General features: G+C 60.4%; 105 protein-coding genes, 2 tRNA genes and 4 pseudogenes. 65 read left to right on the forward strand and 46 right to left on the reverse strand.

The window, feature by feature from the left end:
- Positions 1 to 228, reverse strand: a pseudogene (locus DOU54_RS27745) (hypothetical protein); the annotation flags it as partial.
- A gap of 161 nt (positions 229 to 389) precedes the next feature.
- Between DOU54_RS27745 and coxB the strand changes: the two are divergent.
- The 12 genes from coxB to DOU54_RS17725 all read left to right on the forward strand — a co-directional run bounded on the left by coxB (position 390) and on the right by DOU54_RS17725 (position 10,481).
- On the forward strand, positions 390 to 1,253 hold the full coding sequence (gene coxB, locus DOU54_RS17670; RefSeq protein WP_034496285.1) for a cytochrome c oxidase subunit II: 864 nt from the start codon (positions 390 to 392) through the stop codon (positions 1,251 to 1,253).
- 16 nt (positions 1,254 to 1,269) lie between these two features.
- Complete coding sequence (gene ctaD / locus DOU54_RS17675) at positions 1,270 to 2,985, forward strand: cytochrome c oxidase subunit I (protein WP_004440364.1); 1,716 nt, start codon at positions 1,270 to 1,272, stop codon at positions 2,983 to 2,985.
- 387 nt (positions 2,986 to 3,372) lie between these two features.
- Positions 3,373 to 4,326 (forward strand): heme o synthase, encoded by a 954-nt coding sequence (locus tag DOU54_RS17680; protein WP_113381642.1) that lies wholly within the window; start codon positions 3,373 to 3,375, stop codon positions 4,324 to 4,326.
- Positions 4,326 to 4,457, forward strand: a complete 132-nt coding sequence (locus DOU54_RS28240) for a cytochrome c oxidase system small membrane protein (RefSeq protein ID WP_003521105.1) — start codon at positions 4,326 to 4,328, stop codon at positions 4,455 to 4,457. Before DOU54_RS17680 ends, DOU54_RS28240 begins: the two co-directional genes overlap by 1 nt.
- A gap of 29 nt (positions 4,458 to 4,486) precedes the next feature.
- Positions 4,487 to 5,104 carry a cytochrome c oxidase assembly protein gene (locus tag DOU54_RS17690; protein ID WP_004440369.1) on the forward strand — a complete coding sequence of 206 codons (618 nt, stop codon included), beginning with the start codon at positions 4,487 to 4,489 and terminating at the stop codon, positions 5,102 to 5,104.
- Between the two features lie 59 nt (positions 5,105 to 5,163).
- Entirely contained in the window at positions 5,164 to 6,039 is an 876-nt protein-coding gene (locus tag DOU54_RS17695) for a cytochrome c oxidase subunit 3 (protein ID WP_004440371.1), read from the forward strand.
- Between the two features lie 270 nt (positions 6,040 to 6,309).
- A complete protein-coding gene (locus tag DOU54_RS17700; protein ID WP_004440372.1) occupies positions 6,310 to 6,696 on the forward strand; it encodes a DUF983 domain-containing protein in 387 nt (128 codons plus the stop codon).
- Positions 6,665 to 7,441, forward strand: coding sequence for an SURF1 family protein (locus tag DOU54_RS17705; RefSeq protein ID WP_373887381.1), 777 nt, complete (start codon positions 6,665 to 6,667; stop codon positions 7,439 to 7,441). Before DOU54_RS17700 ends, DOU54_RS17705 begins: the two co-directional genes overlap by 32 nt.
- Before the next feature lie 62 nt (positions 7,442 to 7,503).
- The gene (gene ispH, locus DOU54_RS17710; protein ID WP_004440375.1) at positions 7,504 to 8,550 is read left to right on the forward strand and encodes a 4-hydroxy-3-methylbut-2-enyl diphosphate reductase; all 1,047 of its coding nucleotides are present in this window, start codon (positions 7,504 to 7,506) and stop codon (positions 8,548 to 8,550) included.
- An 81-nt stretch (positions 8,551 to 8,631) separates the two neighbouring features.
- The gene (locus tag DOU54_RS17715) at positions 8,632 to 9,600 is read left to right on the forward strand and encodes a homoserine kinase (protein WP_004440378.1); all 969 of its coding nucleotides are present in this window, start codon (positions 8,632 to 8,634) and stop codon (positions 9,598 to 9,600) included.
- Complete coding sequence (gene rnhA / locus DOU54_RS17720; protein WP_113381633.1) at positions 9,597 to 10,037, forward strand: ribonuclease HI; 441 nt, start codon at positions 9,597 to 9,599, stop codon at positions 10,035 to 10,037. Before DOU54_RS17715 ends, rnhA begins: the two co-directional genes overlap by 4 nt.
- Positions 10,038 to 10,172: 135 nt before the next feature.
- Complete coding sequence (locus DOU54_RS17725; RefSeq protein ID WP_022555741.1) at positions 10,173 to 10,481, forward strand: Dabb family protein; 309 nt, start codon at positions 10,173 to 10,175, stop codon at positions 10,479 to 10,481.
- Positions 10,482 to 10,621: 140 nt separating this feature from the next.
- Here the strand turns inward: DOU54_RS17725 and DOU54_RS17730 are convergent, their stop codons facing one another.
- Both DOU54_RS17730 and DOU54_RS17735 read right to left on the reverse strand, forming a co-directional pair.
- Positions 10,622 to 11,107, reverse strand: a complete 486-nt coding sequence (locus DOU54_RS17730; protein ID WP_006699978.1) for a peroxiredoxin — start codon at positions 11,105 to 11,107, stop codon at positions 10,622 to 10,624.
- A 199-nt stretch (positions 11,108 to 11,306) separates the two neighbouring features.
- Positions 11,307 to 12,155 (reverse strand): protein-disulfide reductase DsbD domain-containing protein, encoded by an 849-nt coding sequence (locus DOU54_RS17735; RefSeq protein ID WP_113381632.1) that lies wholly within the window; start codon positions 12,153 to 12,155, stop codon positions 11,307 to 11,309.
- A gap of 161 nt (positions 12,156 to 12,316) precedes the next feature.
- Between DOU54_RS17735 and DOU54_RS17740 the strand changes: the two genes are divergently transcribed.
- The 3 genes from DOU54_RS17740 (at position 12,317) to DOU54_RS17750 (ending at position 14,491) form a co-directional block, all read left to right on the forward strand.
- The gene (locus DOU54_RS17740; RefSeq protein WP_004440387.1) at positions 12,317 to 12,922 is read left to right on the forward strand and encodes a YqgE/AlgH family protein; all 606 of its coding nucleotides are present in this window, start codon (positions 12,317 to 12,319) and stop codon (positions 12,920 to 12,922) included.
- A gap of 103 nt (positions 12,923 to 13,025) precedes the next feature.
- Positions 13,026 to 13,217: a CsbD family protein gene (locus DOU54_RS17745; protein WP_004440389.1), complete on the forward strand. Its 192-nt coding sequence runs from the start codon at positions 13,026 to 13,028 to the stop codon at positions 13,215 to 13,217.
- 170 nt (positions 13,218 to 13,387) lie between these two features.
- Positions 13,388 to 14,491 carry a zinc-binding metallopeptidase family protein gene (locus tag DOU54_RS17750; RefSeq protein WP_004440391.1) on the forward strand — a complete coding sequence of 368 codons (1,104 nt, stop codon included), beginning with the start codon at positions 13,388 to 13,390 and terminating at the stop codon, positions 14,489 to 14,491.
- Positions 14,492 to 14,684: 193 nt separating this feature from the next.
- Here DOU54_RS17750 and DOU54_RS17755 read toward each other — a convergent pair whose 3' ends face one another.
- The 4 genes from DOU54_RS17755 to thrC form a co-directional block, all read right to left on the reverse strand.
- Positions 14,685 to 17,600, reverse strand: coding sequence for a sensor domain-containing phosphodiesterase (locus tag DOU54_RS17755; RefSeq protein ID WP_004440393.1), 2,916 nt, complete (start codon positions 17,598 to 17,600; stop codon positions 14,685 to 14,687).
- Positions 17,597 to 18,196 (reverse strand): GNAT family N-acetyltransferase, encoded by a 600-nt coding sequence (locus DOU54_RS17760; protein WP_004440394.1) that lies wholly within the window; start codon positions 18,194 to 18,196, stop codon positions 17,597 to 17,599. Before DOU54_RS17760 ends, DOU54_RS17755 begins: the two co-directional genes overlap by 4 nt.
- Positions 18,197 to 18,289: 93 nt before the next feature.
- A complete protein-coding gene (locus tag DOU54_RS17765; protein ID WP_004440396.1) occupies positions 18,290 to 19,588 on the reverse strand; it encodes a M16 family metallopeptidase in 1,299 nt (432 codons plus the stop codon).
- Positions 19,589 to 19,609: 21 nt separating this feature from the next.
- Positions 19,610 to 21,007 carry a threonine synthase gene (thrC, locus tag DOU54_RS17770; RefSeq protein ID WP_004440397.1) on the reverse strand — a complete coding sequence of 466 codons (1,398 nt, stop codon included), beginning with the start codon at positions 21,005 to 21,007 and terminating at the stop codon, positions 19,610 to 19,612.
- A gap of 264 nt (positions 21,008 to 21,271) precedes the next feature.
- On the opposite strand from thrC, the gene DOU54_RS17775 reads away from it, so the two are divergent.
- A complete protein-coding gene (locus DOU54_RS17775; protein ID WP_044458783.1) occupies positions 21,272 to 21,811 on the forward strand; it encodes a hypothetical protein in 540 nt (179 codons plus the stop codon).
- Positions 21,812 to 22,061: 250 nt separating this feature from the next.
- Here the strand turns inward: DOU54_RS17775 and DOU54_RS28245 are convergent.
- A pseudogene (locus DOU54_RS28245) lies at positions 22,062 to 22,256 on the reverse strand (BrnA antitoxin family protein); the annotation flags it as partial.
- A 10-nt stretch (positions 22,257 to 22,266) separates the two neighbouring features.
- Complete coding sequence (locus tag DOU54_RS17785) at positions 22,267 to 22,956, reverse strand: HAD family hydrolase (RefSeq protein WP_003520496.1); 690 nt, start codon at positions 22,954 to 22,956, stop codon at positions 22,267 to 22,269.
- 214 nt (positions 22,957 to 23,170) lie between these two features.
- On the opposite strand from DOU54_RS17785, the gene DOU54_RS17790 reads away from it, so the two are divergent.
- Both DOU54_RS17790 and DOU54_RS17795 read left to right on the forward strand, forming a co-directional pair.
- The gene (locus DOU54_RS17790; RefSeq protein WP_004440402.1) at positions 23,171 to 23,851 is read left to right on the forward strand and encodes a GntR family transcriptional regulator; all 681 of its coding nucleotides are present in this window, start codon (positions 23,171 to 23,173) and stop codon (positions 23,849 to 23,851) included.
- 40 nt (positions 23,852 to 23,891) lie between these two features.
- Complete coding sequence (locus tag DOU54_RS17795) at positions 23,892 to 24,353, forward strand: DUF1284 domain-containing protein (RefSeq protein ID WP_022555748.1); 462 nt, start codon at positions 23,892 to 23,894, stop codon at positions 24,351 to 24,353.
- On the opposite strand, the gene DOU54_RS17800 is transcribed toward DOU54_RS17795, so the two are convergent.
- Positions 24,313 to 25,413 (reverse strand): hypothetical protein, encoded by a 1,101-nt coding sequence (locus DOU54_RS17800; RefSeq protein ID WP_113381630.1) that lies wholly within the window; start codon positions 25,411 to 25,413, stop codon positions 24,313 to 24,315. The two genes, DOU54_RS17795 and DOU54_RS17800, sit on opposite strands and share 41 nt — an antisense overlap.
- 236 nt (positions 25,414 to 25,649) lie before the next feature.
- Between DOU54_RS17800 and DOU54_RS17810 the strand changes: the two genes are divergently transcribed.
- The 3 genes from DOU54_RS17810 (at position 25,650) to DOU54_RS17820 (ending at position 27,713) form a co-directional block, all read left to right on the forward strand.
- Positions 25,650 to 26,795, forward strand: coding sequence for a site-specific DNA-methyltransferase (locus DOU54_RS17810; protein WP_004440405.1), 1,146 nt, complete (start codon positions 25,650 to 25,652; stop codon positions 26,793 to 26,795).
- Between the two features lie 373 nt (positions 26,796 to 27,168).
- Positions 27,169 to 27,420 (forward strand): type II toxin-antitoxin system ParD family antitoxin, encoded by a 252-nt coding sequence (locus tag DOU54_RS17815; RefSeq protein ID WP_113381629.1) that lies wholly within the window; start codon positions 27,169 to 27,171, stop codon positions 27,418 to 27,420.
- 2 nt (positions 27,421 to 27,422) lie between these two features.
- Positions 27,423 to 27,713, forward strand: a complete 291-nt coding sequence (locus DOU54_RS17820) for a type II toxin-antitoxin system RelE/ParE family toxin (protein ID WP_072494055.1) — start codon at positions 27,423 to 27,425, stop codon at positions 27,711 to 27,713.
- A gap of 31 nt (positions 27,714 to 27,744) precedes the next feature.
- On the opposite strand, the gene DOU54_RS17825 is transcribed toward DOU54_RS17820, so the two are convergent.
- Positions 27,745 to 28,356: an HAD family hydrolase gene (locus DOU54_RS17825; protein WP_113381628.1), complete on the reverse strand. Its 612-nt coding sequence runs from the start codon at positions 28,354 to 28,356 to the stop codon at positions 27,745 to 27,747.
- Positions 28,353 to 29,456 carry an A/G-specific adenine glycosylase gene (gene mutY, locus DOU54_RS17830; protein ID WP_035209437.1) on the reverse strand — a complete coding sequence of 368 codons (1,104 nt, stop codon included), beginning with the start codon at positions 29,454 to 29,456 and terminating at the stop codon, positions 28,353 to 28,355. Before mutY ends, DOU54_RS17825 begins: the two co-directional genes overlap by 4 nt.
- A 97-nt stretch (positions 29,457 to 29,553) precedes the next feature.
- Here mutY and DOU54_RS17835 point away from each other — a divergent pair, with 97 nt between their 5' ends.
- The 3 genes from DOU54_RS17835 to DOU54_RS17845 all read left to right on the forward strand — a co-directional run bounded on the left by DOU54_RS17835 (position 29,554) and on the right by DOU54_RS17845 (position 34,442).
- Positions 29,554 to 30,081, forward strand: coding sequence for a DUF721 domain-containing protein (locus DOU54_RS17835; RefSeq protein WP_006699987.1), 528 nt, complete (start codon positions 29,554 to 29,556; stop codon positions 30,079 to 30,081).
- Between the two features lie 128 nt (positions 30,082 to 30,209).
- Positions 30,210 to 30,890, forward strand: a complete 681-nt coding sequence (locus DOU54_RS17840) for a DsbA family protein (RefSeq protein ID WP_006309853.1) — start codon at positions 30,210 to 30,212, stop codon at positions 30,888 to 30,890.
- Between the two features lie 84 nt (positions 30,891 to 30,974).
- Positions 30,975 to 34,442: a chromosome segregation SMC family protein gene (locus DOU54_RS17845; protein ID WP_113381627.1), complete on the forward strand. Its 3,468-nt coding sequence runs from the start codon at positions 30,975 to 30,977 to the stop codon at positions 34,440 to 34,442.
- A 485-nt stretch (positions 34,443 to 34,927) separates the two neighbouring features.
- Here the strand turns inward: DOU54_RS17845 and DOU54_RS17850 are convergent, their stop codons facing one another.
- Complete coding sequence (locus DOU54_RS17850; protein WP_113381626.1) at positions 34,928 to 35,902, reverse strand: VOC family protein; 975 nt, start codon at positions 35,900 to 35,902, stop codon at positions 34,928 to 34,930.
- Between the two features lie 228 nt (positions 35,903 to 36,130).
- Here DOU54_RS17850 and ppdK point away from each other — a divergent pair, with 228 nt between their 5' ends.
- Positions 36,131 to 38,857 carry a pyruvate, phosphate dikinase gene (ppdK, locus tag DOU54_RS17855; protein WP_004440419.1) on the forward strand — a complete coding sequence of 909 codons (2,727 nt, stop codon included), beginning with the start codon at positions 36,131 to 36,133 and terminating at the stop codon, positions 38,855 to 38,857.
- Here ppdK and DOU54_RS17860 read toward each other — a convergent pair.
- The 3 genes from DOU54_RS17860 to DOU54_RS17870 all read right to left on the reverse strand — a co-directional run bounded on the left by DOU54_RS17860 (position 38,835) and on the right by DOU54_RS17870 (position 41,149).
- Positions 38,835 to 39,107, reverse strand: coding sequence for a hypothetical protein (locus tag DOU54_RS17860; protein ID WP_004440421.1), 273 nt, complete (start codon positions 39,105 to 39,107; stop codon positions 38,835 to 38,837). The two genes, ppdK and DOU54_RS17860, sit on opposite strands and share 23 nt — an antisense overlap.
- A 130-nt stretch (positions 39,108 to 39,237) precedes the next feature.
- On the reverse strand, positions 39,238 to 39,636 hold the full coding sequence (locus tag DOU54_RS17865; RefSeq protein WP_035209442.1) for a hypothetical protein: 399 nt from the start codon (positions 39,634 to 39,636) through the stop codon (positions 39,238 to 39,240).
- A gap of 148 nt (positions 39,637 to 39,784) precedes the next feature.
- Positions 39,785 to 41,149 carry a dicarboxylate/amino acid:cation symporter gene (locus tag DOU54_RS17870; protein WP_077986720.1) on the reverse strand — a complete coding sequence of 455 codons (1,365 nt, stop codon included), beginning with the start codon at positions 41,147 to 41,149 and terminating at the stop codon, positions 39,785 to 39,787.
- 578 nt (positions 41,150 to 41,727) lie between these two features.
- Here DOU54_RS17870 and DOU54_RS17880 point away from each other — a divergent pair.
- On the forward strand, positions 41,728 to 42,648 hold the full coding sequence (locus DOU54_RS17880; RefSeq protein ID WP_113381625.1) for a DUF1499 domain-containing protein: 921 nt from the start codon (positions 41,728 to 41,730) through the stop codon (positions 42,646 to 42,648).
- 255 nt (positions 42,649 to 42,903) lie between these two features.
- Here the strand turns inward: DOU54_RS17880 and DOU54_RS17885 are convergent, their stop codons facing one another.
- Positions 42,904 to 43,812 carry an MBL fold metallo-hydrolase gene (locus DOU54_RS17885; RefSeq protein ID WP_004440431.1) on the reverse strand — a complete coding sequence of 303 codons (909 nt, stop codon included), beginning with the start codon at positions 43,810 to 43,812 and terminating at the stop codon, positions 42,904 to 42,906.
- Positions 43,813 to 44,015: 203 nt separating this feature from the next.
- Between DOU54_RS17885 and DOU54_RS17890 the strand changes: the two genes are divergently transcribed.
- Positions 44,016 to 44,090: transfer RNA gene (locus DOU54_RS17890), tRNA-Gln, on the forward strand.
- Between the two features lie 12 nt (positions 44,091 to 44,102).
- Here the strand turns inward: DOU54_RS17890 and DOU54_RS28560 are convergent.
- The 4 genes and pseudogenes from DOU54_RS28560 to DOU54_RS17910 all read right to left on the reverse strand — a co-directional run bounded on the left by DOU54_RS28560 (position 44,103) and on the right by DOU54_RS17910 (position 47,344).
- Positions 44,103 to 44,395, reverse strand: a pseudogene (locus DOU54_RS28560) (type II toxin-antitoxin system RelE/ParE family toxin).
- Complete coding sequence (locus DOU54_RS17900; protein ID WP_113382203.1) at positions 44,385 to 44,666, reverse strand: type II toxin-antitoxin system ParD family antitoxin; 282 nt, start codon at positions 44,664 to 44,666, stop codon at positions 44,385 to 44,387. The pseudogene DOU54_RS28560 and the gene DOU54_RS17900 overlap by 11 nt, the downstream one beginning before the upstream one ends.
- 142 nt (positions 44,667 to 44,808) lie before the next feature.
- Positions 44,809 to 46,542 (reverse strand): malate dehydrogenase (quinone), encoded by a 1,734-nt coding sequence (gene mqo, locus DOU54_RS17905; protein WP_193603394.1) that lies wholly within the window; start codon positions 46,540 to 46,542, stop codon positions 44,809 to 44,811.
- 379 nt (positions 46,543 to 46,921) lie between these two features.
- Entirely contained in the window at positions 46,922 to 47,344 is a 423-nt protein-coding gene (locus DOU54_RS17910; RefSeq protein WP_006699999.1) for a hypothetical protein, read from the reverse strand.
- 264 nt (positions 47,345 to 47,608) lie between these two features.
- Here DOU54_RS17910 and DOU54_RS17915 point away from each other — a divergent pair.
- Positions 47,609 to 47,685: transfer RNA gene (locus tag DOU54_RS17915), tRNA-Pro, on the forward strand.
- Positions 47,686 to 48,384: 699 nt separating this feature from the next.
- On the opposite strand, the gene cysN is transcribed toward DOU54_RS17915, so the two are convergent.
- From cysN to DOU54_RS17935, 3 genes are read right to left on the reverse strand one after another with little or no spacing between them, the layout of a single operon-like run.
- Positions 48,385 to 49,866 carry a sulfate adenylyltransferase subunit CysN gene (gene cysN / locus DOU54_RS17925; protein WP_162749703.1) on the reverse strand — a complete coding sequence of 494 codons (1,482 nt, stop codon included), beginning with the start codon at positions 49,864 to 49,866 and terminating at the stop codon, positions 48,385 to 48,387.
- On the reverse strand, positions 49,866 to 50,819 hold the full coding sequence (gene cysD / locus DOU54_RS17930) for a sulfate adenylyltransferase subunit CysD (RefSeq protein ID WP_004440441.1): 954 nt from the start codon (positions 50,817 to 50,819) through the stop codon (positions 49,866 to 49,868). Before cysD ends, cysN begins: the two co-directional genes overlap by 1 nt.
- Positions 50,820 to 50,846: 27 nt before the next feature.
- Entirely contained in the window at positions 50,847 to 51,629 is a 783-nt protein-coding gene (locus DOU54_RS17935) for a phosphoadenylyl-sulfate reductase (RefSeq protein WP_162749702.1), read from the reverse strand.
- A gap of 204 nt (positions 51,630 to 51,833) precedes the next feature.
- Here DOU54_RS17935 and DOU54_RS17940 point away from each other — a divergent pair, with 204 nt between their 5' ends.
- From DOU54_RS17940 to DOU54_RS17960, 5 genes are all read left to right on the forward strand, one after another.
- Complete coding sequence (locus DOU54_RS17940) at positions 51,834 to 52,274, forward strand: RrF2 family transcriptional regulator (protein WP_004440445.1); 441 nt, start codon at positions 51,834 to 51,836, stop codon at positions 52,272 to 52,274.
- A 245-nt stretch (positions 52,275 to 52,519) separates the two neighbouring features.
- Entirely contained in the window at positions 52,520 to 53,545 is a 1,026-nt protein-coding gene (locus tag DOU54_RS17945; RefSeq protein WP_004440447.1) for a sulfate ABC transporter substrate-binding protein, read from the forward strand.
- Between the two features lie 199 nt (positions 53,546 to 53,744).
- Positions 53,745 to 54,602, forward strand: coding sequence for a sulfate ABC transporter permease subunit CysT (cysT, locus tag DOU54_RS17950; protein ID WP_113731708.1), 858 nt, complete (start codon positions 53,745 to 53,747; stop codon positions 54,600 to 54,602).
- The gene (gene cysW / locus DOU54_RS17955; RefSeq protein WP_022555771.1) at positions 54,595 to 55,467 is read left to right on the forward strand and encodes a sulfate ABC transporter permease subunit CysW; all 873 of its coding nucleotides are present in this window, start codon (positions 54,595 to 54,597) and stop codon (positions 55,465 to 55,467) included. Before cysT ends, cysW begins: the two co-directional genes overlap by 8 nt.
- Positions 55,468 to 55,478: 11 nt before the next feature.
- On the forward strand, positions 55,479 to 56,519 hold the full coding sequence (locus DOU54_RS17960; protein WP_113382200.1) for a sulfate/molybdate ABC transporter ATP-binding protein: 1,041 nt from the start codon (positions 55,479 to 55,481) through the stop codon (positions 56,517 to 56,519).
- A 494-nt stretch (positions 56,520 to 57,013) separates the two neighbouring features.
- Here DOU54_RS17960 and DOU54_RS17970 read toward each other — a convergent pair whose 3' ends face one another.
- The 3 genes from DOU54_RS17970 to DOU54_RS17980 form a co-directional block, all read right to left on the reverse strand.
- Positions 57,014 to 58,027, reverse strand: coding sequence for an NAD(P)H-quinone oxidoreductase (locus DOU54_RS17970; protein WP_193603396.1), 1,014 nt, complete (start codon positions 58,025 to 58,027; stop codon positions 57,014 to 57,016).
- 87 nt (positions 58,028 to 58,114) lie between these two features.
- Positions 58,115 to 59,917 carry a GGDEF domain-containing protein gene (locus tag DOU54_RS17975; RefSeq protein WP_113382199.1) on the reverse strand — a complete coding sequence of 601 codons (1,803 nt, stop codon included), beginning with the start codon at positions 59,915 to 59,917 and terminating at the stop codon, positions 58,115 to 58,117.
- 168 nt (positions 59,918 to 60,085) lie between these two features.
- The gene (locus DOU54_RS17980) at positions 60,086 to 60,322 is read right to left on the reverse strand and encodes a ribbon-helix-helix domain-containing protein (RefSeq protein ID WP_022555776.1); all 237 of its coding nucleotides are present in this window, start codon (positions 60,320 to 60,322) and stop codon (positions 60,086 to 60,088) included.
- A 370-nt stretch (positions 60,323 to 60,692) separates the two neighbouring features.
- Between DOU54_RS17980 and betI the strand changes: the two genes are divergently transcribed.
- The 3 genes from betI to betA all read left to right on the forward strand — a co-directional run bounded on the left by betI (position 60,693) and on the right by betA (position 64,682).
- Positions 60,693 to 61,313 carry a transcriptional regulator BetI gene (gene betI, locus DOU54_RS17985; RefSeq protein ID WP_022555777.1) on the forward strand — a complete coding sequence of 207 codons (621 nt, stop codon included), beginning with the start codon at positions 60,693 to 60,695 and terminating at the stop codon, positions 61,311 to 61,313.
- Between the two features lie 11 nt (positions 61,314 to 61,324).
- The gene (gene betB, locus DOU54_RS17990; protein WP_113382198.1) at positions 61,325 to 62,806 is read left to right on the forward strand and encodes a betaine-aldehyde dehydrogenase; all 1,482 of its coding nucleotides are present in this window, start codon (positions 61,325 to 61,327) and stop codon (positions 62,804 to 62,806) included.
- A gap of 226 nt (positions 62,807 to 63,032) precedes the next feature.
- Entirely contained in the window at positions 63,033 to 64,682 is a 1,650-nt protein-coding gene (betA, locus tag DOU54_RS18000; RefSeq protein WP_113382197.1) for a choline dehydrogenase, read from the forward strand.
- Between the two features lie 3 nt (positions 64,683 to 64,685).
- Here betA and DOU54_RS18005 read toward each other — a convergent pair whose 3' ends face one another.
- Both DOU54_RS18005 and DOU54_RS18010 read right to left on the reverse strand, forming a co-directional pair.
- Positions 64,686 to 64,985, reverse strand: coding sequence for a type II toxin-antitoxin system RelE/ParE family toxin (locus DOU54_RS18005; RefSeq protein ID WP_003511881.1), 300 nt, complete (start codon positions 64,983 to 64,985; stop codon positions 64,686 to 64,688).
- Positions 64,982 to 65,254, reverse strand: a complete 273-nt coding sequence (locus tag DOU54_RS18010) for a YlcI/YnfO family protein (protein ID WP_022555781.1) — start codon at positions 65,252 to 65,254, stop codon at positions 64,982 to 64,984. Before DOU54_RS18010 ends, DOU54_RS18005 begins: the two co-directional genes overlap by 4 nt.
- A gap of 145 nt (positions 65,255 to 65,399) precedes the next feature.
- On the opposite strand from DOU54_RS18010, the gene DOU54_RS18015 reads away from it, so the two are divergent.
- Positions 65,400 to 66,743 (forward strand): chloride channel protein, encoded by a 1,344-nt coding sequence (locus tag DOU54_RS18015; protein ID WP_162749701.1) that lies wholly within the window; start codon positions 65,400 to 65,402, stop codon positions 66,741 to 66,743.
- Between the two features lie 4 nt (positions 66,744 to 66,747).
- Here the strand turns inward: DOU54_RS18015 and DOU54_RS18020 are convergent, their stop codons facing one another.
- Positions 66,748 to 67,500, reverse strand: coding sequence for a DUF3750 domain-containing protein (locus DOU54_RS18020; protein WP_072494882.1), 753 nt, complete (start codon positions 67,498 to 67,500; stop codon positions 66,748 to 66,750).
- Positions 67,501 to 67,573: 73 nt separating this feature from the next.
- Between DOU54_RS18020 and DOU54_RS18025 the strand changes: the two genes are divergently transcribed.
- Together DOU54_RS18025 and DOU54_RS18030 are read left to right on the forward strand one after the other, a co-directional pair.
- The gene (locus DOU54_RS18025) at positions 67,574 to 68,572 is read left to right on the forward strand and encodes an asparaginase (RefSeq protein WP_113382195.1); all 999 of its coding nucleotides are present in this window, start codon (positions 67,574 to 67,576) and stop codon (positions 68,570 to 68,572) included.
- Positions 68,573 to 68,706: 134 nt separating this feature from the next.
- A complete protein-coding gene (locus DOU54_RS18030) occupies positions 68,707 to 69,327 on the forward strand; it encodes a glutathione S-transferase family protein (protein WP_113382194.1) in 621 nt (206 codons plus the stop codon).
- Between the two features lie 151 nt (positions 69,328 to 69,478).
- On the opposite strand, the gene DOU54_RS18035 is transcribed toward DOU54_RS18030, so the two are convergent.
- Both DOU54_RS18035 and DOU54_RS18040 read right to left on the reverse strand, forming a co-directional pair.
- Positions 69,479 to 70,138 (reverse strand): glutathione S-transferase family protein, encoded by a 660-nt coding sequence (locus DOU54_RS18035; RefSeq protein WP_004440482.1) that lies wholly within the window; start codon positions 70,136 to 70,138, stop codon positions 69,479 to 69,481.
- An 82-nt stretch (positions 70,139 to 70,220) separates the two neighbouring features.
- Positions 70,221 to 70,736: a MarR family winged helix-turn-helix transcriptional regulator gene (locus DOU54_RS18040; protein ID WP_004440484.1), complete on the reverse strand. Its 516-nt coding sequence runs from the start codon at positions 70,734 to 70,736 to the stop codon at positions 70,221 to 70,223.
- A gap of 141 nt (positions 70,737 to 70,877) precedes the next feature.
- On the opposite strand from DOU54_RS18040, the gene DOU54_RS18045 reads away from it, so the two are divergent.
- The 4 genes from DOU54_RS18045 to DOU54_RS18060 all read left to right on the forward strand — a co-directional run bounded on the left by DOU54_RS18045 (position 70,878) and on the right by DOU54_RS18060 (position 76,446).
- On the forward strand, positions 70,878 to 72,407 hold the full coding sequence (locus DOU54_RS18045) for an MDR family MFS transporter (protein WP_006700017.1): 1,530 nt from the start codon (positions 70,878 to 70,880) through the stop codon (positions 72,405 to 72,407).
- A gap of 264 nt (positions 72,408 to 72,671) precedes the next feature.
- Positions 72,672 to 73,682, forward strand: coding sequence for a ligase-associated DNA damage response exonuclease (locus DOU54_RS18050; protein ID WP_113382222.1), 1,011 nt, complete (start codon positions 72,672 to 72,674; stop codon positions 73,680 to 73,682).
- A gap of 1 nt (position 73,683) precedes the next feature.
- Positions 73,684 to 75,309 carry a cisplatin damage response ATP-dependent DNA ligase gene (locus tag DOU54_RS18055; protein WP_004440496.1) on the forward strand — a complete coding sequence of 542 codons (1,626 nt, stop codon included), beginning with the start codon at positions 73,684 to 73,686 and terminating at the stop codon, positions 75,307 to 75,309.
- A 171-nt stretch (positions 75,310 to 75,480) separates the two neighbouring features.
- Positions 75,481 to 76,446, forward strand: coding sequence for an alpha/beta hydrolase family protein (locus DOU54_RS18060; RefSeq protein WP_034495910.1), 966 nt, complete (start codon positions 75,481 to 75,483; stop codon positions 76,444 to 76,446).
- 35 nt (positions 76,447 to 76,481) lie between these two features.
- Here the strand turns inward: DOU54_RS18060 and DOU54_RS18065 are convergent, their stop codons facing one another.
- Both DOU54_RS18065 and DOU54_RS18070 read right to left on the reverse strand, forming a co-directional pair.
- The gene (locus tag DOU54_RS18065) at positions 76,482 to 77,264 is read right to left on the reverse strand and encodes a glycosyltransferase family 32 protein (RefSeq protein ID WP_004440500.1); all 783 of its coding nucleotides are present in this window, start codon (positions 77,262 to 77,264) and stop codon (positions 76,482 to 76,484) included.
- A gap of 153 nt (positions 77,265 to 77,417) precedes the next feature.
- Complete coding sequence (locus DOU54_RS18070; protein WP_113382193.1) at positions 77,418 to 80,168, reverse strand: heavy metal translocating P-type ATPase; 2,751 nt, start codon at positions 80,166 to 80,168, stop codon at positions 77,418 to 77,420.
- Positions 80,169 to 80,334: 166 nt separating this feature from the next.
- Here DOU54_RS18070 and DOU54_RS18075 point away from each other — a divergent pair, with 166 nt between their 5' ends.
- Together DOU54_RS18075 and DOU54_RS18080 are read left to right on the forward strand one after the other, a co-directional pair.
- A complete protein-coding gene (locus DOU54_RS18075; protein ID WP_035209470.1) occupies positions 80,335 to 81,249 on the forward strand; it encodes a L,D-transpeptidase in 915 nt (304 codons plus the stop codon).
- Positions 81,250 to 81,404: 155 nt separating this feature from the next.
- Complete coding sequence (locus DOU54_RS18080; RefSeq protein WP_004440507.1) at positions 81,405 to 82,130, forward strand: L,D-transpeptidase; 726 nt, start codon at positions 81,405 to 81,407, stop codon at positions 82,128 to 82,130.
- Positions 82,131 to 82,184: 54 nt separating this feature from the next.
- On the opposite strand, the gene DOU54_RS18085 is transcribed toward DOU54_RS18080, so the two are convergent.
- Positions 82,185 to 82,643 carry a MarR family winged helix-turn-helix transcriptional regulator gene (locus DOU54_RS18085; protein WP_004440509.1) on the reverse strand — a complete coding sequence of 153 codons (459 nt, stop codon included), beginning with the start codon at positions 82,641 to 82,643 and terminating at the stop codon, positions 82,185 to 82,187.
- A 191-nt stretch (positions 82,644 to 82,834) separates the two neighbouring features.
- On the opposite strand from DOU54_RS18085, the gene DOU54_RS18090 reads away from it, so the two are divergent.
- From DOU54_RS18090 to DOU54_RS18100, 3 genes are all read left to right on the forward strand, one after another.
- Positions 82,835 to 83,257, forward strand: a complete 423-nt coding sequence (locus DOU54_RS18090) for an organic hydroperoxide resistance protein (RefSeq protein WP_003509379.1) — start codon at positions 82,835 to 82,837, stop codon at positions 83,255 to 83,257.
- A gap of 302 nt (positions 83,258 to 83,559) precedes the next feature.
- Positions 83,560 to 83,943, forward strand: a complete 384-nt coding sequence (locus DOU54_RS18095) for an MbcA/ParS/Xre antitoxin family protein (RefSeq protein ID WP_004440515.1) — start codon at positions 83,560 to 83,562, stop codon at positions 83,941 to 83,943.
- Positions 83,903 to 84,664 carry an RES family NAD+ phosphorylase gene (locus DOU54_RS18100; RefSeq protein WP_004440518.1) on the forward strand — a complete coding sequence of 254 codons (762 nt, stop codon included), beginning with the start codon at positions 83,903 to 83,905 and terminating at the stop codon, positions 84,662 to 84,664. Before DOU54_RS18095 ends, DOU54_RS18100 begins: the two co-directional genes overlap by 41 nt.
- A gap of 40 nt (positions 84,665 to 84,704) precedes the next feature.
- Here the strand turns inward: DOU54_RS18100 and DOU54_RS18105 are convergent, their stop codons facing one another.
- The 3 genes from DOU54_RS18105 to DOU54_RS18115 all read right to left on the reverse strand — a co-directional run bounded on the left by DOU54_RS18105 (position 84,705) and on the right by DOU54_RS18115 (position 87,580).
- A complete protein-coding gene (locus DOU54_RS18105) occupies positions 84,705 to 86,219 on the reverse strand; it encodes an ABC-F family ATP-binding cassette domain-containing protein (protein WP_113382192.1) in 1,515 nt (504 codons plus the stop codon).
- Positions 86,220 to 86,623: 404 nt separating this feature from the next.
- The gene (locus tag DOU54_RS18110; protein WP_004440523.1) at positions 86,624 to 87,046 is read right to left on the reverse strand and encodes a YciI family protein; all 423 of its coding nucleotides are present in this window, start codon (positions 87,044 to 87,046) and stop codon (positions 86,624 to 86,626) included.
- Positions 87,047 to 87,133: 87 nt separating this feature from the next.
- Complete coding sequence (locus DOU54_RS18115; RefSeq protein ID WP_006700023.1) at positions 87,134 to 87,580, reverse strand: MarR family winged helix-turn-helix transcriptional regulator; 447 nt, start codon at positions 87,578 to 87,580, stop codon at positions 87,134 to 87,136.
- 149 nt (positions 87,581 to 87,729) lie between these two features.
- Here DOU54_RS18115 and DOU54_RS18120 point away from each other — a divergent pair, with 149 nt between their 5' ends.
- The 3 genes from DOU54_RS18120 (at position 87,730) to DOU54_RS18130 (ending at position 89,849) form a co-directional block, all read left to right on the forward strand.
- On the forward strand, positions 87,730 to 88,458 hold the full coding sequence (locus DOU54_RS18120; RefSeq protein ID WP_113382191.1) for a DUF899 domain-containing protein: 729 nt from the start codon (positions 87,730 to 87,732) through the stop codon (positions 88,456 to 88,458).
- Positions 88,459 to 88,487: 29 nt separating this feature from the next.
- Entirely contained in the window at positions 88,488 to 88,976 is a 489-nt protein-coding gene (locus tag DOU54_RS18125; protein WP_113382190.1) for a DUF1579 domain-containing protein, read from the forward strand.
- Between the two features lie 93 nt (positions 88,977 to 89,069).
- Positions 89,070 to 89,849 (forward strand): VOC family protein, encoded by a 780-nt coding sequence (locus DOU54_RS18130; RefSeq protein WP_113382189.1) that lies wholly within the window; start codon positions 89,070 to 89,072, stop codon positions 89,847 to 89,849.
- 40 nt (positions 89,850 to 89,889) lie between these two features.
- Here the strand turns inward: DOU54_RS18130 and DOU54_RS18135 are convergent, their stop codons facing one another.
- Entirely contained in the window at positions 89,890 to 90,786 is an 897-nt protein-coding gene (locus DOU54_RS18135) for a LysR family transcriptional regulator (RefSeq protein WP_112553437.1), read from the reverse strand.
- Positions 90,787 to 90,907: 121 nt separating this feature from the next.
- Between DOU54_RS18135 and DOU54_RS18140 the strand changes: the two genes are divergently transcribed.
- Genes DOU54_RS18140 through DOU54_RS18150 form a run of 3 tightly spaced genes read left to right on the forward strand, consistent with a single transcriptional unit; the run spans position 90,908 to position 92,464 of the window.
- On the forward strand, positions 90,908 to 91,630 hold the full coding sequence (locus tag DOU54_RS18140) for an SDR family oxidoreductase (protein ID WP_113382188.1): 723 nt from the start codon (positions 90,908 to 90,910) through the stop codon (positions 91,628 to 91,630).
- A 10-nt stretch (positions 91,631 to 91,640) separates the two neighbouring features.
- Positions 91,641 to 92,117 carry a carboxymuconolactone decarboxylase family protein gene (locus DOU54_RS18145; RefSeq protein ID WP_162749700.1) on the forward strand — a complete coding sequence of 159 codons (477 nt, stop codon included), beginning with the start codon at positions 91,641 to 91,643 and terminating at the stop codon, positions 92,115 to 92,117.
- Complete coding sequence (locus DOU54_RS18150) at positions 92,114 to 92,464, forward strand: Atu4866 domain-containing protein (protein WP_113382186.1); 351 nt, start codon at positions 92,114 to 92,116, stop codon at positions 92,462 to 92,464. Before DOU54_RS18145 ends, DOU54_RS18150 begins: the two co-directional genes overlap by 4 nt.
- 56 nt (positions 92,465 to 92,520) lie before the next feature.
- Here the strand turns inward: DOU54_RS18150 and DOU54_RS18155 are convergent, their stop codons facing one another.
- A complete protein-coding gene (locus DOU54_RS18155) occupies positions 92,521 to 94,092 on the reverse strand; it encodes a helicase HerA-like C-terminal domain-containing protein (RefSeq protein ID WP_006700030.1) in 1,572 nt (523 codons plus the stop codon).
- A 312-nt stretch (positions 94,093 to 94,404) separates the two neighbouring features.
- On the opposite strand from DOU54_RS18155, the gene DOU54_RS18160 reads away from it, so the two are divergent.
- Positions 94,405 to 94,797, forward strand: coding sequence for a hypothetical protein (locus DOU54_RS18160; protein ID WP_113382185.1), 393 nt, complete (start codon positions 94,405 to 94,407; stop codon positions 94,795 to 94,797).
- A gap of 6 nt (positions 94,798 to 94,803) precedes the next feature.
- Here the strand turns inward: DOU54_RS18160 and DOU54_RS18165 are convergent, their stop codons facing one another.
- Complete coding sequence (locus DOU54_RS18165; protein ID WP_006700031.1) at positions 94,804 to 95,235, reverse strand: winged helix-turn-helix transcriptional regulator; 432 nt, start codon at positions 95,233 to 95,235, stop codon at positions 94,804 to 94,806.
- Between the two features lie 103 nt (positions 95,236 to 95,338).
- On the opposite strand from DOU54_RS18165, the gene DOU54_RS18170 reads away from it, so the two are divergent.
- The 3 genes from DOU54_RS18170 (at position 95,339) to DOU54_RS18180 (ending at position 97,805) form a co-directional block, all read left to right on the forward strand.
- Positions 95,339 to 96,097 (forward strand): SDR family oxidoreductase, encoded by a 759-nt coding sequence (locus DOU54_RS18170; RefSeq protein ID WP_113731709.1) that lies wholly within the window; start codon positions 95,339 to 95,341, stop codon positions 96,095 to 96,097.
- A 70-nt stretch (positions 96,098 to 96,167) separates the two neighbouring features.
- Entirely contained in the window at positions 96,168 to 97,007 is an 840-nt protein-coding gene (locus tag DOU54_RS18175; RefSeq protein WP_107340989.1) for a helix-turn-helix transcriptional regulator, read from the forward strand.
- A 186-nt stretch (positions 97,008 to 97,193) separates the two neighbouring features.
- Positions 97,194 to 97,805 (forward strand): LysE family translocator, encoded by a 612-nt coding sequence (locus tag DOU54_RS18180; RefSeq protein WP_113382184.1) that lies wholly within the window; start codon positions 97,194 to 97,196, stop codon positions 97,803 to 97,805.
- Positions 97,806 to 97,829: 24 nt separating this feature from the next.
- Here DOU54_RS18180 and DOU54_RS18185 read toward each other — a convergent pair whose 3' ends face one another.
- Positions 97,830 to 98,657: an aldo/keto reductase gene (locus tag DOU54_RS18185; RefSeq protein ID WP_045532509.1), complete on the reverse strand. Its 828-nt coding sequence runs from the start codon at positions 98,655 to 98,657 to the stop codon at positions 97,830 to 97,832.
- 109 nt (positions 98,658 to 98,766) lie between these two features.
- A complete protein-coding gene (locus DOU54_RS18190; protein ID WP_113382183.1) occupies positions 98,767 to 99,690 on the reverse strand; it encodes a bestrophin family protein in 924 nt (307 codons plus the stop codon).
- A gap of 186 nt (positions 99,691 to 99,876) precedes the next feature.
- Between DOU54_RS18190 and DOU54_RS18195 the strand changes: the two genes are divergently transcribed.
- A complete protein-coding gene (locus DOU54_RS18195; protein ID WP_113382182.1) occupies positions 99,877 to 100,584 on the forward strand; it encodes a helix-turn-helix transcriptional regulator in 708 nt (235 codons plus the stop codon).
- 48 nt (positions 100,585 to 100,632) lie between these two features.
- Positions 100,633 to 101,001: a VOC family protein gene (locus DOU54_RS18200; protein WP_113382181.1), complete on the forward strand. Its 369-nt coding sequence runs from the start codon at positions 100,633 to 100,635 to the stop codon at positions 100,999 to 101,001.
- A 249-nt stretch (positions 101,002 to 101,250) separates the two neighbouring features.
- Here DOU54_RS18200 and tam read toward each other — a convergent pair whose 3' ends face one another.
- A complete protein-coding gene (tam, locus tag DOU54_RS18205) occupies positions 101,251 to 102,021 on the reverse strand; it encodes a trans-aconitate 2-methyltransferase (protein WP_004440553.1) in 771 nt (256 codons plus the stop codon).
- A 338-nt stretch (positions 102,022 to 102,359) separates the two neighbouring features.
- On the opposite strand from tam, the gene DOU54_RS18210 reads away from it, so the two are divergent.
- Both DOU54_RS18210 and DOU54_RS18215 read left to right on the forward strand, forming a co-directional pair.
- Complete coding sequence (locus tag DOU54_RS18210) at positions 102,360 to 103,241, forward strand: branched-chain amino acid aminotransferase (protein WP_004440555.1); 882 nt, start codon at positions 102,360 to 102,362, stop codon at positions 103,239 to 103,241.
- 166 nt (positions 103,242 to 103,407) lie between these two features.
- Positions 103,408 to 105,756 (forward strand): methyl-accepting chemotaxis protein, encoded by a 2,349-nt coding sequence (locus DOU54_RS18215; RefSeq protein ID WP_034495901.1) that lies wholly within the window; start codon positions 103,408 to 103,410, stop codon positions 105,754 to 105,756.
- 227 nt (positions 105,757 to 105,983) lie between these two features.
- Here DOU54_RS18215 and DOU54_RS18220 read toward each other — a convergent pair whose 3' ends face one another.
- On the reverse strand, positions 105,984 to 106,871 hold the full coding sequence (locus DOU54_RS18220; protein ID WP_113382180.1) for a LysR family transcriptional regulator: 888 nt from the start codon (positions 106,869 to 106,871) through the stop codon (positions 105,984 to 105,986).
- Positions 106,872 to 106,967: 96 nt separating this feature from the next.
- Between DOU54_RS18220 and DOU54_RS18225 the strand changes: the two genes are divergently transcribed.
- The gene (locus DOU54_RS18225; RefSeq protein ID WP_045532766.1) at positions 106,968 to 107,510 is read left to right on the forward strand and encodes a GNAT family N-acetyltransferase; all 543 of its coding nucleotides are present in this window, start codon (positions 106,968 to 106,970) and stop codon (positions 107,508 to 107,510) included.
- A gap of 6 nt (positions 107,511 to 107,516) precedes the next feature.
- Here the strand turns inward: DOU54_RS18225 and DOU54_RS18230 are convergent, their stop codons facing one another.
- Positions 107,517 to 107,849 carry a hypothetical protein gene (locus DOU54_RS18230; protein ID WP_502695975.1) on the reverse strand — a complete coding sequence of 111 codons (333 nt, stop codon included), beginning with the start codon at positions 107,847 to 107,849 and terminating at the stop codon, positions 107,517 to 107,519.
- Between the two features lie 233 nt (positions 107,850 to 108,082).
- Between DOU54_RS18230 and DOU54_RS18235 the strand changes: the two genes are divergently transcribed.
- Both DOU54_RS18235 and DOU54_RS28255 read left to right on the forward strand, forming a co-directional pair.
- Positions 108,083 to 108,685 (forward strand): superoxide dismutase, encoded by a 603-nt coding sequence (locus DOU54_RS18235; RefSeq protein WP_006700042.1) that lies wholly within the window; start codon positions 108,083 to 108,085, stop codon positions 108,683 to 108,685.
- Between the two features lie 255 nt (positions 108,686 to 108,940).
- Positions 108,941 to 109,203 (forward strand): annotated as a pseudogene (locus DOU54_RS28255) (metallophosphoesterase); the annotation flags it as partial.

Raw genomic sequence — 109,203 nt, forward strand, 5'->3', positions numbered from 1 at the left:
ATAATCCGGAAAAAAAAGCCTCGGGCTTTCAATTCCAGCCGAGTTGGGCGGAAATAGGACCTGTCGGTCCTGATGGCAGCCGGATTTGTTCGCGGCATCGGTCGTCATCCCGCGATCAAACCGGCTGGAAGACGGGGCTTGCCGCATTTTTTCGTCGCGAAATCGTCTTCGGCAGACGAGCCGACGCACAGGCTGCAGGAAAGTCGCGCGCGGATTGATCAATGGCAAAATTGGGGCGCATCCGTGGCGTGACGCATATTGCGGCAGAGGGCAAACTGTGGTTTGAAGTTATTACCATTAGCATGGATTCTGCGCCTGTGATTGATCTGGATCAGGCGCGTGAGGGAGAGGGTACCGTGAGGAATAGGATTTACGCAGCACTGGCGGGGATGACCTGTCTGCTCACGGCTGTCGGCGCCCACGCCGATCAGCCGGTGCATTGGCAAATGGGCATGCAGGAGGCCGCCACGCCGATCATGCACGAAATACGCTGGTTCGAACAATATACGCTCTGGTTCATTGTTCCGGTTACGCTTTTCGTTCTTGCGCTGCTCATCGTCGTCGTTCTGAAATTCCGCGCCTCGGCCAATCCCGTGCCTTCGAAGACCAGCCACAACACGGCAATCGAAGTGGTCTGGACGCTGGCGCCGGTTCTCATTCTCCTGTTCCTTGCTTTCCCGTCGTTCAATCTTTTGAACGCGCAGCTCACGCAGCCGGAAAACCCCGACGTGACGCTGAAGGCGACCGCCACGCAGTGGCTGTGGAGCTACGAATATACGGCTGCCGAGGGCGCCGAGCCGGTCTCCTTCGACAGCTACATGCTGAAGGATCAGGATCGCGCCGCCGCCGGCAAGGAGGACAAGGCCCGCTATCCGCGTCTTCTCGCAGTAGACAATGAAATGGTTGTCCCGGTCGGCAAGACCGTTCGCCTGCTCGTCACCGCCGCGCCGACGGATGTGATCCATTCCTTCGCCATGCCGGCTTTCGGCGTCAAGATCGACGCTGTTCCGGGCCGCCTGAACGAAACCTGGTTCAAGGCGGAAAAAGAAGGCCTTTATTACGGCCAGTGTTCCGAGCTTTGCGGCAAGGATCACGCCTTCATGCCCATCGCCATTCGGGTGGTTTCCGAACAGCAGTACAACACCTGGCTCGCCGCCGCCGGTTCTGACCTGAACGGCGCGAACCGGGCGCTGATGGCCTCTGTCGATGGCGCTCCGCGCACCGTCGACGTTGCCGCCAACGAAACCAACTGATTCTGGAGTGAGGACAATGGCTGGACCTTCCGCACACGACGATCATCACTCGCATGGTCATTCCGCACATGATGGGCACGCGCATGACGACCATTCGCATGATGCACATCATTCCCATACGCCGGGCTTCTTCGCCCGCTGGTTCCTGTCCACCAACCATAAGGACATCGGCACGCTCTACCTGATCTTTGCGATCATGGCCGGCATCGTCGGCGGCGGGCTTTCCGTCGTCATGCGCATGGAACTGCAGGAACCGGGCATCCAGATTTTCCACGGTCTGGCCTCCATGGTCTACGGCTTTGAGGGCGACGCTGCCATCGACGGCGGCAAGCACATGTTCAACGTGTTCACCACCGCACACGCCCTGATCATGATCTTCTTCATGGTCATGCCGGCGCTGATCGGCGGTTTCGCCAACTGGATGATCCCGATCATGATCGGTGCGCCGGACATGGCTTTCCCGCGCCTGAACAACATCTCCTTCTGGCTGATCGTTCCGGCCTTCATCCTGCTCATTCTGTCGCTCTTCGTCGAAGGGCCGGCGGGTGCTTATGGTGTCGGCGGCGGGTGGACCATGTATCCGCCTCTGTCGACAAACGGCATGCCCGGACCGGCCGTGGATCTGGCGATCTTTGCGCTGCACGTTTCGGGCGCGTCGTCGATCCTCGGTGCGATCAACTTCATCACCACCATCCTCAACATGCGCGCCCCGGGCATGACGCTGCACAAGATGCCGCTCTTCGCCTGGTCGGTGCTCGTCACTGCGTTCCTGCTGCTGCTTTCGCTGCCGGTTCTGGCGGGCGGCATCACCATGCTTCTGACGGACCGCAATTTCGGCACGGCATTTTTCTCGCCGGAAGGCGGCGGTGACCCGATCCTCTATCAGCACCTGTTCTGGTTCTTCGGCCATCCGGAAGTGTACATCCTGATCCTGCCCGGCTTCGGCATCATCAGCCACATCGTGTCCACCTTCTCGAAGAAGCCCGTCTTCGGTTATCTCGGCATGGCTTACGCCATGGTCGCGATCGGCGCGGTCGGCTTCATCGTCTGGGCGCACCACATGTATACGGTTGGCCTGTCGCTGGAAGCACAACGCTACTTCGTCTTCGCAACCATGGTCATCGCGGTGCCGACAGGCATCAAGATTTTCTCGTGGATCGCGACGATGTGGGGCGGCTCGCTGACCTTCTCGACACCAATGGTCTGGGCAATCGGCTTCATCTTCCTGTTCACGGTCGGTGGCGTCACGGGCGTCCAGCTCGCCAATGCCGGTCTCGACCGCTCGCTGCACGATACCTATTACGTGGTGGCCCATTTCCACTACGTTCTGTCGCTCGGCGCCGTCTTTGCGATCTTCGCCGGCTGGTATTACTGGTTCCCGAAGATTTCCGGCTACATGTACAGCGAGTTCATCGGAAAACTGCATTTCTGGGTCATGTTCGTCGGTGTGAACCTGATCTTCTTCCCGCAGCACTTCCTCGGCCTTGCCGGCATGCCGCGCCGTTACATCGATTATCCCGATGCCTATGCCGGCTGGAACCTGGTGTCGTCCTATGGGTCCTATATTTCGGCCGTCGGCGTGCTGATCTTCCTTTTCGGTGTCTGGGAAGCTTTCGCCAAGAAGCGGATCGCCGGCAACAATCCCTGGGGTGAAGGCGCGACGACGCTCGAATGGCAGCTGTCTTCCCCGCCGCCGTACCACCAGTGGGAACAGCTTCCGCGCATTCGCTGATGCACGGATCGGGACGCGCGGTAAGGCTCGCGGGTCCCGAGCGCTGAGAAAGAGGGCGGCACGGTCAGGCCCGTGCCGTTTTCCCGAACGGGCTGCCTTTACTGCCGCGTGACATTTTGTCCAAGCGATGCTTGCCTTCCAGCGTGATACATGCGCCGGGATATGATAAATGCCAGTTTTGGCCTTTATGAATGGCAAGCGCAGACGAATGGCGGCAGGACACGGCGTAAGGCCGGGAAGATGGCATCGGTTGAACCGGCTGCCGGTCAGGCCGTGACGTTCGGGACCCATGGATCGACGCATCGCGCATTCCGGAACTCTCACTCGTGTTTCCGGCCGATGCAGGAATGTCGCGACAGGTGGCGTTCGAAGGAAGCAGGACAGGAAATGACCGTTATCGACAATCGCGAAATGCTGGGCGCGGAAAGCTCCGAACTCTCGGAAGCCGGCGCGCGCGATTATTTCGAATTGCTGAAACCTCGCGTCATGTCGCTCGTGGTCTTCACGGCCTTTGCGGGCCTCGTGCTGGCGCCGGGTGAAATCAACCCGATACTCGGCATCATCGCTATTCTCTGCATCGCCGTCGGCGCGGGCGCGTCCGGTGCGCTCAACATGTGGTACGATGCCGATATCGATGCCGTCATGAGCCGCACCGCCAGGCGACCGATCCCGTCCGGCCGTATCACCCCGCGCGAGGCGCTGGCCTTTGGCCTGACGCTGTCGGCCTTCTCGGTAGTCATTCTCGGCCTTGCGATCAACTGGTTCTCGGCCGGTCTTCTGGCCTTCACCATCTTCTTTTATGCTGTCATCTATACGATGTGGCTGAAACGCTCGACGCCGCAGAATATCGTGATCGGCGGCGCGGCAGGCGCTTTCCCGCCCATGCTTGGCTGGGCCTGCGTCACCGGCGGCGTTTCGCTGGACAGCATCATCCTGTTCCTCATCATCTTCCTGTGGACGCCTGCGCATTTCTGGGCGCTGGCCCTGTTCAAGATGCGTGATTATGGCGCCGTTGGCATTCCGATGATGCCGAATGTTGCTGGCGAGCGCTCCACCAAGAACCAGATGATCTGTTACGCGGTGTTGACCGCAGCCGCAGCCGTCGCGCCTTATTTCACTGGTCTGGCAAGCGCCGGTTACGGTATTTTCGCGGCAGTGCTGAGCGCCATCTTCGTATACTGTTCGCTCAATGTCCGGCGCATGCCGGAGGGTGACGAAAAGATGTTGCCGGCCAAGAAAATGTTCGCTTATTCGGTGCTTTACCTTTTTGCGATTTTCTCCGGCCTTCTGGCCGATCATTTCGCGCCGGCCCTGAAGGCCGTCATGTCGGGAGTCCTGTGATGGAAACGGTGGAACTGAGCGCGGCGCAGAAAAAATCGAGACGCGGGCGCAATATTGCGCTCGGCGTCCTGCTCGCCGGTCTGGTGGTGCTATTCTACATCATCACCATCATCAAGATCGGTTCGCACTGACGGGCTGATCGAGGGGGAAGGAGGAGGAGATGGCGAATATGGAAGCGCAGACAACGGGGACCGAGCGGCAACGGGTGAGCAATCGCTCCATCCTCGTGCTCTGTCTGGTGTTTTTCTGCGCCATGATCGGCATGGCCTACGCCGCCGTGCCGCTTTATACGCTGTTCTGCCGTGTCACCGGTTACAACGGCACGACCCAGCGCGTCGAGCAATATTCCGATGTGATCCTCGACAAGACCATCAATGTCACCTTTGACGCCAATACGTCGAACGGCCTCAACTGGGATTTCCAGCCGGTCGACAGGAAGGTCACGCCGAAGATCGGCGAAACGGTGCAGGTGACCTTCAAGGCGACGAACCGTTCACCGGTGGCGACCACAGGCACGGCGGTCTTCAACGTCACGCCCATGGAAGCCGGCGCCTATTTCAACAAGGTGGAGTGCTTCTGCTTCACCGAAACGACGCTGCAGCCCGGCGAAACGCTGGAAATGCCGGTGGTGTTCTTCGTCGATCCTGACATCGCCACGGCGCGTGAGACCAAGAGCATTCATACTTTAACGCTGTCCTATACATTTTATCCGGCCAAAACCGAAAAACCGGTTGCGTCCTTGCCGGTAAAAACCGAATCTGGCGAAAGCAAATTGTGAGAGGAGATCCGGCCTTTGCCGAGGCCGGATCAGGGAAGAGACACCAGGGGATTGTCGCAATGGCAGATACGCATCAGAAGAACCACGATTACCACATTATCGATCCAAGCCCCTGGCCGCTTCTGGCCTCGATCGGCGCTTTCATCCTGACTTTCGGTGGCGTTTGTTACATGCGTTACCTGTCGGGCGGCTCCTTCAAGCTGTTCGGCGCGGAGCTCGCCAATCCCTGGCTGTTCTATATCGGTCTCGTCATCGTGCTCTACACCATGTATGCGTGGTGGGCGGATACGATCAAGGAAGGCCGCGAGGGCAATCACACCCGCGTCGTTTCGCTGCATCTGCGTTACGGCATGATCATGTTCATCGCCTCAGAGGTGATGTTCTTCGTCGCATGGTTCTGGGCATATTTCGATGCCAGCCTCTTCCCCCATGAAGCTATTCAGGCGTCGCGTCTCGAATATACCGGCGGACAATGGCCGCCCAAGGGCATCGAAGTCATCGATCCATGGCATCTGCCGCTCTATAACACCGTCATCCTGCTGCTGTCGGGCACCTGTGTCACCTGGGCGCATCACGCTCTGCTGCACAATGACCGCAAGGGCCTGATATCGGGTCTGGTGCTCACCGTTGCGCTTGGCGTGCTGTTCTCCACCGTGCAGGTCTACGAATACATGCACGCCCCGTTCGACTTCAAGAATTCGATCTACGGCGCGACCTTCTTCATGGCCACCGGTTTCCACGGTTTCCACGTCTTCGTGGGCACGGTGTTCCTGCTGGTCTGCCTGTTCCGTGCCATTGCCGGCGGGTTCACGCCCACGCAGCATTTCGGTTTCGAAGCCGCTGCCTGGTACTGGCACTTCGTTGACGTCGTCTGGCTGTTCCTGTTCTTCGCCATCTATATCTGGGGTGGCTGGGGCGCGCCAATTCACGGCTGATAGGGCCAAGGTAAGGCATCCGGTGGAGCGAGCGGGTGCAATCGTTTCTTCTCCCCGCCGGGGAGAAGTCCGCGGCAGCGGGATGGGAGGGCTCCGGTAGAGATATCCGGAGAGCTTGCCCTCTCATCGACCCTTCGGGCTACCTTCTCCCCGGCGGGAGAAGAAGACGCGACGCGATCGAGCAAGAAACAAGTGCCCGGGTTTTGAGGCAGGTTTCCAAGAGATCGACGTCACCCTCGGACTTTGGCCGACTTTGCGGGAGGTTTCACCATGTCAGAGCCATCAGGCAGCAAGTTCGCCCCGGTCGACCCGATCAAGGTGGGCTTGAAGGGCTGCTGCCCTCGCTGCGGCAACGGGCGCCTTTTCGATGGTTTTCTGACGGTAAAACCCGCCTGCAGCGCATGCGGACTGGATTACGGTTTTGCCGATGCGGGTGATGGCCCGGCGGTTTTCGTCATGCTGATCGTCGGTTTTCTGGTTGTCGGGCTGGCGCTCTGGTTCGATCAGCATTTTGCGCCGCCCGTCTGGGTGCATGTCATCTTGTGGTTGCCATTCACGGTGATTGTCTCCCTCGTGCTGCTGCGCAAGCTGAAGGGCATCATGATCGCGCTGCAATACCGCAACAATGCAAGCGAAGGCAGGCTTGACCGTGAATGACGTGTCCCACATGAAGGCGGCGGAAAGGCGGGTCTGGTTCGCTGCGCCGCTGGTTCTGCTGGCGCTTGCCATTCTTCTCGGGCTCGGCACCTGGCAGGTAAAGCGGCTTTACTGGAAAGAGGCACTTCTCGCCGATATAGAAGAACGGCGAAACGCTGCCCCCGCCACGGTTGCCGAAATAGAGGCGATTGCCAAAAGCGGCGGCGATATCGAGTATCGCAAGGTCAGTCTGTCCGGTACCTTCGATCACGCCCGCGAGCGGCATTTCTTCGCCACCCACCAGGGCAGAACCGGCTATTACATCTATACGCCGCTGACGCTTGCCGATGGCCGCGTCCTCTTCGTCAATCGCGGTTTTGTGCCCTTTGAGATGAAGGATCCGGCCAAGCGATCCGAGGGGCAGGTGACGGGCGAGGTGAAGATTACGGGGCTGGCGCGTGCGCCGCTTGTCGCCAAGCCTTCCTCGCTGCTGCCGGACAACGATATCGCCAAGAACATATTCTACTGGAAGGATCTGGCGGCCATGGCCTCCAGTGCGGATATTCCGCCGGACCGGCTGGTCAAGCTTTTCGTGGATGCCGATGCCGCCCCCAATCCCGGCGGCTGGCCGCAGGGCGGGGTGACGCTGATAGATTTGCCCAATAATCACCTGCAATATGCGATAACGTGGTATGGTCTGGCTGCAGCCCTTGTCATCGTCGCCGGTTTTGCCTATTTCCGGAACCACAAGGCGCGCGATGAATAGTGCGCCTGCCGCCCGGCAGGGCTGGCCATCGGCAGGGCACGGAGCACGCCTAAGGAGCTGGAATGAACATCGCCGTTTCCAAACCCCCTTTGACGATAAGGCTGTGCGGACCGCGTGGCTTTTGCGCGGGCGTGGACCGGGCGATCCAGATCGTCGTGCTGGCGCTGAAGGCCTATGGCGCGCCCGTTTATGTTCGCCACGAAATCGTGCATAACCGCTATGTGGTGGAAGGGCTGGAAGCGAAGGGTGCGGTCTTCGTCGAGGAACTGCATGAAATTCCGGCCGAACATCGCGAGCAGCCGGTTGTTTTCTCGGCGCATGGCGTTCCTAAATCCGTGCCTGAGGATGCGCAGGCGCGCAACCTGTTTTATCTCGATGCCACTTGCCCGTTGGTCTCCAAGGTCCACAAGCAGGCCATGCGCCACCAGCGCCTCGGCCGCCATGTGGTGCTGATCGGCCATGCCGGTCATCCAGAGGTCATCGGCACCATGGGCCAGCTTCCCGAAGGCACCGTCTCACTCATCGAAACGGTGGAGGATGCCGACCGTTATGAGCCGCTGGACCGCGAAAATCTCGGCTTTGTCACACAGACGACCCTGTCGGTCGATGACACGGCAGGCGTGATCGCCAGGCTGCAGGAACGCTTCCCGGCCATTCAGGCGCCCGCCGCCGACAGCATCTGTTACGCGACCACCAACCGTCAGGATGCGGTGAAACAGGCAGCGCCCGGCTGCGACCTGTTCATCGTCGTCGGAGCCCCCAATTCCTCCAATTCCAAGCGGCTGGTGGAAGTGGCCCTGCGTGCGGGTGCGAAGCGCTCTGTCCTGGTGCAGCGCGCCTCCGAAATCGACTGGAATGAAATCGGCGACATCCGCACCGTCGGTCTCTCGGCCGGTGCATCCGCTCCTGAAGTCATCGTCGATGAAATCATCGAAGCCTTCAAGGCGCGTTTCGACACCACGCTCGATCTCGCCGTGACGGTTGAGGAAACGGAACATTTCCTCGTCAATCGCGAGTTGCGCAGCATCGAGCTGACGACGGATGATATGGCTTTCGTCAACGGCAATGCCAGCAACGCGCTGCCGCCCAAGGCTGCAGCCGGCGCCTGACATGGTTTGGCGGGAAGGGTGGTATTCGCCCCGCGCCGCTCTGCCGGATTTCCACTCCATCCTTCATCAAGAGATTTAAAATTGGCAGTTTATACTGATATCACCGAAGATGACCTGAGGAATTTCCTCACGCAGTACGACGTCGGCAGCCTCACTTCCTACAAGGGCATTGCCGAAGGCGTCGAAAACTCCAATTTCCTGCTGCATACCACCAAGGACCCGCTGATCCTGACGCTTTATGAAAAGCGTGTGGAAAAATCCGATCTGCCTTTCTTCCTCGGCCTCATGCAGCATCTGGCCGCCAAAGGCCTGTCCTGCCCCTTGCCGCTGCCGCGCAAGGATGGCGAGTTGCTGGGAGAGCTGTCGGGCCGCCCAGCCGCGCTTATCTCCTTCCTTGAAGGAATGTGGCTGAGAAAGCCGGAGGCGAAACATTGCCGCGAAGTCGGCAAGGCGCTGGCCGCCATGCATCTGGCGGGCGAAGGCTTCGAGATCAAGCGGCCGAACGCGCTCTCCGTCGAGGGCTGGAAGGTGCTGTGGGAGAAATCCGAAGACCGCGCGGACGAGGTGGAGAAGGGGCTGAAGGACGAGATTCGCCCCGAGATCGATTATCTCGCGGCCCATTGGCCGAAGGACCTGCCGGCCGGTGTCATCCATGCGGATCTGTTTCAGGACAATGTGTTCTTCCTCGGCGACGAACTCTCCGGTCTGATCGACTTTTATTTCGCCTGTAACGACCTGCTCGCTTATGATGTGTCGATCTGCCTCAATGCCTGGTGCTTTGAAAAGGATGGCGCTTACAACGTCACCAAGGGCAAGGCGTTGCTGGAAGGTTACCAGTCCGTGCGGCCGCTCAGTGAAGCGGAGCTGGAAGCCCTGCCGCTTCTGGCGCGCGGTTCGGCTCTGCGCTTCTTCCTGACGCGGCTTTACGACTGGCTGACAACGCCGGAGGGCGCGCTGGTGGTGAAAAAAGACCCGCTGGAATATCTGCGCAAGCTGCGGTTCCACCGTTCCATCGCCACTGTCGCCGAATACGGGCTGGCCGGCGAATGAAGCATGTCGATATTTTCACCGATGGCGCCTGCTCCGGCAATCCGGGTCCGGGAGGCTGGGGTGCGGTGCTGCGTTACGGCGAGGTGGAGAAGGAACTCTGCGGCGGCGAGGCCGAGACCACCAACAACCGCATGGAACTGATGGCGGCGATTTCCGCGCTCAATGCGCTCAAGGCCACCTGCGAAGTCGATCTTTACACCGACAGCGCCTACGTGAAGGACGGCATCACCAAGTGGATTTTTGGCTGGAAAAAGAAGGGCTGGAAGACAGCCGATAACAAGCCGGTCAAGAATGTGGAGCTGTGGCAGGCACTGGAAGTGGCGCGCGAGCGCCACAAGGTTACCTTGCACTGGGTGAAGGGCCATGCCGGCCATCCGGAAAACGAGCGCGCCGATGAATTGGCGCGAAAAGGCATGGAGCCTTTCAAACGGCGGTAATGCAAGACTGCTCTATTTTGTGCCGGACAAAATCCGAGCCGGCACGCCCCCATCCGGGGTTGTGAAAACCGAAACCCGACCTATCTTGTCGTCAAGGGGTGCTCCGGTGGTGCCCAACGGAGGAGAAAAATCCGGATGATCCTGCATTGTGTCTTTCTACGCTTCAAGGCCGCGACGGCCGCTTCTGAAAAACATGCAATTTTCGAGGCGATCGCCGCCCTGAAAGACGTGATACCCGGCATCGTCGATGTGAAATACGGACAGAACGTTTCACCCGAAGGGCTGAATGGCGGTTTTGTCGATGGCTTCATCGTGACGCTTGAGAGCCCGGAAGCCCGGGACGAATATCTTGCCCACCCCCGGCATATGGAGGTGGGGGAGCGCCTCGTGTCACTCACCGATGGCGGTCTTGCGGGGCTTCTGGTGTTTGATATGAATGTTTGAGAAGGCGGCTCCCCGCCGCTCTCTTCCCTCATGCTCGGGCCTGCCCCAAACATCTGCAGCATTTCGTTTTTGGTGAAATGATTGGATCCCCGGGACAAGCCCGAGGATTTATGGCTCGGCCTGTGGCCAAACATTTGGCCTTAAAGCTGCTCGATCATCGCCGCAGCGGCAGAGACCGTCGCCTGACCGGGGTTCTCTTCCACGTTGAGTGACTTCACGACGCCGTCTTCCACCAGCATCGAATAACGCTTGGAACGCACGCCGAGGCCGCCGGCGGAGAGGTCGGCATCAAGGCCGAGCGCCTTGGTGAAGGACGCATCCCAGTCGGCGAGGAAATGGATTTTGCCCTGACCGCCCGAAGATTGCGCCCATGCGCCCATTACATGCCAGTCGTTGACGGCAACGACTGCGATATCGTCAACGCCTTTGGCCAGAATAGTGTCGCGGTTTTCAAGATAACCCGGCAGGTGGTTCAGCGAGCAGGTGGGGGTGAAAGCGCCGGGAACGGCAAAGAGAACAACCTTCTTCCCGCCGAAAAGCGCGTCCGTGGTGGTTTCCACCGGGCCATCGGCCGTCTTTTCCTTGAAGGTTGCGGAAGGCAGTTTATCGCCGATCTTGATGGTCATGTCCGTGCTCCTATGGCCGTTCGGTTCGCGCGACTATAGAGTTTGCCAGGGAAAAGTGGAACCCGGTTTTCCCTGAAAGACAAACGAAAACAAGCTGTCCCGATACTGGCAGGTTCGCAACGAATCTAACGGTATCAGGAGCACGGAAATGAAATCCGCCATGCGGTTTTCACGGTGGATTCCACCGCGGAGCCACCGTTCAGGGCTTCGGGAAATTCAGCATCGTCTCCATGGCCCGGTCGCCCGATTTGACCAGAATGGGCCAGCTGTTGCCCTGCACCTGATAGGTTTTCGGCAGGCCCTTGATGTTCATGTAGAAGGAGAGCTTGCGCTTGTCGCGTACGAGGTTCTGCGGCTCGTAATAGGCAAAACCCGAGGGGCCGGCGATGAAGATTTCGGTCTCCTTCGGCGCGTTTTCCGGAAGCTGCAGCTGCACGCCGAGCATTGTCTTGTCGGGCGTGATGTGGAAATCGATCACCTTGAAATCGTCGGATGCCGCTTCGGGCAGTGTTTCGCGCGCCTCTTCGAGAAGGCGGCGCTCCTCGCTGTCATCATCACCAGCCGTGCCCCGGTCGATGGAGAACTTCGCCTCGAAGGGGATACAGATATTCTGGCAGACGCCGATGAATGCGGTGAGGTCGATCTTCCCGCCTGCTGCCGGATCGGTAACCTTCAGCTGAAAGGGAAGGCTGACGGCGTGGTCATAACCGATATCGGTTATATCGCCGTTTTCGATCAACGTCGGAACCGGATAGGCCATGGCGGTCAGCATCGCACCGCTGGTCGGATCAGGCGTGATCTGCGGCGGTATGCCTGCTTCTCCGGGTTCGCGCCAATAGGTTATCCAGCCGTCCTTCGGCTCGATCTGCAATACGCCGCGCACCACGCCGTTTGCATCCACGGCAAGGCTCGCGACGCGCATCTGGCCGCCCTCGCTTCTGGCCCAGTCGGTAATGTCGGCCCGGGCGGCTTGCATGCCGCCGAGGAGGGCGGCAAAAGCAGCCGCGAGGTGAAGATGTGAAAATCGAAAGAATAACCTGACGCTCATGCTTCCCGTCTAACCCAACATCGACCGGCGGACCAGTTACGAATTCGTGGGGTTCATCATTTTCGGTTGATTGATCGGGCGGTATGCCGCATCCTGTCCTTTGTCGAAGTGCGAACGCCGTTTTCCGTTAAACGACGGAATTCGGCCTGCTGGAGGCGCCTGTGAGCTTTTCAACCCTGATGGACAAGCGCGAACGTGGCTTTCTCGACGGCCAGTTCCTCATTGCGATGCCGGGGCTGGACGACGGCAATTTTGCCCGTGCGGTGATCTATATCTGCGCCCACTCGGACGCCGGGGCCATGGGTTTCATCATCAACCGGCCGCAGCAGATTACCTTCACGGACATACTGCTCCACCTGAAACTGGTGGACAGCAACGACGCCATCATGCTGCCCAACCGCACCCGTGAGTTCCCGATCCAGTGCGGCGGCCCGGTGGAATCCGGCCGAGGTTTCGTTCTGCATTCGGATGACTATTTAAGCGAATCCAGCATTCCCGTCAGCGATGACATTTCGCTGACCGCAACGCTGGATATCGTGCGCGCCATTTCCAACGGCCGCGGCCCGCAAAGGGCCACCATGATGCTCGGTTATGCCGGCTGGGGGCCAGGCCAACTGGAAAACGAGATCGCCAATAATGGCTGGCTGAACTGCCCGGCTGCGGAGGAGCTGATTTTCGACCGCGGGTTGGACAATAAATACGAGCGGGCGCTCGCCCTGATGGGCGTTGATGCACGCATGCTCTCCACAGATGCGGGGCATGCCTGAGCCTCATCTTCCCGCTCGTTTTGGCTGGAACCATTCTTCTCCCTTTGGCGTTACTTACCCGGAAAGCCGCACAGACAGTACGGTTCAACTAGGGAGCAGTAATATGGGTAGCACATCTGACAAGGTCGCCGGTAAAGCCAATGAAGTTGCTGGTAAGGTGAAGAAGAACGTCGGTGAAGCGACCGGCAATAATGAATTGCGCGCCAAGGGTGCCGCCCAGGAAACCAAGGGCAAGGTACAGTCCTCCGTCGGCAAGGCGAAGGATGCCGTAAAGGGCGCCGTCGACCGCATGTAATATCGCCGGATTGATTGCGCCTCTCTGATGATGGGGCGCGCGGAGCGCATGTGTTCAAGAGCACATGCGCTCTTGTCGTCTGAGCGCCGGAACGCTCTTCCTGTTGCGCCGTTCATGTCGTCGTCCCAGATATGCCTCCGACCAACTGATCCATCGCAAGGGTTTCATCGATGAAGCTTTTTTCCTGCGCATCCTGCGGCCAGCCGGTGCATTTCGACAATCGATTTTGCGTTTCCTGCGGTCATCGTCTTGCCTTCGTGCCGGAGCGCCTGTCCATGGAGGCGTTGGCCCCGGCCGGTGAGCCGAACTGGCAGATCGTCGCGGAACCGCAAAAACAGGTGCGGTTTTGCGCCAATGAAGTGAACGATATCTGCAACTGGTCGGTGCCCGCGGGAAGCGAAAGCGCATTTTGCCCTGCCTGCAGCCACAATCGCCTTGTGCCCGACATTGCAACGCAACAGGGCATTGAGCAATGGCGTCGTATCAGCCAGGCGCAGCGTCATTTGTTTTATTCTATCCTGCGGCTCGGCCTCCCGCATCCCAACCGTGATGCCGATCCCGCCGGCGGCCTTGTCTTCGACTTTCTGGTGGATGAGGTGGCGCCAGATGGTTCCGTCATACCGGCCATGACCGGTCATGACGAAGGGCTGATCGCCATTCGTGCGGCCGAGGCCGACGATGCTACGCGCGAACAGGTGCGCGCCAATATGAACGAGCCGTACCGCACAATGCTCGGCCATTTCCGCCACGAAGTCGGTCACTTCATCTGGAACAAGCTCGTACGCGATGCAAACCGACTGGAGGCCTGCCGCGCCGTCTTTGGCGACGACAGAGAAGATTATGGCGCGGCGCTGCAACGCAATTACGACGAGGGTCCACGTCCCGACTGGCAGGACAGCTTCATCAGTTCCTATGCCTCCGTCCACCCCTGGGAGGATTTTGCCGAGTGTTTCGCGCATTATCTGCATATCGTCGATACGCTTGAGACCGCGCGCGCCTTCGGCGTGGCGATCGACCCCGACGGGCATGAAGAAATGGCGGCGGAGGTGACTTTCGATCCTTACAATGCCCGCAGCGCTGCACAGCTGGTCAAGGCCTGGATTCCGCTCAGCGTTGCGATCAACTCGATCCAGCGCAGCATGGGGGAAGCGGACCTCTATCCCTTCGTCCTGACGCCGCCGGTGGTTGCGAAGATGGAGTTCATTCACGACCTGCTGCATGGGAGGGTGGCGGCGGATGCGTCAACACCGGTGCAGGCTGCCGTGGTTCAGTGAATATCGACAAGCGAGGAGTAAAAGCCGGCAAACACGGTGTCTCCTCCTCCTGTCATGCCGTGCTTGATCCGTATACAACCAGCCCAAGTCCTTGGGCTGAAATGACTTTTCCCGCCGTGCTGACGCGCGTCGGCTAGATTCCGGTTCAAGGCCGGAATGACGGAGGTAGATACCTCGCGTTTCAATACTTCGCTTACGAAGCCCGCTTCGTCGGCTGGAACCGCTCCCGAAGAAGCTTTAGCGCCGCATCGCCGGAAACCGGCGTGCCAAACAGGAAGCTCTGGCCGAAATGGCAGTTCATGCGGGCCAGTTCGGCCGCATCCTCAGGCGTTTCGATGCCTTCCGCCACCACCTGCATGTCGAGCGCCCGCGCCATGGCAATGACGGAGCGCAGAAGCACGTTACGCTTGTCGCTGGTATTGGCCACCAGCGCCTTGTCGAGCTTGATCGTATCGAAGGGGAAACGGGTGAGATAGGCGAGCGATGAATAGCCCGTGCCGAAATCGTCCATTGCGAGGCTAAGGCCGGTTTCCTTGAGCTTCGAAAGCACAAGCCGCGCCTGTTCCGGATTTTCCATGACGACGGATTCCGTCAGTTCCAGCTTCAGCTGCTGCGGGTTGCAGCGCGTGCGGGTGAGCATGCCACGAACGTCGTTATAGAGTTCGTTGTTCAGCAGTTGGGCGGAGGAAATATTGACGGAGATGAAGATCGGCATCTTGTCGATGGCATGTTGCCAGTCCATCAGGTCGGTCGCCGCCCGTTCCAGCGCGAACATGCCGAGTGGCTCGATCAGGCCGGAGGCTTCGGCAATCGGAATGAACTCGCTTGGCGGGATATTGCCACGTTTCGGGTGCTCCCAACGCATCAGCGCCTCGAAACCGGCAAGCTCCCCATCATCGAGCTTGACGATCGGCTGATAGGCAAGTGACAGCTCCTTGCGCTCGATAGCGCGGCGAAGGTCGCTTTCCATCTGCAGCCGGTCGGTGCCCGAGGTGCGGAAGGCGGGACGGAAAGGCTCGACGCGATTGCCGCCGGCGCGCTTGGCGCGATACATGGCCAATTCCGCATCGCTGAGCAGACCTGCCGCACTTTCCTGTTGGTCGATCCACGAGACGAGGCCGATAGAAGCGGTGAGAATGATTTCGCGATTGGCGAAATTGATCGGCACCATGATCGCCTTGTTCACCGCATCGGCGAAATCCGCCACGCGCTGCGGATCGCGCTCCGAGGTCAGGATCAGGCCGAATTCGTCGCCGCCGAGACGAGCCAGCGTGTCCTGCGGTTTGAGCAGCCGACGCAGGCGCCGGGTGAGGGCAATCAAAATATTGTCGCCGGCAGCAATGCCGAGCGTGTCATTGACCAGCTTGTAGCGGTCGATATCGATCGCCATCACGGTTGGCCGCACGCCCTCGCTGTCCGGCGAGAGGTTGAGGATCGATTGCAGGCGGTCGAGGAAGACCTGCCGATTCGGAAGCCCGGTCAGATTGTCGTTCATCGCGTCCTGCAGCAGCCGCTCGACCGAATTTCTCTGCTCTGTAATATCGGTGATGGTGCCGACGCAGCGGATGATTTCGCCGTTGGAGCCAAGAACGGGACGCGCACGGATTTGCAGCCAGTGGAAGTGGCCATCCTCGGCGCGAATACGGAATTCGTGGTTCAGCCGGCCCTTGCGATGGTCGAGCAGCACGTCAAGTGTGGCCTTGAACCGGTCGCGGTCATCAGGGTGCAGGCGCGGCAGCCAGTTGCGCGCGGCGCCATGCATGGTGCCGGGCTCCAGCCCCAGGCGGTTGGAAATATCAGGCGTCGTGACGATACGGTCACGCGTCACGTCCCAGTCCCAGACCGTATCGCCGCTGCCCGTGAGCGCCAGCGATTGCCGCTCCAGATCGGAGAATAACCCCTGCTGATAGGCGCTGCCGGCAAAGGCGTGCTGGATGACCGTAAAGCCGATCAGAAGGACGATCAGTACCAGCCCGCCGCCAAGCGCAGGCTGCACGATGTCGTTGTCAAGCTGTCCCGTCACCGTCAACCAGCTGCCGAACAGCCAGACGAGGATCAAGGCCCAGGATGGGACGAGCAGGATCGCCCGGTCGTATTTGTTGAAACCGAGATAGATGATGAGCGCGATGCCCGCCGTCGCCGTCAGCGCGAAGGAAACACGCGCAATACCGGATGCGACGGAAGGGTCATAGATCGCCACGCCAAACAGCAGCGCCAGCCCCACCACCCAGGCAAAGGTCGCATAACCCAGATGTGCGTGCCATCGGTTTAGGTTGAGATAGGTGAAGAGAAAGACGACGAAGCTGGAGGCGAGCGCCACTTCCGCGCCCGCCCTCCATATTCGCTGATCGCTTGAGGTGACGGTGATGAGCTTTTCGAGGAAGCCGAAATCAACGCATATATAGGCAAGCACGGCCCAGGCGAGGGCGGCAGATGCGGGCAGGACCGAGGTTCCCTTGACCACGAAGAGAATGGTCAGGAGCACGGCAAGCAGGCCGGCAATGCCGAGCACGATGCCGCGATAGAGCGTGAAGGCGTTGATCGTATCCTTGTAGGCTTCCGGTTCCCACAGATAAAGCTGCGGCAGCTGCGGCGTGGAAAGCTCGGCGACGAAGGTGATGACGGAGCCGGGATTGAGCGTGATGCGGAAGACGTCGGCGTCCGGGCTTGGCTGCCTGTCGAGCGCAAAGCCTTCGCTGGGCGTTATCGCCATGATGCGTTGCGAGCCGAGATCCGGCCAGAACAGCTTGGAATTGACGAGACGGAAATGCGGCGCGACGATCACGCGCTCCAGCTGCTCTTCGGAGACATTGGCAAGCGCGAACACGGCCCAGTCGCCCTGGTGATCGTCGGAACTGGCGCGCACCTCGATGCGCCGGCGGATGCCGTCAGGACCCGGCGCGGTGGAAACCTGAAAGGCTTCGCCCTGATTGGCATAGATATCCGTGGTGGCGGTAAGATCGAGCGCCGTGTCGTCACGAGAGATCTTGACCGGCTCGAAGGCGAAGGAATGGGAGGCAAAAAGCAGGAAAAGCAGAAAAAACGGCGCAGCCAGCGCGATTGCCGCCAGACGTTTCGTGAGGCAAGGCGCAGTGTGATTGTAGGTCATGTATCGTACTTCGTTCCGCCGGAGCTTTGCTTGTCGGCAAGAAGGGAAAACATCATATGATCCCGCCATTGGCCATTGATTTTCAGATATTCCCGCAAGAGACCTTCCCGCTGGAACCCGGCATTTTCGAGGAGCCGGATGCTTTTGAAGTTTTCCGGAATACAGGCTGCCTCGATACGGTGCAACTGAAGTCCGTTGAAGATGTAGGGTATTACCAATTTTAATGCGGCAGACATATGGCCTTGGGCGGCATGCCGTTCACCGATCCAGTATCCGATCATGCAGCTCTGCGCCGCCCCGCGGCGGATATAGCCGATGGTGATGCCGCCGACCAGAAGCGTCTCTTTTTCGAACAGCAGGAAGGAAACGGCGGTGCCGGAGGAAAATTCCTGTCCGTTACGCACCACGCGCATGCGGAAGGCGCCCTCCGTCAGTTCGTCCGGCCGCCAGGTCGGTTCCCACGGCTGTAGAAACTGCCGGCTCTCGGATCGCAGCACGTGCCACTGCTTGAAATCGCTGTAGCGCGGCAGTCTGAGAAGGTGATTGGCGCTGCGCAGTTCGGGTGTGTCATTATGTCGGGAAAGAAAACGCAGCATTCACGATCCCTGTGAGGCAGATATCGCCATCCGCGAATGGGATGGCGAAAAAGATGAGCGGTCTTCACCTTCAAATCCCGCTCTCATATCGGTTTATCCGTTCGCCTTTATCCTTGCGGGCTGCTGCGCGGACAGCGCGGCCGTGATGTCGGAAAGAGGCGGCAGATGTTCGAGCGGGCCAATTGCAGACAATGTCGGAACTGTATCGAAAAACAGCCGTCCTGCAAGATCGGTCAGGCGCGTGCGGGTGATGTCGCCCAGCCGCTCCATCATCTCTTCATTCGGAATGGGTCGGCCGTAAAGCATCATCTGGCGGGCGATCTGGCCGGCGCGGGCAGCCGGGCTTTCCTGGCCCATCAGCAGTTGCGCGCGGATCTGCGCACGGGCCCGGTCGATTTCCTCCTGGTGGATGGTCTGCGAGGACTTGCGCAGCTCTTCCAGAATGACGGGAACCAGTTCAGGCAGGTCGTTGCCGCCGGTGGCCGCATGCACGCCGAAGATGCCGGTATCGGAAAAACCCCAGTGGAACGCATAGACCGAATAACACAGGCCGCGATATTCACGCACTTCCTGGAAAAGGCGGGAAGACATGCCGCCGCCGAGAATATTGGCGAGAATCTGCGAACAATAGAAATCGCGGGCATGATAGGCCTTGCCCTCGAAACCGAGAAGCACCTGCGCATCCATCAGGTCGCGGGTCTCGCGGATTTCTCCGCCGGTATAGACAGCCTTTTCAAGCACAGGTGTCGCCACGGGCAGCTGCGGCAGCGAGGCGAAACGCTCTTCCACCTGCTTGACGAAGCTCTCGTGATCGACCGCGCCGGCCGCAACGACGAAGATGCGGTCCGTCGTATAATTGCGGGCGAGATAATGCCTGATCTGGCCTGTCGTGAAGGATTGCACGGTCTCGGGCGTGCCCAGGATCGGCCGGCCGATCGTCTGGTCGCGATAGGCGACACCGGAGAAATTGTCGAAGATCACGTCGTCGGGCGTATCGGTGGCGGCACCGATCTCCTGCAGGATGACGTTCTTTTCGCGCTCCAACTCGTCTTCATCGAAGAGCGATTCCGTCAGGATGTCGGCAAGGATATCGACCGCGAGCGGAACGTGATCCTTGAGGACGCGGGCGTAGTAGGAGGTTGTTTCCGTCGACGTCGCGGCGTTGACTTCGCCGCCGACATTTTCGATCTCTTCGGCGATCTGACGGGCGGTGCGGCGCGCCGTGCCCTTGAACGCCATATGTTCGAGAAGATGGGCGATGCCATGTTCGGCAGTCGTCTCGTTGCGGGAGCCGGATTTGATCCACACCCCAAGAGCGACGCTTTCGAGATGTGGCATTCTTTCCGTGACAACGGTCAACCCGGACGAAAGCCGGGTCAAATTTACTCTCATACTCAACGTCTTTCCGCGTCTCTATTTGCCGGCGCGTGCATGTTTGCCGATGAAGCTTTCCACGGCTTTGAGCTCCGCATCCAGAATGTCGAAACGCTCCTCCCGGTTCATGATGTCAGCGAGCCATACTGGAAGCGCCGGGTCGATTGCGCAAGCGGATTTTACAGCCGCCGGGAATTTTGCCGGATGGGCGGTCGACAGAACCACCATTGGCGTTGCGGGCTTTTCGTGCTTTTCCGCCACGAAAACACCTGTTGCCGTGTGCGGGTCGATCAGGTAGCCGGTCTTTTCAAGCGTGTCGCGAATGGTCGCCGCCACCTGCTTTTCGGTGGCGCGTCCGGCGCGGAAATCCTTCTTGATGAACTTCAGCGCCTTTTCCGGAATTTCAAACGCGCCCGATTGCTTGAGGCCATCCATCGATGACTTAACGGCAGCGGAATCGCGGTCGTAAGCTTCGAACAGCAGTCGCTCGAAGTTGGACGAAATCTGGATATCCATCGAGGGCGAGGTGGTGGGCTTGACGCCGCGCATCTCGTAACGGCCGGTCTTCAGCGTGCGCGCCAGAATGTCGTTGTCATTGGTCGCGATGACCAGCTTGTCGATCGGCAGGCCCATCTTCTTGGCGACGTAACCGGCGAAAATATCGCCGAAATTGCCTGTCGGAACGGTGAAGGACACCTTCCGGTCGGGGCCGCCGAGCGACAGAGACGCGGTGAAATAATAGACCACCTGCGCCATGATGCGCGCCCAGTTGATGGAGTTGACGCCGGAAAGCTTCACGCCGTCGCGGAACTTCACGTCGTTGAACATCTCTTTCACCAGCGTCTGGCAATCGTCGAAATTGCCGTTGATCGCCAGCGCATGCACGTTGGAAGCGGTGGAGGTCGTCATCTGGCGCTGCTGCACCGGAGAGACCTTGCCGTTCGGGAAAAGGATGAAGATATCGGTACGCTCGCGTCCGGCAAAGGCGTCGATCGCCGCCCCGCCCGTATCGCCGGATGTGGCGCCGACAATGGTGGCGCGCTCGCCGCGTTCCGTCAGCGTATAGTCCATCAGACGGGCGAGGAGCTGCATCGCCACATCCTTGAAGGCGAGCGTGGTGCCGTGGAACAGCTCCAGCACGAAGGTGTTCGGACCGGTCTGTGTCAGCGGAACGACGGCCGGGTGGCGGAAGGTCGAATAGGCGTCGTCGATCATCGCCTTGAACTTGTCGGCCGGAATTTCGCCGCCGGTGAAACGGTAGAGAACCTCGAAGGCGACATCCTGGTAGGACTTGCCGCGCAGGTTGCGGATTTCCTTTTTCGACATGGACGGCCATTTGCGCGGCACGTAAAGCCCGCCGTCGCGGCCAAGGCCTGCCAGAAGCGCGTCGCAAAAACCAAGCGAAGGGGCCGCACCCCTGGTCGATACATATTCCACGAGATAGTCCCTTATCCGTTGCCGATGTGATCGGCGTCTTTTCCGCAGCGTCTCACCGAAATGAGGCGATTGGCGAGGTCATGAAGCGCTTTTTTGAAAATTCAAGCAAAACCGAACATGCCAATCGATTTTTTCCGGCGTCGCTGCTATAGACCATCGCCAACCTGGGTGAAAGGTCAATAAACAGCGTCTCCGGTTCTGTTCCGGGACAATGGAGAGGGAATTAGAAGAGTGTCAGGGAATTTCTTGCGTTTGTCCGCCGCGATGTCGCTTCTCGTCGTTGTTGCAGGATGCAATTCCTCCAACCCGTCGGACTCGCTTGCCGTCAACCCGCCGGCGGCGCAGGCCGCGCCAACGGCTGCCGTGGTTCAGGCCAATTGCCCGGCCGTGACGGTTCTCGACGCCAATGCCGTTCATCGCGTCTATGCCGGCGGCGCCAAGGACGATCCGCAGAAACTCGCCTATCAGGTCTCGCTGTCCGATACGACGCGCTCCTGCACCGCCAATGAATCGACGCTCACCGTCAACGTGCTGGCCCAGGGCCGCCTCGTTCCCGGCCCGATGGCCAAGCCCGGCCGAGTCACCGTGCCGATCCGGGTGACGGTGAAGGATGGCGACGGCGAGATTTTCGGTGAAACGACCAATTTCGCCATCGATGTTCCCGCAGGCGGGGCCGGCACGCAGTTCATCTTCAACAACGACCACGTCGCCATTCCCAACGGACCGGGCGGCGCGCCGAGGTCTGTCAGCGTTTATATCGGCTTTGCAGAGCAGGGCGCGAAGGCCAAGACGAAGCGCCGGTGATTTGACGGGCAAAATGTAAAAGCCGGAGGCTGCTCGGCAGGCTTCGGTGCTGATTGCGCGCAAAGGTCCGAATTCCGTCACCCCGGACTTGATCCGGGGTCCAGCGCGATCAAGTCATTGATCGCAAAAGACTCTTCTAACGGCGCAGACGCGCCGTGACTGGATGCCGGATCAAGTCCGGCATGACGGAGGAGAGGTCTACCACTTTCCATGCGTTTTAACCGGAGGGTTTTCCCACAGTCGTCGCCTTCTCCGCTGACGGGCGGCTACGGCATTTTCGATACTCCTCCACAGCCTCAAAAAAAGCTGGCGGCAAAACGGCCCTGGCGGGACGCGCATTTGCCAGCTCTTCATCTGTCATTTCGGGAAAGTCGACAGCATCCCAATCCGCTTCGGTATAGCCTTGGCCGGGTACGAATTCCTTTTCCGTCTGGGATGCCACCACAGCTACCTCCTTAAAACGCGCCTTCCCACTCCGCCATTGCCGCAATCACGGCCGGCAGGTCCTGCATGCGGGAGATCACCGTTTCGGCGCCCGCATCTGTTAGCCGGTCGGCGTGGCTGGGATAGGTGTGGGACGCGCCGGTAAAGCCGATGACGCGCATGCCAGCGGCCCTTGCGCCATGGATGCCGTGCACGGAATCTTCGACCACGACCACGCGATCGGGGGAAACGCCAAATTGCGCCGCGCCGTGCAGGAAGATGTCGGGCTTCGGCTTCACGCGATCAGCGCCGAGATCCTTGGCGGAATAGATATGCGGCGCGAAATACGGCTTCAGGCCTACTTTCGTGAGCATCATATCGAGGCGGTGGCTCGAAGAGTTCGAGCAGATGCAGCGGGGCGTCGTCAGGCGGGACAGGGCGAACTTCACGCCCTCGATGATCTTCACGTCGCGTTCCAGCCGCATGTCGAGCAGTTTTTCCGATTTGTCGAGCAGCGAGGCTGAGAGCGGAATGCTGGCTTCGCTTTCCACCTGCAGGAGGATGTTCTTCCAGGTCATGCCGGCGAAACGCTCCCCCATTTCCTCGACCGAGATCGGATAACCGGCTTCGGTCAGAAGGCGGGATTCCACCTGTGCCGCGATGATTTCGGAATCGACCAGAACGCCGTCGCAGTCGAAAATAATGAGGTCGAAGCCGCTCATGGGCGCTCCCTGTATCGGATTTGGCTGGAAGAAAATGATGCCGGGCTTTTAGACCATGTCTGCGCCAAGCTCAACCGGCTCGCCAGCAAAGGACAGTCCCGTCAGGCTCATAGCTTGAAGGCCGCGGGCAAGGGAGCCGCGTGTCATAACAGTCTGCTCTGGCTTGCTGCAAAAACCTCTACACACGGGCGCGCCATATGCGCTATGGGATGTTATGCCCAAGACAGCAAAAAATTCGCCTGAAGATACCATTGCCGCCCGCATCAGCCGCACGCTTGCCGACCGCATCGTTCGCGGTGAGCTGTCGCCGGGCGAAAGGCTGCGGCAGGATCACATCGCCGCCGAATTCGGCGCCTCGCATGTGCCGGTGCGCGAGGCATTCCGCCGGCTGGAAGCGCAGGGACTTGCCGCCAGCATTCCGCGCCGGGGTGTCAGGGTCGCGGATTTCGGTCTCGATGATGTGCGCGAGGTGGCGGAAATGCGTGCCGCTCTTGAGGTTCTGGCTTTGCGCCACGCCATTCCCAACATGACGTCAGCCATTCTCGATCAGGCAGAGGCAGCCACGCTCGAAGGCGACAGCGCCGTTGATGTCGAGCATTGGGAGGAGGCCAATCGCCGCTTCCACCGCCTCATCACCGCGCCCTGCAACATGCCGCGCCTGATGGAAGCGATCGATGGCCTGCATGCGGCAAGCGCCCGTTTCCTGTTCTCCGCCTGGCGGGCCGGCTGGGAGCGCCGCACCGACACCGATCACCGGGCGATCATCGACGCGCTGCGCGGCGGCCGCGCCGAAGAGGCGGTGCGCATCCTTGACGGGCATGTGCAATGGATCGGCCGCAAGGCGATCCGCACCTCGTCCGGCTCGGTGCGCGACGCCTTCGCCATTGTCGGATAGGCCCTTGACCGTCCGCCTCCGGCCCCACCACCTTCTTTGCATGCTCACCTATGTGGGCAAGGGATATACATCCGGCTTCGTCGAAAATTACGACCGTGTCGCCGACCGCCTGAATGCCGGGGAAGAGGATATCGAGCTGTTGGATGGCCCCGACGACATCTGCGAGGGCCTGTTGTGTGAAAGCCATGCCCACTGTTTCAACGAAGGTGTTGTGAAGCGGGATGAGACGGCCCGCGTTTCGGTGTCAGTGCTTTTGGGCGAGACGCTGGCTGCCGGCAAGCGGTTGCAGGCGACGCCGGACTTCCTTGCCAAGATGCGTCTGGCATTTGCAGCGGGAGATATCAGGCAGGCCTGTCGAGGCTGCCAGTGGAACAGGCTGTGCGACCGCATTGCGGCTTCAGGCTTTGCTGGCGTGAAAATCGGCGAACAGCCGGAGCCTCAAGCGGGGCTGCGGCCAAGGCCTACTCCGGCACACGCGTCTCGGTTCTCTCGGCAGCCTTGACCGTCGCCTTGATCTCCTTCGGATCGAGGCCCGACTTCTTGTCGTAACTTACCTTCACCGAATAATCGCCGGGATGAAGCGTTTCCTGATGCTGCGTGCCATAGCGGCCGGAAATCTCCTTCTGCGTGCCCTGAAGGTCCCTGGTGGTTTCGACAATGTCGATCCGTTCCGCGCCGGGGGCGGTAATTGCGAGTACGCCCGCATCGAGATTGATGGTTATTTCCGTGCGTTTTCCGGCGGTCACGGTGAACGGCTGCTCCACTGTCACCTTGCCGAGGCGTGCACGCATGACGAAATTACCGGCCGGCATTTCCATCATCTTGCCGGTGCCGTAAATGCCGTTGATGGTCTCCCGCGTGCCGTCAAGGGTTTCCTTGGCCGACATCGCTTCGAAGCGGATATCATCCGTTTCCACCGCCCTGCCGCCTTCCGCATACACGGCCTTGGCGATCACCACGCCGCTCGGGATGACAAGTTCGTGGCTGATCTTGTCGCCGGCCTTGATGGTGAGCTTCTCCTGCGCCCGCGCCGGACCGACGCTGCCGGTGAGAAGCACGTCGCCCGCCGGCACGAAGACGGTATCCTGGCCATAGACGCTGTCTTTGAAATCATCCTTGGTGATTTCAGTTTTCGCCTGTGTCTCCACATCGCCGCCGGGGCTGCGTTTTGGCACGACAGTCAGTTCGGCCGCATCGAAATTTACCTTCGGCCTTGCAACGCTTCCGTCCTTCACCTCGAACGCTATTTCGCGGGTCACATTGCCCAGCGCCGCCACGCCCACATATCTGCCCGCTGGCAGCTTCGCCTCGAAGGTGGCGTCATAGGAACCGCCGGCATTCTCGTCGGTGCGCCCGCCCGTGCTGTCGGCCTTGTAGAAATCCCAGCGCACCCTGTCACTGTTGCCGAGGGAGGGGCCGCCATCAAACAAAACCGCATCGGTGATGACGTTATATTGCGGGTTCGGTTGCTGAGCCTGCGAGGGCGTTGCCAGCGCGACCGCGAAAAGTGCGGCCCAAACGACATTCATGGAAAAAGACGCCATTTTCATCACGGACCCCATTGCGGACTACCCCCTGCCATAATGGCTCTTCCTGCCGCGCGAATATGCGGGCACAGGAGAACCCATTGTGCACAACGTTTTCGCCGGACTTCGGGTTCCCCGCCGGTCTCCGCAAATTGCGCCAGTGCGCCGCGAGAGCCATTTATTTCGCATTTTCCGTGACTTGTTCAGGCTTTGATAACCATCTTCGGTAACCATAAGCCTCAGTAGAGAGTAAGCGTATGGAGCGAGTACCAATGGCAGCAGTTTTTCCGCTGGCCGATTTTCGGCATGCCGGTTTTGATCGTGCAGGTGAGAGTGACGCCTGGAAAGACAGCATCATCAAGGGTGATTGCGTCGCTGCCTTGGATGCCCTCCCGAGCCAGTCGGTGGACGCGATTTTCGCCGATCCGCCGTATAACCTCCAGCTCGGCGGCACGCTGCACCGGCCCGATCAGTCGCTGGTTGACGCCGTCGACGACGAATGGGACCAGTTCGCCTCCTTCGAGGCCTATGATGCCTTCACCCGCGCCTGGCTGCTCGCCTGCCGCCGCGTGCTGAAGCCGAACGGCACCATCTGGGTCATCGGTTCCTATCACAATATCTTCCGCGTCGGCGCCACGCTCCAGAACCTCGATTTCTGGATCCTCAACGATATCGTCTGGCGCAAGACCAACCCCATGCCCAATTTCAAGGGCCGCCGGTTCCAGAACGCCCATGAAACCATGATCTGGGCGAGCCGCGATCCGAAAGCCAAGAACTACACCTTCAACTACGATGCGTTGAAGGCCTCCAATGACGACGTGCAGATGCGCTCCGACTGGCTGTTCCCTATCTGCAGCGGCCATGAGCGGCTGAAGGGTGAGGACGGCAAGAAGGTGCATCCCACCCAGAAGCCGGAAGCGCTGCTTGCCCGCATCATCATGGCTTCCACCAAACCGGGTGATGTCGTGCTCGACCCGTTCTTCGGCTCCGGCACCACGGGTGCGGTGGCAAAACGCCTCGGCCGCCACTTCGTCGGCATTGAGCGCGAGCAGGATTATATCGATGCCGCCGCCGCCCGCATCGCCGCCGTCGAACCGCTCGGCAAGGCGGAACTGACGGTCATGACCGGCAAGAAGGCCGAGCCGCGCGTCGCCTTCAACACCCTGCTGGAAAGCGGCCTCGTCCGTCCCGGCCAGGTGCTGACGGATGCAAAGCGCCGTTATAGCGCCATTATTCGTGCGGATGGTACGCTCGCATCCGCCGGAACCGCCGGCTCCATCCATCGCCTCGGCGCGAAGGTGCAGGGTCTCGACGCATGCAACGGATGGACGTTCTGGCACTTCGAAGACGGCGACGACCTGAAGCCGATCGATGATCTCCGAGCCATCATCCGCAGTGAACTGGCAAAGGCCGAATAGTCCAAGCCGAAAAGGCTTGAAGGCACCGATCCACCGCCCGCCCTTGTCCAGAATACGTCTCCGTCCGGTTTAGTACCTTCAGTCCCGGATGGAGAACGACCAACGCCCGGCACATCGTGTCGGGCGTTGGTATTTTCGAATATAAAATTTTAGATAGACAAGTTTCGCGCAAGAGACGACAACTACTGTCCTAATCAAAGCAGTGGTTGTGAAAATCCGGTCTGGACAACTCACAAAAACATTGCGTCCAATGCCGCTTGCGGCAGGACTGGCGCAGGCCGGAGACCGCCATTTCCGCCTGCGCCAATTTCTTTTCCTGATCTTTTTGACAAACCTTGCCAAAATCTGCACTCTGTCTTCATAGGAGATGAAGATGGTGACCATGAATATTTCGCTTCCCGGCAAGATGAAGGAGTGGGTCGAAGCGCAGTCTAAAACGGGCCGTTACTCCAATGCCAGCGACTATGTGCGAGATCTCATCCGAAAGGACCAGGAGCGGAGCGAAAAGATCGCTGCCATGCAGGGCCTGGTGGACGAAGGATTGCAGGCTCCCTCCGGTCATCGTTCTGAAGATGCCTTGTTTGCTGAGGCCGAAGCCCGCTCCATGAAACGTAAAATTGGCTGATCATGGGATTTCGCCTTTCTCTGCCTGCGGAAGAAGACGTCATCCGCATAGCGCAAGAAGGCATCGACCTATTTGGACCTCAGCAAGCGCGAAAGTACCATCGCGAACTTTTCGCAATATTCGACTTGATATCACGGAATCCGAGGATCGCACGCGAGCGTGGCGAGTTGTCGCCGTCGGTGCGCATTCATCCGTTCAGAGCACATCTGGTGGTCTATCGCGTTGAGGCGGACGACGACGTCCTCATCGTCCGCGTCCGCCATGGGCACGAGGACTGGGGCAATGAGCCTTAATCCATGCCACGAGGTGACTTAAGGGCGGAACCTAAACCGCCACCCCAAATGCCTGCAGATCCTGCTTCAGCTTCTCCGCGCCGGTGAACTGCACCGCCTGCCAGCCGGCGGCCTTTGCGCCTTCGACATTGATCGCCGTATCATCGATGAACAGAGTTGCGGCGGGATTGAGCCCGAAATCGCGCGCATGAAGCTCATAAATCGCCACATCCGGTTTGATCAGCTTGATGTCACCGGAAACGGTGACGCCGCGCGGCAGGGTGAGGAAGGGGAACATCTTCTGCGCCTCACGAAAAGTGTCGGAGGCGAAGTTGGTCAGCATCGTCACGTCGTGGCCGCTCTCGATAAGGCCTGTCATGATCGCGACGCTGTCGTCATAGGAATGCGAGACCATCTCGTGCCAGAACTTGCGGAAGGAGCGGATGTGCTCTTCCCGTTCCGGGAACTTCTCCACCAGCAAAGCTTCAGCATCCTCCCAGCGGCGGCCACGATCCTGCTCGAGGTTCCAGTCATGGGTGCAGACATTCTCGAAGAACCATTGGCGCTCATCGGCATTGGGAATGAGACGGCTATAGGGAATATGCGGATCGTAATGGATCAGCACCTTGCCGATGTCGAATACGATATGCTCAATCTTGGTCATCGAAATTTCCTGCTTTCATTGAATGCGGATGGAATAGCCTGCGCGATGACTTTTTTCATCACCGTTGGCAGCGCCTGCGCGTCAAGATTTGTAACCGGCTCCCACCATCCGTCATCCGGCCCGGTTTGGAGGTCGCCCGGAACCTGAGCGCGGTAGACGTTGAGCCTCAGCTCAAAATGGGTGAACACATGCACGATCACGCCCGTCGCCTGCCAGTCTGCGACAAAGGGCGCGTGACTTTGGTCCGTGCCGCCATCCAGGCGGGCGGTCCAAGCCGTTGTCGGCACCTCGGTCATTCCGCCGAGAAGGCCGCTTTCGACGCGCCGCCGCAGCAGGATTTCACCTTCTGCATTGACGGCCACAAAGGCAGCCCCGAGCCGCACCGGTTTTGCTTTCTTCGCGGCTTTCACCGGAAAACGCTCCGGCTCATCCTCCGCAAGCGCCAGACACACGCCATTGAACGGACAGAGCGCGCAGGCCGGCCGTTTCGGCGTGCAGATCGTTGCGCCAAGGTCCATCATCGCCTGGGCGAAATCCCCGGGCCTGTCGGCAGGGGTCAGCTCTGCTACCTTAGCTTTCATCGCCGGCTTGGAGCCGGGCAGTGGCGCATCGATGGCGAAGAGACGTGAAATGACCCGTTCGACATTGCCGTCCATGACAGCCGCCTGCCGGTCAAAAGCGATGGCAGCGACGGCAGCCGAGGTATAATCACCGATGCCGGGCAGTTGCTTCAAACCCTCTTCCGTGTCCGGAAAGACGCCGCCATGCTCATTCGCCACGGCTTCCGCGCATTTCTTGAGATTGCGGGCGCGGGCGTAATAACCAAGGCCTGCCCAGGCCGCCATGACGTCCTCGACCGGCGCCGCAGCGAGATCCGTGACGCTCGGCCACGCGGCGAGGAACTTCAGGAAATAAGGTTTTACGGCCTGCACCGTCGTCTGCTGCAGCATCACTTCGGAGAGCCAGACGTGATAGGGATCGGCGCGTTTTCCCTTCGCCGCCATGGCCGGGGAAGTGCGCCATGGCAATTCGCGATGGTGCCGGTCGTACCATGCGAGCAGCATCTGCGCATAAGACGACGAGGCGGTTTTTTGAAGCATGGTTTGCCGTTTCTGTTCGATTTGGCCTATAGTTGGGACATCCGTAGCGGGCGATCAAGAAAATGTGGATCGCCCTCTCCAAAATCGCGAGTGAAACATGCGTTATCCCCAGAGTGGTGCCGGCAAGAAGAAGGGCGTCGTGCAGATCGCCGAAGTCGCCAATGGCATCATGGACCCGGTCCTGTCGAAACGCGCCGGCATCAACACGGCGCTGCTCGGCTCCTGGGACGAGATCGCCGGGGACGATTTTGCCGATTGCACCCGCCCGGAAAAGATCACCTGGCCGCGCCGCGACGAAGGCCCGGACCGTGGCGGATATCAGCCCGGCGTGCTGACGATCGCCTGCGAAGGCGCGCGCGCGCTATTTCTCACCCACGCGCAGGGCGAACTCATTGCTCGCATCAACGGCTTTTTCGGCTTCCCGGCCGTGCGCCAGATCAGGATCGTACAGAAGCCCGTCTCGCAAACCATCACCCGCCGGCGCAAACCGCAGCCCCTGCGCGGCGATGCGGCAAAACGTCTCGATGACATGATGGACGGCATTGAAAGCGAGGCGCTGCGCAAGGCGGTGGAGAGGCTGGGTACGGCGGTGTTGCAGAAGAAGCCGGGGCGCAGGACGATTTGATGCAAGGTGACGTCCTTGACTGGTCACAATTCTTTGACAAGAAGAGTTCAGAACCCCGCTTGTGATGAACAGGCCGTCGCTATATCGGAATCAACGGACAATAGAGTCTATTACCAACAGGTGCTTTCATGCATTTTCCCGAACTGACCATTTCCCGTCGCAGCCTTCTCGGCGGCGTTGCTCTTGCCGCCATCGCCACGGCCCTGCCGTTTGCCTTTACGCCTGGCATCGCCGAGGCTCAGGAACTGCCTGAATCCACCGGTGATGTGGATATGGCTGCGGTAATGAAGCCCGGCCCGCTGCCGGAAGCAGCGCTCGGCGATGCCAACGCACCCGTCAAGATCGTCGAATATATGTCGATGACCTGCCCGCACTGCGCCAACTTCCACAACAAGACCTTCGAAGAAATCAAGAAGAAGTATATCGATACCGGCAAGGTCTATTTCGTGCTCCGCGAATTCCCGTTCGATCCGCGCGCCGCTGCCGCCTTCATGCTGGCGCGCTGCGCACCGGAAGGTCAGTATTTCCCCTTCGTTTCCATGCTGTTCAAGCAGCAGCAGAGCTGGGCCGTTGCGCAGGATGCGCGCGCCGCCCTGCTGCAAATGTCGAAAATGGCCGGTTTCTCACAGGAGTCTTTCGAGGCCTGCTTGACGAACCAGAAACTTCTGGATGATGTGAACGCAACCATGCAACGCGGTGCGACGGAATTCGGCGTCAACTCCACGCCGACTTTCATCATCAACGGCAAGAAATACGCAGGAGACATGTCGGTTGAAACCATGTCGGCTGTCATCGACAAGCTGCTCTGATCGCCGAACCCTGAAAGAGACGGGCGGCGGAAATTTCCGCACGCCCGTTTTTTATTGCCGTTTTTCTGTCCGGAGCATGGCGGCATGAAGTTCAACAAGCTGCGCGTCGTCGGTTTCAAGTCCTTCGTTGAACCTTCCGAATTCATCATCGAGCCCGGTCTGACCGGCGTCGTGGGCCCTAATGGCTGCGGCAAGTCCAACCTTGTCGAAGCGCTGCGCTGGGTGATGGGCGAAAATTCCTACAAGAACATGCGCGCATCCGGCATGGATGACGTCATCTTCTCCGGTTCCGGCAATCGTCCCGCCCGTAACACCGCCGAGGTCGGCCTATACCTAGACAATTCCGACCGCACCGCGCCTGCCGCCTTCAACGATGCCGATGAAATTCAGGTAACGCGCCGCATCGAGCGTGAAAACGGCTCCGTCTACCGTATCAACGGCAAGGAAGCCCGCGCCAAGGATGTGCAGCTTTTGTTTGCCGATGCCTCCACCGGCGCACGCTCGCCCTCCATGGTGGGGCAGGGCCGTATCGGCGAACTCATCAACGCCAAGCCGCAGGCCCGCCGCCAGCTGCTGGAAGAAGCGGCCGGCATTTCCGGCCTGCATTCCCGCCGCCATGAGGCGGAGCTTCGCCTGCGCGCCGCCGAGACCAATCTGGAGCGGCTGGAAGATGTGACCGCCCAGCTGGAAAGCCAGATCGAAAGCCTGAAACGCCAGGCGCGCCAGGCCAATCGTTTCAAGATGCTCTCGGCCGATATTCGCGCTCGCGAGGCGACGCTGTTGCACATTCGCTGGGTGGAAGCGAAGGAAGCCGAGGGCGAGGCGGAGAGCGCGCTCAATCAGGCCACGAATATCGTCGCCGAGAAGGCGCAAGCGCAGATGGAGGCGGCCAAGCAGCAGGGCATCGCCAGCCTGAAGCTGCCGGAGCTGCGCGAGGACGAGGCGAAAGTCGCCGCCGCCCTGCAACGCCTGCAAATCGCCCGTACCCAGCTTGACGACGAAGCAAACCGCCTGCTCCGCCGTCGTGACGAGTTGGCGCGCCGTCTGTCGCAGCTTGGCGAGGATATTATCCGTGAGGAGCGGCTGGTCTCCGACAATGCCCAGATACTCGCTCGGCTCGATGAGGAAGAAGCCGAGCTCCTCGAAATCCTGTCCGATTCCGGCCGCCATGCCGACGAAATGCGCGAAGCCTTCGAAGCTGCGTCCGTCAAGCTGGCGGAAAGCGAAGCCATCTTCACCGCCATCACCGCCGAGCGCGCGCAAGCCGCCGCCGCCCGGCAGCAATTGGAGCGGGCGATCCGCGATCTTTCCGACCGCAAGGTGAGGCTCGAACGGCAATCGCAGGAAGCAACGGCCGAGATCGAGGCCATCGACGAAAAACTCTCCGGCCTTCCGGACCCCGCGGAACGGCGCGAAGCCGTCGAGGCGGCTGAAATCGCCGTCGAGGACGCGATGATTGTGGTGGAAGAGGCCGAGGCTGCCGTTGCCGAGGCGCGTTCCGCCGAGGCCATGGCGCGTGGGCCGCTGGAAACGGCGCGCAGCCGCCTGAACGCGTTGGACACGGAAGCGCGTACCATCACCAAAATCCTCGCCTCCAGTGCCGCCGCCAATGGCAGCTTCACGCCGGTGGCGGAAGAAATGACGGTGGAGCGCGGTTATGAGGCTGCACTTGGCGCGGCGCTCGGCGATGATCTCGAAAGCCCGCTCGATGCCGCAGCTCCTGCCTATTGGGGCGGCAATGGCGACGGCGCTGGCGATCCCGTCCTGCCGCAAGGTGCCAAACCGCTTCTGGATTATGCGCAGGCACCCGATGCGCTTAGACGTGCCCTTGCACAGATCGGCGTCGTTGCAGACGTATCTGAAGCCCGACGCCTGTTGCCTTCACTTAAAGCTGGCCAGCGGCTGGTGACGCGTGAAGGCGCGCTGTTCCGCTGGGATGGCCATATCGCCAGCGCCGATGCGCCGGGCGCTGCGGCACTTCGCCTGTCGCAGAAGAACCGCCTCGCCGAAATCGAAACCGAACTGGATGAGGCCCGCTCCATTCTGGAAGAGGCCGAAGACCAGCTTTCCGCGAAAACCGAAGAGATCAGAAGCAGCGAATTGCGGCTTTCGGACGTGCGCGACCGGAGCCGGCTCGCGACCCGTCAGCTTGCCGAGGCACGCGAGGCGCTGACATCGGCCGAACGCGCCTCGGGCGATCTTTTGCGCCGCCGGGATATCGTCTCCGAAGCACTGAACCAGATCGGCGCGCAGATCGACGAGATCGCCGTTCAGGAAGAAAATGCCCGTATCGAGATGGAAGATGCGCCTGATCTTTCCGTGCTTGATCTGAAGCTGCGTGAAAGCCAGCTGGAAGTCGCGACCGATCGCGGCCTGCTGGCGGAAGCGCGCGCCCGCCATGAAGGGGTGAGCCGCGAGGCGGAAAGCCGCCAGCGCAGAATTCAGGCAATCGGGCAGGAGCGCTCCACCTGGCAATCGCGGGCGGCAAGTGCCGCCGACCATATCGCCACGCTGCGCGAACGTGAGGAAGAGGCGCGCGAGGAAATCGCCGAGCTGGACATTGCGCCCGAGGAATTCGACGAAAAACGCCGCAACCTCCTCAACGAGTTGCAGAAGACCGAAGACGCCCGCCGCGCGGCCGCCGACCGGCTGGCCGAGGCGGAAAACCTGCAACGCGCCGCCGACCGGCTGGCGGCAACGGCGCTTTCCGAACTGGCCGAAGCCCGCGAAAAGCGCGGCCGTGCCGAAGAGCGGCTGGTTTCCGCCCGCGAGAAACGGCAGGAGGCGGAACATCGCATCCGTGAGACGCTGAATACCGAGCCGCATATGGCGTTTCGCCTGACCGGCCTTGGCCCGGACCAGCCGAAACCCGATATCCGTGATGTCGAGCGCGATCTGGACCGGCTGAAGATCGAGCGCGAAAGGCTTGGCGCCGTCAATCTGCGCGCCGAGGAGGAGCAGGCCGAGCTTTCCGCCAAGCTTGAGGCGCTCATCAAGGAGCGGGACGATATCATCGACGCCGTGCGCAAGCTGCGTGCCGGTATCCAGAACCTCAACCGCGAGGGCCGCGAACGGCTGATTGCCGCCTTCGATGTGGTCAATTCGCAGTTCCAGCGGCTGTTCACCCATCTCTTCGGCGGGGGCACGGCGGAATTGCAACTGATTGAATCCGACGACCCGCTGGAAGCCGGTCTCGAAATCCTCGCCCGCCCACCGGGCAAGAAGCCGCAGACCATGACATTGCTTTCCGGCGGCGAGCAGGCGCTGACGGCCATGGCGCTGATATTCGCCGTCTTTCTCACCAATCCCGCGCCGATCTGCGTGCTGGACGAGGTGGACGCGCCGCTCGACGACCACAATGTCGAGCGCTACTGCAACCTTATGGATGAAATGGTGGCCTCCACCGAAACCCGCTTCGTCATCATCACTCACAATCCCATCACCATGGCGCGCATGAACCGCCTCTTTGGAGTCACCATGGCGGAGCAGGGCGTGTCGCAACTGGTGTCTGTTGATTTGCAGACCGCCGAACAGTTGCGCGAAGCCGTCTGAGGCGACATTTCCGGGATTCAATTTCTGGTTTTGCTCAATGTCAATTTATCTTGCCATATCACCCATTCGGGTGAGCGACATTGCGCGGCAGTTTGCTATGTCTTTCGCAAGAGCCAAAGGTTCTCCTGAGACCCCACCATCCGGTTTCCTGTACCGGATGGAATGCCTTGCGAGGCCGCTGCCGTGGCCTCGCAAGGCTTTCTTTTCCGGGTTCATAGGGTTGCGCGGCGGTTTGCATTGGCAATTGTGTCAGGGGAGTAAGCCTCTTTCCGTCATACCGGCCTTGAGCCGGTACCCAGCCAGCCCAAGTCCTTGGGCTGAAAGGACTCTTCCCGTCGCGCGAGAGCCGCGTCGACTGGATTCCGGCTCAAGGCCGGAATGACGGAGAGAGGCGACGCAGCCAATCACTGTAAACACTGGCATGCTGCAACTGCCCGCGCAGTGTGCGAGTTTCTCGGCCCATGATGCATGGAGGCCACCATCACTCACCCCGGCACAAGCCGCAACCTTGTACCCCAGGGGTCGATCGCTTCCACGACATTATTCTCCATTTCCACCAGCACATAACCCGCGGCCCGTAGCCGTGTTTTCTGCGCCTCGAGATCGGTGTGGTTGCGAACGGTGATTGAGAACCAGTCGAGGCCGGTTTCCATGGCGTTGCGTTCCTTTGCGCCACGGCTGTTCCAGGTATTCACCGCCAGATGGTGGTGATAGCCACCGGAAGAGAGAAAAGACGCGTCGGAACGCGCATCCTGTGTCGGTTTGAGCCCGACGGCCTCTTCGTAGAAGGCGCGGGCAGCGGCGATGTCGCCAACTCGCAGGTGTATGTGGCCAATGCGCATTCCCGCGGGGGCGACGTCATAATCACTGTTTTTGGTATCGGTCAGCTTTACGAGATCATCGACATCGAGAGGCTCGGTACCCATTTTAACCACGTTGCCGCTCCACACCCATGTGTCCGTGGGACGATCGCTGTAGACCTCGATGCCGTTACCTTCGGGATCGTTGAGATAGATCGCCTCGCTGACATTGTGATCGGCAAAACCCGTCAGAGGCACCTGCTTCAGCGCCGCATGCACCAGCCAGCGCGCCAGATCCTTGCGGGAGGGCATCAGATAGGCGACGTGGAACAGGCCGGCAGAGGTGGGGCTCTCGAAATCCGCTGCGGGCTTGTGATCGAGATCGAGCAGCGGCACGGTCCCGACACCCAGCGTCACGCCCCTTGCCGTGCGTTCCACTTCGTTCATACCCAGCACCGAACGGTAATAATCGATCATCGGATCGAGTTCGCGCACGCGCAGCGCCGCCTTGCCGATATGCATCGGCGTCGTCAGCGCAAAGGGCAGGGTGGGATCGGCGGCGGCGGAAGCTCCGCCCTCGGCTCTAAGCGCACCGGCAAGGGCGGTGGCGGCGCAGGAAATTCCGGCAAATTTAAGCGTGTGGCGGCGGGTAAATTGCATGAATAATCTCTTTGTCGGCGATTTGAATGGCTTAGGTAACACTCCGTTTCAGCGCACTACACGAATGCGTCAATGCTGCTGTTATGTCCTGTTTAAGGCAATTCTGGCGCGCAATTCGCCGCAATTATGCTGCACTGCGATGTAAACTACGCGTTGCGGCGTTCCCAACGTGCCGCCAATGCTGTAGATGATAGAAAAATGACAACGCTTCTGGGTGGAGAGCGTGGAATGAAAAAATGGGTTTATACCTTCGGCAACGGTGCTGCCGAAGGCCGGGCAGGTGACGTTGCGATATTGGGCGGCAAGGGCGCAAACCTTGCCGAAATGGCAAGTCTCGGCCTTCCCGTTCCCCCCGGCCTCACCATCATTACCGATGCCTGCGCGCTTTATCACAAGAACGGCCGCGATCTCCCGGATGACCTGAAGCTTCAGGTCATGGCCGGCCTGCATGGTATGGAAATCGTGACCGGCAAGACCTTCGGCGGCAGCCAGTCGCCACTGCTCATCTCCGTCCGTTCCGGCGCGCGCGCCTCCATGCCCGGCATGATGGATACGGTGTTGAACCTTGGTCTCAACGACCGCACCGTCGAGGCATTGGGCCACGATGCGGGCGACGCGCGTTTTGCCTGGGACAGCTATCGCCGCTTCATCCAGATGTATGCTGATGTCGTCATGGGTCTCGACCATGAAATGTTCGAGGAAATCCTCGAAGATGAAAAAGGCCGGCTTGGCCATGAATACGATACGGACATGTCGGCGGTCGAATGGCAGCACGTCGTTTCGCTCTACAAGAAGCTGATCGAAGATGAGCTCGGCGAAGCCTTCCCGCAGGATTGTCACGTCCAGCTTTGGGGCGCAATTGGCGCCGTGTTCGCCAGCTGGACCAACCACCGTGCCGTGACCTATCGGCACCTGCACAATATTCCCGGCGACTGGGGCACGGCCGTTAACGTTCAGGCCATGGTCTTCGGCAATCTCGGCTCGTCCTCGGCAACCGGCGTCGCCTTTACCCGCAACCCCTCGACAGGCGAGGCGGAGCTTTACGGTGAATTCCTCGTCAATGCGCAAGGCGAAGACGTGGTGGCGGGCATCCGCACGCCGCAATCCATCACCGAGGCCGCACGCTTGGCCTCCGGCTCCGACAAGCCATCCATGGAAAAGCTGATGCCGGAAGCCTTTTCCGAATTCCTGGCGATCTGCAAGCGGCTGGAAACCCACTACCGCGACATGCAGGATCTTGAATTCACCATCGAGCGCGGCAAGCTCTGGATGCTGCAGACCCGCTCCGGCAAGCGCACCACCCGTGCCGCCATGAAAATCGCGGTCGATATGGTGGAAGAAGGGCTGATTTCGCAGGACGAAGCCGTCTGCCGCATCGAGCCGTCGTCGCTCGACCAGCTGCTGCATCCCACCATCGATCCCGGCACATCCCGTCCCATCATCGGCTCCGGCCTGCCCGCCTCTCCGGGGGCGGCAACGGGTGAGATCGTCTTTACCGCGGAAGAGGCGGTCGCCGCCGAGGCCGAAGGACGCCGCGTCATTCTGGTACGCATCGAAACCAGCCCGGAAGATATTCACGGCATGCATGCCGCCGAAGGCATTCTGACGACGCGCGGCGGCATGACCAGCCACGCCGCCGTGGTGGCGCGCGGCATGGGCATTCCCTGTGTCACCGGCGCCGGCTCCATGCGGGTCGATATGCGCAACAGGGTGCTGATCGGCGTCGGCTGCATGCTGAAGCGGGGGGATGTCATCACCATCGATGGTTCCTCCGGCCGGGTGCTGAAAGGCGAGGTGCCGATGACACAGCCGGAACTCTCGGGTGATTTCGGCAAGCTGATGGAGTGGGCGGACAAGCTGCGCCGGATGACCGTGCGCACCAATGCGGACACGCCCGCCGACGCCCGCGCCGCGCGCGCCTTTGGCGCTGAGGGAATTGGCCTCTGCCGTACCGAACACATGTTCTTCGAGGGCGACCGCATCCATGTCATGCGCGAGATGATCCTGGCCGAAAGCGAAAAGGGCAGGCGGGCGGCGCTCGATGAGCTTCTGCCGATGCAGCGCTCGGATTTCACCGAACTTTTCCAGATCATGCACGGCCTGCCGGTAACGATCCGCCTGCTCGACCCGCCACTGCACGAATTCCTGCCGAAGACGGATGGTGAAATCGTCGAGGTTGCCGCCGCCATGGGCATGCCGCAGACGGTGTTCCGCCAGCGCCTTGATGCGCTGCACGAGTTCAACCCCATGCTCGGCCATCGTGGCTGCCGTCTCGCCATCTCCTACCCGGAAATCGCCGAAATGCAGGCCCGCGCCATTTTCGAAGCGGCCGTTGCGGCGGCGCGCATTACCGGCGCGCCCGTCGTGCCTGAGATCATGGTGCCGCTGGTTGGCCTGCGTTCGGAACTGGATTACGTGACTGCGGTCATCGACGGCGTCGCCGCGGCGGTGGCGAAAGAAACCGGCATGGAGATCGAATATCTCACGGGAACCATGATCGAGCTGCCGCGTGCGGCCCTGCGCGCCCATGTCATTGCCGAAGCGGCCGAGTTCTTCTCCTTCGGCACCAATGATTTGACGCAGACGACCTTCGGCATTTCCCGCGACGATGCGGCGCGTTTCATCAATACCTATCAGCGTAAGGGCATCATCGAACGCGACCCGTTCATTTCGCTCGATTTCGATGGCGTGGGTGAATTGATCCGCATCGCCGCCGAACGCGGCCGCCAGACGCGGCCAGAACTGAAGCTCGGTATCTGCGGCGAACATGGCGGAGACCCGGCCTCGATCCATTTCTGCGAAAATGCCGATCTTGATTACGTCTCGTGCTCGCCTTTTCGCGTGCCCATCGCCCGCCTAGCCGCCGCGCAGGCGACGCTTGCCGCGCGGGCGGAAGAAGGGCAGGTGGCAAGCAATGTCGCCTTTATCCCCGTCAGGGGTTCTGTTGGACGATGATGCGCCGCTCCACCACCACGGGACGGTAGAACATGTCGCGGTTCATCTGCGCCTGCCAGGCACGGTTGTCCGCACGGCGGTCCATTTCCAGATCGAGAAGGCAACCGGCCATCGGGTCAGTGCCGGGGCGGAAACCGTAACCCCGGCATGTCGCCTCATCCCGAGCCCGGCGCTCTTCCGGTGTCAGCGTCTGGCATGCGGTGAGCGCCAGCATGGCGGCAAGCGCACCGAAGACGATGGAAAAGCGCATTTTGTTTCTCCCTGATATGACAGCCGTACGGCACTATTGCCGAGATTGATACGCCTGTTTTAGGACGGGGAAAAGCCGCGGTAGGGTGGAAAGTTGCATCAATGGGCCGCCGCAGGCACCTCCGCTGTGATTAATATCTGGACAGGAAGGAGGGCGGGAAAAAGCCCTGCTGAATGAGCCAGTCACTCAACAGAAGCGTGAGGATGCCGGCGAGAAGAAGACCGCCCATGAATGCGATCAGGCCGAGGGTGGCGCGTGTCCAGCGACGGGTCTGATAGAGATAAATGGCAAGGCCCACAGGCGCGAGCAGAATAGTCGCGAATTTTACGGCAGAGCTGCGTCGGGAACCCCGCTTTTCGGCATCCTCTATCTGCCACCACGCAAACAGGGTGATGATGCCGATCATCTGCACCAGATCGTTTGCGGTAAAGGAACTGGGCGGTCCGGCGGGCCAGATGGCCGCGTCGATAAGAAGCCCGACTGAGACAAAGACGAGCAGGCCGACATAGATCCAGTTACGTTTCACCATGCATACGTTCCGCTGAAGCTGCGCTTTGTCCGTGTCGTTATGGCTATCGATGAAGCCATCTCCGTCAACCCCTAACTTTAATGGGGCAAAGGAAGCGGCCAACGCAGGGCGTCTCCTTTTTATCGGAAACGCCCCGCGACTATTGCTGTCAGGCCGTCGCCACTTCACGGTCATCGAGTGCGTCGATGTCCTTGGCGTTGTTATAAACGGCCTCGTTGAGAATACCCTCGCGTTTGGCGACAATGGTCGGCACCAGCGCCTGTCCGGCGACGTTGACCGCGGTGCGGCCCATGTCGAGGATCGGGTCGATGGCGAGCAGCAGGCCCACACCTTCGAGCGGCAGTCCGAGTGTGGAGAGCGTCAGCGTGAGCATAACCACCGCGCCGGTCAGTCCGGCCGTTGCGGCGGAACCGAGCACCGAAACGAAGACGATCAGCACATATTCCTGAATGCCGAGCGGCACCTGGAAGAACTGCGCGATGAAGATCGCCGAGATTGCCGGATAGATCGCGGCGCAGCCGTCCATCTTGGTGGTGGCGCCGAGCGGCACGGAGAAGGCGGCATATTCGCGCGGCACGCCGAGGCTCTTTTCCGTCACGGTTTCGGTGACGGGCAGTGTGCCGATGGAGGAACGCGAGACAAAGGCGAGCTGGATGGCCGGCCATGCGCCCGCAAAGAAGCGCGAGGGCTTCAGGCCATGCGCGAGAAGCAGCGCCGGGTAAACGACGAAAAGCACCAGTGCGAGACCGATATAGACGGCCGCTGCATACCAGCCGAGCTGCGACAGCGTGGTCCAGCCATATTGGTCAACTGCGCGGCCAAGCAGGCCGATGGTGCCGATGGGGGTAAGGCGGATGACCCACCACAGGATTTTACGCACGATGGCGAGCAGCGACTGGTTGAAGGCGAGGAACGGCTCCGCCGCCTTGCCGGCTTTCAGCGCCGCGACACCGAAGGCAATCGACACCACCAGCAACTGCAGGACGTTGAAATTCAACGAGGTGCTGCCCGCGCCATTGCTGATTTTGGTAGATGCTTCAAGGCCGAAGACGTTGGCCGGGACGAGACCCTTGAGGAAGTCCAGCCAAGAACCGGTGGAGGACGGTGCTGCCGCTGCGGTATTGGCGATCGCCGTGTTGACGCCCGGCTGGATGACAAGACCGAGCACGATGCCGATGACGACCGCGATCAAAGCGGTGATGGCGAACCAGAGCAGCGTCTGCCAGACGAGCTTCGCCGCATTAGAGAGGTTCTTGAGATTGGCGATGGAGGCGACGATGGCGGTAAAGATCAGCGGCGGCACGAGTGCGCGCAGCAGCTGGACGAATATGCTGCCGATGGTCTGCAGCGTCACCGAGAGCCAGTTGGGGCTGCCGGCGGCGTCGGGGCCGATATTGCGGGCAACGAGGCCGAGCAGCAGGCCGATGACCATGGCTATCAAAACCTGAAAGCCAAAATTGCGATAAAAGGGTTTATGCCCCGAAGGGCGGGCAGAGGTCGTTGCCTGTGACATGACATGTCTCTTTATTGTGCAAGAAAGCGAGAATGTTGCATTTTTTACAAGCATTCTCGAGGGAGGTCGCCGAGAATACGCCGATTTCCTCAGCAATTAAGGGATGAACGTGCGTATTTGTTGCATTGTCGGGGAATTATTCCCTGACGCTACGGCAATGCGGAAAAATATTCCTGCTTCTTGTTGGCTTGGCCTCTCAGTCCGTCGCGCAGGGAAAGTCATGCTAATTGCGCCGACGTCATCCTCGGGCCTGTCCCGAGGTCTGCCGACATATTGATTTTATTGGAGGTGATTAGATCCTCGGCACAGGGCCGAGGATGACGTTGAGCGGGTCTTCACGCTTAATCACCGACCTCAAGGAAACTGCGACCTGTCCGGAAATTTAACCCGCACAGAAGTGGATCATGTCCGGAATGATGGAAGAGAGGTCTTCGGGGGGCACGCTTTACCCGCAGATCGCCCCCTCCTTTGTTTTCCTCGCCGCAATTCCGGTTTATGACATCATATGCAGGTGATTCCCTGCCAGAACCCGGGTGCAACGCCTCTTAGCCAATGCGATCTAACGGATATCCGCTTCCATGACTGTGCGTTTCGTCCGGCCTTTTTCGGTTGCAGCCTATCTTTCCCGCTATCTGGGCCTGGCGGCACTGGCGCTTTTTCTCATCGCCGCCGGCGTCCACCGTTTTGGACCGTTGACGACGCCTGATCTTGTCGGGCTCCTCCTCATTGCCGCCGTTATCGCTCTTGTGGCCGTGCTTCTGGCGCTGATCGGCCTCGAGCGGCTGTGGACCAGAGGCGCACGCGGCGGGCTTTCGGCGCTGGCGGCGCTGCTTCTCTCGGCCCTGCCGCTCGGCGTGGTCGGTTACGGCGCCTTTCTTTATTGGCAGCAGCCGAAGATTTACGACATTTCCACTGACCTGAGCGATGTGCCGGAGTGGCTGGCGACACCGGCCGCCAACCAGCAATGGCTGGTGCGGCCCGCGACCATTACCAAGGCTGATCGCGATGCGCAGATGGAGGCCTATGCCAGCCTTGCCGGGCGCCGCTATGAAGGCGCGATAGACCGCATCTACGCCGCCGCCAAAAAAATGGCCGCCTCCCAGAATATTCGCATTACCCATACGAAGGGTGTGATCGGGGCGGAGGATGCCCCTGCCGTCGGGGTGCCAGCACAGGACAGGCAGCAGCCCGCCGACGATGCGCCGGTGGAAGACCTGCCCTCCATCGTGCCCGTGCCCATGGCCCGCCCGACCGACGCGCCTTTGCCCACCTTCTTCAACGGCAGCGGCGTGGTGCTGATGCAGGGTGAAACCCGCACCCGCATCTGGGGTCTGCGCTTCGATATCCTCATTCGCCTGAAGGAAGAGGCGGAAACCACCATCGTCGATGTCCGCGTCGCCTCCCGCTACGGCCCGCACGATCTTGGCATGGGTGCGGCGATTGCCGAGGCCTATCTCGATGCGCTGGATGCGGAGATGCAGGGGCTGAACGATAATTGAGGCCGGAAGGCAAAGCTACACGTCGGCCGAATGGATCGCGACGTCGCCGCTCGTTTCTTCTCCCCGCCGGGGAGGAGGTGGCCCGAAGGGCCGGATGAGGGGGTAACGGCGGAGATTTTCGGAGAGCTTGCCCCCTCATCCCGCTGCCGCGGACTTCTCCCCGGCGGGGAGAAGAAACAGGTGGCACCCGCTCGCTCCCCACCGAAGGGGCGGCAATCACGAAAGCACCTTGAGAGCTGGCTAGTTAAAACCCCGTCACGCCGGGAAATATTCACCCGTGAGCGAAGGCGCGCCATCCGTCCGAACCTCGCCCTTCTCGATCAGATCCTCGATATGCGCCAGCACGGAAAGTGCCGCCGCCCCATGCAGACGCTTGTCGGTGCTGGCATAGATCACCTTCACCATATCGGCGATCAGCCTGTCGCCGTCCCTGATCCGCTTCAACACCGCCTTTTCCCGCATGCGGCGGTGGGCGCGCAAGCCCCGCATGAAGGCTGCGGGATCGGTGACCGGGCCGCCATGGCCTGGCAGGAACAACCGGTCGTCACGGGTCAGCAACCGCTCCAGTGAAGCCATGTAGTCGCTCATCGCCCCATCAGGCGGCGCGACGATGGTGGTGGCCCAGGCCATGACGTGATCGGCCGAAAAGACGATGCCGCTCCCCTCAAGCGCAAAGGCGGCGTGGTTGGCGGTGTGGCCCGGCGTATGCAGCGCCGTCAATGTCCAGCCGTCACCGGAAAGGCTCTGCCCGTCGCCCAGCGCAATGTCAGGCGCGAAAGCCGTATCGGAACTTTCGGCAAAGGGATTGGTCTCGCCCACATGCAGTGGCCGGGCGGCGCGGTGCGGGCCTTCCGCCACCGTCAGCGCCCCGGTCGCCTGCGCCAGCCTGCGGGCAAGCGGCGAATGATCGCGATGGGTGTGGCTGACGAAGATGTGCGTGACTTCGCGGCCTTCGAGGGCGGCCATCAGCGCCCGAAAATGCGCCTCGTCCTCCGGGCCGGGATCGATGACGGCGACGGAACGGTCGCCGACAATATAGGAATTGGTGCCATGGAAGGTGAAGGCGGAAGGATTGTTGACGGTGATGCGCTGGATGAGCGGGGCGACGGGAACCGCCTCGCCATAGGCCGGCTGGAAATCGAGATCGAATGCCGGGTCCGCCATCGAGACCTCCTGAAAAAATGCCATGCATGCTTGCGCCGCGGCCTCATCCGCGTCACGGCCAAGCCCTAACATGCGAACTTCGACACGGCACCCAAAAAGCTTGAATTTTGTGAAAAAATTGGTCGCCGGGTCATTGCCGCGCCGGGCAGGCTTTGCTAATCAGGCGCGGTTCAGGCAGCGGCGTTTCGCTCTCGCTGCCCTGTTGGGGCGTCGCCAAGCGGTAAGGCACCGGTTTTTGGTACCGGCATTCCCAGGTTCGAATCCTGGCGCCCCAGCCATCTATCCCCAAGTCAGAACAACGTTCGCAGGTTCCGGCGACCGTCGATCACGCGAACGATTTCCACGGAATATATTTCGCCGCCATCGGTATCCGGCACGGTTTCGTAGAGAATGATGTAAGGCGCTTCAACCAGCATGCGGGCGGATGGGAAAATTTCCGGGCGGCGCTCGCCGAGGTGAGGATGGTCGACCAAGCGCTCCGCTTTGGCGCGGAACGGCAAGGCGCTGTGATTTGCCGATATCGATATAGATTTTTCTTCACATCGCTGCGCGCGCGGGGCGACCAGACAAGTTTAATGGTCACGATTTTTCAACGAGGCCAGTTCTGCACGCGCTTCATTGAGCGCCTCGTCGAAATCCACTTCGGTTGAATTGCCACTGGCTTTGCCTTCGGTCCATAATGCGCGCAGCCTGGCAATGTCGTCGCGTCGCTGAACCCATTTTGCCGACCAGTCTCGTATCGCTTCACGGATGACTTCGCTGCTGCTGGCATAAGCACCGCTTTCCACGGCGTCACGCAAGATTTCGGCGTGCTGGGGAGTCATCGAGACGCTGATCTTTTCAACATTGGCCATCTAAGCTCTCCATCGAATTGGTAGCAATTATTACCACCAAGAGGATTGGCCGACGAGATATTTCAGTATCAAGAATTAGATCAACAAAAAACGCCGCGCATCCAGAGACACGCGGCGTCCAATCCTAAATCGCACCTAAACCTTAAAGCGCGATATCAGGCACCTTCTTCACGGGTGCACCCGCAGGCGCCGCACCGGCGCCCTTCAGGGCCTCAAGATCGATCTGCGGCGGGGTCGGCAGCTGCAGGTGCTCGGCGGTGTAGGCCCATTCCTCACGTACCTTTTCCGGGTCGTCATTGAGCTTGGTGCCGTAGCTCGGCACGATCTGGCGCAGCTTCGTCTGCCATTCCGGCGTTGCCACCTTGTCCTTGAAGACTTTTTCCAGAACGCTGAGCATGATCGGCGCTGCGGTGGAGGCGCCCGGCGAAGCGCCGAGCAGGCCGGCGATGCTGCCGTCCCGGGCGGAAACCACTTCGGTGCCAAGCCGCAGTACGCCGCCCTTTTCTTCGTCGCGCTTGATGATCTGCACGCGCTGGCCTGCCTGCCACAGGCGCCATTCGCCCTGCTTGGCATTCGGGAAATATTCCTTCAGCGCAGCAAAACGGTCGTCATCCGACATCATCAGCTGGCCGGCGAGATATTCGACCAGCGGATATTCGTCGATGCCGACGCGCACCATCGGCCAGGCATTGCTGGTTGTCACGGAGGAGACGAGATCGAAATAGGAGCCTTCCTTCAGGAACTTGGTGGAGAAGGTGGCGAAAGGTCCAAACAGGATGACGCGTTTGCCGCCCAGCACGCGGGTATCGAGGTGCGGCACCGACATGGGCGGCGAGCCCACCGAGGCCTTGCCATAGGCCTTGGCCAGATGCTGCATCGTCACATCGGGGTTCTCGTTGATGAGGAACGAGCCGCCGACAGGGAAACCGGCATAATCATCCGCTTCCGGAATGCCGGACATCTGCAGCAGATGCAGCGCGCCGCCGCCGGCGCCGATGAACACGAATTTCGCATCCACCACCTGTTCGGCATCGGTCTTGGTGTTGGTATAGGTCACGCGCCAGCTGCCGTCGGCATTGCGCTGGATGTCGGAAACCTCGCTATTGACCTGCAGGTCGAAATTCTGGTCGCTCTGCAGATGGGAGACGAACTGGCGGGTGATTTCGCCAAATTCCATGTCGGTGCCGAGCGGCGACCAGGTTGCGCCGATCTTCTGGGAAGGATCGCGGCCTTCCATCATCAGCGGCACCCACTTCTTGATCTGCTCTGGATCGGTGGAGAACTCCATGCCGGCGAAAAGCGGGCTCGCCTTCAGCGCCTGATAGCGCTTTTCCAGATAGGCGACGTTCTCGTCACCCCAGACGAAGCTCATATGCGGCGTGTGGTTGATGAAGGAGCGCGGGTTCTTCAGAACGCCGTTGCGCACCTGCCATGCCCAGAACTGCCGGGAAATCTGGAAGGATTCGTTGATGTTGATCGCCTGGCTGATCTTGATGTTGCCCTTGTCGTCTTCAGGCGTGTAGTTCAGCTCGGCAAGCGCGGAATGGCCGGTGCCGGCATTGTTCCAGCCGTTGGAGCTTTCAAGCGCCACGCCGTCCAGCCGCTCCAGCATCTGCATCGACCAGGTGGGCTCCAGCTCGCGCAGCCACACACCGAGCGTCGCGCTCATGATGCCGCCACCGATGAGAAGCACGTCGACCTTCTTGGCAGTCGTATTGGCGAGAAGCGCGGAAGAGGGCAGCGCTGCTGCGGCAAGCCCGGCGAGAGCACCACCCAGAACCTGTCGGCGGTTCATCGGCAATGCGTGGGAGAGGGAAGTTTCCTCGGAGAGATCAGTGAGCTGGGATTTGTCTTGATCGATGGGAGTCACGGCCATACCTGATTCTTGTTTTGTGTTAAAAACACTCCTCCCGACCGCCCCGTTATAGCAAAGCGCAAACCGGCACAACCCGGACTCATCCACTCCAGTTCAAGCGGTTTTGTGCGGATTTTGCCGCGGCGGACGGCCGATCTAGCGGTTTTGCCGATTATCATTTTGATGATTGTTAAGATAAGTTGCGGCTTTCAAACGGTTGAAAGCGTTCCCTGGCGGGATTTTGCCAAAAGCGCATCGCCAGCACCCTTTCCCGTGAGTTGCGATCCGCAAGGTGCCGCTTCAGGCACAATTTTTTCAGAATAATGACGGAAATCCCGAAAAAGTGAAAAGGCCCGCCGGTTCGGGCGGGCCTTCGTGCATTTTGGCTTGTGGCTGACGATCAGTTGGCGGCGAGGAATTCCGCGCAGTAGCTCGGACCGTTGACGCCCGGACGATCGGAGATCGTGCGCACGGCGGTGATCTTGTAATCGCTGGAGACGACCAGCTGCACCGTGCAGGAAAGGGAGGCGGTGCGGGCGGGCGAAATCTGCCGGCCCTTTTTGCCATCCTTGCCTTCTTCGAACTTCGCCGGAATCGTCGCCTTCTTGTAGCCGCCGCGCCAGTTGTAGACGGTGGAGCTGCCGCTTTCGGTGTCGCTCAGCGGCGGGCCGAATTTGGCGAAGAAAATACCTGCGGACTGGCCGACCCAACGGGTCTCAACCGGGCTCTTCTGGGTGAAGGAGGGCGTGGAGCCATCGGTGGAAGTGGTGCAGGCCGAGAGCGCAATGGCAAACGCTGCAAGCGTTACGCTGCGAAATAGCATGGTGAAATGTCCTTTGTGCCGTGTCCGGCATCCCGCCGGTCATTCCGTTCCCCTAGCAGATTTGGCGGCGGCGGGCAGGGGAGCTGTGCGGCCCGATGAAAATTTCCTGCCACAATTGCTTTTTTGTAACGTTTTGAAGCCTTCCGCCCGGTGCCGCCGGTGCCTGCCGGGGCTGTTTCAGCAGGTGGGGAAAACTTGTCATAAAAAATGCAATAAGCCGCTTGTCGAATGCCGGAGGCTGGTCTATAGAAGCGCCGCTGGTCACGGAGTGTAGCGCAGTCTGGTAGCGCACCACGTTCGGGACGTGGGGGTCGGAGGTTCGAATCCTCTCACTCCGACCAGCTAGAAGCCCGATAAATCAGCGGCTTGCAAAAAATCCCGATACTTGCTGAAAACCTCCATATCAAATCGTCATACATCAACCGGACCGGTCGCATCAGAGGAGCCCAGTTGGGTAGGTTGTCGCAACTTCCTGCGCTTCCACTTTTCCGTATGCGCGAATAAAAGAGGCCCGTCGCTCCGCCAAGCGCCAGGCCCCAATGTCGCGGCCTGTTTCAGGGGACGCGCGACACGGACCGTCTTAGAAGTGTCAATTCAGGTCCACAATCCAAGAAGTTACCCGTGACAGTCGCGAGCCCCGAGTTTCAGGGCCATCGCCGTGATCAACTTATCGCGATCAAAAAAGAGGCCCGCTGCATTTTCAAGCAACGAGCCTCTGTTCGGCCGCTTGGCGGAGCGACCGAGGGCAAATTCGCCTTTTGCCCATGAACGCCGAATGAACGAGCGCCCTTCTGCGCCGCCGAGAAACAACCCGTAAAAATCCGCAAAGCAGATGGATCGGAAAGCTTCCTCAGCCGTTATCCAAACATACAACAATGGAGGATAACATGCTGAAGGGTATTGCACTGTGGGCTATGGGCGTTCCGATCTTCGTGATCATTCTGCTTTATATGTTCGTGTTTTAAGTCGCATCTGACGACTGGACCCAAACAAAAAGGCGACCACACCGTGGTCGCCTTTTGTCGTTCATGCCGGCATTCTCAGTCGAGATCGCTGATGAGCCGTGAGGCTGTTGCCGCATCCGTGCGCCGGATGTCGATCTCGTCGCGGTGCTTGGCAAGAAGCTCGCTCGCCAGCAGCTTTTCCGCGAGATCGGCAGGCAGCGAGAGAATGACCCGGTCGCCTTTTTCTTCCGTCGCGCCAGTATTGCGCTTTCCTGAAATCATGCCGCCCGCCACCGTATTGTTGGTGTCGGGGTCGATCAGGATGAAGGAACCCGTCGAGCGGTTCTGTTCATAGGGATCGAAGATCGCCGTCTCATCGAAGGAAAGCCTGACCTTGCCGATGGCGTTCATCGGCAGCGACGTCTCATGCGCCTGCCATTCGCCTTCCTTGAGGTTCAGCTGGCTGACGGGCTGCACACTGACACGCTGTCGGCGGCTGCCGCTTTTCAGCCAGTAGCGCTTGCCGGCCTCGATGCCTCCGGGCTGCAAAGCCACGATCTGCGCGTCGAAGGCAAGGCCAGTCTGAGGCTGCGCCTCGATGGAGACAATCATGTCGCCGCGCGAGACGTCCACCTGACGATCGAGCACCAGCGTGACGGCATCACCCGCCACGGCGGCATTGCGCACCAGGTCGAAAGTGACGATCTGCTTGACGTTGGCGACCATGCCGGAAGGCAGGATAACGACGCTGTCGCCCGGCTTCACCGAACCGCCGGCAACCGTGCCCTGATAACCGCGGAAGCTTTCGCCGGGACGCGAGACGCGTTGTACGGGAAAGCGGAAGCCGCCCGATTGCGCGGAGCGAACGGTCGCCAGTTCCAGCGTTTCCACCAGCGTCGGGCCTTCATACCAGGGCATGGAAGCCTTGCCTGACAGAACGACGTTTTCACCTTTCAGCGCCGACATCGGAATGGCGGTTATCTGCTTGATGCCGAGATCGGATGCGAAATCGCGGAACTCGTGGGCGATCAGTTCGAAACCGGCCTTGTCGTAATGCGTCAGGTCGATCTTGTTGACGGCCAGCACGAATTGCCGGATGCCCATCAGCGCCGCGATGGTAGCGTGGCGGCGGGTCTGTTCCAGGATGCCGGTGCGCGCATCGACGAGCAGCACGGCGAGATCGGCCGTGGAAGCGCCGGTCGCCATGTTGCGGGTATATTGCTCATGGCCGGGCGTGTCGGCCACGATGAAGGCGCGCCTGTCAGTGGCGAAGTAACGATAGGCGACATCGATGGTGATGCCCTGTTCGCGCTCCGCCTGCAAACCGTCCAGCAGCAGTGCGAAATCGGGCAGGCCAAGATCGTTCTGCTTGCCGCTGTCGCGGTGCAGGGTCGCGGCCTGATCTTCCTTGACGGCCTTGGTGTCCCAGAGGAGACGGCCGATCAGGGTCGATTTGCCGTCATCCACGCTGCCGCAGGTGATGAGACGAAGCGGGCGGGTGTCGCGCGCTGCTTTCGAATGTTCAGCAAAGGGCAAAATGGTGGCCGTGGAAATGTTGGTGGTGGCAGAAGCGGTCATCAGAAATAGCCCTCGCGCTTCTTCTTCTCCATCGAGCCGGACTGGTCGCGGTCAATCGCGCGGCCCTGACGTTCGGAAACGGTGGCGATTTCGAGCTCGGCAATCACATCCTGAAGCGTCGCCGCCTCGGAACGGATCGCACCGGTGAGCGGGAAGCAGCCGAGCGTGCGGAAGCGGATCGAGCCACGCTTGATCTCTTCACCGGGCAAAAGCTCCAGGCGCTCGTCTTCGGCAAGGATCATCATGCCGTCGCGCTCGATATAGGGGCGCTCAGCGGCATAATAGAGCGGCACCAGCGGGATGTTTTCCGCCTCGATATAACGCCAGATGTCGACTTCGGTCCAGTTGGAGAGCGGGAAAGCGCGAACGCTCTCACCCTTGCGCACCATGCCGTTATAAATGTTCCATAGCTCAGGGCGCTGGTTGCGCGGGTCCCATTTGTGGTCGGGCGTGCGGAAAGAGTAGATGCGTTCCTTGGCGCGGCTCGCCTCTTCGTCGCGGCGCGCACCGCCGAAGGCTGCGTCGAACTGGCCGGCATCCAGGGCCTGACGCAGCGCTTCCGTCTTCATGATGTCGGTGTAAAGCGCCGATCCGTGGGTGAAGGGAGTGATGTTTTCCGCCGCGCCGCGCGGATTGGTGTGGGAGATCAGTTCGAGATCATATTCCTTGACGATATTGTCGCGGAATTCGATCATCTCCTTGAACTTCCAGCCGGTATTGACGTGCAGCAGCGGGAAGGGAATGCGGCCGGGGAAGAAGGCCTTGCGCGCGAGATGCAGCAGCACGGACGAGTCCTTGCCAATGGAATAGAGCATCACGGGCTTGTCAAATTCGGCTGCGACTTCGCGAAAGATATGAATAGCTTCGTTTTCAAGCGCCTTCAGATGGGGATCGAGCGGCGGCTTGGATGCGACAGTATTCTTGCTGTCCGTCTCGTGGACTGCGTTAGACATTGTGAACTCCGGGAATGTACTGAATGATTATCGTTGCGGGATGGCGGAAACGGCGGAGGTCTGCTCCGCACCGGCGACGTGAAGACCGCATTCGCGCTTCTCGTCGTTTTCCCACCACCATCGTCCGGCGCGCTCAGGCTCACCGGGCTTGATGGCGCGCGTACACGGCTCGCAGCCGATGGACGGGTAACCGCGCTGATGCAACGGATTGATGGGGATGTTCTCCTGGGCGACATGCGCCTTGATGAGATCGATATCCCAATCAGCCAAAGGGTTGATCTTGATGAGATTGCGATCCGCATCGAATTCGGCAAACGGCGTCATGGCGCGATTGCCCGACTGGCCGCGACGGAGGCCGGTGATCCAGAAGGCGGCACCATCAAGCGCCTTGCCGAGCGGGATCAGCTTTCTGACATGACAGCAGGCATGACGCGCCTCAACGCTTTCGTAAAAGCCGTTGAGACCGTATTTTGCGGCGTAGGCGTCTATATCGTCCTGTTCGGGACGGAAACGACGGATTTCGATGCCGAAACGCTCCTCGGTTTCATCGATGAGATCGACGGTTTCCTTGAAAAGACGGCCAGTTTCCAGCGTGACAACGTCAATCGGCAGGCGATGGGTGCCGATGGCGGCGGTGATGACCTGATCCTCGATGCCGAGGCTGGTGGTGAAGACCGCGCGCCCGCCGAGGCCGGCGATAAATGAAAGCCGACCCGCCAGATCGAGCCCGGCAAGCGTGGCATCGAGGGAAGCGGCATCGGCAGAGGCATTTGCTGAATTGATGGTCATTGTCACGTCCGAGATTTCCATGGCCGATTATTGTTGAAATCGGCGCTTTGGACGAGAAATGACAGTCTTTGTGCGCTGCACTTCAGAGCAAAAATGCCTCTCGCGCGCGTGCTATGAGCAAAAGATGCCCGTTCACATTGTTCGCAGCCTGGATTTGAATTGTGACAACTTCTGCGCTAAGCCGTGATTGCCGGGTATCCGGGCTTGTGATCTACTGGTTTTACGATGATTTCGCAGAAGGCAAAATATGCGCTGAGGGCGCTTCTCTCGCTGGCCAAGGCCGACGGCGGCTGTCCTGTGCAGATTTCCGACATTGCCCGCGAACAGGCCATTCCGAAAAAGTTTCTGGAGCAGATCCTTCTCGAAATGAAGAAGGAACGCCTTGTCGAAAGCCGGCGCGGCAAGCAGGGTGGTTATCTTCTGGCTCGCCCGGCGGATGATATTACTTTCGGCGAGGTGCTGCGGCTCATTGATGGCCCCCTTGCTCCTCTGCCCTGCCTCTCCCAGACCGCCTATCGCCGCTGCGAGGATTGCGACGGCGAGAAGCAGTGCGAGATCCGCCACGTCTTCGCCCGTGTGGCCGATGCGACGCGCAACATCCTGTTCAACACCACCGTTGCGGATGCGGTGGCCGGTGTCGAAGTGCCCGAGCTTTTGACGGCCTGACGAAAAATTCGTCTAAAACACCTCAATATTTTTCGCCATCGCGGCAAAAAACCGGCAAAAATGTGAAACGCTTTTGCATTCAGCAAAGTTTTACACGACGCTTGTTGCGCCTTTCGCTTATGCTGCGCTGTATTTGTTGCCCGGAGAAACGCTCAAGGGAAACACTTTTTCGATCGTATTCGGCCTCATTGACCAACTCTACTCAACCGGTAGAGTTAAGCCATCGCAATCAGGAGGGAATACCGATGTCCAAGCTTCTGTCCGGTTTGAGCGTTGTCGCGCTCAGCCTCTCACTGGCACTTGGCGCAGCTGGCTCGGCCGCGGCGCAGACCAAGCTGCTGAACGTGTCCTATGATCCGACCCGTGAACTCTACAAGGATTTCAACGAAGCCTTCGCCAAGAAGTGGAAGGCCGACACCGGCGAGGACGTCACCATCCAGCAGTCGCATGGCGGCTCCGGCAAGCAGGCCCGTTCGGTCATCGACGGTCTGGAAGCCGACGTCGTGACGTTGGCGCTGCAGAGCGACATCGACGCCATCGTGCAGAATTCCGGCAAGATCAACAAGGACTGGCGCGGCCGCCTGCCGCATAATTCCTCCCCTTACACCTCCACCATCGTTTTCCTCGTTCGCAAGGGTAACCCGAAGGGCATCCATAACTGGGGCGATCTGGTGAAGGGCGACGTACAGATCGTGACCCCGAACCCGAAGACCTCGGGCGGTGCGCGCTGGAACTATCTCGCGGCCTGGGCCTGGGCGAATGAAGAATTCAAGGGCGACAAGGACAAGATCAAGGCCTATGTCGGCGAACTCTACAAGCGCGCTCCGGTTCTCGACACCGGCGCCCGTGGTTCCACGGTAACCTTCGCACAGCGCCAGATCGGCGACGTGCTGCTCGCCTGGGAAAACGAAGCCTATCTGGCCGGCCAGGAATTCGGCGCTGACGCTTTCGATATCGTCGTGCCGCCGATCTCGATCCTTGCCGAGCCGCCGGTCGCCGTGGTTGACGCCAATGTCGACGCCAAGGGCACCCGCAAGGCAGCCGAAGCCTATCTGCAATATCTCTATTCCGACGAGGGCCAGAATATTGCGGCCAAGCACTTCTACCGTCCGTCCAACCCGGCCGTTGTCTCCAAGGACCTGCTGAAGCAGCTGCCTGACATCAAGCTCGTCACCATTGACGACCCGATCTTCGGCGGTTGGGCAAAGGCGCAGCCGGAACATTTTGGTGACGGCGGCATCTTCGACCAGATTTACAAGCCCGCGAAGTAAGCGGATGATGGGGTGAAACGTAGTCACCCCGTCCCACGGGACAAGACAAATCATAACCTGATCGACCGGACGCCATGCCGGTCGATACTTTATAATAAGCGCCGGGGGAATACCGGCTCCCAGAGAGCGCCTCCAGGACGGGCAGACCTCGGTTGACTGTCTCGGAAATGTTCAAAAACTAAGATTATCCGGAGCCTTGATGAACAATAATATTTCCGGAAGCAGGTGGAAGTGGCGGCAGTCGAGCGTCATACCGGGCTTCGGCCTGACGTTTGGTTACACCGTCACCTATCTGTTTCTCATCATTCTTATTCCGCTTGGCGGCCTTATCTGGTCCACGGCGAAACTCGGTTTTGTAGATTTCATTGCGATTGCCACGGATAGCCGTACGCTGAATGCGTTGCGCGTCAGTTTTGGCACGGCGTTCCTCGCCGCATTGGTCAATGTGGTCTTTGGCGTCATCGTCGCCTGGGTCCTCACACGTTACCGCTTTCCCGGCCGCCGCTTCGTGGATGCCATCGTGGACCTTCCCTTTGCGCTTCCAACGGCGGTCGCGGGCATTGCGTTGACGGCGCTTTACGCCAATCGCGGCTGGGTCGGTTCGCTGTTTGAGCCCTATGGCATCAAGATTGCGTTCACGCCGACCGGCATCGTCATCGCGTTGATCTTTATCGGCCTGCCATTCGTGGTGCGCACCGTGCAGCCGGTGATGGAGGAGATCGACCGGCAGGTGGAGGAGGTGGCAGCAACGCTCGGTGCCAATCGTTTCCAGACCATAACCCGCATTCTGTTGCCGAGCCTCACACCCGCCATCCTAACGGGGTTTGCGCTCGCTTTTGCGCGTGGTGTCGGAGAATACGGTTCGGTCATTTTCATCGCCGGCAATATTCCCTACGTCTCGGAAATCGCGCCGCTCCTCATCGTCATCCGGCTGGAGGAGTTCAATTATGCGGCCGCCACCGGCATCGCCACCATCATGCTGATCATCTCCTTTGCCATGCTGTTCCTCATCAATCTCATTCAGGCCTGGAGCCGCAAGAGGTACGGTTATGTCTGAGACTGTTTCCCGCACCACGCCGCGTCCGTTCCGCGATCCCGCCAGCGAAAGCCTGCCAGCGCGGCTGGCACTGATCGCCATCGCCTTCGTCTTCCTCGCCGCATTTCTCGTCCTGCCCCTGGTTTCGGTCTTCTTCGAAGCCTTCCGCAAGGGTACGGAAAGCTTCTGGGAGGCGATTTTCGAGCCGGATGCGCTTTCCGCCATTCGCCTGACGCTGCTCGTCGCCGCTATTTCGGTGCCGCTCAACCTCATTTTTGGAGTAGCGGCCGCCTGGGCCATCGCGAAATTCGAGTTCAAGGGCAAGGCATTCCTGATCACGCTGATCGACCTGCCATTCTCGATCTCTCCGGTCATATCAGGTCTGGTCTATGTCATCCTGTTTTCCTCGCACAGCGTGCTCGGCCCATGGCTGAAGAGTTACGGCATCGAGATCCTCTTTGCGGTGCCGGGCATCGTGCTTGCCACCATCTTCGTCACCTTTCCCTTTGTCGCGCGCGAGTTGATCCCGCTGATGCAGGATCAGGGCAATGGTGACGAGGAGGCGGCGATTTCGCTTGGCGCATCCGGCTGGCAGACCTTCTGGTACGTCACGCTGCCGAACATCAAATGGGGCCTGCTTTATGGCGTGCTGCTCTGCAACGCCCGTGCCATGGGCGAGTTCGGCGCCGTCTCGGTGGTGTCAGGCCATATTCGCGGCGAGACCAACACCATGCCGCTGCATGTCGAGATACTCTATAATGAGTACAATATCGGCGCATCCTTCGCCGTTGCGACGCTGCTTGCCGGTCTGGCTCTGGTGACCCTCGTTCTCAAAACCATTCTCGAAATACGCTTTGGCGCGGGCAACGCAGCCGGCAAGCATTGAAAGGCATCTTCATGGAAGTGAAAGTTTCCGGCATCACCAAGCAGTTTGATCGCTTTCCGGCGCTGAACGACGTATCGCTCAACATTCGCTCGGGCGAGCTGATCGCGCTGCTTGGTCCTTCCGGTTCCGGCAAGACGACGCTGCTGCGTCTGATTGCCGGTCTTGAGCAGCCGACGACGGGCCAGATTTTCTTCGGCGACGAAGACGCCTCGCACCGCACCGTGCAGGAGCGCAATGTCGGTTTCGTTTTCCAGCATTACGCGCTGTTTCGCCACATGACGGTGGCAGACAACATTGCTTTCGGCTTGAAGGTGCGACCCTCCGCCAAGCGTCCGCCAAAAGCGGAAATCCGTAAGCGCGTGTCCGAGCTTCTCGACATGGTGCACCTTTCCGGGCTTGAAAAACGCTACCCCTCGCAGCTCTCGGGTGGTCAGCGCCAGCGGGTGGCGCTCGCCCGCGCCGTCGCCATCGAACCGAAGGTGCTGCTTCTCGATGAACCCTTCGGTGCGCTTGATGCCAAGGTGCGCAAGGAGTTGCGCCGCTGGCTGCGCGAATTCCACGACCGCACCGGCCACACCACCGTCTTCGTCACCCACGATCAGGAAGAGGCGCTGGAACTGGCGGACCGCGTCGTCGTCATGAGTCAGGGCAAGATCGAGCAGGTCGGCACCGCCGATGACGTCTACGACACGCCGAACTCGCCCTTCGTCTTCTCCTTCATCGGCGAATCCTCCAGCCTGCCGGTCACCATCCGTGATGGCCATGTGCTGTTCCAGGGCGAAAGCATCGGCGTAAACGAAAGCGGCGCAGGCGAGGGCGAATTGTTCTTCCGGCCGGAAGACGTGGTGCTGACGGACGAAAAGGACGCGCTTTACGGCAAGGTCACCACCTGTCGCCGCCTGGCCGGCACCCGCATCGCCGAAATCGACATCGCCAATAACGGCCATGACCCCTACCACCTCGAAATCGAAGTGCCGCTCAACGCTGCCGTGGCGGTGGGTGCCGAACTGCGGTTCCGCCCGACGCGGTGGAAGGTGTTCGGGAAGAAATAAGGAAGAGGTGACCGCCGTTTAGGGTCGATGATTTGTCGCTTTCTAACGCGCGCCACGTTTACTCCGATTCCACCTTACACCACGGTTGAAATCATCGACGGTTCTGGGTGTCGTTACCCCCCTCTGTCCTGCCGGACATCTCCCCCTCAAGGGGGGAGATCGGCAGGAGGCTTTCTTGCCACTTCATTTCCAACCGTCGAGATGCGCGGGATAGTCGAAGCAATAAGCAAAAACGGAAAAGGGCCGCCTGAGCGACCCTTCCATGAGTTTGGTCCTGTTTACAGACCCGGGACTGTTTCTCAACGTTCCGAAGGCAGAAGAGGTTTACAACGAGGGCTGCCCCGTCGAAAACACACCCTTTCCATTGCCTGCACCAGAGACCGAAATCTCACTAGACATTGGATCACCTCCTTCCGATACGTTGAACATAACTAGAAGGTAGTACGATTCGTGAGTAATGCAAGAGGGCTAACTGAGAACTTACTCTGCAGCACCTAGTCGACTCGCATCACGATCTTGCCGGTATGGCTGCTGCTTTCCATCAGCCGGTGCGCTTTCGCAACCTCATCCAGTGTGAAGACGCGGTTGATGACCGGTGCGACCTGGCCGCTTTCGATCAGCGGCCAGACCTGATCCACGAGATCGTCACGGATGGCGCGTTTCTCGTCCGCCGTGCGCGGGCGCATGGTGGAGCCGGTGACGGTCAGGCGCTTGACCATGATCGGCGTGAGGTTGACCTTGTCGGCCACGGCGCCCCCGAGAAAGGCGATGATGGACAGGCAGCCGTCCTTGGCCAGCGCCGCAAGGTTCTTTTCGAAATAGGCAGCACCGATCATGTCGAGAACGACATCGACGCCCTTTCCGCCGGTTTCGGATTTCACGACTTCGGCGAAATCCTCGTCGCGGTAATTGATCGCCCGTTTGGCGCCGAGCTTCACACAGGCCTCGCATTTTTCCGCAGAGCCCGCCGTGGCATAAACTTCCGCGCCGAATGCTTTGGCAAGCTGGATCGCCGTCGTGCCGATGCCGCTGGTGCCGCCGTGGATGAGCACGGTTTCACCTTCGGTCAGGCCCGCCATCTGGAAGAGATTGGCCCAGACGGTGAAGAAGGTTTCCGGCAAGGCTGCGGCTTTGACGGCGTCGTAGCCTTTGGGGAAGGGCAGGGCCTGCCCCGCGGGAACGGCGCAATATTGCGCATAACCGCCGCCATTGGCGAGCGCGCAGACCCTGTCGCCAAGATTGAATTCATCGACGCCTTCGCCAAGCGCAACAACCTCGCCGGCGATCTCAAGGCCGAGGATCGGACTTGCATCCTTCGGTGGCGGATAGGTTCCCTGGCGCTGCGCGACATCCGGCCGGTTGACGCCTGCTGCCTCGACCTTCACCAGAACCTCGCCTTTCGCGGGCTTCGGCAAAGGCGCTTGCGAAAGACGCATCACTTCCGGACCGCCATGCGAGGGAAGGTCGATGAAACGCATTTTTTCGGGCAGGGTCTTGGGGTCGGGCATGGTCAAGGGCAACTCCTCACTATCGGCGTCGCCTGAAGATGTAGGTCAGATGCGCCGCTTAGGGAAGAAGGCCGTTTGTCACTGGTGTCAATTTGTCTCGCCGAAGACCCGGATGACGAGGCCGCTGTCATTTTCCTTCGCAGCCGCCTTAACGCCCGCGATCTCGCTGCCGATGCGCTCGGGATTTGCGATGATCAATCCTTTGGGCAAGCTCAGAACGCCAATGGAACAGCGCAGAAGCGCGAAGTCCCGCTCATTGCCGTGCCGGTCCTGGCCCTTCATGCAGCCCGCCTCGCGATCCTCGGCCGAATACAGTTCCGCGACATCGTAGTGGAAATCGCTGAGCAGCCGCTCGAGTATTTCCGTCAGGTCTTCCACCGCCCAGTCGCGCACGCCGATGAAGAAGTCATCACCGCCAATATGTCCGAGGAAGCAGTCGCCGGCAAAAAAGTAACGGCGCATCAGTGCTGAAAACAGGGTGATGGCGTGGTCGCCTGCGTTGAAGCCGTATTTGTCGTTGAAGGGTTTGAAGTTGTCGAAGTCGCAATAGCAGAAGAAGCGGGTCTCGTCGCCATCGCTGCAGCGGTCGGCGATGAAGCCGCCAATCGCGCGGTTGCCCGGCAGTGCCGTCAGCGGGTTCTGGTCCTGCGCCATCTTGAGCTGCTTTTCGTTGATGACCTTGATCAGCGAAGCGGCCGAAACGATACCGGCATAACGCATGTTTTCGGTGAGGATAATGCAGGCGCTGCCGCCCATGCTGGCAAACATGTTCATCAACTGGTCGGCATCGGCATCGAGACCGACGATCGGCGCGGCGTCGACGAAATGGGAGATGGTGCGCTCATAGATCTTGTTCTTGAGCAGGTCACGGCCAAAGGGTCGGTAGATATATTCCTTGAGATGATATTCGTTGATGACGCCGCGCGGTTCGCCGTTGGCATTGAGAACCGGAAAAAACGCCTGCTGCGGGTTTCTCCGGAAGAGCTCGAAGACGCTGTCGACGCTGTCATGTTCGAAGACGGTCGGAAGTCGTTCGATTTCACGGCGGATCAGGATCTCATCCAGAGTCTGGCTGTTGCGCCGCGCCACGCCGATGCGGTTGATGTGGGGAAAGCTCTCCGGCAACTCGCTGGTGAAGACCGTTGGCCTGGCGATCAGCCAGCCCTGCACCAGGTCGACGCCGAATTCGCGACACGTCAGGAACTCCGCTTCCGTTTCAATGCCCTCGGCGATGACCCGCACCCCCAGAACATGGGCAATATTGACGATGCTGCGGACAAGATGCTGCTTGCGCGGCAGATGATCGACGCCGGTGATGAAGTGACGATCGATCTTCAGATAGTCCAGCGGAAAATCGCACAGAAGCTTCATCTCGCCGTGTCCCGCGCCAAAATCGTCGATCGCCAGCTTGAAGCCCTCTTTCCGCATGCGGGCAATCAGCGTCGTGAATTCGGGGACGCTTGTATTGTCGAAGCGTTCGGAAAGCTCGAAGCAGATGGAGGAGGGGGGAATACCCGCGCGCGCCAGATGGCCCACAAGCTTGTCGAGAATGGCGTCGCCCTGCGCGATCAGCCGCACATCGAGGTTGAGAAACAGGGTGGCGGAGGAGAAGTCAGGCAGGGTGGAGAATTTCGCCAGCGCGCGGCTCGCCAGCATCTGCTCGAAAGCCTTGAGTTCGCCGCCCTGCGCCGCCTGGTCGAGAAGCGCCAGCGGATCGGAAAAACCGAGCCGGTCGTGGCCGCGCATGAGTGATTCATAGCCGAAAATAGTGCCCGTCGTCGCCTCGACGATCGGCTGAAACGCGGTTTCCAGCACGAGCTTCGCCATGGGAAACATGTGCCCGGAGGCAAATCGCCTTACGGCATCGTTTTCCAGCGTAACGGCCTGCATTTCTGTTCTCCGCTATTACGGCTTTCCTTCCGTGGCTGAGGTAAGGAGAGCCTTTCTCTTTTGCGGCGAACAATCGCAGATTACAGGTCAACAAAAGCTTTCACCTCTGTGAAGCTTTGATGAACGTTTTGTTGCAACCCCCTTGATATGTGGGGTAGTAGCCGGGCCTCACGCCCGGCGGACATGTCCTGAGTGCGCGGCGTAGAGATCGGCCACGTTCACCCGCTCCCGGTCGGCTTCCACGGGTTCCCTGGACTTCGCGCCCATACCGTGTGCGCCAGACGCCGCCCATAATCGCAGCGCTTCCCTGACGACCTCGCTACCGGATGCATAAGCCCCGCAATTGACGGCTTCGCGCATTCTCGCTGCCTGTTCCGGGGAAATCGATACTGTCACCATTGGCATGATATCACTCCCTTCTTTAAACACTGCGAACGGTCATTCGATCTCCGGATGGGTATCGGCTGCCGTCGTGGTCTAGGGCGGGCGTTTTTATTGTCTTTCGTCTGGCGCCGCTTCCAGCGAAATTTGTATCAGCTGGGATATTAGCACGGAACGTGTTCCATTCCCAATTCGCAGTATATCACGGTTTAGTTTTTCCCCCGTGACCGCGCCGGGAGCATGAAGATGATCCTCACGCGCCGGCCATTGCCGACACCAGGGTCCGTCCGATGAGAAAGAATTGATTTACAGCAAAATAGCGACACGGAATGGCGCATTTTTTATTGATTGATCAGTCAATCAAGAATATTTTGCCGCCCTCAAGGAGATCGTCATGCCCAAGGTCGGAATGGAGCCTCTGCGCCGAAAAGCGCTCGTGGATGCGGCGCTGCGCACCATAGGCCACCATGGCTCGTTGAATGTGACAATGTCTGACATCGCCCGGGAAGCGGGGGTGTCGGCGGCGCTTGCGCATCATTATTTCGGCAGCAAGCAGCAGCTCCTGCTGGAGACCATTCGCAGCCTGCTGCGTGATCTGAGGCGTGATGCGGTGGCGGCGCTGAGCCGTGCTTCCGGCCCGCGCGAAAGGCTGAGCGCCATCGTCCATGTCTCCTTCCAGAGCGACCAGTTCACGCCGGAGACAGTGGCGGCATGGCTTGCCTTTTACGTTGAGGCGCAGCGCTCGGAAGAAACCCGCCGGCTGCTGGTGATTTATTCCCGCCGCCTGCGCTCCAACCTCATGGCAAGCCTCAACCGGCTCTGCCCGCCCGATGATGCCGCACGCATTGCAGAAGGGGCGGCGGCGCTGATCGACGGGCTTTATATCAGGCACAGCCTGCGTTCCGCCCCGCTCGGCCTCGCTTCTGCACCGGCGCTGGTCGAAGACTATTTCGACATGCAGCTCAGATCTTTTCCCGATGGACAGCGCGCCAAGCCGTCCATCCGCATTCTCTAGGAGATTTCGACATGACCATCGCCACGCCGCTCAGGGCGCAGCCGAAAGCCTCGCATTTCATCGACGGCGATTATGTCGAGGACAATGCCGGCACGCCGTTCGAGAGCATCTTCCCCGCAACCGGCGAGATCATCGCCCGGCTTCACGCCGCAACGCCGGCGATCGTCGAACGTGCCATCGCCTCGGCCAAGCGCGCCCAGAAGGAATGGGCGGCAATGAGCCCCATGGCGCGTGGTCGCATCCTCAAACGCGCCGCCGATATCATGCGCGAACGCAACGAGGCGCTTTCGACGCTTGAGACACTGGATACCGGCAAGCCCATTCAGGAAACCATCGTCGCGGACCCGACCTCAGGTGCGGATGCCTTCGAATTTTTCGGTGGCATCGCTCCTTCCGCATTGAATGGCGATTACATCCCGCTCGGCGGCGATTTCGCCTATACGAAACGTGTACCGCTCGGCGTCTGCGTCGGCATTGGCGCTTGGAACTATCCGCAGCAGATCGCCTGCTGGAAGGCAGCCCCCGCACTCGTCGCCGGCAATGCCATGGTCTTCAAGCCTTCGGAAAACACCCCGCTCGGCGCACTGAAGATTGCCGAAATCCTGATCGAGGCTGGTCTTCCCAAGGGCCTCTTTAACGTCATCCAGGGCGATCGCGACACCGGTCCGCTTCTGGTCAACCATCCCGATGTCGCCAAGGTTTCTCTCACCGGCTCTGTGCCGACCGGCCGCAAGGTGGCCGCTGCCGCCGCCGGGCATTTGAAGCATGTCACCATGGAACTCGGCGGCAAGTCGCCGCTGATCGTCTTCGACGACGCCGATATCGAAAGCGCCGTCGGCGGCGCAATGCTTGGCAATTTCTATTCCTCCGGTCAGGTCTGCTCCAACGGCACGCGCGTTTTCGTGCAGAAGAAGGCGAAGGCGCGCTTCCTCGACAACCTGAAAAGCCGCACGGAAGCGATGATCCTCGGCGATCCCCTCGATTACGCCACCCATCTCGGCCCGCTGGTCTCCAAGGCCCAGCAGGAGAAGGTTCTCGGTTATATCGAAAAGGGCAAGGCGGAAGGTGCGACGCTCATCACCGGCGGCGGCATCCCCAACAATGTCGCGGGTGAGGGCGCTTATGTGCAGCCCACCGTGTTCGCCGACGTGACCGACGATATGACCATCGCCCGCGAGGAAATCTTCGGGCCCGTCATGTGCGTGCTGGATTTCGAGGATGAAGACGAGGTTCTTGCCCGCGCCAACGCCACCGAATTCGGGCTGGCCGGCGGCGTCTTCACCGCCGATCTCGCCCGCGCCCACCGCGTGGTGGATCAGCTGGAGGCGGGCACGTTGTGGATCAATACGTACAATCTCTGCCCGGTGGAAATCCCCTTCGGCGGCTCCAAGCAATCCGGCTTCGGCCGCGAGAATTCGGCGTCGGCGCTGGAGCATTATAGCGAGTTGAAGACGGTTTATGTGTGCACGGGGAAGGTGGAAGCGCCTTATTGAGGTTCAGTGGGTGGGTTCACCCCCCTCTGTCCTGCCGGACATCTCCCCCTCAAGGGGGGAGATCGGCAAGCGGCGCTACCACCGCTCCATTCGCAAACGTTGAGATGGGCTGAACCCAACCACGAGTCGATCTCCCCCCTTGAGGGGGAGATGCCCGGCAGGGCAGAGGGGGGTAAGCCCCACCCCAATACATTCATCGGAACCGAAGCCCCAAGTGGAGCAATCAATGCAAGCAGATTACGTCATCGTCGGCTCCGGCTCCGCAGGGTCCGCCATCGCCTACCGCCTGTCGGAAGATGGTCGCTATTCCGTCATCGTCATTGAGGCCGGCGGTTCCGATTTCGGCCCGTTCATCCAGATGCCTGCCGCATTGGCCTGGCCGATGAGCATGAAGCGCTACAATTGGGGTTACCTGTCCGAGCCAGAACCGAACCTCAATAATCGCCGCATCACCGCCCCGCGTGGCAAGGTCATCGGCGGCTCCTCCTCCATTAACGGCCTCGTTTACGTGCGCGGCCATGCCGAGGATTTCAATCGCTGGGAAGAGCTCGGCGCGCAGGGCTGGGCCTATGCGGATGTGCTGCCTTATTTCAAGCGCATGGAACACAGCCACGGCGGCGAGGAAGGCTGGCGTGGCACGGATGGGCCGCTGCATGTACAGCGCGGGCCGGTCAATAACCCCCTGTTTCACGCCTTCATTCAGGCCGGCGCCCAAGCGGGGTTTGAACTGACGGATGACTATAACGGCTCCAAACAGGAAGGTTTCGGCCTGATGGAGCAGACCATTCACAATGGCCGTCGCTGGTCCGCCGCCAATGCCTATCTCAAACCGGCGCTGAAGCGAGGCAATGTCACGCTGGTCAACGGTTTCGCCCGCAAGGTGGTCATCGAGAACGGCCGCGCCGTGGGCGTCGAAATCGAGCGCAGGGGTGTGGAGGAAACCATCAAGGCCGGTCGCGAGGTCATCGTTTCGGCCTCCTCCTTCAATTCGCCGAAGCTGCTGATGCTCTCGGGCATCGGCCCCGCCGCCCATCTGAAAGACATGGGCATCGAGGTGAAGGCGGATCGCCCCGGCGTCGGCGCCAATCTCCAGGACCATATGGAGTTTTATTTCCAGCAGGTCTCCACCAAGCCGGTCTCGCTTTATTCGTGGCTTCCGTGGTTCTGGCAGGGTGTGGCCGGTGCGCAATGGCTGCTGTCGAAAGGCGGCCTCGGTGCTTCCAACCAGTTCGAGGCCTGCGCCTTCCTGCGCTCCGCCCCCGGGCTCAAGCAACCTGACATCCAGTATCATTTCTTGCCCGTCGCCATCTCCTATGACGGCAAGGCGGCGGCGAAAAGCCATGGTTTTCAGGCGCATGTCGGCTACAACCTGTCGAAATCGCGCGGCAACGTCACCTTGCGCTCCGCGGATCCCTCAGATGAGCCGGTCATTCGTTTCAACTATATGAGCCACCCCGAGGATTGGGAGAAATTCCGCCACTGCGTGCGCCTCACGCGCGAAATTTTTGGCCAGAAAGCATTCGACGAATTCCGTGGCCCGGAAATCCAGCCCGGTGAAAATATCGAGACCGATGAGCAGATCGATGCCTTCCTGCGCGAGCATCTGGAAAGCGCTTACCATCCCTGCGGCACCTGCCGCATGGGCGACAGAAACGACCCGATGGCGGTTGTCGATCCCGAATGCCGCGTGATCGGTGTCGAGGGCCTGCGCGTTGCAGACAGCTCGATCTTCCCGCACGTGACCTATGGCAACCTCAACGGCCCCTCCATCATGACGGGCGAAAAGGCGGCGGACCACATTCTCGGCAAAACCCCGCTGCCGCGCTCTAATCAGGAGCCGTGGGTAAACCCGCGAGCGGCAGTCAGCGACCGGTGAGGGTCAATGATAATCATCCTCGCGCTGGTGGCGAACGGCGGCAATGGTTACTGTTTCCGGGCCGTCGATGCGGAACAGCACGATATAGCCGGATGACCCGAACGGCACGAGGAGTTCACGTATCAGCCCATTTTCAGAAGACGCCTTACGGCAACTGAAGGGAAAATCGCTGAGAATGTCTAATCCTGCTCTTATGGCGTGAATGGCCTTCTCGGCCACATTGATGTCGTATGCGATCAGAAAATCATAGATGCGATCGAAATCCGCCAGTGCTTCTTCGGTATAACGAAGCTGATATGTCATTTCCGTTTAGCGGCTTTTGCAGCATCGAGTTTTCTTTGCATCATCGAAAGAACATCGTCGGTGCTATAATAGACGCCAGTGCGCTCCGCTTCCTCAAGCGACGCCAGCCCGCGCGCGATGAACTCCGCCTGCGATTTGCGGATTTGCACCTGCCTGCGGACCGAATCCTCGACAAATGACGACAGCGTCTCGCCGTCCTTCAGAACGCTTTCTGCCGCCTCGCGGAAATCCGCGGTCACACGCAGCGAAGGCAAAGTTGCGGTTTTCATCTTGTCTCTCCATGCGTTGCATCTGCGATGCAGATGATGTCGCGACGCTCGGTAAAAGTCAAATCCAAAACTTGCAAAGCTCGGTCGGCAGGCAGATAAAAGGTCTTTCCGCCTGCCTCTGCCGAAATCACTGATCTGGATCCCCATGCCCGTCGATTATAAGAAGCTGAAAATGCTCCGCCGTTCCCGTGTTGTCTGGGGTTCATGGCGGATTTGGAAGCCAAGGGCGGTTTTCTGGATTGGTGCGATTGCCGTCGGCCTTATCAGCGTCGGTTTCGCTTGGGCAGCGGATCGCGCTCAGCACCTCTTCTTCGCGGCCACGTCCTCAGGCGAATGGGCGTTTCTGCTGCCGCTCATCATCACGCCGCTCGGCTTTACGCTCTGCGCCTGGCTCGCGATCACGGTTTTCCCCAATGCTGGCGGTAGCGGCATTCCGCAGGCCATCGCCGCCCGGCACCTGCGGGATGATGCGGATCGTTCGCGGCTTCTGTCGCTGAAGCTTGCTTTTGGCAAGGTGGTGCTCACCGTCGCCGGTCTGCTCTCCGGCGCGTCGATTGGCCGTGAGGGGCCGACGGTTCAGGTGGGGGCCTCGATCATGCTGCAGGCCGCTCGCTGGGGCGGCATGGCGCAGGCCAAGGGTCTCATCCTAGCCGGTTCGGCCGCGGGCATTGCGGCGGCCTTCAACACGCCGCTCGCAGGCATTGTCTTTGCCATCGAGGAGATGAGTAAGACTTATGAATCCCGCGCCAACGGCCTTGTGCTGACGGCCGTCATCCTGTCGGGCCTTGCATCGCTGGCTCTGGTCGGCAGCTATACCTATTTCGGCACCAGCTCGGTCATGGCGAAAACGACAATGGACTGGCTGCTCGTGCTTGTCTGCGGTGTCGGCGGTGGTGCATTTGGCGCTCTTTTCAGCGCTGGTGCGTTGCGCCTCTCTGCACGTATCCGCCGTTTCGCCCAGACCATGCCCCTGAAGCGAATGCTGGCGGTTGCCGCCGCCTGCGGCCTTGCTTCCGCCATCCTCGGCATCGCAACAGGCGGCGCGACATTCGGAACCGGTTACGAGCAGGCCCGTGCGGCGATAGAGGGGCAAGCCGCACCGTCGTTCTTCTTCATCGAAAAACTGGCGGCGACTTTCCTTGCCATGATGTCGGGCATCCCCGGCGGCATTTTCGCGCCGTCTCTGTCGGTCGGTGCGGGTTTCGGCAGCACCATGGCGAGCTTGCTCGGCACCAGCATCGGCCTTGGCGCCATCGTCGGCATGGCGGGTTATTTTGCCGGCGTTGTGCAGGCGCCGATGACAGCCTTCGTCATCATCCTCGAAATGACCGGTAATCATGAAGGCGTCATACCCATCATGACCGCATCGATGCTCGGATATCTCACGTCTCGGCTTTTCTCTCGCGAACCGCTTTATCACGGCCTGTCACGGGTCTTCATCGCCCAGAGCATCCGCGCCAGACGCGCCGCTCAGGCCACTGAAACGTGATGGCTCAAGCCCTGACGCCCGCCACGCCGAAATAACCGAGCCCGGGTATCTTCACGCCCGGCCGGGCGAAATCGATGCCGGCCACGAGACCGAGGAAGTTGATCTCGAAGCCGCTGCGCGCACCCGCCGAAATGCCGAACAATCCACCGAGCGAAACGCTTGCATCCTTCCAGTCGTCGGCGATGTGGTAAAATGCACCGTCCGGCAGATAGTCGCGGCCGACCGCGTCCGGCGGCAGCACGACGCCGAGTTCGGGCACGCTGCGCAGCACATGGGCAACAAAGGTGTTGGAGTTGGGGCCGGGATAGATGCGATAGCCGCCCGGCTTGCCATAGGGATAATCGGCAATCGCCTTTTCGATCTTGGGGATCAGCTTTTCCGCCTCTACGCCGTGAATGGCCACCACCTGGCGCGGCATGTTGGAATACCAATAGGCGTCCGCCGCATATCCATTATGGCGGATCGGCGTGCCCCAGCCCACCTTGTCGTAGCGGTCATAGCTCGTAGCGCCCGGCTTTTTCAGCACGACCCAGGCGTGGCTGGCGACCGAGCCCTTGAAGCCGCCGGTCATGGCGGAAAAGACGTAGACGGCGGCTTGCCCGTCGCTCGAAGCCGCCGGCAGCATGCCTGACGATGACCATCTGGCGGCATTCCAGCCGCGCGGATGGTCCTTCATGGCCCACAGTCCGGCCGACGCCAAAGCCGGCAGCAGATAGATAATGGCAATCGCCAGCAGCAGACGTTTTGCAAATTTCACTGATGGCCCCGTGCATCGAAAAATCAATTGCGGTATCAACAACATAAAATCAGAATTTTTTGAGGCTGAGAGAATGAACAATTCCGTTACCGTCGAAGTCGTCAGGGGCAACCTCGTGGAAAGCCGCCATCAGGGCCTTGCCGTGGTGGTGGATGGCGATGGCGGCGTGCTGTTTTCGGCTGGCGATATCGAGCGCGGCATTTTCCCGCGTTCCGCCTGCAAGGCCATGCAGGCGCTGCCGCTGGTGGAAAGCGGTGCTGCGGATGCCTATCAGTTCGGCAACCGCGAACTGGCGCTTGCCTGCTCCTCCCATTCCGGCGAGGACGCGCATGTGGAGCTCGCCGCTTCGATGCTGGCGAAGGCGGGCAGGGATGTGGATACGCTGGAATGCGGCGCGCACTGGTCTTCCGACCAGAAAACCATCATCCATCAGGCCCGCACGCTGGAAAAGCCGACGGCGCTTCACAATAATTGCTCCGGTAAACATTCAGGCTTCATCTGCGCCTGCTGCCATACCGGCACCGACCCCAAGGGCTATGTCGGTTATGACCACCCGCTGCAGCAGGAAATCCGCGCGGCGATGGAGAGCCTGACGGGTGCTGCGCTGGGTCACGACAATTGCGGCGTGGACGGCTGCTCCATCCCGACCTATGCGGTGCCGCTCAAAGGGCTGGCACATGGTTTCGCAAAGATGGCGACGGGCAGGGGGCTGGAAGCCGGCCGAGCGAGTGCCTCGCGCCGGCTCGTGGAGGCCTGCATGGCAGAACCCTTCTATGTGGCAGGCACCGGCCGCGCCTGCACGAAGCTGATGCAGATCGCGCCGGGCAAGATTTTCGCCAAGACCGGCGCGGAGGGCGTCTTCGTCGCCGCCATGCCGGAAAAGGGCATCGCCATGGCGGTGAAATGCGAAGACGGCACGACGCGTGCGGCGGAAGCCATGGTTTCGGCATTGCTCGCCCGCTATTTCGATGAAGGCAGCGCCGAACAACAGGCGCTGAGCGGCATGGCGAACCGGCAGATGCGGAACTGGAACGGCATCCATGTCGGCGATATCAGGGTCGTCGGTCTCTAAATAACCTTTGACGCGGCCGTTTGCCGGCACGATGATGACGCGCCCCGCACGTGACGGCCACCCCATGGCCCTCGCGGGGCGGTGTCCGCATGAGGAAGAAGCGGGCGCTTCATTGCTCTGGAGGTCGCATATCCATGTTCACATTGTTTTTCTCCCCCGGTTCCTGCTCCCGCGCCAGCCATATTGTGCTGGAGGAATCGGGCCTGCCTTACAAGGCCCACCGCGTCAATTTCGCGGAAGGCGAGCAACGCTCCGAGGCATTTTTAAAGATCAATCCCAAGGGCCGCGTGCCGGCACTGGCGACGGAAAGCGGCGTGCTGACTGAGACGCCGGCCATCCTCGCCTTTATCGCCCAGATGGCGCCTGAGAAGAAACTCGCGCCGTTGGACGATCCCTTCGAATTCGCGTTGATGCAGTCCTTCAACGCCTTCATTTCTTCGACGGTGCATGTCGCCCATGCCCACGGCCGGCGCGGCAGTCGCTGGGCGAGCAAGGAGAGCTCGCTTGAGGATATGAAGGCCAAGGTGCCGCAGACCATGGGCGAGTGCTTCGAACTGATCGAGCATGGCATGCTGCATGGCCCATGGGTTCTCGGCACTGCCTATTCCGTGGCCGATCCCTATCTTTTCGTCATGTCCGGATGGCTGGAAAGCGACGGCGTGGATATTGCCCGTTTCCCCAAGGTGCACGACCACTTCCGCCGCATGAACGACCGGCCGGCGGTCCAGCGCGCGCTCGCGGGGGAAAGGGGCTGAAAGGCTCAGTATTTCCGTCATTCCGGCCCTGAGCCGGAATCCAGCCAACACGCATCTGCGCGGCGAGAAGGGTCCTTTAAGCCCAAGGACTTGGGCTGGCTGGATGCCGGATCAGGTCTGGCATGACGGAGGGGTAAGGGGCTTAAACCGCTCAGGCCGCCTCGGCCGCGCGCGTATCCCACATCGTCTTGAACGCCGTGCGGGCCTGGCAACGATCCAGCCAGGCCTTCAGAGCCGGATGGGCGTCGAACAGCGGCTTGTGGCCCTGTGCGTAACGAACGATTTCCGCCGCGTTGAGATCGGCGACGGTAAAGCGATCGCCCACCAGATAATCATGACTGGACAGATGCTGCTCCAGCACCCGGAAGGGGCGCTTCAGCAGGCGGCTGGCAACATCGATCACGGCCTTGCCGCTATCACTTTCCGACAGGCCTTCGGCGATGGCGGAGGAAATCTTCAGCGAATTCGTCTCCACTTCGGTCGCGGCAAAGAAGGACCATTGCAGCATCGCCGCATCTTCCTTCAGATCGATCGGCGCAAGCGGTCCGCCATATTTGCGGGCGAGGTAGAGATTGATGGCCATGGATTCGTAAAGCACCATGCCGTCATCCTCGATGCAGGGAATGGTGCCCATCGGGTTGACGGCCAGGAAGTCCGGAGAAAGCGTGTTGAGCGGCGCATCCGCAGCCAGCGGATCGGCAAGACGGCGGGCCTGTATCACAGGCACATGCTTGAATTCTATGCCGAGTTCGCCCGCCAGCCATAATGTGCGTGTGGCGCGGGAACGGTAGACACCGTAAATCGTCAACATCGAAATTACCCCTTCAACCTGTCAGATGGCGGCAAGTTACGGTCAAGCCCTCCTAAAGTGAAGCTGTGGATCGCAGCGCCAACTATGATTTTTTCTGATCCGGCAGGAGGTCTGTATCGGGCGAGAGCCGGCATTCGAAACGGTCGATGAACCGCTCGAACAGCCGGGCGAATGTCTCCACATCCTCCGCCGGCCAGCCATCCATCACGTCCTCGATGACGCTCATCTTCGTCCGACGCATTTCCTGCAAGAGACTGGTGCCGAGCGGGGTGATCTCTACGATGCTGCGGCGGGCGTCTTGCTGGGAAACGCCGCGTTTCAGCAGCCCTCTCCCGACCATGTCGGCCACAACCCGGCTGCCGCGTGAGGGATCGATACGCATGCCCTCGGCAATCGCGCCCACGGTCACATCGCCCTCCGCCCGGCGTAGAATGTCGAGCACGTCGATATGGGAAAGTTCGAGACCTGGAGCGAGCCTGGCAAGCGCCATGCGGCCGATGATGCGGCGGCCGATCATGATGCGCATGCGCGTCATCGTATTGCCGATCCGCTTGATGTCCTCGGGCAGATCCTCGTTCCAGTTTTCCTCAGTCGCCACGCTTCATCGTCCCTTTCGATGCTGTTTTCCGATCACGTTTAGCGGCAATAGCACAGATGTCAAAAACTTGCCATTGACATATATATGCTGATAGCACACAAATTGTCACAGCAAATCTGCCTGAAGCCAACGAGATTTTTCATGGATATGTCCACCGCCCCCGTGGCGCCGCTTGTGTCGGATCATCGCCGCAGGCTCATCGTCTTTCTGTTTCTGATGCTGGCCATGTTCATGGCGACCCTCGATAACCAGATCGTATCGACAGCACTGCCCACCATCGTCGGTGAGTTCGGCGCGCTGGAGCGTTTCGGCTGGATCGGCTCTGCCTATCTGCTGGCGACCAGCGCGGTCATGCCTGTCTATGGCAAGCTCGGCGATCTGTTCGGCCGGAAATATGTGATGATCGCGGCGGTCGTCATCTTCACGCTTGGTTCGCTGGCCTGCGGTCTGGCATGGTCGATGGATAGTCTGATTGCTGCCCGCGTGTTGCAGGGCCTTGGTGGCGGCGGCATCATGGTATCGATCTTTTCCGTCAATGCGGATCTGTTCGAACCGCGTGAACGCGCCCGTTACCAGAGCTATTCCAGCCTCACCATCATGGCGTCGGGCAGTGTCGGCCCAATCCTCGGCGGCACGATGAGTGATCTCTTCGGCTGGCGGTCGATCTTCCTGATCAATCTGCCGCTCGGCATCATCGTTATTGCCGGTTTGGCGCTGATGCTGCCTTACCGCCGCCCGGCGCGCCAGCCGAAGATCGATTATCTCGGTGCGGTCCTCTTGGCGGCCACCATCGCCAGCGTGGTCTTCTGGGCGGACAGCAGCGAATTGTTCGGCTCGCTCATCGCGGCCCCCAGCCTCGGCATCATCGCCTTCGCCGTCATCGCCGCGTTCCTCTGGGTGCAGGTGGAGCGCCGCGCGCCGGAACCGGTCGTGCCGCTGCGTCTCTTCAAGGACAGCACCTTTCCGCTGTTGATGATCGTTTCGCTGACCAGCGGCGGCATCGGCATCGGCATGGTCAATTATTATGCCCTGTTCCTGCAGACGACCACCGGCCTTTCCCCCTCCCATGCCGGCCTGTTCTTCATCGCGGTCACCGGCGGCATCGTCATGGGTTCGCTTTCGGCCGGACGGCTGATTTCGATTACCGGCGTCTACAAGCCCTTCTCGGTTGCGGGCCTGACAATCAACGTCATCGCCATGCTGCTCTTCACGCAGATGCATGCGGGAACGCCGCTTTGGCTGATCGCGGTGCTGATGCTGGCGCAGGGTTTCGCAGTCGGCCTCGGCCAACAGGCTCCGATCATCGGCGTGCAGAACTCGGCCCCCAAGGCTGACATCGGTGCGGCGAGCGGCGCGGTAACGCTGACCCGCATGGGTGGTGCTGCCATCGCCATCTCGGTCTATGGCGCCATCGTATCCACAAGCCTCAAAGGTGTGGCGGTGGATATTCCCGGTGTCGGCAAAATCGAGGAATTGACGCCAAAAATCCTCTCGGAACTGCCCGCAGCCTCCCAGGCCGCCGTCGCCTCGCTCTATTCGGATGCGTTTACGCCGCTGTTCTTCGCGGCCGCCGCAACCGCTGCCATCGGCCTTGCGGCGGCGCTGATGCTGAAACCGGTGCGGCTACCGGCGGCGGTTGAGGCGAAGCCCGCGGAAGTGGCGGGGGAGTAGGGGCGGCCGACAGTTGTCACCTTTGGTTCTCGCTGAAACCTCTCATCCGTCATACCGGCCTTGAGCCGGTATCCAGCCAGCCCAAGTCCTTGGGCTGAAATAACTCTTTCGCCGCGCGGACGCGCGGCTCCTGGATTCCGGCTCAAGGCCGGAATGACGGGATGTCTCCGCAAAACAAAAACGCCCCCATTGGAAATTTAACGCGCGTTCCGCGTTATGCTCGCAGCACTTTAGATTCGCGCGGGCGGCCCTATCTCAATGAACATGAAGCCGGAACAGCTTTTGAATTCCACGCCCAAGGGCCTTTATTGCCCGGTGGGTGATTTTTATATCGATCCCGTGCGGCCCGTGGCGCGGGCGCTCATCACCCATGGTCATTCCGATCACGCCCGCGCTGGCCATGGCGCGGTGCTGGCCACGCGCCAGACGCTGGATATCATGCGCATCCGTTATGGTGAGGATTTCTGCGGCAGCGAGCAGGCGGTCGCATTCGGCGAGAGGGTGGAGGTAAACGGCGTCACCGTCGGTTTCCATCCGGCGGGCCATGTCCTGGGTTCGGCGCAGATTTCCGTGGAAATGAACGGTCTGCGCATCGTGGCGTCCGGCGATTACAAGCGCGGCATCGACCCCACCTGCGCCCCCTTCGAGGCGGTGCCCTGCGATGTCTTCATCACCGAAGCCACCTTCGGCCTGCCAGTATTTCACCATCCGCTGCCGCGTGTGGAAACGGCCAAACTGCTCACCTCCATCAAACAGTTTCCCGAACGTACCCATCTCGTCGGGGCCTATTCTTTGGGCAAGGCGCAGCGAGTCATCCGTCTGCTCCGCGACAACGGCTATTCCGATCCCATCTATATTCACGGCGCGCTGGCACGGCTCTGCGACTATTACGTTTCGCAGGGCATCGATCTCGGGGATCTCAGGCCCGCGACCCTGGAAAAAAGTAACCCCGCTGCCTTCAAGGGCGCGATCGTCGTCGGACCGCCCTCGGCGTTTCAGGAGCGCTGGGCGCGCCGCTTCAACGAACCACTGATTGCCTTCGCGTCCGGCTGGATGATGGTGCGGCAGAGGGCAAAGCAGGGCGGTGTGGAATTGCCGCTGGTGATCTCGGACCATTGCGACTGGCCGGAACTGCTGGAGACGATCAAGGAAATTTCCCCGCAGGCCGTCTGGGTCACGCATGGCCGGGAGGAGGCGCTGGTGCGCTGGTGCGAATTGCAGGGCATCGCCGCCAAGCCACTGCATCTCGTTGGTTACGAGGACGAGGGGGATTGAGATGAAAGCCTTCGCCACCCTTCTTGACCGCCTGGTTCTCACCCCGTCGCGCAATGGCAAGCTGAAGCTGCTGACCGATTATTTCCGCGATACGCCTGATCCTGACCGGGGTTACGGTCTCGCAGCCATTGCCGGGACGTTGGACCTTAAAAGTGTCAAACCGGCCCTGCTGCGCGAGCTGGTGCTGGAACGCATGGACGAGGTGTTGTTCCGCTATTCCTATGATTATGTGGGCGATCTCGCCGAAACCATTTCGCTGGTCTGGGGCAATATCGGCGGTGCTGACGATTCAGAGGCACAGGATCCGCGTCTTGGTGAAGTGGTGACACTGATGAATTCGCTTGGCCGTACGGAGGTGCGCGGTGCGGTGCGTGATCTCCTGGATCGGCTCGATACGTCCTCTCGTTTCGCTTTCCTCAAACTTGCCACCGGCAGCCTGCGCATCGGTGTTTCGGCTCGGCTGGCGCGTCAGGCGCTGGCGGATTTTGCGGGGAAAGACATCATCGAGATCGAAACCCTTTGGCACGGGCTGGCGCCGCCCTATACGCCGCTTTTCGCATGGCTCGAGGGCAAGGCGGACCGCCCGGTGCTGGCAACGCCCGCCATCTTCCATTCGGTGATGCTGGCGACGCCGGTGGCGGATGGCGACCTCGATGGGCTGGACCCCGCCGACTACGCCGCCGAATGGAAATGGGACGGTATTCGTGTGCAATTGTCCCGCGCCGGTGGGACACGGAAACTCTATTCCCGTTCAGGCGACGATATTTCAGGCGCCTTCCCTGACGTTCTTGACGCGATCGATTTCGAAGGTGTGATGGATGGTGAGCTGCTGATTGGCGGCACAGCACGGTCCAACAATCTCACCCGAACCTTTTCTGACCTGCAGCAGCGACTGAACCGCAAGACGGTGACGGCGAAGATGCTGGACGACTATCCCGCCTTTATCCGCGCCTATGACCTGCTGTTCGACGGCGAGAGCGATATCCGCGCGCAGACCTATCTGCAGCGTCGCGGCCGGCTGTCTGACATTATCGAACATGCACCGCATGACCGCTTCGACCTATCGCCACTGATCGGCTTTTCCAGCTGGCAGGAGCTCGATACGCTACGCGCCGCACCGCCCGATCCGGTCATCGAGGGCGTCATGATCAAGCGCCGCGACAGCACCTATCAGGCCGGGCGCGCTAAAGGCCCCTGGTTCAAGTGGAAACGCGATCCTTACAATATCGACGCCGTCATGATGTATGCCCAGCGTGGCCACGGCAAAAGATCGAGCTATTACTCCGATTTCACCTTCGGTGTCTGGGCGGAGGGGGAGGACGGCGAACAGCTCGTGCCTGTCGGAAAGGCTTATTTCGGTTTCACCGATGCGGAGCTTGAGGTGCTGGACAAGTTCGTGCGCGACAATACCGTCGAGCGTTTCGGCCCGGTGCGGGCGGTGCGGGCCACGCCGGATTTCGGTTTCGTGCTTGAAGTTGCCTTCGAAGGCATCAACCGCTCTACCCGCCACAAATCCGGCGTCGCCATGCGGTTCCCCCGCATTGCCCGGCTGCGCGCCGACAAGTTGCCGGCCGAAGCCGACAGGCTTTCAACACTGGTGGCGATGATCGACGGTGTGGAAGGCTAGGGTGGCACGATCGCCTGTTTATTTCCATGGGCGTCACAGCCGGGGCGAGGCGACGTCCAGAAATTGCCATGATGGCTGCGAATACATTGTTGTCATTCGCGAATCCGTGATTGGACAGCCTCCCGCCGCAGTGCTGAACTGCTAATGCAACCATCCTCGTCAGGTGACCATATGGCAGACAAACGCTTTCTTTCCTCACCCTTCGGACGGGAAGAGAGCGGCACGATCTCGCCGGGCATGACGCGGCGTGGATTGCTCGCTGGCGCAATGGGGCTGTCAGCAGCGCTTGTCCTGCCGCCCGCCGTGAAAGCGGGCATTCCGACACCTGAAGTCTTGCCGCTGGAACGGCAGGATTATGCGGAGGCTCGCCGACGTTTCCACACCCACCTGCTGCGCAAGATGTCGGCGCCGGAGAAGTCCTCGGCGCTTGGCACACCGCCCGGGGCGGAGCGTGTCACCTATCGTGGCGGGCCGGATGGCTCGATCGAACTTGTCGCCTGGCTCTCCCACTACCAGCCGTCAAAAACACTGAAACCGGCCGTCCTCTTCCTGCATGGCGGCAACGCCACCGGGGATGGCCATTGGGCGCTGATGAAGCCATATTGGGAAGCGGGCTTCGTTGTGCTGCTACCGTCCTTTCGTGGCGAAAACGGCCAGAACGGCAATTATTCAGGCTTCTACGACGAAACCTCGGATGCGCTGGCGGCGGCCACCTATCTTGAAAATCTTCCCGGCATTGACAGAGCTCGCTTCTTCATCGCCGGCCATTCCAACGGCGGCACGCTCACGCTTCTGGCAGCCATGAGCCGTAAATTCCGTGCTGCGGCCCCCATATCCGCTGGCGTCAATTCATGGCGCTATTTCAACCGCTATAGCGAGGAGATCTGTTTCGACGAAACCGACGAACGCGAATTCATCATGCGCTCCTCCGTCTGTTTCGGCCCCAGCCTCAAATGTCCGGCACTGCTGTTGCGCGGCACGGAGGAACGACCTTTCGACGCCGATCACCAGCTTTTTGTGGACCGCGCCCTGACCTCGGGTTTCAGGGTCGACAAGAAGCTGCTGGCGGGAACTCATAATGGTGTCGTCCCCGGTGCAGTGGCGGAAAGCATCCGTTTTTTCAACGGCTTCGCGTAAACGCGATGTTGCACCGTCCGTAGGCGTGTGGTGTCCTACGTCTTGACGATGGACGTCTTGGCCTGCTCTGCCCACCATGCGCCGTCTTTTTTGTCGGCATATTGGGCGCGCTTGTTGGTGAATTGGCCCTGGGTGCAAATTTCCCGGTAGTTGCGGACCGGCAGCCCCAGTTCCTTGACGACGGCATGCACCACGGTTGGGCCCGTCATGTCATAGACGCTGACGAGCGTCCCTTCTTCGATATTACGGGCAATACGATCGGCTATCAGCCTGAGCGCCGGGTGGCCGGGTTTCGACGCCATGAAATAGTTGGTGATTTCGCCGTTCTTCATGGCAATGAAAACGGCTTCTTCATCCGTATCGATCACATCTTCGGGCCGGGCCGCAAAATTGGAATCAATATCCAGATAGATGCCGCCTTCCTGCAGAAGAACGAGAATGCGCCAGAAATCCGCTTTGGCGGCGCCCACCTGCAGTCGACGGAAGGCGTCCGCATAACGTCCGGGAAAATGGCGGTCGATATAGGCCTGACACGCCTCGTCATCATGGTAACGATATTCGAATTCCGGCGTCAGCCAGCGGTTGAACAGGAAATTCGCATAGATCGGCGTCGTGACCCGATTGGAGTAATTCGTCTGCCAGATAATGCGAGGGATGGCTTTTTCCGTTTTTGGGCTGCGTCTGGCAGGCTGATGCTGCGGGAGCGTTTTTCTCCTGCCGGGCCGGATGAACAAATCGATGGAAAAAATGACCTTGGCGATGTTTCCACCGATCTTGATCGCGCGGTACGCGATGCGGTTATAGCCATGCTTTGCCAAGTTCAGCGCTCCTGCGCGTGGAATCGATTGTCACGCACGTGGAAACGGCGGTACGCGGTATTTATTGGACGCAATTAGTTTGTCAATATGCCGTAAATGAGACGGTCGGGCCTCGATGGACGAGACCCGGCCGTCTTGCACGCAAATGGAATGTCAGCCCCTGTTGCGGTTGAAATATCCAAGCAGCCGCATTGCATTGGCGGTCACCAGAACCGTGGCGCCCGTATCGGCGAAGACGGCAAGCCACAGGCCGGAAAGGCCGGTAACTGTTGTGACCAGGAACACCGCCTTCAGGCCGAGCGCAATCGTCACGTTCTGTCGGATATTGTTCATGGTGGCGCGCGAAAGGCCGATGAGGCGGGCGGCGTCGCCGACATTGTTGCGCATCAGCGCCGCATCCGCCGCTTCCATCGCCACGTCCGTGCCCGAGCCGATGGCAACACCGACGCTGGCCGCCGCAAGGGCCGGCGCATCGTTGATGCCGTCACCCACCATGACCACGGTCTTCTTTTCGGCAAGCTTGCGGATTTCCTCGACCTTGTTCTGCGGCAGGAGTTCACCGCGCGCTTCTAGGCCCAGCTTGTTGCCGATGGCACGCGCCGTGCGGGCATTGTCACCCGACAGCATCAGCGAGGAAATGCCCATTTCCTTCAGCGCCTTGACGCCTTCGGCGGCATCCTTGCGCGGCTCGTCGCGCATGGCGAAGAGGCCGCTTGCCGCACCGCCGGCCATGACGACAGCCACCGTCTTGCCTTCGCTTTCCAGCGCAGAGATGCGATCGGAGAGGTCCTTTGAAAGCGTACCGACCTCAGTCGCAAAGCGCGGTGCGCCTATAAACAGGTCCTTGCCGCCGACATTGCCCTGCATGCCGCGACCGGAAATCGCCTTGATGTTGGAACCGGGCAGCGGCTTGACGCCGGCCTTTTCGGCATGATTGACGATCGCGCGGGCGAGCGGATGGCTCGACTCGTTCTCGATGGTCGCGGCCTGCGCAATCAGCTCGGCCTCGTTGCCATCAACAGTGATCACATCCGTCACGACAGGCTCACCAAGCGTCAGCGTGCCGGTCTTGTCGAAGGCGACGGTTTCGGTGCGCGCCAGCATTTCGATGACCGCGCCGCCCTTCACCAGCATACCGTGGCGTGCCGCAGCCGAAAGGCTGGAGGCGATGGCGGCGGGAACCGAGATGACCAGCGCGCAGGGGCAACCGATCAGGAGCAGCGCGAGACCACGGTAAATCCAGGTATCCCAGTCGCCGAGACCGGCGAGCGGCGGCACGATGATGGTCAGCACCGAGATCGCGACGATCAGCGGCATGTAATAACGCGAGAAGCTCTGGATGAAGCGCTCGGTCGGCGCGCGGGCATCCTGTGCTTCTTCGACCAGCGTAATGATGCGGGCGATGGTGTTGTCTTCCGGCGCACGGTCGACGCGGATGCGCAGCGAACCGTCATGGTTGATCGAGCCGGCAAAGACGCGGTCGCCCTTGTCCTTGGCGACGGGAATGCTTTCCCCGGTCATCGGCGATTCGTCGACGCTGGACTGGCCGTCGATGACAACACCATCGGCGGCGATACGGTCGCCGGGGCGCGCCACGACCACCTGGCCGATGCGAACCTGATCGGCGGAGACCTGCCGAAGCGCGCCGTTTTCCTCCACCATCGCCGTTTTCGGTAGCAGTGAACCGAGCGCCTTGATGCCGGAGCGGGCGCGGGCGGCGGCAAAGCCTTCCAGCAATTCGCCGACGGAGAACAGCAGCACGACGATAGCCGCCTCTTCCGCCTCGCCGATGATGATCGCGCCGATGGCGGCAATGGTCATCAGCATCTCGATGGTGAAGACAGCGCCGAAACGGGCAGCATTAAAGGCATTGCGTGCGATCGGGAAGAGCGTGACCAGCGTGGCGACGATGAAGGCGTAACTACCCCAGGCCGGGAAGGTCAGTTCCGCCGCATAGGCAATCGCGACCAGAATGGTGCCGGTGAAGGTGTTGCGCGCCTTGGCGGTGCGCCACCATGCACCTTTTTCGTCCGCGCCATGGGCGTGCCCTATCTCGGCGCTCTGGTTTGCGGCGGCAGGTGCGGCAGCGTGGGAATGGCCCGCATGGTCGTGTCCGTGATCGTGACCTGAATGATCATGGCCGGAGTGATCGTGGTCATGCCCGTTGCAGGAATGCTGCTCGTCTCCCGAATGGTCATGCGCCGCGTGGTCGTGGCCGGAATGATCATGCCCGCAGTGATCATGACCGGAATGATCATGATCGTGATGGCCACCGCATGTCGCGTGATCATGATCGTGTTCGTGCTTTTGATCCGGCGTTTTTTCGCGCGCGGCCTTCTCCTGCGGCAGCAGGGCCGGCTTGAAGCCGAGCTTGCGCAACGTATCCTCGATCTTTTCCACCGGGGTTTTGTTTTCGGCAAGCGAAAGGTTCAGCCGCTCGCGGGCCACCGACACCTTGACGTCAGCAACGCCGGGCAGGCGGGACAGTGCGGTTTCGATCTTGGCCGCGCAGCTGCCGCAATCCATGCCGCCGACCGAAAAGGTCAGCGCATTGTTGTTTTCAATAGCCGTTTGGGGCGTGTCATTATGGTGACCGCCGCAGGAGGAATGGTCGTGATGATCGGCCTCCACCTTTGCTGCGGGCGCTTTTTCGCGCGGCAGCAGAGCGGGCTTGAAGCCGAGCTTGCGCAACGTATCCTCGATTTTTTCCACCGGGGTTTTGTTTTCGGCAAGCGAAAGGTTCAGCCGCTCGCGGGCCACTGACACCTTGACGTCGGCAACGCCCGGCAGGCGCGACAGCGCGGTTTCGATCTTGGCCGCGCAGCTGCCGCAATCCATGCCACCGACCGAAAAGGTCAGGGCCTCCGGTTCCCCGTTCAAACTGCCGCGTGTCGAAATATTCATGGTTTCGCTCCTGAATTCCACTCGACAGCCAATCTGGCACCTCTAGCAACTAGAGCTTCAAGAGAAAAAATGCAGTTCTTCGATTTTTTTTGAAAAACCGACGCCAGCTTCGCGCCAGCCGCGCGGTCCATCATGGCCTCAGATTGGATTCCATGAAGCGGTTCAGATGATAGCACTCCTTTTGAAAAACGGTCGCCGGGCGGCCTCTCTGGTCGGGCTTGCCCTGCTGCCCCTGATGAGCGGCTGCCTTTTCGTGACGGATACGACCCGGATGGATCCGGACGTCTTCGTCAGGGAAACGGCGCCGGTGTTCAATTTCAATTCCGTCAGCTCCAATCGCCAGCCGGAACTGCCGCCGCAGCCGGGCCAGCTTTCGACGCGCCCGCCGGATCTGTTCCGAACCCGCTTCCATCAGGAATATGGCCCGCCGGTGCGCGGCCAGGGGCTGCAGGCCCCGCAGGTGCAGGGCTATAATGTGCCCCAGGGTCAGAGCCAAGGCCAGGCGGTGGCCTATGGCCTGCCGGTCTCCAATCCGCTGCACCGGGTCATGTATGGCCCGATCCGCGACGAGGACCGCTCGCTGCCGGCTATTCCCTATGGCCGCATCGATCCGCGTTATCTCCGGCAGGAAGTCAGCTACCAGACGGCGGAAGCGCCCGGCACCATCGTGGTCGATACGAAGCAGCATTTCCTTTATCTTGTTCAATCCGGCGGCAAGGCCATCCGCTATGGCGTCGGGCTGGGACGTGACGGTTACGCCTGGTCGGGCCGTGGCAAGATCCAGTGGAAGGCCAAGTGGCCGCGCTGGACGCCGCCCGATGAAATGGTCAAGCGCCAGCCGGAACTCGCCTCCATCTCCGCCGCCAATGGCGGCATGACACCGGGTCTGAACAATCCGCTCGGCGCACGCGCGCTTTATATCTTCAAGGATGGCAAGGACACGCTGTACCGCGTGCATGGCACGCCGGACTGGCAGTCTGTCGGTAAAGCGACGTCCTCCGGCTGCGTGCGCATGCTCAATCAGGATGTGATCGATCTCTATGAGCGCGTGCCGCAGGGTGCGCAGATTGTGGTTATCTGAACACGATCTAAAAGAAAGAGATAGGGGACCCATTCCGTCAGCAGCTTGTGACTGGCTTTTAGCGGTCGGTTAACTATTTTCGCAATACGCATGATACGGAACAAATGACGTACAACGGCGATCTAGCCGTTCGAAATGTGGGACAAACCGGCCTTATGACAAGCACCGACACAGATCTTTCCAGACGCACCTTTCTTTCCCTTCTTGGCCTTTCTTCCGCTTCGCTTCTCGCAGGCTGCGCCTCATCGGGCACGGGAGACGCCATCCGCCAGCAGGCAAGTGCCATTGGCAGCGATTTCCGCCAGATGTTCTCGTCCGGCGTCAGCGACGCGGAACTGGCCGTCATGTACGGCTCGGTCGAGGATGGCGGTTACGTCATTCCTGCCGTGCCGTATCAGAAAATCGACCGGCGTTATTACCGCCAGCGGGTCGTTGATCCGACGGGCGAACGTCCAGGCACCGTGGTCGTCGATACGCGTTCGCGCTTCCTTTACGTGGTGGAGCCGGGCGGCAGCGCCATGCGTTATGGCGTCGGCATTGGCCGCGAAGGTTTCGCCTGGTCGGGCGAGGGCGTCATCCAGTGGCGTCAGAAATGGCCGAAGTGGACACCGCCGGACGAAATGGTCGCCCGCCAGCCGGAACTCACCAAATATTCCTCCAAGAACGGCGGCATGCCGCCGGGCCTGAAGAACCCGCTCGGCGCCCGCGCGCTCTATATCTTCCAGAATGGCAAGGACACACTTTACCGCCTGCACGGTTCGCCGGAGTGGAACTCCATTGGCAAGGCGGTCTCCTCCGGCTGCGTGCGCCTGATGAACCAGGACGTCATCGATCTCTACGACCGCGTGCCGCAGAAGGCGCGTGTCGTGGTCTGGCAGTGAGCCGCGACTTCTTCATATGAAAAAAGGCGGCTCCGTGCCGCCTTTTTTGTTACGTCAGGGTCGGGTGAGGCTGTCCTTCAGCGCATTCACCCGGTCGCGGATCTGCACCAGCTCTTCCAGCCCGCAACCAGTGGCATTGCCGATTGCCGCCATGATCTTCACGCCCTCTTTTTTAAGGTTCGCGCCCTTTGGCGTCAGGGCCACCAGCACCTGTCGTTCGTCCACCGTCCCGCGCTTGCGGGTGATCAACCCCGCATGCTCCAGCCTTTTCAGCAGCGGGGAAAGGGTGCCGGAATCGAGCCCCAGCATTTCGCCGAGCGCCTTGACGGTGGAGGTCTCTTTCTCCCATAGCGCCATCATGACCAGATATTGCGGATAAGTCAGCCCGATTGGGTCGAGCAGCGGTTTGTAGGCCCTTGTGAAGGCATGCGCCGCGCCGTAAAGCGCAAAACATATCTGCTGGTCCAGCCTCAGCAGGCTTTCCATCTTCTTGTCGTCGCCCTCTGCACCCATTTTCCTGCTCCAAAATCAACCGGGGAGGGAACAATCGGCCCCCGCTTTCGGTTCCTGCCGCATGGATGCGCGGCGAAATTTCGTGAAAATTATCGCAAAAAACGAATTCGCATTCAATGTGCAAAATTATATTGCGCACAATTCAATTGTTCGCTATAAGAGCCTCAACGCCAACCCGAAGGAGTAATGTCATGCCAATTCTCTACACGACCAAAGCATCTGCCACCGGTGGCCGCGCCGGTAACGCCAAGTCGGAAGACGGCGTTCTCGACGTCACGCTCACTGTTCCCAAGGAACTGGGCGGTGATGGCGCCCGCGGCACCAATCCGGAACAGCTTTTTGCAGCCGGTTATTCCGCCTGCTTCCTCGGCGCCCTGAAATTCGTCGCCGGCAAGGAAAAGGTAAAGATTCCTGAAGACACCACTGTGACGGCAACCGTCGGTATCGGCCCGCGCGAAGACGGCGGCGGCTTCGGCATCGAAGTCTCGCTGAAGGCCAATATTCCTGGTGTCGAGCGCGAAGTTGCTGAAAAACTGGTTGCTGCTGCGCACATCGTCTGCCCCTACAGCCACGCCATGCGCACCTCCACGGAAGTGCCGGTCTCGGTAGCCTGATTTTTCAGGTCTGAAATGTGGGGCGGGTTCATCCCGGCCTGAAGTGGACCGCGACGTCTCCTCCGCATGCCGGACTAGATCCGGCATCCAGGCCCCGGCGCGTCTGCGCCTTGAAAGGAGTCTATCGCGATCAAGGACTTGATCGCGCTGGACCCCGGATCTAGTCCGGGGTGACGGGGCGGGGCGCCCTGCACACGATAAATATCAGGCTTGGGCACTGGATCGTCATTCCTGCGTTCATTCCGCCCTTCTTGTTTGCAGAAAGAAATGTGCTATATTCTTTCCAAGGAAAGGATAGACCCATGAATATTCACACCAAGGCCACGGCGGACCCCGCATCGCAAGGCAGGGTCGTCACCAAGGCTGTCATCGCCGCCGCGGAGCGGCTCGGCCTGAATGCCGCCCGCACGGCGGATATTCTTGGCGTTTCCGCGCCCACGGTGTCGCGTATGAAGCGGCTTGATTTCCTGCTGGAGCCGGGTGCCAAATCCTTTGAACTGGCTGTGTTGCTGATCCGGGTTTTCCGTTCGCTGGATGCGATTGCCGGCGGCGACGAGGCCGTGGCGAAAAGCTGGCTGCGCAATCATAATACGGCGCTCGGCGCCGTACCTGCCGACAAGCTGACTACCATTACCGGATTGATCGATGTCCTCTCCTATCTGGACGCCCGACGCGCTCCTGTCTGAAAAACGCGCTGCGGCGGGAAAATACTGGCGGTTGGTGGAGGCGCAGCACCAGGTTTCCACCATGAAGCTGGTGGATACGGTGGAAGAGCAATCGCTGCTGGAAGATATTCTGGAGGCGAGCAAGCGGCCGTTTCCACCCGAATGCGCCGGTTTTGATTATCTTCTCGCGACGCCCTTCCGTTATGGCGCAGCCTATCCGCATGGCTCGCGGTTCCGCCGCGCGGGTTATACCGAAGGCGTTTATTACGCCGCCGCGAAGGTGGAAACGGCGCTTGCTGAAATGGCCTTTTACCGGCTGCTGTTTTACGCCGAATCGCCCGGTACGCCGCTGCCTGCCAATCCAGCCGATTATTCCGCCTTTGCCGCCCGCGTCGCCACCGATGCCGCGCTGGATCTGACCGAACCGGCACTCAACCGCGACGAGGCCCTGTGGACTGATCCCACGAATTACGAAGCTTGTCAGACACTGGCGGATCAGGCGCGTCTCGCCCGGATCGAGGCCATCCTCTACCGCTCGGTGCGCGATCCGGCAGGCGGCCTCAACATTGCCATCCTGTCGCCGAAGGCCTTTGCCGAAAAATCGCCGGTGGAGCGGATGAGCTGGCGCATCCATCTTTCGAAAACCGGGGTGCAGGCGCTGTGCGAATTCCCGATGCGGCGAACCGGTTTTTCGGCCGCGGATTTTGCCGGTGATCCACGCCTCGCCAGCCTGCTGGGCTGACGGGCGTTCTCTGTTTCATCCTCTTGGTGGGCCGATGATGTCAGGCGGAAGCGAAAAACGCTTCCGGGTCGTCAACTTCCACCAGCCTGCGCTTGTCGATCAGCCAGAAGCGGTTACCTACCGTCCGCACAAAACTCCTGTCATGCGAAACGAAGACGCAGCTGGCTTCACGGCTGATGATTTCCGCCTCCAGCGCTTCCTGTCCCTCGATATCCAGATGGTTCGTCGGCTCGTCCAGCAGGTAGAAATTCGGCTCCGCCAGCCTGAGCGCCAGCATGGCAAGTCGCGCCTTCTGCCCGCCTGAGAGCGTGGCGATCCGGCGTTTCTGCATTTCCATGTCAATGCCGGCGCCGGCGAGCAGGCCGTGGATGCGCTGGTCGCCGATGTCGAAGCGATGCGAGAGAAGCGTCGCCGGCGTGCTGTCGTCATCGATGTCGGCAAGCGACTGGTCGACATATCCGGCTACTAGCGAGGGCGTGGCCTTGATGCCCTCCTGAATATGGCCATCACCCGTCACCGCCGCCTGCAGCAGCGACATCAGCCGTGTCTTGCCGACACCGTTGCGGCCGAGAATGACGATGCGGTCGCCCTGGCGGATGAATTGCCGGCCGGTGCGAAACAGCACCGTTCCGTCCGGCGTGGAGACGGCCACATCCTCCAGCGTTACCAGTACCTTGGCATGGGTGCCGCGATTGGCGAGCTGGATTTTGCCGGCGGATCGTTCGATATGGGCAGGGCGCGCTTTCTCCTCGATCCTTTCCGCACGCTCGCGCAATTGCTTGGTTTTAACGGTCAGGAGATCGCTGCCGGAATTGATGCCGATATTGTTGAGCTTGGCCGCCTGCCGGCGCAACTGCTGTGCGGTTTTCATGTCGCGCTGGAAACGCCGCTCATCGGCGGCGTCCTCCTCCTCCAGCGCCGCGCGCGCACGGCCATAGGGCAGGCGAAACAGCGCCGAGTTCTCAGGCCGCAGGAAAAGCGTCGTCCGCGTGACATTGTCGAGAAAGGCGCGGTCGTGGCTGACGATGATGACGGCCGTGTCGCGCGGCAGGGCGCCCAGCCAGCTTTCCAGCACGTTGATCTTTTCAAGGTCGAGATGGTTGGTCGGCTCGTCGAGCAGCAGCACGTCAGGCTCTGTGATCCAGGCCTTGGCCAGCATGGCAAGCCTCTGCCAGCCGCCGCTCAGTTCTTTTAGGCGACGCTCGCGGAACGGCTCCGGCACCAGCATGTCATCGAAGATGATGTCTGCGCGCCAGCTTTCGCTATCGATCGTATCCGCCGGCAGGGCGGAAAGCACGGCATCCCGCATGGTCAATTCCAGCAGGGCGGCAGGTGGATTTTGGCGCACGATGGACTGGGTGAGCCCGCGCAGCCGGGTGATGTCGCCGCTACTGGGCTCGATGTCGCCCACCAGGCAATTGAGCAGGGTGGACTTGCCGCAACCATTGGCGGCGACGATGCCGATGCGGTCGCCCGCATTCACGGTGAGGCTGAGATTGGAAAAAAGCGGTTTGCCAAGGATGATACCGAGGTTGCGCAGCGTAATGATGGTCATGATGTCGTCGCTGGCGAAGACGGACCCGCACCGTTGCCTGCGCGTGCAGGACGGGGTTTCGGTTATCGGTGATCCGTCGTGAAACTATGCGCAATGGCAGACGAACTGCGTCCTGCGCGGCCTTTTAGGCAAACCAGAGGGTGGTGTTCCGGTCAGCCCTGCAAACGTGTCCGCAGGGCAAAAAGGTGGCAGAGCTGACGATTGCGCCAGAAGCAGGAAATATCCATGCGAAGCCTCCTTTCTTGAAACGGGTTGAACCGCCCGACCATTAACAGCGGCGGCGATCCGTTGCAACCCACTTTGAGAAGGGGTGGGTAGGGCCGATGCGGCAAGGCCTACCCGGTGTGAGATTTAGTCGATGCCGCACCTGATCCTTTCAGCCGGGCTCGTTTGGCCCGCTGGCGTCATTGGTTGCCGACACGCGCCCGCAGTTCTTCGACATGAGCGGCGATTTCAGGTGTCACCGCGTCGCCGAAGTCTTCCATTTCAAACATGGGGCGGATTTCGATTTCGCTGCGCTCCAACATCGGGTTCGGGCAGCGTTTTACCCATTCTACCGCCTCGTCCATGTCCTTCACGTTCCAGATCCAGAAACCGGCGACCAACTCGTTGGTGTGCGGGAAGGGACCGTCGATCACGGTGCGGCTGTCGCCGTCGAAGATCACGCGCTTACCCTTGGAGGAGGGGTGCAGGCCGTCGCCGGACTGCATGATGCCGGCATTGACCAGTTCTTCGTTGAATTTCCCCATTGCCTCCATCAGTTCCGTCGTCGGCATCACGCCGTCTTCGCTGCTTTTTGTGGCTTTTACAAAAACGATTGCACGCATGATCATTCCTCCTGAATTGGGTTTCGTTCAGTTTCGCTCTCCGGCGCGACAACCGGATGACAGTCTTGCCGGGGCGCTCCGCCCCTGTCAGCCAAGATCGATGAGGTCGCGGCGCAGTCTTTCAGGGTCACCGCTTCCAATCTTTGCTTCGATTTCCGCATGGGTCTGCTCCCATATCGGGAACGCGGCGGCGAGTACGGCCATCCCCTCAGCCGTCAGCCGCAGCCGTTTGCCGCGCTTGTCCTTCGGGTCCTGTTCGATGCTGACCAGCCCGCGCCGCTCCAGCGGCTTCAGCGCCGCCGTCAACGTCGTGCGGTCCATCGCCAGAAGATTGGCGACCGGCCCCATCGGCGGCGGCTCCGGGCGGTTCAGCGACATCAGCAGCGAAAATTGACCATTGTTGATGCCCACCGGCTTCAACGCATTGTCGAACAGCCGTGCCAGCGCCCGTGCCGCACGCTGTGCATGCAGGCACAGGCAGGAATCACGCACGAGAATGGTTGTCGCAAAAGGAATCACGCTGACGTTTGACATGGGTTGAATATGTTGATATCAACCTAATTAGTCAAGCGGAACTTGGTGCTCCGCAGACTGTTTGTTGCCTTTCAGCACAGAAATAGGCGGTGCCGGCCGTTGGGACGGAGCGGCGCCGAGGTGAAGGACGGATCCAAGGAGGAAAGATCATGTCTCATGCCGTCGTTTCGAAAGAGGAGTGGCTTGCGGCCCGCCGCGATCTGCTGGTGAAGGAAAAGGAATTGACCCGTGCTCGTGACAGGCTGAACGAAGCCCGTCGCGCATTGCCGTGGGAGGAGGTGACGAAGGATTATATCTTCGACGCGCCTTCCGGCCCCAAATCGCTGCAGGAGCTGTTCGGTGATTGCAGTCAGCTGATCGTCTACCACTTCATGCTGGCGCCGGACTGGGAGGAGGGCTGCGTTGGCTGCTCCTTCTTCGCCGATCACGTCGATGGCGCGCTGATCCATCTCAAGCATGGCGATGCTGGCTTCGTCGCGGTGTCGCGGGCACCGCTTGAAAAGATCGAAAGCTACAAAAACCGCATGGGTTGGAAATTCCCCTGGGTTTCAGCCGCAGGCACGGATTTCAATTACGATTATCAGGCCTCGTTTCGCGACGAGGACATGGCAAGCGGCGAAATCACCTACAATTACCGTGACATGGCGCCCTATGGCGACCTGAAGGACCTGCACGGCATCAGCGTTTTCGCCAAGGGCGAGGACGGCAAGATCTATCACACCTATTCCACTTATGCCCGCGGCGCGGAGCAGACGCTCGGCACATTGATGCTGCTCGATCTGGTGCCAAAAGGCCGTAATGAAGAGGGTGTAATGGATTGGGTGCGCCGCCACGACCAATATGAGGACGCGCCGAAAGCCGCATCCTGCTGCCACTGAAAACGGCAAGACGAGAGGAGGAGACGACAATGGAAATGGAAAGCGTCAAGCCGCAGAAGGAACACGAATTCCTGTCTAGGCTCGTCGGCGACTGGGTAATGGTTGCCGGCCATGAAGGATACGATCCTGATGATCCGGACCAGCGTTTTACGGAGACCGTCCGCTCCATCGGCGGGTTGTGGGTCATCGGCGAAGGCTCCGGCAGGATGCCTGACGGCGACCGGATGACGGCCGTCATAACGGTCGGCTTCGATCCGGCCAAGGGCAATTTTGTCGGCACCTGGGTAGGGTCGATGATGACGCATCTCTGGGTCTACAAGGGCTGGCTGGAAGAGGACGGCAAGACCCTGACGCTGGAAGCGGAAGGCCCCGCTTTCGACGGTTCCGGTGGCACCGCGGCCTATCACGACGTGCTGGTGCTGCATGATGACAATCACCGCAGTTTCTCCGGCAGCGTCAGGCAGCCGGACGGCACATTCAAGACCTTCATGACATCGGAGTTCCGGCGCAAGTCGTGAAGCTCGCCCGGACTTGATCTGAACGAACGTGCCGCCGCGCCCTGCGGCGGGCGCTTGCCGAAACACCCGCCAAACCCTCCATAGGAGACGACAATGTCCGATACGCATGGAAAATTCATCTGGGTCGAGCTGATGACACCCGACATGGAAGCGGCCGCCCGCTTTTATGGTCATGTCGTTGGCTGGCAGACCAAGGATTTCGGCTCGCCGGAAATGCCCTATCTCGTGCTGGAAGCCGACGGCAAGGGCATGGGCGGCGTCATGGAACTGACCGACGAGCACAAGGGCCAGGGCATTCCGCCGAACTGGACGGCCTATGTCGATGTCGACGATGTCGACGCGACGGCGAAGCTTTTCGCCGAAAAGGGTGGCGCAATCCGACGCTCGCCCCAGGATATCCCGGAAATCGGCCGCTTTGCCGTGGTCGCCGATCCCTACGGCGCGGTACTCTGCATCATGACGCCGCTGCCGATGGAAACCGGCGGGTTTCCGGAGGACACGCAGCAAAAGCAGGGCCATGTCGGCTGGTACGAACTCTTCACCGACAATGTCGATGAGGCCATGGCCTTCTACGGCGATGTTTTCGGCTGGACCAAGGACCATGATTTCGACATGGGCGAAATGGGCCCGTACCGCATCTTCGCCCACAAGGGTAAAGCCGTTGGCGGCATCATGAAACGCATGCCGCAGGTTCCCGTCTGCCACTGGGGTTATTACTTCAATGTGGATGGCATCGATGACGCCATCACCCGCGTCAGCACCGGCGGTGGACAGGTCGTCAACGGCCCGATGGAAGTGCCCGGCGATAGCTGGATCGTCAATTGCGTCGATCCGCAGGGCGCCTATTTCTCGCTGGTGTCGCAGAAGAAATAATCATCTTTTCCGACGATCTGCCGGGGTAACTTCCGGCAGATCACCGCTCTCTCGACAGGCGGACATGGTCGATAAAGGCCCGCAGCTTCGGCGCAAGGTTGCGACGGCTGGGATAATAAAGATAAAACCCTGCGAAGCTGGGCGAATAGTCTTCCAGCATGGAAACAAGCTCTCCGCGCTCCAGATAGGGCCGGAATGTCTCTTCCATGCCAAAGGTAATGCCTGCACCGGCACAGGCGAGCTTGATCATCAGCTGCATGTCGTTGGTGGTGAAAGCAGGCTCCACCGCCACCGCAAACTCCCGGCCGCTTTCGGCAAATTCCCATCTATATGGCGCAATACCCGGACGAGGCCGCCAGCCGATACACCTGTGCTCGATCAGCTCGCGTGGCTGGCCGGGCAGGCCGAATCGGTCCCGGTAGGAAGGAGAACAGACGGCAAGCTGCCGCTGGGGAACTGATACCGGAACGGCAATCATATCCTGTTCGATAAGCTCTCCCAGACGCACGCCGGCATCGTAATGCTCGGCGACAATATCGAATTCTTCATCCGTCACGACGATGTCGAGCTGCACTTCGGGATGTGCCTCGGCAAAGCTTGCGAGCAGAGGTCCCGACAAGAAACGTTCTGCAATGGACGACACCGCCAGCCGAAGCTGACCGCGCACCGTGCCGCCAAGCGATGAGGCCGCCTGCGCCGCCTGCGAGATCGCGCCTATGGAAGACGAGACATCAGCGTAAAGCTGCTGCCCCGCTTCCGTCAGGCTCACGCTGCGGGTGGTTCGTTGGACAAGCGCAATTCCCATTGTCTCCTCAAGCTTGCGGATGGTCTGGCTGACAGCGGAGCGGGTGACGCCCAGCCTGTCCGCGACGGCGCGAAAATTCCGTTCCTCGGCAACAAGGCAGAACGTCGAAACAGCATTGAGGTCAATGTTCATTGGTTAGAAATTCTATCCATTGAGGTAAATATTAAGGCGGTTATCGCGACAATGCCTGAGCGCTATCTTCCCTGCAACGGTCGATTTCGAAAAAGCCGACCGTAACAGCAAGGAGATAGCCATGACATTGAACAAAGTTGTTCTCATCACGGGTGCATCGAGCGGGATCGGTGAAGGCATTGCGCGAGAGCTGGCCGCCGCCGGCGCAAAACTGGTGCTCGGCGCGCGCCGGCTGGATCGCCTTGAGTCGCTGGCCGAAGAACTGCGCCGCACGGGCGCCGACGTCGTCGTCCATCCGCTTGACGTCACCGATAGGCGCAGCGTCGAAGCTTTTGCAGAGGCAGGCCGCAAGGCTTTCGGTGAGATCGACGTCATCGTCAACAATGCCGGCGTCATGCCGCTATCGCTGATGTCGTCGCTCAAGGTCGATGAATGGGACCGCATGATCGACGTCAACATCAAGGGCGTGCTTTATGGGGTCGCTGCGGTTCTGCCCGAGATGACCTCGCGTGCCTCCGGCCATATCATCAATATCGCCTCCATCGGTGCGCTGGCCGTTTCGCCAACAGCGGCCGTTTATTGCGCCACGAAATTTGCCGTGCGGGCGATTTCGGACGGGCTGCGGCAGGAAAACCGCGATCTGCGCGTCACCTGCATTCATCCCGGCGTGGTGGAAAGCGAACTCGCCCATACCATCACCGATCCGGCGGCTGCCGAACTGATGCAGAGCTACAGAGCCATCGCCCTGAAGCCCGATGCCATTGGCCGCGCCGTTCGTTACGCCATCGAACAGCCTGACGATGTGGACGTCAACGAAATCGTTGTCCGCCCCACCGCTGCCTGAGGAGATTGACATGAAAGCCATTTTTTCGACCGCGCTTGCGATTGCCATGCTCGCGGGATCTGCCGCCGCACTCGCAAATACGCAGCACATGGATGACCGGTTGAGACGCGGCGATGATGTCGTCCGCAGCCTCAACAATGGCCAGCCGCAAGCCAATCTGGAGCGCATGCGGCAGGAGTTTCCGTTCCTGGCGCAGGCAACGGAGGGATATGCCCTGGGTGAGGTCTGGTCGCGGCCGGGCCTGGATAACCGCACCCGCCAGCTGGCCGCCGTCGCGGTCATGGCGGCCCTTGGCGAGCGTGATCTGATGAAGGTCCACGCCGGCTATGCGCTGAATGTGGGCGCAACCGACGAGGAACTGAAGGAGATGATCTATCTGATCACCGTCCCGGCCGGTTTCCCAAAAGCCATCGCCGCATCACGCACGCTTGCGGAACTGTTCGAGGAGCGCCGCGCCAATGCCGCAACGGGAGTGGAGAGACAATGAACATCGTATCGACATCGGTTGCGCTTCTGCTTGCGGCGGCTTCCGCCGAAGGGGAGAACCGCAAGTCTGGCAACGCCACGGAAGTGAAGATGACGGAGACGGCTCAAATAAAGAACCACCCTTATGTCGGCATGTGGGTCACCGGCGATGGCCACATTCGTCAGGAACTTCTGCCCAATGGCCGCTATGACGAGGCGCGGGGTAACCGCAAGAGCGCCTATCAGGGACGATATGAGGTGAAGGGAAGCCACATCGACTATTGGGACGACACCGGCTTTACGGCCGATGGCGAATTCGTGGACGACATTCTCTACCACGGCGGCATGATCTTCTACCGCGAGAAGTGATAACCACGCCAATCAAGTGCCGCCCGATCCATCGAGAGCGGGCGGCGCGCCTGTTGCTATCGCTTCAAACTACCCAAAATCCCGCGCACGATGGCGCGGCCTACCGAAGTCGCGACCGAACGGGCAGCACTTTTCATCGCGGCCTCGATCACCGTTTCGCGCTGGTAGCCGGAACGGCGCGTGCCGCCGTTGCGTGAGCCGCTGGAATTTTGCGCAGGTTCGTCATCACCGAAGCCGGGCAGGCGCCAGCGGCCGGAGGCGTTGTCGGACTGGTTTTGGGCATTTTCTTCTTCAGCACGCTTCGCAGCCTCGGCCTCCGCCGCCTTCTGGGCACGGGCGGCAAGAATCTCGAAAGCCGATTCCCGGTCTATATCCTTGTCGTATTGGCCGGAGACGGGGCTGAGATCGATCAGCGATTTGCGTTCCGCATCCGTCAGCGGTCCGACGCGGCCGGATGGTGGCCTGACGAGCGTGCGCTCGACGATGGAGGGCGCACCCTTGTCGTGCAGGGTGGAAATCAGCGCTTCACCCGTGCCGAGCGTGGTGATGGTATCCGCCGTGTTGAAGGCCGGGTTCTGTCGAAAAGTATCGGCTGCCGTGCGCACGGCTTTCTGTTCGCGCGGCGTATAGGCGCGCAGCGCATGCTGCACGCGGTTGCCGAGCTGGGCAAGCACGGTCTCCGGCACGTCGAGCGGGTTCTGCGTCACGAAATAAACGCCAACGCCCTTGGAGCGGATGAGGCGCACGACCTGCTCCACACGCTCCACCAACACGCGCGGCGCATCGTTGAACAGCAGATGCGCTTCATCGAAGAAGAACACCAGACGCGGCTTTTCCGGATCGCCGACCTCGGGAAGCTCTTCGAAGAGTTCGGAGAGCATCCAGAGCAGGAAGGTGGCGTAAAGGCGCGGGTTCATCATCAGCTTGTCGGCGGCGAGAACCGAAACCGTGCCGCGCCCATCCGTGCCCACACGCATGATGTCGGCGATCTTCAACGCCGGCTCGCCGAAGAAATTGGCAGCGCCCTGCTGTTCGAGAACCAGCAGCCCGCGCTGCAGCGAACCGACCGAAGCCTTGGAAATCAGGCCGAACTGGTTGGAGAGTTCCGTTGCGTTTTCGCCCATATAGTTGAGGAGCGATTGCAGGTCTTTCAGATCGAGCAGCGGCAGCCCGCCCTGATCGGCGATCTTGAAGGCGATGTTGAGAACGCCTTCCTGCGCCTCGGAAGCATCCATCAGCCGGGCGAGCAGCAGCGGCCCCATTTCGGCGATGGTGGCACGCACGCGATGGCCTTTTTCGCCATAGAGATCCCAGAAGATGACAGGCGACTTGCCGTAGGAAAAATCGGTAAAGCCGATCTGTTCGGCGCGCTTCTGGACCCAGTCCTTCGCTTCGCCTTCGGCTGCGATTCCGGAAAGGTCACCCTTGATATCGGCGCAGAAGACCGGAACGCCGGCCTTCGAAAAACCTTCCGCCAGAACCTGCAGCGTCACGGTCTTGCCCGTGCCCGTCGCGCCGGTGATGAGGCCGTGGCGGTTGCCGAATTTCAGTTCGAGATATTCGCCCTTGTTCAGGCTGTCATCCGGATTGCGGCTGGTGCCGATATAGAGCTGTCCGTCCTGCAACATCGACCAATTTCTCCTGCGGCTGAAACACGACCCCTAAAATCGCGGCGGATTTTGCAAAAGTCATGTCCGAATTAAAAGTGTTCCGGCATGATAGGGAGACTCCGGCAGGGAGCAGCCCTTTCATAGTTTGGTTGCGATGATCTTATAAGGACAGTTTCAAGGCGCAACAACTGCTTGATGGCGATGAAGAAAAAGCGCTTGATGAAAGTTGCCGCACCGCTCATGGCCGCTTGAATGCCACATGAGATTGTTTTACGTTGACGTTAACGTCAGTTCGTAGAAGTTGACGTCGTTTTTCAACAGGAGGCAAGAATGAACGAAGTCGTGGATCAGATCGCCGCAAAGGCGGGGATCGACCCTGAACTGGCTGAAAAGGCCATTGGCATGATTCTCGGTTTTCTCCAGCGCGAGGCTGCAGACGGCCCGATCGCGCGGATGATCGAAGCCATTCCCGGCGCGAGCGAGCTGGTGGCGCAGTGTAATGGCGAAGGTGCCGGCGGCGGCGGTCTGCTCGGTGGCCTGATGAGCGCCATCGGCGGCGGCGGCATCATGGGGCTTGGCCAGCAGCTGATGAGCCAGGGCCTTGGCATGAGCGAGATTTCCACCCTCGCCAAGGAAACCATCGCCGCTGCCCGCCAGCATGCCGGCGATGAAACCGTCGATCAGGTGATCGCCTCGGTCCCTGGCCTCAGCCAGTTCGCCTGAGCCGGACTATTCCATCGCGGGGCGTGGCGGCTGTTCGTTGAACAGGCGCCGCGCCTCTTCTATTTCGGCATGGTGCGTTTCCGCCCATATCCACACCCCGCAAAAAGCGCTGCCCAGCGTGCGGCCAAGGTTCGTCAGGCCATAATCCACATGTGGGGGAATGACGGGATGCACCGTGCGGCGCACCAGCCCGTCGCTTTCCATCTGCCGCAGCGTCTTCGTCAGCATCTTCTGGCTGATATTGCCCACATGTTTGCCAATCTGCGTAAAGCGCAGCGTGCCGTGCTCTTCCAGCACTTCGAGAATGAGCATCGTCCATTTGTCGGCCACCTTGGCAATGATGTCCTGAACCAGCGCCTCTATTGCCGGATCTGTATCCGTCGGTGGCGGAACCTTGCGCCGGTTCTCGATGGCCGGGTCGGCTGCATGCCGCTTCATCTTACACTCTCCATTTGGTAAGTATAAATCTTTTGGGTGCCTACTTTCGATTGGAGAGTATCATAGCTAACTTCCTTTCAGCCAACAAGCAAAGGATGTTCCCATGAAAATCTCTGGCAATACCATTCTCATCACCGGCGGCGGTTCCGGCATCGGTCGTGCTCTGGCGGAGGCCTTTCACAAGGCCGGCAACAGGGTCATCATTTCCGGCCGGCGCAAGGCCGTGCTCGACGAGGTGACGGCCGCCAATCCCGGCATGGCCTCGATGGTGATGGATGCGACGGACGCGGCAGGCATCCGCGCTTTCGCAGAGGCTCTGGTAAAGGCCCATCCCACTCTCAACGCCGTCATCAACAATGCCGGCATCATGCGGCCGGAAGACATCGCCGCAGCCCCGGATTATCTGGACACGGCCGAAGAAACCATCGCCACCAATCTTCTTGCACCCATCCGCCTGACGGCGGCGCTTCTGCCGCATTTCCTCAAGCAACCCGCTGCGACGGTGCTGACGGTCTCCTCCGGCCTCGCCTTCGTGCCGATGGTGCTGACCCCCACCTACAGCGCCACCAAATCCGCCATTCATGCCTATTCGGTCGCTCTGCGCGAGCAGCTTGAAGAGACGCCGGTGGAAGTCATCGAAATCGTGCCGCCTTACGTGCAGACGACGCTGATGGGCGAGGAGCAGGCGAAGGATGAAAGAGCCATGCCGCTTGATGCCTTCATTGCCGAGGTCATGGATATCCTCGAAAATCGTCCGGACGAGAAGGAAGTGGTGGTGGAACGCTGCAAGCCGCTGCGGTTTGCCGCGCAGAACGGAAATTTCGATCAGGTCTTCGCCATGATCAACCATATGCATCCTTGAGCGGCAGCGTCTGTCGCATGGGGACATCCTGTGATAGCGTCGCGCTCCTATCTGAGGAGTGCGTGCTTTCATGGCCCAAGGCCGGTTCCTGATGCCGAAAACCAGCATGCCCGGTGTCGTCGCCGTAGTGGCGGATAGCGATCGTTCTTTCCCACGCCATATGCATGATCAATTCGGTATCGGCGTCATCGAACGCGGCGCGCAGAAATCGCTTTCCGGCCGTGGCATGGTGGAAGCGGCCGCCGGTCAGGTCATCACCGTCAATCCCGGCGAGATACATGACGGTATCCCGCTCGGGGAGGGCGGCCGCGCCTGGCGGATGCTCTATCTCGACATCGATATCGTGCGCGATGTCATTGCCGATGTCTGTGAGAAGGATCGCGGCTTTTTCGAATTCGCCTATCCTGTTGATGCAAGGCCTTTGGCGGAGCGGTTCAACGCTGTCTTTTCCGCCGTCACTGCGAAGGAACGACCGGGCGAAACCCTGCACAGCGACGAGACCTTGCTGATGCTTCTGGCGGCTGCGATGGAGACGGCGGCTAAACCGCCAGTGGTGACCTCGCCCGACACCATCAGGCGCGCGAAAAGCAGCATCGATGACGACCCTGCCCACCCGTTCCGCCTTGCCGATCTGGCCGCGGAAGCCGGCATGAGCCAATTCCGTTTCCTGCGCGCCTTCGCAAAAGCAACCGGCCTGACGCCGCACAGCTATCTTCTCCAGCGGCGCGTCCATCTGGCCCGGCACGCGCTGGCCGGAGGTAAGCCGCCGGCCGAGGTTGCCTTCCTTGCCGGTTTTGCCGACCAGAGCCATCTGAACCGCGTTTTCGTGCGCCAGTTCGGGGTGACGCCGGCGGTTTACCGGGCGGCGACGGGCGGCGGATCGTCGCTCTCTTCCGTCATGCCGGACTAGATCCGGCATCCAGCCATGGCGCGTCTGCGCCGTGAAAGAAGTCTTTCGTGGTCAAGGACTTGACCACGCTGGACCCCGGCTCGGGGGCCGGGGTGACGGTGTGCGGATTTGGCCCTGCAATTTCATCCAAGACAACGATCCCACGCACCCTCATGCTCCTGCCCTTCACCCACAGGACACCGCATCATGACACCTGAATTCCTCATCACATCCTTCATCGTCGCCGCCTCTCCGGGCACCGGCGTGGTATACACGCTGGCTGCCGGCCTTTCGCAGGGGGCGCGGGCGAGCGTCATTGCGGCCTTCGGCTGCACGCTCGGTATCGTGCCGCATCTGCTCGCCGCCATCACCGGTCTTGCCGCCATCCTGCACACCAGTGCGCTGGCCTTTAGCGTGGTCAAATATCTGGGGGTCGCCTATCTGCTCTACATGGCGTGGAACACGCTGCAGGAGAATGGCGCGCTGAAGATCGATGAGACGAGGCAGCCGCAAAAAGCCGCCCGCGTCATCGGTGAGGCGATCCTCATCAATCTGCTGAACCCGAAACTGTCGATCTTCTTTTTCGCCTTCCTGCCGCAGTTCATCGCCCAGGGCGAGCTTTCACCGACAGGCCGGATGATCGAGCTCGGGCTGGTCTTCATGGCTATGACCTTTCTGCTCTTTGCGCTTTACGGCTGTTTTGCCGCCTCGGTCCGGCAGCAGGTCGTTTCGCGTCCTGCGGTTCTCACCTGGCTAAGGCGCAGCTTCGCCGCCGCTTTCGTGGCGCTGGGTGCGAAGCTGGCCCTGACCGAGCGATGAGATCGGAGCGAATGACCGACCGCCTCAGTTGTCCCAGTCGGGCGCGAGGTGGCCGGGGCTGACAATGCGGCCATTCGGCTTTGCCAGCGCATGGATTGCCTGCATTTCTTCTTCCGAGAGCGCAAAATCGAAAATATCGAAATTTTCCTTGAGGCGGCTTTCCGTCGCCGTCTTGGAAAGCGCCACGATATCCGGCTGTTGCACCGCCCAGCGAAGGGTTACCTGCGCGGCGGTTTTGCCATGCCTCGCGCCGATATCCTTCAGAACAGGGTCGTTCGGCACCTTGCCGTCGGCCATCAGGTAATAGGCTGTCACCGACATGCCGTGCTTGCGCGCAGCCGCAATCACCTTCGTCTGGTCGAGATAGGGGTGATATTCGATCTGGTTGGTGGCAAGCGGCGTGTCGGACAGTTTCACCGCCTCTTCGGTCAGCGCCACGTTAAAGTTGGAAATGCCGATATTGCGTGCCTTTCCAGCCTTGCGCACCGCGTTCAGCGCGCCCATGCGCTCGGCAAGCGGCACATCGCTCTTTGGCCAGTGCAGCAGCAAAAGGTCGACATAGTCGGTCTTCAGCTTTGCAAGACTCTCATCGACGGAAGCGAGAAAATCGTCGTGGCGATAGCGGTCCACCCAGACCTTTGTGGTCAGGAATATATCGTGCCGGGAAATGCCCGACTTGGCGATGACTTCGCCCACGGCCCCTTCGTTCTTGTAAATCTGCGCGGTATCGACATGGCGGAAACCGAGCTTCAGCGCCTCCGGGAGAATGCGCCTGACATCGTCTTCCGGAATGCGGAAGGTGCCGAAACCGAGGGCGGGAATGTTCGCGCCATTTGCGCTGACGTCATACATGGGATGTCTCTCCTGTTTGCTGAAACATGGCCGGCGCGGGACGCCGGGCAGGGAAGCCGTCTTTCATTAACTGGTATCCGCACGATCGGTTTCAACCCGGCGACGCCAGTCACATCAGCACGTAATCCACCGGACGCGGATCGGCCGGCAGGTCGGTATCGCCGATCGCCTCGCGCAGATTGATCTCGATTGTGGTGGCAAGGGCATTGATCGGCAGCGCGTTGAGGCCGGTGCCGAAGGGGTCCTCCAGCTCGTCGGACAGCGCATCGAGGCCGAAAAACGTATAGGCGATCAACGTACTCGTGAAAGGCGTCGCCCAGCCGAGCAGATCGGTGAAACCGAACGGCAGGAGAAGGCAGAAAAGATGCGCGGTCCGGTGCAGCAGCAGCGAATAACCGAAAGGAACCGGCGTGTGGCGAATGCGCTCGCACGAAGCCTGTGCGGCACCCATCTGCTGCACCGTGGCATCCAGCATCTGCAACTGTATATCGCTGATCTGGCCTTTGCCATGAGCGGCGACGATGGCGCCGGAGATTTCGCGCAGCAGCATGTCCGGCCTGTTGCGGCTGCGGGCATAGGTCTGCGAAAGGTCCTCCGGAACGAGGTCGGTGGCGACCGTCGCATTCGCCGGACGCAGATGTGAGACCAGCGCGTGACAGAAGGCGATGACAAGATCGGTGATCCGTCTGCGGGTGACGGGATCGGCCACATCCTGCCGGCCTTCCAGCATCACGGTCTGGCGTGCCAGCGTGCGGGCCACGGTAATCAGCGCGCCCCACTGCTTGCGGGCTTCCCACCAGCGGTCGTAACAGGCATTGGCGCGAAAACCGAGAAACACCGAAAGCGCGATGCCGAGCAGCGAGAACGGCGCTCCATTTAGCGCCGGCACCAGATCCGGGCGATCCTTGTGCGCCCAGACCACCAGCGTCGACAGCAGGAAAACCGCAAGCACCTGCGGAAAGATGCGGACGATGATGGAGCCGCGCACGATGAGGAAAAGCTGCAGCAGGTTCGGTTTTGGACGAACGATCATGGTGGAAACTCGAAATGCCTGTGGCGGGTGAGGGCGCGTGAAAATCCCTACCCTATCTACATGCTGGCTAGGCGGCCTTGTCCACCCTTTTTTGCGTGGTTGCGCACGGCGGCTGGCAGCGCTACGCGTCTATCGCGGGCATCGTCAATAGATGATCCGACCGTGCGGGGTGGAAGGAAATGTCGCGTGTCACGTTCACAACGGCTTCTTGATCTGTTGCAGATTCTTCGTTCCCACCGCATGCCGGTGAGTGGTGCAGCCCTTGCCGCTAAGACCGGCGTCAGCCTGCGCACGCTTTACCGTGATATAGCAACGCTTCAGGCGCAGGGCGCCGATATCGAGGGCGAAGCGGGCGTGGGTTATGTGCTGCGTCCCGGTTTCCTGCTGCCGCCGTTGATGTTTTCCCAGCACGAAATCGAGGCGCTGGTGCTCGGCTCGCGCTGGGTGGCGGGCCGCGCCGATGCCGGACTGGCGGAGGCTGCGCGCGCCGCACTCGTCAAGATCGCCGCCGTTCTGCCCGAAGCCCTGCGGGAGGAACTCGATCACTCCACCCTGCTTGTCGGTCCGGGGCAGGGGCTTGCGGCCATCCATGTCGATCTGGCGGCCATTCGCGATACGATTCGCAGGGAAAGCAGGGTCGTCATCACCTATCGCGACGAAAAGGGGGACGTGACGGAGCGGGTTATCTGGCCTTTCGCACTCGCTTTTTTCGATCTGGTGCGGGTGGTGCTGGGCTGGTGCGAGACACGGCAGGACTACCGCAGTTTCCGGGCTGACCGCATCGAAAGCTTTCGTCCCCTCGACGGCCGTTATCCGCGCCGCCGCCAGGTGCTGCTGAAAGAATGGCGCGAACGGGAAAAACAGCGGCGGCGGCAACATGCTGACAAAAACTGACAGCATCGGGGTCTAGAAACCGTTCATCCGCAACACAGGAGAACAACCATGACCCACCCCGATTTCACCATTCTTTACGTCGATAATCCGCCGGCCAGCACCGAGTTCTACAAGGCCCTGCTGGGCGTCGATCCCGTCGAAGCCTCCCCGACATTTTCCCTCTTCGTCCTTGCCAACGGCATGAAGCTCGGCCTCTGGTCGCGGCACACGGTGGAACCGAAGGCATCCGCTACGGGCGGCGGCGTCGAACTCGCCTTCCGCGTCGAAAACGACCTTCAGGTGGAAGAGACTTTCGCGAGCTGGAAGGCAAGAGGCGTCGCCATGCTGCAGCAGCCAGCGAAAATGGAGTTCGGTTATACCTTCACGGCCGCCGACCCGGACAGCCATCGCCTCCGGGTCTATGCCTTCGCGAGGTGATGACAAGCGGTTTGGCCGGGTTGGTCAAATAAAGCCATCCTCGTCCATGCACGCGGTATTCCGCACGTCCTGCTCCGCACTCTCCTCATCCCTGTGCTTGTCACAGGAATCCAGTCGACGCGCGTCTGCGCGGCGGGGAGAGCCCTGTCAGCCCAAGGACTTGGGCTGGCTGGATTCCTGGGACAGGCACAGGAATGAGGGCGGTGGGGAGGCGTCCGCGTGTGACAATCGCACGTCGCATCTGATGCCCTACGTCTTCACCGCCACGACAAAAAGGCGGGGAAACCGCAGAAGCAACCGGCCATCCGCCATCGGCGGATAGGCCTCCCTGATACGCCGCGTATAGTCGGCGAGGAAGGCTTCGCGGTTCTCCTCGCCGGCGGCGGCGAGATAGGGGCGCAGCCCCGTGCCCTTCACCCATTCGACGATGCTATCCGCATCTTTCATCGGGTGATTATAGATCGTGTGCCACACATCCACCCGCACGGATTTCGGTGAAAGCGCGTTGAAATAATCCGAAGGTGCGGGCAGGGGTTTGCGCCGCAACCGGCCATCGGAAAAAGTCTGCTTCCATGGGCCTTCGTCACCTGTCTCATGCATCGCGATATGCGTCGGCTCCTGCAGATTGTCAGGCATCTGCACGGCCAGAACGCCGCCGCTTTCCAGCTGGTCCATCAGCTGCGAAAGAATGGCGAGATGATCCGGCACCCACTGGAAAACGGCATTGGCGTAAAGCAGGTCCGCCTTCTGCGCCGGTTTCCAATGCGCGAGGTCGGCCTTGCCGAAGCGGGTGGTCGGCAGCCGGTCTGCTGCCTTCGCCAGCATATCATCATCGCTGTCAATACCGGTGATGACATTGACGCCGTAACGATCGGTCAGAAGCTCGGTCGAATTGCCGGGACCGCAACCGAGGTCATAGCCGTTCAGCACCCGCTCCAGCGGCACCTGAGCCAGGAGATCGCGTGCCGGGCGCGTCCGCTCGTCTTCGAATTTCAGATATTGCTGTGCGGACCATGCCATGATTTTTCTCCTGCGGACTGCCGTCAGATCGTCAGCATCGCATGGGCGAAATCGCCCCGCCATCATTCAATCGATGAATTATTGTGATGAATCTATTCACCAACCTTTTGTTTCGCCTCATAAAACATCCTGGCGGGGCCGCTGCTTTGTTATTTTCCATCAAAATCAGAAATCGCGGCAATTAAAACTTGACCTCATTGAGGGAGAGGCATTCACTCCGGCCCATTTCCCGCACATGCCCGGTTGCGCGCGCACAGCGTTCCTCATCCGGCAATGCATCAGAACAAAAAGACGGAGCGTTTTTTACCGAACGGAAACGCTCGAGACAGGAGACCATCATGAGCGTCGATACCGCACCCCGATCAACCACCTGGACCTATGTTGACGGTCAATGGCTGCCTGGCAATCCGCCGCTCATCGGGCCGACCTCGCATGCCATGTGGCTGGCCTCTACGGTATTCGATGGTGCACGCTGGTTCGATGGCGTCGCGCCTGATCTTGATCTGCACTGCCAGCGCGTCAATCGCTCTGCCGTCAACATGGGCATGAAGCCGACCATGACCGCCGAGGAAATCGAGGCCCTGGCGCTCGAGGGCGTCAAGAAATTTGATGGCAAGATGGCGATCTATATCAAGCCGATGTACTGGGCCGAACACGGCATGCCCGGCAGCGTCGTTGCACCGGATGCCAGTTCCACCCGGTTTGCGCTCTGCCTTTTCGAAGCGCCGATGGACGCCGGCAAGCCGCTGACGCTCACCGTCTCGCCGCTGCGCCGCCCCTCGCCGGAAACGGCAATGACGGACGCGAAGGCAGGCAGCCTTTATCCGAATAGCGGCCGCGCGATTCTGGAAGCGCGCTCACGCGGTTTCGACAACGCCCTGATGCGGGACATGAACGGAAATGTCGCAGAATCCGCCTCCGCCAACATCTTCATGGTCAAGGACGGCGTCGTTCTCACGCCGGTCCCGAACCGTACCTTCCTTGCCGGCATCACCCGTTCACGCGTGATCGGTCTTCTGCGCCAGGCCGGTTTTGACGTGCGGGAAGCGACGCTTTCGGTTGAGGATTTCCGTGAGGCCGACGAAATCTTCTGCTCCGGCAACTATTCCAAGGTTTCGCCTGTCGTGAAGCTCGACGACCGCGAGCTGCAGGCCGGCCCGGTCGCCCGCAAGGCGCTTGATCTTTATATGGAATGGGCACGTCTAGGCGCAGACGTCTGAATTCTGCATCTATTCGCGTGAAACGGCCATGACAGACATTCGTTCGGTCATGGCCATTTTTTTGCGATGCAAAAAAACCCTGAAAACAGGGGGTAATTTAATCCAATTTTAGAAAACAGAATTGTAGCTTGCGACATCTTCACTTCCGGGCAGCGGGGGCCGCCAGATGTCTTTCAGCATTCGAAATGTACTTGTAGGTTTTTTTCTCACCATCAGCCTTGCACTTGCCGGTTTGGTCGGCAACGAAGCCTGGCGCTCGGTCAATCGCGCCAGCGCCTTTTCTGAGGTTGCGCAGCTTGTCGCGCTCGACAAGCTTCTCTTCAACGCACTTCTGAATTTCCGCAGTGAGCGCGGCGACAGCGCCACCGCGCTCACTGTCGATCCTTCGAAATCGGCGGGCAGCGTCGCCAGCGTGCAGGCGGCGCGTCAGAAGGTGGATGCCGCCATGACGGCCTTTATCGCGCAGTCTCCGTCGATTGCAGATGCGAAGCTCCAGGGGCCGCTCAAGCGCGTGAGCGATGTCTACGCACAGTTCGTCGACCTGCGAAAGAAGGTGGACGCCAATATTTCCCAGCCGCTTGATCGGCGCGAAAACGGCCTCGACAAGACCGTGATGACGCTGGGCGCCGATTTCCTTGCGTCTCTCGAAGCCGGCTCGACTGCGCTGGAAGGCGCCGTCCGTTCGCTGGATCAGGGCCAGACAGGCCTCATCCAGCTGCGATCCTACGGCTGGTCCGCCCGCGCGCTTGGTGGCAGCGCCACCGTTGTCCTCAACGCTGCTGTGGCGCAGAACCGTCCTCTTACCGCCCAGGAAATGCAGCAGCTGGGCGCCTTCGATGCCGGCGCGGCTTTCGCGTGGAAAGCAACGGGCGATCTCGTGGCGCATGAATCGGCGCCGCAATCGCTCAAGGACATCTACGCCACTGCGGACAAGACTTATTTCAAGGGCGATTTCAACGCCCAGCGAACCAAGCTCATCGAAGACCTGAACAATGGCCGCACGCCGTCCTTTACCATGGATAGCTGGCGCACCACCGTCACGGAAAATCTCGGCACGATTGCCAAGATCGCTTCTGCCGCCATGGACGTGCTGGATGCCAACGCCGAGAAGGCGAAACAGGAAGCCTTCACCGATGCGGTGATCTTTCTCGCGGTCTTCGTGGTCACGCTTGCCCTCTGCATTGTCTCGCTCGCCGTCATCGTCGGCCGCGTCACCCGGCCGATCAGCCGGCTGACCAATGCCATGATGGCACTGTCGGGCGGCAATCTAGCAATCGATATCGCTGGCGCAAAACGCGGTGACGAGATCGGCGAGATGGCCCGGGCCGTGGAAGTTTTCCGTGAGGCCGCCATCCGCAATCGGCAGCTGGAGGCGGATGCCGTCGCAAACCGGGAACAGGCCGAACGCGACCGCATCGAGCTGCAGCAGCGTGCCGAGGCCGAAGCCGAAGCACGGCTCAACCAGGCGACGGGTTCGCTGGCAGGCGGCCTGCGCCGCCTCGCCTCGGGCGATATGCTCTGCGAGATCGCCACGCCATTCGCGCCGCAATTCGAGGCGCTACGGCACGATTTCAACAGCTCCGTGCACCAGCTTCGCGAAGCGCTGACCAGCGTCGGCCAGTCCGTGCAGACGGTGAATGGCGGCGCACACGAGGTGTCGTCGGCATCCGACGATCTTTCCCGCCGCACCGAACAGCAGGCCGCCTCCCTGGAAGAGACAGCCGCCGCGCTGGAAGAGATCACCGCCAACGTGTCCGCCACGTCCAAACGCGCCGGCGAAGCGCGCGACACGGTACGGGAAGCGCGGACGAAGGCCGATCTTTCCGGCAAGGTGGTGCGCGATGCCGTTGCCGCCATGGAACGCATCGAACACTCCTCGCGTCAGATCGGTCAGATCATCGGCGTCATCGATGAGATCGCCTTCCAGACCAACCTTCTGGCGCTGAATGCCGGCGTTGAAGCGGCGAGGGCGGGCGATGCCGGCAAGGGCTTTGCCGTCGTTGCACAGGAGGTGCGCGAACTGGCGCAGCGCTCCGCCAATGCGGCCAAGGAAATCAAGCAGCTCATCAATACGTCAGCCGTTGCGGTGGGCGAAGGCGTGAAGCTGGTGGCCGATACCGGCGTCGGGCTTTCCGAGATCGAGCAGCTGGTGCTTTCCGTCAACAGCCACATGGACGCCATCGCCACGGCGGCGCAGGAACAGTCGGCCGGCCTTTCCGAGGTCAACACCGCCGTCAACCACATGGATCAGGCCACGCAGCAGAATGCCGCCATGGTCGAGGAAATGAATGCGGCCGGTGCGGGGCTCGCACAGGAATGCGCCAACCTCCAGGCGCTGCTGGCGCAGTTCCAGCTTGGCCACCAGACCTCGGCCCTGCGGGAGACGGCGAGACAGATGCAGCGCGCTGCAAGCCCGGCCCCTGCGCCGGTCACCTCCGCCCCGAAAGCCCGCCCGATCGCTGCACGCGGCAATGCGGCACTGGCCGTGAAGGGTGACGACTGGACGGAGTTTTGAGAACGAAACTCGTGGACTGAATGTGTGGGTGGAGGCTTGGTTAGGGGCTCCGTCACCCCGGACTGGATCCGGGGTCCAGCGCGATCAAGTCCTTGATCGCGAAAAACTCTCTTCACGGCGCAGACGCGCCGTGGCTGGATGCCGGATCCAGTCCGGCATGACGGATGAGAGAGTACGGTTCCATGTCGTCAACAGGTCGAAGCCGGCCCTCGCAACCGGCGCGGACTTCACGTTTTCCGCACATCCGGCAGTGCTGCGGCAAGCGCCCGCAGCGGCGCAGTCATGTGTTTGTCGCGCCGCATCGCGAGAGCGATCCGGCGTTCGAGCGGCGGATTGAGTGAGCGCCATTGCAGCCCCGATGGAGTGGCGTCCTGTTCCACTGCCATGCGTGGAACGATGGCAAGGCCAAGCCCGGCGCCTGCAAGTTTCTTGATGGCTTCCACGCTGCCGAGTTCCATCGTCGGCTGCACGGCACGACCGCTTGCAGCGAACCATTGATCCACCAGCCTGCGCGTATTGCCGCCCTCGTAGAGCAACAGCGGCTTGGTCGAGAGCACATCTGCGGTGAGCAGCCCTGTGTCCGCGATCATATCTTTCGGGAAGACGGCGACCAGCTCATCGAAATGGATATCGCTGATATCGAGGCTGCGGCCGCTGGCGGGCAGGGCCACCACGGCGGCGTCGATCGTGTTGGCCTCCAGAAGCCGCAGGATATCGTGGGTATTGCCCGTCTGCACCACGATCTCGATGCCGGGCATGGCTGCGCGAATACGCCCCAGAACCGGCGGCAGGAGATAGATGCAGGCGGTGGCGCCCGTGCCGATGCGCAGGCGTCCCGTCACCCCGCTGCGATGCGGCGCGACCGTATCGATGGCGTGCGCCACCTCTTCTGCAATCCGCCTTGCATGAATGAGGAAGTCGCGGCCCGCCGCCGTCGGCTGGGCGCGCCTGCCTACCCTCTCGATCAGCCGCACGCCCAGCTGTTTTTCAAGCAGCCTTATGTGCAGGCTGATGGCCGGCTGCGTCACTCCGGCCTTGTCGGCGGCGGCGGAAAAGCTGCCGAGATCGGCCACATCCATGAAACTTCGCACTTGCCGAAGATCGAGATCCATCATCAAAGAAAACCTTATCGATTGTATAAGACAGATAATCTTTATTTTGGCTGCGCCGCAATGCACAATGACGGTGTGAATGATCCGCAGGACAAGAGAATGACCCTTTCCACCGTTTCCAGCCTTCTGATCCGCCCCTGTGAAGAGGCGGATATCCCAGCCATTACCGAAATTTACCGGGACGCCGTTTTGCATGGCCGCGCCAGCTTCGAGATCGATCCGCCAACGGCGGAAACGATGGCTGAGCGCCGCCGCCTTCTGGTGGAGGGCAATTTCCCCTATCTCGTCGCTGAGCGTGACGGCAAGGTGACGGGATATGCCTATGCCGGCGCTTATCGCGCCCGCCCGGCCTATGGCGCGACGGTTGAGGATTCCGTTTACATCGACCCTTCGATGAAAGGCATGGGTATTGGCCGCAAGCTGCTCGACGCGCTCATCAAGGAGGCGACCGTGCGCGGCTTCCGGCAGATGATCGCCGTCATCGGCGACAGCGCAAATGCGGCTTCGGTCGGCGTACATCGCGCCGCCGGTTTCGAGCACGTCGGAACCTTCAAATCCATCGGCTGGAAACACGGTCAATGGCTGGACACGGTGCTGATGCAGCGCGCACTGGGCGAAGGCGATACCACGCCGCGTTTCTGACCCGCGTCAGGGCTTGGTGGAGCCGGGAATTTCCACCTTCAGCGTATCGCCGGCAAGTTCGCTGCCGAGTTCCACGGCCTTTGTCTTCTTGTCATAGACGCAGATATGGCTGACCGTCACATCCGCGCCCTTCGTCCTGCCGGTCAGGATGGCAAGGCCGTAATTCTCGCTGCCAACGGGATCGACGACGGCCTTGGCGTCATCGATCATGTCTCCGGCTGCGGCAAGACAGGCAGTCTGCACATCCGCCACGAATTCCTTCCACGCATCGTCCGAAGATGCGGACGCAGGCAGGACAGCCGACGAGACGGCAACAAGAAGGGCGGCTGTGTGGATCATCGGGCGTATCATGGAATTTCCTTCCTGCAATCTCGATCAAAAGCGAACCGATAGGGTGGAAAACGGTACGCCAGCGATGTGAAACAAATATGGTGGCGGCCGGCGCGAGAGGAATTTTCTCTTTTGGCGGAACATTTTGATAATTCACAGGTTGCCCAAACAGAGCTTCGCTCCTATGGTCCGCTCACACGGTTTCTAGGAGCGGTAACGCGCTGCAAAAAGGAGTAAAAACCATGGCCTTCGAACTTCCCGAACTCCCCTACGACTACGACGCGCTTGCACCTTACATGTCGCGCGAGACGCTCGAGTTCCATCACGACAAGCACCACAAGGCATATGTCGACAACGGCAACAAGCTTGCAGCTGAAGCCGGTCTTTCCGACCTGTCGCTCGAAGAAGTCGTGAAGAAGTCCTTTGGCACCAATGCCGGTCTCTTCAACAATGCGGCCCAGCACTACAACCACGTTCATTTCTGGAAGTGGATGAAGAAGGGCGGCGGCGGCAACAAGCTGCCGGGCAAGCTTGAGCAGGCTATCGCCTCCGATCTCGGCGGTTACGACAAGTTCAAGGCCGATTTCATCGCAGCCGGCACCACGCAGTTTGGCTCCGGCTGGGCGTGGCTGTCCGTCAAGAACGGCAAGCTCGAAATCTCCAAGACCCCGAACGGCGAAAACCCGCTGGTTCACGGTGCAGAACCGATCCTCGGCGTCGACGTCTGGGAACACTCCTACTACATCGACTACCGCAACCTGCGTCCGAAGTACCTCGAAGCCTTCGTCGATAACCTCATCAACTGGGACTACGTCCTGGAGCGTTACGAAGCTGCTGCCAAGTAAGGCTTGCGACAAGCGTGGTTGCTGATCGAGGCAGCCACCTCTTGCGCGACGTCATCCTCGGCCTTGTGCCGAGGATCCGCGGATGTTCCCTGAAACGGGATGTCAGCAGATGCACCGGGACAGGCCCGAGCATGGCGACGGAAAGCTTGCGGAACCACCTATTGAACACCCGGCTCTCAGGCCGGGTGTTTTGCTTTGGAGCATATTCTGCTCCTGTCACAAGCCTGTCATCCGCCGGGTTTATCGCGGCGCATCATGACTGAAAAAACAACTCCTCTCTTCTCCTTCGGCATAGTCGCCGATCCCCAATATGCCGATATCGATCCGCGTCCCGAGATGGGCCGTCATTATCGCGAAAGTCCCAAAAAGCTCGCGGAGGCGGTGGATGCCTTCAATCGCGAAGATCTGGCCTTCGTCGTGACGCTGGGCGACATCATCGATCGCGGTTTTGAAAATTTCGATGCGATTCTTGCCGTTTACGACCGGCTTCGCCACCGCTCGCTCCTGCTGCCGGGCAA

Origin of the sequence: Agrobacterium sp. MS2 (assembly GCF_003261015.1) — a bacterium.
In the GTDB taxonomy this organism is placed as follows: Bacteria; Pseudomonadota; Alphaproteobacteria; order Rhizobiales; family Rhizobiaceae; genus Agrobacterium; species Agrobacterium pusense.

What these genes read in the sequence shown, in the direction of transcription:
- mqo (WP_193603394.1), bottom strand. Translation starts at nt 46,542, where the DNA reads ATGGCCGTGACTCCCATCGATCAAGACAAATCCCAGCTCACTGATCTC.
- DOU54_RS17975 (WP_113382199.1), bottom strand. Translation starts at nt 59,917, where the DNA reads ATGCAGGCCGTTACGCTGGAAAACGATGCCGTAAGGCGATTTGCCTCC.
- DOU54_RS18035 (WP_004440482.1), bottom strand. Translation starts at nt 70,138, where the DNA reads ATGTTGACGATTTACGGTGTCTACCGTTCCCGCGCCACACGCACATTA.
- DOU54_RS17745 (WP_004440389.1), top strand. Translation starts at nt 13,026, where the DNA reads ATGGGTAGCACATCTGACAAGGTCGCCGGTAAAGCCAATGAAGTTGCT.
- DOU54_RS17840 (WP_006309853.1), top strand. Translation starts at nt 30,210, where the DNA reads ATGCATTTTCCCGAACTGACCATTTCCCGTCGCAGCCTTCTCGGCGGC.
- DOU54_RS17705 (WP_373887381.1), top strand. Translation starts at nt 6,665, where the DNA reads ATGCAAGCGAAGGCAGGCTTGACCGTGAATGACGTGTCCCACATGAAG.
- DOU54_RS18120 (WP_113382191.1), top strand. Translation starts at nt 87,730, where the DNA reads ATGTCTCATGCCGTCGTTTCGAAAGAGGAGTGGCTTGCGGCCCGCCGC.
- DOU54_RS17790 (WP_004440402.1), top strand. Translation starts at nt 23,171, where the DNA reads ATGCCCAAGACAGCAAAAAATTCGCCTGAAGATACCATTGCCGCCCGC.
- DOU54_RS17865 (WP_035209442.1), bottom strand. Translation starts at nt 39,636, where the DNA reads ATGGTGAAACGTAACTGGATCTATGTCGGCCTGCTCGTCTTTGTCTCA.
- DOU54_RS18190 (WP_113382183.1), bottom strand. Translation starts at nt 99,690, where the DNA reads ATGATCGTTCGTCCAAAACCGAACCTGCTGCAGCTTTTCCTCATCGTG.
- DOU54_RS17695 (WP_004440371.1), top strand. Translation starts at nt 5,164, where the DNA reads ATGGCAGATACGCATCAGAAGAACCACGATTACCACATTATCGATCCA.
- DOU54_RS18080 (WP_004440507.1), top strand. Translation starts at nt 81,405, where the DNA reads ATGACAAGCACCGACACAGATCTTTCCAGACGCACCTTTCTTTCCCTT.
- DOU54_RS17755 (WP_004440393.1), bottom strand. Translation starts at nt 17,600, where the DNA reads ATGACCTACAATCACACTGCGCCTTGCCTCACGAAACGTCTGGCGGCA.
- DOU54_RS18150 (WP_113382186.1), top strand. Translation starts at nt 92,114, where the DNA reads ATGAACATCGTATCGACATCGGTTGCGCTTCTGCTTGCGGCGGCTTCC.
- DOU54_RS17850 (WP_113381626.1), bottom strand. Translation starts at nt 35,902, where the DNA reads ATGCAATTTACCCGCCGCCACACGCTTAAATTTGCCGGAATTTCCTGC.
- DOU54_RS18230 (WP_502695975.1), bottom strand. Translation starts at nt 107,849, where the DNA reads ATGATCCACACAGCCGCCCTTCTTGTTGCCGTCTCGTCGGCTGTCCTG.
- DOU54_RS18060 (WP_034495910.1), top strand. Translation starts at nt 75,481, where the DNA reads ATGGCAGACAAACGCTTTCTTTCCTCACCCTTCGGACGGGAAGAGAGC.
- DOU54_RS17765 (WP_004440396.1), bottom strand. Translation starts at nt 19,588, where the DNA reads ATGAGAGTAAATTTGACCCGGCTTTCGTCCGGGTTGACCGTTGTCACG.
- DOU54_RS18050 (WP_113382222.1), top strand. Translation starts at nt 72,672, where the DNA reads ATGAAGCCGGAACAGCTTTTGAATTCCACGCCCAAGGGCCTTTATTGC.
- cysD (WP_004440441.1), bottom strand. Translation starts at nt 50,819, where the DNA reads ATGTCTAACGCAGTCCACGAGACGGACAGCAAGAATACTGTCGCATCC.
- DOU54_RS17690 (WP_004440369.1), top strand. Translation starts at nt 4,487, where the DNA reads ATGGCGAATATGGAAGCGCAGACAACGGGGACCGAGCGGCAACGGGTG.
- DOU54_RS18075 (WP_035209470.1), top strand. Translation starts at nt 80,335, where the DNA reads ATGATAGCACTCCTTTTGAAAAACGGTCGCCGGGCGGCCTCTCTGGTC.
- DOU54_RS18135 (WP_112553437.1), bottom strand. Translation starts at nt 90,786, where the DNA reads ATGAACATTGACCTCAATGCTGTTTCGACGTTCTGCCTTGTTGCCGAG.
- DOU54_RS18085 (WP_004440509.1), bottom strand. Translation starts at nt 82,643, where the DNA reads ATGGGTGCAGAGGGCGACGACAAGAAGATGGAAAGCCTGCTGAGGCTG.
- DOU54_RS17775 (WP_044458783.1), top strand. Translation starts at nt 21,272, where the DNA reads ATGTCGCTTCTCGTCGTTGTTGCAGGATGCAATTCCTCCAACCCGTCG.
- DOU54_RS17735 (WP_113381632.1), bottom strand. Translation starts at nt 12,155, where the DNA reads ATGAGCGTCAGGTTATTCTTTCGATTTTCACATCTTCACCTCGCGGCT.
- DOU54_RS17960 (WP_113382200.1), top strand. Translation starts at nt 55,479, where the DNA reads ATGGAAGTGAAAGTTTCCGGCATCACCAAGCAGTTTGATCGCTTTCCG.
- DOU54_RS18070 (WP_113382193.1), bottom strand. Translation starts at nt 80,168, where the DNA reads ATGAATATTTCGACACGCGGCAGTTTGAACGGGGAACCGGAGGCCCTG.
- DOU54_RS17885 (WP_004440431.1), bottom strand. Translation starts at nt 43,812, where the DNA reads ATGGCGGACCCGGCATTCGATCTCGATTTCCAGCCGGCCTATGGCGAG.
- DOU54_RS18090 (WP_003509379.1), top strand. Translation starts at nt 82,835, where the DNA reads ATGCCAATTCTCTACACGACCAAAGCATCTGCCACCGGTGGCCGCGCC.
- DOU54_RS18170 (WP_113731709.1), top strand. Translation starts at nt 95,339, where the DNA reads ATGAAAATCTCTGGCAATACCATTCTCATCACCGGCGGCGGTTCCGGC.
- DOU54_RS18110 (WP_004440523.1), bottom strand. Translation starts at nt 87,046, where the DNA reads ATGCGTGCAATCGTTTTTGTAAAAGCCACAAAAAGCAGCGAAGACGGC.
- DOU54_RS18235 (WP_006700042.1), top strand. Translation starts at nt 108,083, where the DNA reads ATGGCCTTCGAACTTCCCGAACTCCCCTACGACTACGACGCGCTTGCA.
- DOU54_RS18160 (WP_113382185.1), top strand. Translation starts at nt 94,405, where the DNA reads ATGAACGAAGTCGTGGATCAGATCGCCGCAAAGGCGGGGATCGACCCT.
- cysT (WP_113731708.1), top strand. Translation starts at nt 53,745, where the DNA reads ATGAACAATAATATTTCCGGAAGCAGGTGGAAGTGGCGGCAGTCGAGC.
- betB (WP_113382198.1), top strand. Translation starts at nt 61,325, where the DNA reads ATGACCATCGCCACGCCGCTCAGGGCGCAGCCGAAAGCCTCGCATTTC.
- DOU54_RS17800 (WP_113381630.1), bottom strand. Translation starts at nt 25,413, where the DNA reads ATGGGGTCCGTGATGAAAATGGCGTCTTTTTCCATGAATGTCGTTTGG.
- DOU54_RS17820 (WP_072494055.1), top strand. Translation starts at nt 27,423, where the DNA reads ATGGGATTTCGCCTTTCTCTGCCTGCGGAAGAAGACGTCATCCGCATA.
- DOU54_RS18055 (WP_004440496.1), top strand. Translation starts at nt 73,684, where the DNA reads ATGAAAGCCTTCGCCACCCTTCTTGACCGCCTGGTTCTCACCCCGTCG.
- DOU54_RS17680 (WP_113381642.1), top strand. Translation starts at nt 3,373, where the DNA reads ATGACCGTTATCGACAATCGCGAAATGCTGGGCGCGGAAAGCTCCGAA.
- DOU54_RS18215 (WP_034495901.1), top strand. Translation starts at nt 103,408, where the DNA reads ATGTCTTTCAGCATTCGAAATGTACTTGTAGGTTTTTTTCTCACCATC.
- betA (WP_113382197.1), top strand. Translation starts at nt 63,033, where the DNA reads ATGCAAGCAGATTACGTCATCGTCGGCTCCGGCTCCGCAGGGTCCGCC.
- ispH (WP_004440375.1), top strand. Translation starts at nt 7,504, where the DNA reads ATGAACATCGCCGTTTCCAAACCCCCTTTGACGATAAGGCTGTGCGGA.
- DOU54_RS18210 (WP_004440555.1), top strand. Translation starts at nt 102,360, where the DNA reads ATGAGCGTCGATACCGCACCCCGATCAACCACCTGGACCTATGTTGAC.
- DOU54_RS17860 (WP_004440421.1), bottom strand. Translation starts at nt 39,107, where the DNA reads ATGCGCTTTTCCATCGTCTTCGGTGCGCTTGCCGCCATGCTGGCGCTC.
- DOU54_RS17700 (WP_004440372.1), top strand. Translation starts at nt 6,310, where the DNA reads ATGTCAGAGCCATCAGGCAGCAAGTTCGCCCCGGTCGACCCGATCAAG.
- DOU54_RS17785 (WP_003520496.1), bottom strand. Translation starts at nt 22,956, where the DNA reads ATGAGCGGCTTCGACCTCATTATTTTCGACTGCGACGGCGTTCTGGTC.
- DOU54_RS17810 (WP_004440405.1), top strand. Translation starts at nt 25,650, where the DNA reads ATGGCAGCAGTTTTTCCGCTGGCCGATTTTCGGCATGCCGGTTTTGAT.
- DOU54_RS17725 (WP_022555741.1), top strand. Translation starts at nt 10,173, where the DNA reads ATGATCCTGCATTGTGTCTTTCTACGCTTCAAGGCCGCGACGGCCGCT.
- DOU54_RS18175 (WP_107340989.1), top strand. Translation starts at nt 96,168, where the DNA reads ATGGCCCAAGGCCGGTTCCTGATGCCGAAAACCAGCATGCCCGGTGTC.
- DOU54_RS17870 (WP_077986720.1), bottom strand. Translation starts at nt 41,149, where the DNA reads ATGTCACAGGCAACGACCTCTGCCCGCCCTTCGGGGCATAAACCCTTT.
- DOU54_RS17730 (WP_006699978.1), bottom strand. Translation starts at nt 11,107, where the DNA reads ATGACCATCAAGATCGGCGATAAACTGCCTTCCGCAACCTTCAAGGAA.
- DOU54_RS17750 (WP_004440391.1), top strand. Translation starts at nt 13,388, where the DNA reads ATGAAGCTTTTTTCCTGCGCATCCTGCGGCCAGCCGGTGCATTTCGAC.
- DOU54_RS18010 (WP_022555781.1), bottom strand. Translation starts at nt 65,254, where the DNA reads ATGAAAACCGCAACTTTGCCTTCGCTGCGTGTGACCGCGGATTTCCGC.
- DOU54_RS18015 (WP_162749701.1), top strand. Translation starts at nt 65,400, where the DNA reads ATGCCCGTCGATTATAAGAAGCTGAAAATGCTCCGCCGTTCCCGTGTT.
- DOU54_RS17910 (WP_006699999.1), bottom strand. Translation starts at nt 47,344, where the DNA reads ATGCTATTTCGCAGCGTAACGCTTGCAGCGTTTGCCATTGCGCTCTCG.
- ppdK (WP_004440419.1), top strand. Translation starts at nt 36,131, where the DNA reads ATGAAAAAATGGGTTTATACCTTCGGCAACGGTGCTGCCGAAGGCCGG.
- DOU54_RS17940 (WP_004440445.1), top strand. Translation starts at nt 51,834, where the DNA reads ATGATTTCGCAGAAGGCAAAATATGCGCTGAGGGCGCTTCTCTCGCTG.
- DOU54_RS18220 (WP_113382180.1), bottom strand. Translation starts at nt 106,871, where the DNA reads ATGATGGATCTCGATCTTCGGCAAGTGCGAAGTTTCATGGATGTGGCC.
- DOU54_RS18025 (WP_113382195.1), top strand. Translation starts at nt 67,574, where the DNA reads ATGAACAATTCCGTTACCGTCGAAGTCGTCAGGGGCAACCTCGTGGAA.
- DOU54_RS18165 (WP_006700031.1), bottom strand. Translation starts at nt 95,235, where the DNA reads ATGAAGCGGCATGCAGCCGACCCGGCCATCGAGAACCGGCGCAAGGTT.
- DOU54_RS17900 (WP_113382203.1), bottom strand. Translation starts at nt 44,666, where the DNA reads ATGGCCAATGTTGAAAAGATCAGCGTCTCGATGACTCCCCAGCACGCC.
- DOU54_RS18140 (WP_113382188.1), top strand. Translation starts at nt 90,908, where the DNA reads ATGACATTGAACAAAGTTGTTCTCATCACGGGTGCATCGAGCGGGATC.
- DOU54_RS18005 (WP_003511881.1), bottom strand. Translation starts at nt 64,985, where the DNA reads ATGACATATCAGCTTCGTTATACCGAAGAAGCACTGGCGGATTTCGAT.
- DOU54_RS17845 (WP_113381627.1), top strand. Translation starts at nt 30,975, where the DNA reads ATGAAGTTCAACAAGCTGCGCGTCGTCGGTTTCAAGTCCTTCGTTGAA.
- DOU54_RS17980 (WP_022555776.1), bottom strand. Translation starts at nt 60,322, where the DNA reads ATGCCAATGGTGACAGTATCGATTTCCCCGGAACAGGCAGCGAGAATG.
- cysN (WP_162749703.1), bottom strand. Translation starts at nt 49,866, where the DNA reads ATGACCGCTTCTGCCACCACCAACATTTCCACGGCCACCATTTTGCCC.
- DOU54_RS17945 (WP_004440447.1), top strand. Translation starts at nt 52,520, where the DNA reads ATGTCCAAGCTTCTGTCCGGTTTGAGCGTTGTCGCGCTCAGCCTCTCA.
- DOU54_RS17880 (WP_113381625.1), top strand. Translation starts at nt 41,728, where the DNA reads ATGACTGTGCGTTTCGTCCGGCCTTTTTCGGTTGCAGCCTATCTTTCC.
- DOU54_RS18185 (WP_045532509.1), bottom strand. Translation starts at nt 98,657, where the DNA reads ATGTATGACGTCAGCGCAAATGGCGCGAACATTCCCGCCCTCGGTTTC.
- DOU54_RS18155 (WP_006700030.1), bottom strand. Translation starts at nt 94,092, where the DNA reads ATGTTGCAGGACGGACAGCTCTATATCGGCACCAGCCGCAATCCGGAT.
- betI (WP_022555777.1), top strand. Translation starts at nt 60,693, where the DNA reads ATGCCCAAGGTCGGAATGGAGCCTCTGCGCCGAAAAGCGCTCGTGGAT.
- DOU54_RS18125 (WP_113382190.1), top strand. Translation starts at nt 88,488, where the DNA reads ATGGAAATGGAAAGCGTCAAGCCGCAGAAGGAACACGAATTCCTGTCT.
- DOU54_RS18115 (WP_006700023.1), bottom strand. Translation starts at nt 87,580, where the DNA reads ATGTCAAACGTCAGCGTGATTCCTTTTGCGACAACCATTCTCGTGCGT.
- DOU54_RS18130 (WP_113382189.1), top strand. Translation starts at nt 89,070, where the DNA reads ATGTCCGATACGCATGGAAAATTCATCTGGGTCGAGCTGATGACACCC.
- DOU54_RS18030 (WP_113382194.1), top strand. Translation starts at nt 68,707, where the DNA reads ATGTTCACATTGTTTTTCTCCCCCGGTTCCTGCTCCCGCGCCAGCCAT.
- DOU54_RS17815 (WP_113381629.1), top strand. Translation starts at nt 27,169, where the DNA reads ATGGTGACCATGAATATTTCGCTTCCCGGCAAGATGAAGGAGTGGGTC.
- DOU54_RS28240 (WP_003521105.1), top strand. Translation starts at nt 4,326, where the DNA reads ATGGAAACGGTGGAACTGAGCGCGGCGCAGAAAAAATCGAGACGCGGG.
- DOU54_RS18180 (WP_113382184.1), top strand. Translation starts at nt 97,194, where the DNA reads ATGACACCTGAATTCCTCATCACATCCTTCATCGTCGCCGCCTCTCCG.
- DOU54_RS18100 (WP_004440518.1), top strand. Translation starts at nt 83,903, where the DNA reads ATGTCCTCTCCTATCTGGACGCCCGACGCGCTCCTGTCTGAAAAACGC.
- DOU54_RS17760 (WP_004440394.1), bottom strand. Translation starts at nt 18,196, where the DNA reads ATGCTGCGTTTTCTTTCCCGACATAATGACACACCCGAACTGCGCAGC.
- DOU54_RS18225 (WP_045532766.1), top strand. Translation starts at nt 106,968, where the DNA reads ATGACCCTTTCCACCGTTTCCAGCCTTCTGATCCGCCCCTGTGAAGAG.
- rnhA (WP_113381633.1), top strand. Translation starts at nt 9,597, where the DNA reads ATGAAGCATGTCGATATTTTCACCGATGGCGCCTGCTCCGGCAATCCG.
- cysW (WP_022555771.1), top strand. Translation starts at nt 54,595, where the DNA reads ATGTCTGAGACTGTTTCCCGCACCACGCCGCGTCCGTTCCGCGATCCC.
- DOU54_RS18045 (WP_006700017.1), top strand. Translation starts at nt 70,878, where the DNA reads ATGGATATGTCCACCGCCCCCGTGGCGCCGCTTGTGTCGGATCATCGC.
- DOU54_RS17795 (WP_022555748.1), top strand. Translation starts at nt 23,892, where the DNA reads ATGCTCACCTATGTGGGCAAGGGATATACATCCGGCTTCGTCGAAAAT.
- DOU54_RS18105 (WP_113382192.1), bottom strand. Translation starts at nt 86,219, where the DNA reads ATGACCATCATTACGCTGCGCAACCTCGGTATCATCCTTGGCAAACCG.
- DOU54_RS17935 (WP_162749702.1), bottom strand. Translation starts at nt 51,629, where the DNA reads ATGGAAATCTCGGACGTGACAATGACCATCAATTCAGCAAATGCCTCT.
- ctaD (WP_004440364.1), top strand. Translation starts at nt 1,270, where the DNA reads ATGGCTGGACCTTCCGCACACGACGATCATCACTCGCATGGTCATTCC.
- DOU54_RS17825 (WP_113381628.1), bottom strand. Translation starts at nt 28,356, where the DNA reads ATGACCAAGATTGAGCATATCGTATTCGACATCGGCAAGGTGCTGATC.
- coxB (WP_034496285.1), top strand. Translation starts at nt 390, where the DNA reads ATGACCTGTCTGCTCACGGCTGTCGGCGCCCACGCCGATCAGCCGGTG.
- tam (WP_004440553.1), bottom strand. Translation starts at nt 102,021, where the DNA reads ATGGCATGGTCCGCACAGCAATATCTGAAATTCGAAGACGAGCGGACG.
- DOU54_RS17970 (WP_193603396.1), bottom strand. Translation starts at nt 58,027, where the DNA reads ATGCCCGACCCCAAGACCCTGCCCGAAAAAATGCGTTTCATCGACCTT.
- DOU54_RS17835 (WP_006699987.1), top strand. Translation starts at nt 29,554, where the DNA reads ATGCGTTATCCCCAGAGTGGTGCCGGCAAGAAGAAGGGCGTCGTGCAG.
- DOU54_RS18095 (WP_004440515.1), top strand. Translation starts at nt 83,560, where the DNA reads ATGAATATTCACACCAAGGCCACGGCGGACCCCGCATCGCAAGGCAGG.
- DOU54_RS18145 (WP_162749700.1), top strand. Translation starts at nt 91,641, where the DNA reads ATGAAAGCCATTTTTTCGACCGCGCTTGCGATTGCCATGCTCGCGGGA.
- DOU54_RS18200 (WP_113382181.1), top strand. Translation starts at nt 100,633, where the DNA reads ATGACCCACCCCGATTTCACCATTCTTTACGTCGATAATCCGCCGGCC.
- mutY (WP_035209437.1), bottom strand. Translation starts at nt 29,456, where the DNA reads ATGCTTCAAAAAACCGCCTCGTCGTCTTATGCGCAGATGCTGCTCGCA.